This is a genomic window from Corynebacterium sp. NML130628 (assembly GCF_001875665.1).
GTDB lineage: Bacteria > Actinomycetota > Actinomycetes > Mycobacteriales > Mycobacteriaceae > Corynebacterium.
Map to the genome: position 1 here is coordinate 1 of NZ_MLAL01000011.1, position 83,374 is coordinate 83,374.

General features: G+C 59.6%; 70 protein-coding genes and 2 pseudogenes. 39 read left to right on the plus strand and 33 right to left on the minus strand.

Annotated features, from left to right (window positions below; genetic code table 11):
* The 3 genes from BJP07_RS01585 to trxA all read right to left on the minus strand — a co-directional run.
* Nucleotides 1-676, minus strand: a 676-nt coding sequence (locus BJP07_RS01585) for a hypothetical protein (protein WP_143109630.1), incomplete at its 3' end; no start/stop codon positions are given.
* Between the two features lie 104 nt (nucleotides 677-780).
* Nucleotides 781-1,518: a PspA/IM30 family protein gene (locus tag BJP07_RS01590; RefSeq protein WP_071565748.1), complete on the minus strand. Its 738-nt coding sequence runs from the start codon at nucleotides 1,516-1,518 to the stop codon at nucleotides 781-783.
* Nucleotides 1,518-1,892, minus strand: coding sequence for a thioredoxin (trxA, locus tag BJP07_RS01595; protein ID WP_071565749.1), 375 nt, complete (start codon nucleotides 1,890-1,892; stop codon nucleotides 1,518-1,520). The genes BJP07_RS01590 and trxA overlap by 1 nt, the downstream gene beginning before the upstream one ends.
* A 93-nt stretch (nucleotides 1,893-1,985) precedes the next feature.
* Between trxA and BJP07_RS01600 the strand changes: the two genes are divergently transcribed.
* Nucleotides 1,986-2,186 carry a heavy-metal-associated domain-containing protein gene (locus BJP07_RS01600; protein ID WP_071565750.1) on the plus strand — a complete coding sequence of 67 codons (201 nt, stop codon included), beginning with the start codon at nucleotides 1,986-1,988 and terminating at the stop codon, nucleotides 2,184-2,186.
* The gene (locus BJP07_RS01605; RefSeq protein WP_071565751.1) at nucleotides 2,186-4,387 is read left to right on the plus strand and encodes a cation-translocating P-type ATPase; all 2,202 of its coding nucleotides are present in this window, start codon (nucleotides 2,186-2,188) and stop codon (nucleotides 4,385-4,387) included. Before BJP07_RS01600 ends, BJP07_RS01605 begins: the two co-directional genes overlap by 1 nt.
* Here the strand turns inward: BJP07_RS01605 and BJP07_RS01610 are convergent.
* From BJP07_RS01610 to BJP07_RS01650, 9 genes are all read right to left on the minus strand, one after another.
* Nucleotides 4,377-4,571: a hypothetical protein gene (locus tag BJP07_RS01610; protein WP_071565752.1), complete on the minus strand. Its 195-nt coding sequence runs from the start codon at nucleotides 4,569-4,571 to the stop codon at nucleotides 4,377-4,379. The two genes, BJP07_RS01605 and BJP07_RS01610, sit on opposite strands and share 11 nt — an antisense overlap.
* 129 nt (nucleotides 4,572-4,700) lie before the next feature.
* Nucleotides 4,701-6,173 carry a replicative DNA helicase gene (dnaB, locus tag BJP07_RS01615; protein WP_071565753.1) on the minus strand — a complete coding sequence of 491 codons (1,473 nt, stop codon included), beginning with the start codon at nucleotides 6,171-6,173 and terminating at the stop codon, nucleotides 4,701-4,703.
* A gap of 435 nt (nucleotides 6,174-6,608) precedes the next feature.
* Entirely contained in the window at nucleotides 6,609-7,061 is a 453-nt protein-coding gene (gene rplI, locus BJP07_RS01620; RefSeq protein ID WP_071565754.1) for a 50S ribosomal protein L9, read from the minus strand.
* Nucleotides 7,062-7,108: 47 nt separating this feature from the next.
* Nucleotides 7,109-7,681 (minus strand): single-stranded DNA-binding protein, encoded by a 573-nt coding sequence (locus BJP07_RS01625; protein ID WP_071565755.1) that lies wholly within the window; start codon nucleotides 7,679-7,681, stop codon nucleotides 7,109-7,111.
* Nucleotides 7,682-7,722: 41 nt separating this feature from the next.
* The gene (gene rpsF, locus BJP07_RS01630; protein ID WP_071565756.1) at nucleotides 7,723-8,019 is read right to left on the minus strand and encodes a 30S ribosomal protein S6; all 297 of its coding nucleotides are present in this window, start codon (nucleotides 8,017-8,019) and stop codon (nucleotides 7,723-7,725) included.
* Between the two features lie 137 nt (nucleotides 8,020-8,156).
* Nucleotides 8,157-8,345 carry a hypothetical protein gene (locus BJP07_RS01635; protein WP_071565757.1) on the minus strand — a complete coding sequence of 63 codons (189 nt, stop codon included), beginning with the start codon at nucleotides 8,343-8,345 and terminating at the stop codon, nucleotides 8,157-8,159.
* Nucleotides 8,273-9,787: a glycosyltransferase family 87 protein gene (locus BJP07_RS01640; protein ID WP_071565758.1), complete on the minus strand. Its 1,515-nt coding sequence runs from the start codon at nucleotides 9,785-9,787 to the stop codon at nucleotides 8,273-8,275. The genes BJP07_RS01635 and BJP07_RS01640 overlap by 73 nt, the downstream gene beginning before the upstream one ends.
* Before the next feature lie 10 nt (nucleotides 9,788-9,797).
* Nucleotides 9,798-11,930: a transglycosylase domain-containing protein gene (locus BJP07_RS01645; RefSeq protein ID WP_083584016.1), complete on the minus strand. Its 2,133-nt coding sequence runs from the start codon at nucleotides 11,928-11,930 to the stop codon at nucleotides 9,798-9,800.
* Between the two features lie 135 nt (nucleotides 11,931-12,065).
* Nucleotides 12,066-12,428 (minus strand): DUF5318 family protein, encoded by a 363-nt coding sequence (locus tag BJP07_RS01650; protein ID WP_071565808.1) that lies wholly within the window; start codon nucleotides 12,426-12,428, stop codon nucleotides 12,066-12,068.
* A 111-nt stretch (nucleotides 12,429-12,539) separates the two neighbouring features.
* Here BJP07_RS01650 and BJP07_RS01655 point away from each other — a divergent pair, with 111 nt between their 5' ends.
* From BJP07_RS01655 to BJP07_RS01665, 3 genes are read left to right on the plus strand one after another with little or no spacing between them, the layout of a single operon-like run.
* A complete protein-coding gene (locus BJP07_RS01655) occupies nucleotides 12,540-12,992 on the plus strand; it encodes a MarR family winged helix-turn-helix transcriptional regulator (RefSeq protein WP_071565760.1) in 453 nt (150 codons plus the stop codon).
* An 11-nt stretch (nucleotides 12,993-13,003) separates the two neighbouring features.
* A complete protein-coding gene (locus tag BJP07_RS01660; protein WP_071565761.1) occupies nucleotides 13,004-13,963 on the plus strand; it encodes a universal stress protein in 960 nt (319 codons plus the stop codon).
* 2 nt (nucleotides 13,964-13,965) lie between these two features.
* Nucleotides 13,966-14,448, plus strand: coding sequence for a hypothetical protein (locus BJP07_RS01665; protein ID WP_071565762.1), 483 nt, complete (start codon nucleotides 13,966-13,968; stop codon nucleotides 14,446-14,448).
* On the opposite strand, the gene BJP07_RS01670 is transcribed toward BJP07_RS01665, so the two are convergent.
* Together BJP07_RS01670 and BJP07_RS01675 are read right to left on the minus strand one after the other, a co-directional pair.
* Entirely contained in the window at nucleotides 14,411-15,328 is a 918-nt protein-coding gene (locus BJP07_RS01670) for a rhodanese-related sulfurtransferase (protein WP_071565763.1), read from the minus strand. The genes BJP07_RS01665 and BJP07_RS01670 overlap by 38 nt on opposite strands.
* Before the next feature lie 10 nt (nucleotides 15,329-15,338).
* A complete protein-coding gene (locus BJP07_RS01675) occupies nucleotides 15,339-16,832 on the minus strand; it encodes a DUF1846 domain-containing protein (RefSeq protein WP_071565809.1) in 1,494 nt (497 codons plus the stop codon).
* 377 nt (nucleotides 16,833-17,209) lie between these two features.
* Between BJP07_RS01675 and BJP07_RS01680 the strand changes: the two genes are divergently transcribed.
* From BJP07_RS01680 to BJP07_RS01700, 5 genes are all read left to right on the plus strand, one after another.
* Complete coding sequence (locus BJP07_RS01680; RefSeq protein ID WP_071565764.1) at nucleotides 17,210-18,004, plus strand: Fpg/Nei family DNA glycosylase; 795 nt, start codon at nucleotides 17,210-17,212, stop codon at nucleotides 18,002-18,004.
* A gap of 16 nt (nucleotides 18,005-18,020) precedes the next feature.
* Nucleotides 18,021-19,448 carry a bifunctional ADP-dependent NAD(P)H-hydrate dehydratase/NAD(P)H-hydrate epimerase gene (locus BJP07_RS01685; RefSeq protein ID WP_071565765.1) on the plus strand — a complete coding sequence of 476 codons (1,428 nt, stop codon included), beginning with the start codon at nucleotides 18,021-18,023 and terminating at the stop codon, nucleotides 19,446-19,448.
* A gap of 285 nt (nucleotides 19,449-19,733) precedes the next feature.
* Nucleotides 19,734-20,741 (plus strand): hypothetical protein, encoded by a 1,008-nt coding sequence (locus tag BJP07_RS01690; RefSeq protein ID WP_143109631.1) that lies wholly within the window; start codon nucleotides 19,734-19,736, stop codon nucleotides 20,739-20,741.
* A gap of 10 nt (nucleotides 20,742-20,751) precedes the next feature.
* Complete coding sequence (locus BJP07_RS01695) at nucleotides 20,752-21,762, plus strand: hypothetical protein (RefSeq protein ID WP_071565767.1); 1,011 nt, start codon at nucleotides 20,752-20,754, stop codon at nucleotides 21,760-21,762.
* Between the two features lie 66 nt (nucleotides 21,763-21,828).
* Complete coding sequence (locus BJP07_RS01700) at nucleotides 21,829-22,941, plus strand: MFS transporter (RefSeq protein WP_083584019.1); 1,113 nt, start codon at nucleotides 21,829-21,831, stop codon at nucleotides 22,939-22,941.
* Here BJP07_RS01700 and BJP07_RS01705 read toward each other — a convergent pair.
* Both BJP07_RS01705 and BJP07_RS01710 read right to left on the minus strand, forming a co-directional pair.
* Nucleotides 22,933-23,232: a hypothetical protein gene (locus BJP07_RS01705; protein WP_071565769.1), complete on the minus strand. Its 300-nt coding sequence runs from the start codon at nucleotides 23,230-23,232 to the stop codon at nucleotides 22,933-22,935. The genes BJP07_RS01700 and BJP07_RS01705 overlap by 9 nt on opposite strands.
* A gap of 261 nt (nucleotides 23,233-23,493) precedes the next feature.
* Nucleotides 23,494-24,687, minus strand: a complete 1,194-nt coding sequence (locus BJP07_RS01710) for a multidrug effflux MFS transporter (protein ID WP_071565810.1) — start codon at nucleotides 24,685-24,687, stop codon at nucleotides 23,494-23,496.
* Between the two features lie 17 nt (nucleotides 24,688-24,704).
* Here BJP07_RS01710 and BJP07_RS01715 point away from each other — a divergent pair, with 17 nt between their 5' ends.
* The 6 genes from BJP07_RS01715 to BJP07_RS01740 all read left to right on the plus strand — a co-directional run bounded on the left by BJP07_RS01715 (nucleotide 24,705) and on the right by BJP07_RS01740 (nucleotide 30,421).
* A complete protein-coding gene (locus BJP07_RS01715; RefSeq protein ID WP_071565770.1) occupies nucleotides 24,705-25,106 on the plus strand; it encodes a hypothetical protein in 402 nt (133 codons plus the stop codon).
* 36 nt (nucleotides 25,107-25,142) lie between these two features.
* On the plus strand, nucleotides 25,143-26,030 hold the full coding sequence (locus BJP07_RS01720; RefSeq protein ID WP_071565771.1) for a hypothetical protein: 888 nt from the start codon (nucleotides 25,143-25,145) through the stop codon (nucleotides 26,028-26,030).
* Nucleotides 26,027-26,956, plus strand: coding sequence for a hypothetical protein (locus tag BJP07_RS01725; protein WP_071565772.1), 930 nt, complete (start codon nucleotides 26,027-26,029; stop codon nucleotides 26,954-26,956). The genes BJP07_RS01720 and BJP07_RS01725 overlap by 4 nt, the downstream gene beginning before the upstream one ends.
* A gap of 27 nt (nucleotides 26,957-26,983) precedes the next feature.
* Nucleotides 26,984-28,180, plus strand: a complete 1,197-nt coding sequence (locus BJP07_RS01730; RefSeq protein WP_143109632.1) for a hypothetical protein — start codon at nucleotides 26,984-26,986, stop codon at nucleotides 28,178-28,180.
* Between the two features lie 410 nt (nucleotides 28,181-28,590).
* Nucleotides 28,591-29,565 (plus strand): type IV toxin-antitoxin system AbiEi family antitoxin domain-containing protein, encoded by a 975-nt coding sequence (locus BJP07_RS01735; RefSeq protein WP_071565774.1) that lies wholly within the window; start codon nucleotides 28,591-28,593, stop codon nucleotides 29,563-29,565.
* 43 nt (nucleotides 29,566-29,608) lie between these two features.
* Nucleotides 29,609-30,421 carry a nucleotidyl transferase AbiEii/AbiGii toxin family protein gene (locus tag BJP07_RS01740; protein WP_071565775.1) on the plus strand — a complete coding sequence of 271 codons (813 nt, stop codon included), beginning with the start codon at nucleotides 29,609-29,611 and terminating at the stop codon, nucleotides 30,419-30,421.
* Nucleotides 30,422-30,657: 236 nt separating this feature from the next.
* Here BJP07_RS01740 and BJP07_RS01745 read toward each other — a convergent pair whose 3' ends face one another.
* The 5 genes from BJP07_RS01745 to BJP07_RS11405 form a co-directional block, all read right to left on the minus strand.
* Nucleotides 30,658-30,978 (minus strand): DUF202 domain-containing protein, encoded by a 321-nt coding sequence (locus BJP07_RS01745; RefSeq protein WP_071565776.1) that lies wholly within the window; start codon nucleotides 30,976-30,978, stop codon nucleotides 30,658-30,660.
* A complete protein-coding gene (locus tag BJP07_RS11555; RefSeq protein ID WP_369822306.1) occupies nucleotides 30,975-31,697 on the minus strand; it encodes a VanZ family protein in 723 nt (240 codons plus the stop codon). Before BJP07_RS11555 ends, BJP07_RS01745 begins: the two co-directional genes overlap by 4 nt.
* 22 nt (nucleotides 31,698-31,719) lie before the next feature.
* Nucleotides 31,720-32,841 (minus strand): hypothetical protein, encoded by a 1,122-nt coding sequence (locus tag BJP07_RS01760; RefSeq protein WP_071565777.1) that lies wholly within the window; start codon nucleotides 32,839-32,841, stop codon nucleotides 31,720-31,722.
* A 53-nt stretch (nucleotides 32,842-32,894) separates the two neighbouring features.
* Nucleotides 32,895-35,720 (minus strand): leucine--tRNA ligase, encoded by a 2,826-nt coding sequence (gene leuS / locus BJP07_RS01765; RefSeq protein ID WP_071565778.1) that lies wholly within the window; start codon nucleotides 35,718-35,720, stop codon nucleotides 32,895-32,897.
* A gap of 477 nt (nucleotides 35,721-36,197) precedes the next feature.
* On the minus strand, nucleotides 36,198-36,524 hold the full coding sequence (locus BJP07_RS11405; protein ID WP_255365894.1) for a hypothetical protein: 327 nt from the start codon (nucleotides 36,522-36,524) through the stop codon (nucleotides 36,198-36,200).
* 1,293 nt (nucleotides 36,525-37,817) lie between these two features.
* Here BJP07_RS11405 and BJP07_RS01775 point away from each other — a divergent pair.
* Nucleotides 37,818-38,072 carry a hypothetical protein gene (locus tag BJP07_RS01775; protein WP_071565779.1) on the plus strand — a complete coding sequence of 85 codons (255 nt, stop codon included), beginning with the start codon at nucleotides 37,818-37,820 and terminating at the stop codon, nucleotides 38,070-38,072.
* 51 nt (nucleotides 38,073-38,123) lie between these two features.
* Here the strand turns inward: BJP07_RS01775 and BJP07_RS01780 are convergent, their stop codons facing one another.
* The gene (locus tag BJP07_RS01780) at nucleotides 38,124-38,645 is read right to left on the minus strand and encodes a flavodoxin domain-containing protein (protein WP_071565780.1); all 522 of its coding nucleotides are present in this window, start codon (nucleotides 38,643-38,645) and stop codon (nucleotides 38,124-38,126) included.
* 39 nt (nucleotides 38,646-38,684) lie between these two features.
* On the opposite strand from BJP07_RS01780, the gene BJP07_RS01785 reads away from it, so the two are divergent.
* Nucleotides 38,685-39,104: a YbaN family protein gene (locus BJP07_RS01785; RefSeq protein ID WP_071565781.1), complete on the plus strand. Its 420-nt coding sequence runs from the start codon at nucleotides 38,685-38,687 to the stop codon at nucleotides 39,102-39,104.
* Here the strand turns inward: BJP07_RS01785 and BJP07_RS01790 are convergent.
* Both BJP07_RS01790 and BJP07_RS01795 read right to left on the minus strand, forming a co-directional pair.
* Complete coding sequence (locus tag BJP07_RS01790) at nucleotides 39,085-40,818, minus strand: hypothetical protein (RefSeq protein ID WP_071565782.1); 1,734 nt, start codon at nucleotides 40,816-40,818, stop codon at nucleotides 39,085-39,087. The genes BJP07_RS01785 and BJP07_RS01790 overlap by 20 nt on opposite strands.
* The gene (locus tag BJP07_RS01795) at nucleotides 40,819-41,442 is read right to left on the minus strand and encodes a DUF3558 family protein (RefSeq protein WP_071565783.1); all 624 of its coding nucleotides are present in this window, start codon (nucleotides 41,440-41,442) and stop codon (nucleotides 40,819-40,821) included.
* A 144-nt stretch (nucleotides 41,443-41,586) separates the two neighbouring features.
* On the opposite strand from BJP07_RS01795, the gene panB reads away from it, so the two are divergent.
* From panB to BJP07_RS01825, 6 genes are all read left to right on the plus strand, one after another.
* Complete coding sequence (gene panB, locus BJP07_RS01800) at nucleotides 41,587-42,390, plus strand: 3-methyl-2-oxobutanoate hydroxymethyltransferase (protein WP_071565784.1); 804 nt, start codon at nucleotides 41,587-41,589, stop codon at nucleotides 42,388-42,390.
* Nucleotides 42,391-42,392: 2 nt separating this feature from the next.
* The gene (gene panC / locus BJP07_RS01805; RefSeq protein WP_071565785.1) at nucleotides 42,393-43,217 is read left to right on the plus strand and encodes a pantoate--beta-alanine ligase; all 825 of its coding nucleotides are present in this window, start codon (nucleotides 42,393-42,395) and stop codon (nucleotides 43,215-43,217) included.
* A 225-nt stretch (nucleotides 43,218-43,442) separates the two neighbouring features.
* Complete coding sequence (locus BJP07_RS01810) at nucleotides 43,443-44,168, plus strand: class I SAM-dependent methyltransferase (RefSeq protein WP_071565786.1); 726 nt, start codon at nucleotides 43,443-43,445, stop codon at nucleotides 44,166-44,168.
* A 59-nt stretch (nucleotides 44,169-44,227) separates the two neighbouring features.
* Complete coding sequence (locus BJP07_RS01815) at nucleotides 44,228-45,382, plus strand: ABC transporter substrate-binding protein (protein WP_071565787.1); 1,155 nt, start codon at nucleotides 44,228-44,230, stop codon at nucleotides 45,380-45,382.
* Entirely contained in the window at nucleotides 45,363-46,454 is a 1,092-nt protein-coding gene (locus BJP07_RS01820; protein ID WP_071565788.1) for an iron ABC transporter permease, read from the plus strand. Before BJP07_RS01815 ends, BJP07_RS01820 begins: the two co-directional genes overlap by 20 nt.
* Before the next feature lie 17 nt (nucleotides 46,455-46,471).
* A complete protein-coding gene (locus tag BJP07_RS01825) occupies nucleotides 46,472-47,224 on the plus strand; it encodes an ABC transporter ATP-binding protein (protein WP_071565813.1) in 753 nt (250 codons plus the stop codon).
* 179 nt (nucleotides 47,225-47,403) lie between these two features.
* On the opposite strand, the gene BJP07_RS01830 is transcribed toward BJP07_RS01825, so the two are convergent.
* Nucleotides 47,404-48,360 (minus strand): diaminopimelate dehydrogenase, encoded by a 957-nt coding sequence (locus BJP07_RS01830; RefSeq protein WP_083584028.1) that lies wholly within the window; start codon nucleotides 48,358-48,360, stop codon nucleotides 47,404-47,406.
* Nucleotides 48,361-48,897: 537 nt separating this feature from the next.
* Between BJP07_RS01830 and BJP07_RS01835 the strand changes: the two genes are divergently transcribed.
* Nucleotides 48,898-50,631, plus strand: a complete 1,734-nt coding sequence (locus tag BJP07_RS01835; RefSeq protein WP_071565790.1) for an ATP-binding protein — start codon at nucleotides 48,898-48,900, stop codon at nucleotides 50,629-50,631.
* Between the two features lie 350 nt (nucleotides 50,632-50,981).
* Here BJP07_RS01835 and BJP07_RS01840 read toward each other — a convergent pair whose 3' ends face one another.
* The 4 genes from BJP07_RS01840 to BJP07_RS01855 form a co-directional block, all read right to left on the minus strand.
* The gene (locus BJP07_RS01840; RefSeq protein ID WP_071565791.1) at nucleotides 50,982-51,563 is read right to left on the minus strand and encodes a PIN domain-containing protein; all 582 of its coding nucleotides are present in this window, start codon (nucleotides 51,561-51,563) and stop codon (nucleotides 50,982-50,984) included.
* Complete coding sequence (locus tag BJP07_RS01845; RefSeq protein ID WP_071565792.1) at nucleotides 51,560-51,970, minus strand: helix-turn-helix domain-containing protein; 411 nt, start codon at nucleotides 51,968-51,970, stop codon at nucleotides 51,560-51,562. Before BJP07_RS01845 ends, BJP07_RS01840 begins: the two co-directional genes overlap by 4 nt.
* A 70-nt stretch (nucleotides 51,971-52,040) precedes the next feature.
* Nucleotides 52,041-53,402, minus strand: coding sequence for an amino acid permease (locus tag BJP07_RS01850; RefSeq protein ID WP_071565793.1), 1,362 nt, complete (start codon nucleotides 53,400-53,402; stop codon nucleotides 52,041-52,043).
* A gap of 321 nt (nucleotides 53,403-53,723) precedes the next feature.
* Nucleotides 53,724-53,948: a helix-turn-helix domain-containing protein gene (locus BJP07_RS01855; RefSeq protein WP_071565794.1), complete on the minus strand. Its 225-nt coding sequence runs from the start codon at nucleotides 53,946-53,948 to the stop codon at nucleotides 53,724-53,726.
* A 352-nt stretch (nucleotides 53,949-54,300) separates the two neighbouring features.
* Between BJP07_RS01855 and BJP07_RS01860 the strand changes: the two genes are divergently transcribed.
* From BJP07_RS01860 to BJP07_RS01875, 4 genes and pseudogenes are all read left to right on the plus strand, one after another.
* On the plus strand, nucleotides 54,301-54,501 hold the full coding sequence (locus tag BJP07_RS01860; protein ID WP_071565795.1) for a hypothetical protein: 201 nt from the start codon (nucleotides 54,301-54,303) through the stop codon (nucleotides 54,499-54,501).
* Entirely contained in the window at nucleotides 54,488-55,246 is a 759-nt protein-coding gene (locus tag BJP07_RS01865) for a hypothetical protein (protein ID WP_143109633.1), read from the plus strand. Before BJP07_RS01860 ends, BJP07_RS01865 begins: the two co-directional genes overlap by 14 nt.
* Nucleotides 55,247-55,375: 129 nt before the next feature.
* Nucleotides 55,376-55,537, plus strand: a pseudogene (locus BJP07_RS11410) (NADPH-dependent oxidoreductase); the annotation flags it as partial.
* A gap of 40 nt (nucleotides 55,538-55,577) precedes the next feature.
* A complete protein-coding gene (locus BJP07_RS01875; protein ID WP_071565797.1) occupies nucleotides 55,578-56,003 on the plus strand; it encodes a DUF488 domain-containing protein in 426 nt (141 codons plus the stop codon).
* A 15-nt stretch (nucleotides 56,004-56,018) separates the two neighbouring features.
* Here the strand turns inward: BJP07_RS01875 and BJP07_RS01880 are convergent, their stop codons facing one another.
* Both BJP07_RS01880 and BJP07_RS01885 read right to left on the minus strand, forming a co-directional pair.
* Nucleotides 56,019-56,438, minus strand: a complete 420-nt coding sequence (locus tag BJP07_RS01880; RefSeq protein ID WP_071565798.1) for a cupin domain-containing protein — start codon at nucleotides 56,436-56,438, stop codon at nucleotides 56,019-56,021.
* Nucleotides 56,439-56,857: 419 nt separating this feature from the next.
* Complete coding sequence (locus BJP07_RS01885; protein WP_071565799.1) at nucleotides 56,858-57,370, minus strand: GNAT family N-acetyltransferase; 513 nt, start codon at nucleotides 57,368-57,370, stop codon at nucleotides 56,858-56,860.
* A gap of 208 nt (nucleotides 57,371-57,578) precedes the next feature.
* Here BJP07_RS01885 and BJP07_RS01890 point away from each other — a divergent pair, with 208 nt between their 5' ends.
* The 9 genes from BJP07_RS01890 to BJP07_RS01935 all read left to right on the plus strand — a co-directional run bounded on the left by BJP07_RS01890 (nucleotide 57,579) and on the right by BJP07_RS01935 (nucleotide 79,308).
* Nucleotides 57,579-58,397 (plus strand): hypothetical protein, encoded by an 819-nt coding sequence (locus BJP07_RS01890; protein ID WP_255365896.1) that lies wholly within the window; start codon nucleotides 57,579-57,581, stop codon nucleotides 58,395-58,397.
* Nucleotides 58,398-58,850: 453 nt separating this feature from the next.
* Nucleotides 58,851-61,256, plus strand: a complete 2,406-nt coding sequence (locus BJP07_RS01895) for a DUF262 domain-containing protein (protein ID WP_071565800.1) — start codon at nucleotides 58,851-58,853, stop codon at nucleotides 61,254-61,256.
* Between the two features lie 204 nt (nucleotides 61,257-61,460).
* On the plus strand, nucleotides 61,461-64,406 hold the full coding sequence (locus tag BJP07_RS01900; protein ID WP_071565801.1) for an SNF2-related protein: 2,946 nt from the start codon (nucleotides 61,461-61,463) through the stop codon (nucleotides 64,404-64,406).
* A 22-nt stretch (nucleotides 64,407-64,428) separates the two neighbouring features.
* On the plus strand, nucleotides 64,429-66,399 hold the full coding sequence (locus BJP07_RS01905) for a site-specific DNA-methyltransferase (protein ID WP_255365897.1): 1,971 nt from the start codon (nucleotides 64,429-64,431) through the stop codon (nucleotides 66,397-66,399).
* 9 nt (nucleotides 66,400-66,408) lie between these two features.
* Nucleotides 66,409-69,342, plus strand: coding sequence for a DEAD/DEAH box helicase family protein (locus BJP07_RS01910; protein WP_071565803.1), 2,934 nt, complete (start codon nucleotides 66,409-66,411; stop codon nucleotides 69,340-69,342).
* A gap of 218 nt (nucleotides 69,343-69,560) precedes the next feature.
* Complete coding sequence (locus tag BJP07_RS11560) at nucleotides 69,561-69,767, plus strand: hypothetical protein (protein WP_369822307.1); 207 nt, start codon at nucleotides 69,561-69,563, stop codon at nucleotides 69,765-69,767.
* Between the two features lie 239 nt (nucleotides 69,768-70,006).
* A complete protein-coding gene (locus BJP07_RS01925) occupies nucleotides 70,007-73,456 on the plus strand; it encodes a hypothetical protein (RefSeq protein WP_143109635.1) in 3,450 nt (1,149 codons plus the stop codon).
* Nucleotides 73,453-78,216: a DEAD/DEAH box helicase gene (locus BJP07_RS01930; protein ID WP_083584029.1), complete on the plus strand. Its 4,764-nt coding sequence runs from the start codon at nucleotides 73,453-73,455 to the stop codon at nucleotides 78,214-78,216. The genes BJP07_RS01925 and BJP07_RS01930 overlap by 4 nt, the downstream gene beginning before the upstream one ends.
* A gap of 186 nt (nucleotides 78,217-78,402) precedes the next feature.
* On the plus strand, nucleotides 78,403-79,308 hold the full coding sequence (locus tag BJP07_RS01935) for an Abi family protein (RefSeq protein WP_071565806.1): 906 nt from the start codon (nucleotides 78,403-78,405) through the stop codon (nucleotides 79,306-79,308).
* Nucleotides 79,309-79,507: 199 nt separating this feature from the next.
* Here BJP07_RS01935 and BJP07_RS01940 read toward each other — a convergent pair whose 3' ends face one another.
* Nucleotides 79,508-79,912 carry a hypothetical protein gene (locus BJP07_RS01940; protein ID WP_255365898.1) on the minus strand — a complete coding sequence of 135 codons (405 nt, stop codon included), beginning with the start codon at nucleotides 79,910-79,912 and terminating at the stop codon, nucleotides 79,508-79,510.
* A 333-nt stretch (nucleotides 79,913-80,245) separates the two neighbouring features.
* Between BJP07_RS01940 and BJP07_RS10970 the strand changes: the two are divergent.
* Nucleotides 80,246-81,535 (plus strand): annotated as a pseudogene (locus tag BJP07_RS10970) (ISL3 family transposase).
* Between the two features lie 265 nt (nucleotides 81,536-81,800).
* On the opposite strand, the gene BJP07_RS01950 reads toward BJP07_RS10970, so the two are convergent.
* Nucleotides 81,801-82,925: a YPDG domain-containing protein gene (locus BJP07_RS01950; RefSeq protein ID WP_071565807.1), complete on the minus strand. Its 1,125-nt coding sequence runs from the start codon at nucleotides 82,923-82,925 to the stop codon at nucleotides 81,801-81,803.
* Nucleotides 82,926-83,374: the final 449 nt, after the last annotated feature.

Genomic DNA, 83,374 nt, shown 5'->3' on the forward strand with positions numbered 1-83,374 from the left:
CAACTACGACCGCGGCTTTCGCCGCTGTGGTAAGCACACCGTCACGGACGCTGACTTTTCCCTGGGCTTGACCGCCCATGAGTACTTCGATGATCGCGTCTTTGACTTTCTGCCGGTCGCGTTCGTCGGCGAGCATCTTTTTTAACACTTCCGGATCATCCGGCAAAGCGTCTACATCCGGTACCGGGCCAGGGCCTGGCAACCACTCATCGACGGGGCGTGGTGGTGTCGTGGTGTTGCGGTTGATGTTAGTTCGTTGATGTTGGCGAGCTCGTTTGGATTTGCGGTGATAACTCATGCGTTTCATTGTGGCTTGAAATGCCTCATCAAACGTCATAGACGCCGCGTCGTGTCGTTCTTCTTCGTCAGGCCAATAGTCAAGCGTCCACCTGCTTATCGAGCTAAATGAAACGTGAAACTCCGCCGCGATGCGGCGCAGTGACTTCGTTGAGGTCAGTTTGCGCGCGACGGCTTTGGCAATCGAGTCAGCATCCGGGGGACTGTCAGATCGGATGTAGCCGTTGCGTCTGTCAGTAATCCAGTTTTTTACCGAGGCCGGTGCGGGGCGCCGACCGGTAACGTGTGCTACCCAGTCACAGACCTCAGGTGTGGTCATGCCTTCGAAGTATTTGTCGACTGCGGCCTCGCGGACGGTGTCGGGGAACTTTGCGGGCATCGGAATACCTTCCAGCCCTCAGCACTCCAACGAAATGTCCGCGCTCCCTTTTCGTGGATTACTACAATCCTGTTACTCACATTTGCAGCGATCGCGGCTCAAAACTAGTCCTCGCTGGACTCGATTTCCTTCGGGGCCTCAGAGGAGGACGAAGCAGACTTGCCGCCGGCAAGTTCGGCGCGGATCTGGTCGAGGCGGGCGCTGGCGGCGACGTCGCTGCCTGCCGACTCGATTTCGGTCATCCGGTCGGTCATCGAGGACTTGGCCAGCTCCTGCTCGCCGAGCGCCTGGGCGTGGCGACGTTCGATCTTGTCGCGAACGCCGTCGAGGGTCGGGACGTTGTCGTTGCCACCGAACTGGTTCATGGAGTCCATGGTTTTGGTGGTCTGCTCTTGCATTTTCGCCTGGTCAAGCTGGGATTCCAGCTGGGAGACCTGGGCGAGCTGCTCTTGCAGGCGTGCTTCGGATTCCTTCTGCTTCGCCTGGGCTTCCTGCGCGGCTTGCTCGGCGGAGGCGTACGCCTGCTTGGTTTGCTCGAGTTCCTGCTCGACGGACACCAACTGGGTGGCGATGACCTCAGCGGCGGCGTCGTCGTTCGTTTGGAGGGCGGTCTTGGCCTTCGCCTCGAGGTCCTGCTGGGACTTCAGCAGGCGATCCAGCTTCATGCTGAGCTGGTTGCGGTTACCAATGATGGCGGCTGCGTGCTCAGTGATTTCCTGGTGCTGCTTCTTGGCGGCGGCGACGGCCTGCTGGATTTGCACCTTCGGGTCGGCGTTTTCGTCGATCTTGGTGTCGAAGGACTGCATCAGGTACTTCCAGCCCTTCACGAATGGGTTTGCCATTACTGTTCCTCCTCAGCGTTTTGGGACTCGACCTGGCGGCGGACCTCATCCATATCGAGTGCTTTGACCTGCTCGACGAGGTCGTTGAATGCGGACTCCGGCAGGGCACCGGCTTCGCGGTAGACCATGATCCCGTCGCGGAACACCATGAGCGTCGGGATTGCCTGGATATCCAGGGCGACCGCTACCTGCTGGTATTCCTCGGTGTTGAGCTTCGCGAAGGTCACATCCGGGTGCTTCTCGGAGACCTTTTTGTAAACAGGCGCGAACTGGCGGCAGGGGCCGCACCAGGACGCCCAGCAGTCGACGATGACAATGCCCTCTCCGAGAACGGTTTCCTGGAATGTTTCCTCAGTGAGGTCGGTTGTGGCCATTAGGTAGCTCCTTTTCGTTTTTTGTTACATTGGCAGCTATTAGTGCAACACTAACAAGTGCGGGGCGATTCCCGCAGGAAGGAAGGAAGTATTATGGCAACGCAAACATTCCAGGTTGAGGGCATGAGCTGCGGGCATTGCGAGCTCAGCATCCAGGAAGAGGTCGGGGAAATCCCGGGCGTGACCTCGGTGAACGCTGACCACACAACCGGCAAGGTTGTGGTTGAGGGTGCAGAGGTGAGCAGGGAGGACGTCGATAAGGCGGTTGAGGAAGCAGGGTTCAAGCTGCTCTAATGTCGAATGCACAGATAGAACTCGGCGTTTCGGGCATGACGTGTACGTCGTGCTCGTCGCGGGTGCAGCGGAAGCTGAACAAGATGGAGGGGGTCGAGGCATCGGTGAACTTTTCGACGGAGACCGCCTCCGTCGAGTACGATCCGGCGCTCGCTGACCCTGATTCGTTGATCACGACGATCCGGAACGCAGGATTTGATGCGTTCACGTTCACCGACGCCGACGAACCGCTTGCCGACGCCCCCTCCGAACCCGAGCGCGACCCCCTCCTGTGGACCATCGTGTGGTCCGCGGTGGTGTCGCTGCCGGTGATGTTGGTGTCGATGATTCCGGCGCTGCAGTTCACGTACTGGCAGTGGGCGGCGTTTGCTGCCACGACCCTGGTGTATTTCTCGGCAGGGTCGCTGTTCCACCGCAATGCCCTGTTGAACTTGCGTCACGGCAGCATGACCATGGACACCCTGATTTCCATGGGCACCACGGCCGCCTACGGGTGGTCGATCTATGCGCTGTTCTTCGGCAACGCGGGCGAGCCGGGCATGAAAATGCACATGAGCCTGGTGCCGAACGCGGCAGCGATGGACGAGGTCTATCTGGAGACGGTGTGCGTCGTTATCACGTTTTTGCTGCTTGGCCGCTGGTTCGAGCACCGCGCGAAGGGGCGTAGCTCCGAGGCGTTGCGCAACCTGCTGCAGATGGGTGCGAAGGACGCGACGGTGCTGCGCGACGGCGTGGAGACGCGCGTGCCGATCGCCGACGTAAAGGTCGGCGACACGTTCGTGGTGCGACCAGGCGAGAAGGTCGCGACGGACGGCACGGTGGTCGAGGGACAGTCGGCGATCGACGCCTCGATGCTCACCGGCGAATCTGTTCCCGTCGACGTCAAGGAAGGCGACGACGTCACCGGCGCAACCCTGAACACGCACGGCCGACTGCTTGTGCAGGCAACGCGCGTTGGTTCGGACACGACGCTCGCGCAGATGGGCCAACTGGTCAAGGACGCGCAGGCAGGCAAGGCGCCGGTAGAGCGGCTGGTGGACAAGATCGCGCAGATCTTCGTCCCGACCGTGATCGCTATCTCGGCGGTTTCCCTGGTGGCGCACCTGCTGTTGGGCTATAGCGTGGCCGCTGCGTTCACAGCGGCGGTGGCGGTGCTGATCATCGCGTGCCCGTGCGCGCTTGGCCTAGCCACCCCGACCGCCATCCTGGTGGGCACCGGACGCGGCGCCGAGCTCGGGTTGTTGATCCGCGGCCCGGAGATCCTGGAATCCACCCGCCAGGTGGACACCATCGTGATGGACAAGACCGGCACCGTCACCACCGGCCAAATGACCGTGGTTGACGCGAATAGCAGCAGCGACGCCGTCGCACTCGCCGCCGCGGTGGAGGCGCACTCGGAGCACCCGATCGCCCGCGCCATCACCGCGTACGCCCAGGACGCTCCCTCTGCGGACGTTCCCGAGGCCGTCACCGATTTCCGGAACGAGCCCGGCATCGGTGCCAGCGCGACCGTTGACGGCAAACACGTCCGGGTTGGCCGCCCAACGGTTGACCTCGGCGGATACCGGGACGCCTTCGAGTCAATGGAGGCGACCGGCGCGACCGTGGTCGCCGTCGAGGTCGACGGCGCGACCGAGGGAGTGATTGCGGTGCGCGATGCGGTGAAGGAAGACTCCCGGGTGGGCGTCGAAAAGCTGAGGGAGCTGGGGCTCGAGCCGCACCTGCTCACTGGCGACAACCGCGCAACCGCGCTCGCCGTGGCGCAGGAAGTGGGTATCGACGCCACCAACGTCACCGCCGGCGTACTCCCCGCCGACAAAGTCGAGCTGGTGCGCAACCTGCAGGATGCGGGCAAGCGCGTGGCGATGATCGGTGACGGTGTGAACGACGCCGCGGCGCTCGCCCAGGCCGACCTCGGCATGGCGATGGGCGCGGGTACCGACGTAGCCATCGAGGCCTCCGACATCACCCTGATGAATGACTCGCTGGTGAGCGCCGCCGACGGCATCCGCCTCTCGCGCGCGACGCTGCGCACCATCAAAGGCAACCTATTCTGGGCCTTTGCGTACAACGTGGTGCTCATCCCCGTGGCAGCCATCGGGCTGCTCAACCCCCTGCTCGCAGGCATAGCGATGGCCTGCTCATCCGTGTTCGTCGTAACGAACTCGCTGCGGCTGCGCCGCTTCCGCGCTACGCGCTAAACAGGCCGCGGAGGCGGTGTAGCACACCGCTCGGCCGGGAGGTGGCGGCCAGCTCGTCGATGCTGCGGGGCAGGTTGAGCAGCATCGTCGAGTTCTGGTTCTTCGCGACGGTAATACGTTCCTCTAACTGGGCCACTGTATGGGCACACGCGGACGGTGCGTCGTGCATCATGCGGACAGACATTGTGATTTTTCCTTCGTTCGTACCTATGTTAGGTCACAATGCTATCCAGAAACTCGCAGCGTGTCATACATGGCGAGCCAACCCTAAGCAAGGACAGCCTTTGCTGCGCACCCCCGGACGGGTGCAGGGTTAGCCGTGCGCCATGTTGACGAAACGCGAGTAGTGCAGCTGGTGGGCCACCGGAATCGTGTCGATTGGTCCGCCGCGGTGCTTCGCCACGATGATGTCCGCCTCGCCGGCGCGCTCGTCGTCACGGTCTTGAGAGTCCGGCCGGTACAGCAGGAACACCATGTCGGCGTCCTGCTCGAGGGAGCCCGACTCACGAAGGTCGGCGAGCTGAGGCTTCTTATCGGTACGGGCCTCGGGCCCACGGTTCAGCTGCGAGATCGCAATCACGGGGACCTCGAGCTCCTTCGCCAAGAGCTTCAGGTTTCGGGAGAACTCGGAGACCTCCTGCTGACGCGACTCCACCCGCTTGCCGGAGCTCATCAGCTGCAGGTAGTCCAACACGATAAGGTCGAGGCCCTGCTGCTGCTTCAACCGGCGCGCCTTGGAACGGATCTCCATCATGGTGAGGTTGGGGGAGTCGTCGATAAACAGTGGGGCGTCCTGGATCTCCTCGAGGCGACGAGTGAGCTTCTCCCAGTCCTGCTCCCCCATCTGCCCCGAGCGCATCGAGGACAGCTTGATCTCCGTTTCGGCCGAAAGCATGCGCATGATGATCTCGGACGCGCTCATTTCCAGCGAGAAGATCACCGATGTCTTGCCCTGCTGGATCGAGCATGAGCGCATGAAGTCGAGCGCCAGCGTCGACTTACCCACGCCCGGACGGGCCGCGATAATGACCATCTGGCCCGCGTGTAGGCCGTTGGTGAGCTTATCCAGGTCGATGAAGCCGGTCGGCACTCCCTGCTCCAAGCCACCGCCCTGCGCGATGGCGGCAAGCTCGTCGACGGTGTCCTGCAACAGATCGCCGAGGACCTTGTAGTCCTCGCCGGCGTTCTTGCGGGAAATCGCAAACAGCTCCTGCTGCGCGCGATCCACGACCGCGTCGATCTCCATGCCGTCCTCGCCCTCGTAGCCGAGTTGCACCACGTGCGTACCTGCGTTGACCAGCTGGCGGAGAATCGACTTCTCCTCGACGATTTCCGCGTAGTAGCGCGCGTTTGCGGCCGTCGGCACCTCGGAGATGAGCGTGTGCAGATATGGCGCGCCACCGACTCGTTCGAGCTCGTTATTGCGGTCGAGCTGCCCGGCGACAACCACCGCGTCAATATCGGAGCCGTGCGAGTACAGGTCCGCGATGGTCTTGTACACCAGCTGGTTCGCCGGAAAGTAGAAGTCCTCCGGGCGCAGCGCGTCGGAAACATCCGTGATGACGTCCTGGTTGAGCAGCATCGCGCCCAGCACTGAGCGCTCCGCGCGCTCGTCGTGCGGGGGCTGGCGGTACTCCTTTAGGTCCTGGCGACCCCGGTTAAAGTTCGATGACCCGCCGCCCCACTGGCTCGGCTCCGGCGGCGCTGAGGCCTCCGGCGGCTCTGGTGGTGGAACGTAGTCGTCGTCAAAATCGTCGAAGCTCGCAGCACTCGAGTTCTCAGCCATGCAGCACCCTTTACCCTTTCGTGTCGCACAACAGCGTACCGGATAGCCCGGTTATTCACGTACCACCAGGTGAGTTATCCACAGGGGGTGTGGATACTTTTGTGTTGTGCCTGGAATCTCTCCACAGGCGTTGTGCACAACGTGTGGAGAACGTGTGGACAAGAGCGAAAACGGCAACATTCACGCCATATATGCGCAGGTCAAGTGCCATTTATTCAAAGGTGGGACCCACGCCACCCCCACCGTATCACCCACAACCAGCCGGTTTGACTCGATGCCTTTCAGTGCGCTAGGCATCTCACCATACGCACAAAAGCTCCCTACCTGTGGAAAGTTATCCACAGGTCAAGGAGGCAAACGAAAACGGGCCCCGCTCCTCACAAGCGGGACCCGTTCTCAAGCTGTTGTCGTTGGACTACCTCACGGTAATCGTCGTTATTTGCTAACGACCTCGAAGTTCACTTTGCCTTCCACGCTGTCGTGGAGGTTCACCTTGACCTGGTATCCACCGGTCTTGGTAACAAGGCCCTTCGGTACATTGATGCGGCGCTTGTCCAGGGATGGACCGCCGGCTGCCTTGACAGCTGCCGCGATGTCGCCAGGCTTGACGGAGCCGAACAGCTTGCCCTTCTCGGAGGTACGCACTGGTACCTGCACGCCGGTCAGCTGGTCAAGCTGGTCACGCAGCTCCTTGGCGTGATCCAAGTCGCGGACCTCGCGCTCTTTCTGTACACGCTGAATATCACGGATCTGCTTCTCTGCGCCGCGGGTAGCTGGGATAGCCAGGCCACGTGGGAGCAGGAAGTTACGGCCATAGCCGCCCTTGACCTCGACGATCTCGCCTGCCTCGCCAAGGTTATCAACGGCAGCGGTGAGGATCAGTTTCATGAATCCTAACCTTCCTTGAGTTGAAAATGCTTATGTGTGGGAAATGCTTAGAACGGGGGCTCATCGTCCATCCCGCCGAAACCTCCGGCGGGTGGAGCTGAATTCCACGGATCGTTTTGCGGCTGCGACTGCTGTACCTGCTGCTGTTGCTGTGCAGGCTGCTGCGGCGCCTGACCAAAGCCGCCCATATTCTGAGGTTGCTGTTGCTGTTGCTGTTGTTGCTGCGGGCGACCGTACCCGGAGTTGCCTTCACGCGGTGTGCGCTGCACGTTCGCGGTGGCGTACTTCAGGGACGGGCCTACCTCATCAACTTCGACCTCGAACACGGTGCGGTTTTCGCCCTCACGGGTTTGGTAGGAACGCTGCTTCAAGCGGCCGTTGACGATGACGCGCATGCCCTTCGTGAGGGACTCTGCAACGTTTTCCGCCATCTGCCGCCAGCAGTTACAGGTCAAAAACAGGGCCTCGCCGTCTTCCCACTGATTCGTGTCGCGGTTGAACTGGCGTGGCGTGGACGCGATGCGGAAGTTCGCTACCGCTGCACCACTTGGAATAAACCGCAACTCCGGGTCCGCAACCAGGTTGCCGACGACGGTGATTGGTGTATCGCCTTGTGCCATTGTTTTGACTCCTTCGTTTCCGTGGTTCCGAAAGCCGTTCTTTACTTGTCGGTACGCAGAACCTTGGTGCGCAGCACCGATTCGTTCAGGCTCAGCACACGGTCGAGTTCTTGGACGGTCTCAGCTGCACATTCAAGATTGATGACAGCGTAGATGCCCTCTTCCTTCTTGTTGATTGGGTACGCAAGACGCTGCTTGCCCCACACATCAACGTTTTCTACCTTGCCGTTTTCCTTACGGACAACCTCGAGGAACTTGTCCAGGGACGGGGCAACGGTGCGTTCATCCTGCTGTGGATCGAGGATGATCATTACTTCGTAGTGACGCACGGACCTCATCACCTCCTATGGTCTAGATTTGAATATTTTCGGCCGCCGCACTGTGCGGTGGCAGGAGGGTCGTTGCGTCAAGCAACCTCACCAGCGTACCCCACCCGTTACGCTGGGCAAAATACTTCTCGACGCCCGCTCCGCCCCTACTGCGGGTTCGGTACGGCAACGAAGACCGCGAGGATCACCGGGATGACGGTGATGAACACGAACGCGGTAATGCCGTAGCCGACGGCGCGAGCGATTTCTTGACGGTTCGTCGCTACGAAAGCTGCGGCGATGAAACCGAATCCGACTGCGATTGAGGCGATTCCGGTAACTGTTGCGGATCCCATGCTGGCTCCTTCCAATCTTCAGGGGTGCTCAGAAGCGGGTCGTGGCCGTTGTGCGCGGCGGCAACCTTGTCCTCGCGCTTGCCGAACATCTGCTGAATAACCAGCACCATGATCACGATGATGAACGCATCACGGGCGATAATGACGGTGTCGAGCAGCGCGCCCGGCACTCCCTTTTGGTCCTCGCCCATCATGTGCCACATCAGCACTGGCCAGACCATCATGTCCACCGTCATCCAGGAAAGCAGGAGGCGCCAATACGGCAGCGCCAGGACTGCGGGCACGATGAACCAGATTGAGTACTGCGGGCTCCACACCTTGTTGAAGAGGAGGAAGAACCCGACGATAAGTACGAAGAGTTCGGCCACGCGCGGGGTACGCGGCGCTTTGAGCCCGAGGATGAGCACGGTGGCACACCCAGCGAGGAAGAGCACCAGCGTGACTGCGTTCAGGATGACGGGGGCCCCTTCACCGCTATCGAAGCCACCCCAGCCGAATACTCGGTTGATCACGGCGTAGATGGTGGTCCACTCCCAGCCGCGGTCCGTGTTGAGGCGGTTGAACTCGTTCCAGGCTTCCGGGTTGTGCAGGTACACCGGCAGGTTGACCGTGACCCAGGTCAGCGCCGTGGTGGCCACCATCTTCAGGAAGGGCACGAAGTCGCGCTTCCTGATTGCCAGCACCAGGTAGGCGCCGAGGATAAACAGCGGCCACAGCTTGAAGGCGGTGCCGGCGCCGATCAGGACGCCTGCCAACCAGTACTTCTTGTTGCGCACAGCGAGCATGGCTGCCACGACGAAGAAGATGGATGGGATGTCCCAGTTGGTGAACAGGTGCATGATCAGCAGCGGGGAACCGACGACGAGCAGAGTGTCCCAGATGCGGTTGCCTGCAAGCTCCGCCACCATGCGCGCCGTGACCACCCAAATAGCGGCCAGGATGAGCACGGTGACGTAGAAGTACCAGCCGGACTCCGGCAGGATGCGGGAGACCGCAAAGTAGGTGTTTCGGGAGATGAACGCGCAGAACTGCTGGAACAGACCGGCGAGCACCGGGTACTCCATGTAGCGCGTCAGGTCCCCCTCTACCCAGGAGAAGTCGTAGACGAAGCCCGGCTGGTCCAGGCCGCGGCCACCGTACAGCGGCAGGATGTCGTTGTAGCAAAAAGAGGTGTACTGGCGGTTGCCGTCCCAGTTGACCTGCATGATGCCGTTGTCATCCAATTTGCCCATTGCGCAGTTCGACTTCGAGAGCGCGCCGAGGCCAATGAAGACGTAGGCGAGCGCGAAGATGGTGCGCAGCGGCGTCCAGAACTTGGAACGACCAATTTGGGCGAAGCGCCCCATCGGTCCGCCGAGGAACTCAACCCATCCGCGGGCGGCGGGTTCGGTGAGGGCTGGCTGCACGCGATCCTTCGGGTCAGGCCAAGTGGTTGCTGTCATCGTTGCTCCGTTATCCAAAGATATCGTTTATAACCTGGTCGATTGCGTCCTGTACCGGGTCCGGGGCGGGAGCCGGTGCTGGCGCCGGCGCGGGGGCTGGCGCTGGTGCCGGAGCCGGCGCTGGTGCGGGTGCGGCCGGCTGGCCGGGGCCCGCCTCGCCTGCTGGGGCGTCTGCGGTGCCGCTCGGTGTCCGCGCAGAATCCGGCGCAGTACCGGTCGTCGAATTGCCGGAGAAGCCACCGTAGTAGCCGCCCAGGTTCACGCCGCCCGAGTACGGGTTCACACCCCAGTAGACAGGTGCAGCTTCAGGGAAGTACTCGAAGTCCTGGCCCTGCAGGAGGGAGTCCAGCACGTTCTTCCAGATCCGGCCCGGGGTGTCGGCGCCGAACATGTTGCCGCCGTAGGAGTTGAAGATCGCGGAGGTGTTGTCGGCGGTACCGACCCACACGGCCACCGCAAGCTGCGGCGTCGAACCGACGGTCCACGCGTCCTTGTTCAGGCCGGTGTTGCCAAGCTGGGCGGTACCGGTCTTCGCCGCGGACGGACGCCCGCCAGCCAACACAGCGTTGGAGTACGGGACGACGGACTGCATCGCCTTGATCACGTTGTCAGCCACCTGCTGAGAAACGCGACGCTCCGTGTAGCCGGAGTCAAACTCGTAGAGGACCTCGCCGTAGGCGTCGGTGACGCGCTGCACGAAGTGCGTCGGGTGCGCCAAGCCACGGTTGGTCAGCGTGGACACGGCGGTGGCCATGTCGAGGACGCGGGACTGGTATTGGCCCAGCACTATGCCCTCGTAGGGCTGGCCGCCGTTTTCACGCAGCGTCACCGGGATTCCCGGGATGGAGCGGGCCACGCCGAGGGCGTGCGCCATATCAGCGGTGTCCTGCGTGGTGTTGTCCAGGTCGTCCTGGATGCGCATGAACGCGGTATTCGAGGAGGTGCGGGTGGCGTCCAGCATGGAGATCATGCCTGAGCCGCCGCCGTCCCAGTTGGTCACCACGTGGCCGCCCGGCAGCGTCACGGGCGTGGCCGAGTACATCGCGTTGAGCGGGATGCCCTGCTGCAGGGCCGCGGCCAGCGCGAAGATCTTGAATGTGGAGCCGGTCTGCAGGCCGGCGTTGGCGTAGTCCCAGCCGGAGGGGTCGTCGCCACCGTAGTAGGCACGCACCGCGCCCGTCTTCGGGTCGATGGCCACGACGCCGGTGCGGGCGTCATCCTGCAGGTAGGAGAGCTGCTCGCGCGAGATCCGCTCGACCTCGGACTGCGAGTTCGAGTCAATCGTGGTGGTGATCTTCAGGCCACGGTTGGTCAGGTCCGACTCGGAGATGCCGATGGTGGCGAGCTCCGTCATCACCTGGTTCTTGATCAGGCCGTTCGGGCCGCTGGCCTCGGTGTAGGCCGAGTAGGTCGCCGGGTCGCGGGTCTCCGGGTACTGCAGCCCGGCGCGCTTCTCGGGGTCGAGCTTGTTCGTCTCCACAAGCCCGTCCATCACGTAGTTCCAGCGGGCCTTCGCCCCGTCCGGGTTGGTCCACGGGTCGAGCTGGCTCGGCAGCTGGATGGAGGAGGCGAGCACGCCGCCCTCTTCCAGCGTCAGCTCGCTGGCTGGCTTATCGAAGAAGGCATGCGCCGCCGCCTCGATGCCGTAGGCGTTGCGCCCGAAGTAGACGGTGTTGAGGTAGGCGTTGAGGATCTCTTCCTTGGTCCAGGAGTGGGTCATCTTGATGGAGTACACCAGCTCCTTGGCCTTGCGCTCGTAGGAGTGCTCGTTGCCCACCAGGGCGTTCTTCACGTACTGCTGGGTGATCGTGGAGCCGCCACCAGCGGAGGTGTTGCCGGTGACCTGGCCGATCACGGCGCGGCCGAAGCCGGTGAAGGAGAAGCCGGAGTTGTCCCAGAAGTCGCGGTCCTCAGCGGCGAGGACTGCGTTCTGTACGTCAACGGGCACCTGCTCCAGCGGGATCTGGACGCGGTTGCCCTCCGGCGGCACGATGCGAGCCAGGTCGGTTTTGCCGTCGTTAAAGTAGAGGTTTGAGATCTGCGCCGTTTCGATCTCATGCGGCTCCGGAATGTTCGCCCGCTGGTAGTTCCAAATGAACCACACAGCCGGGATGCTGGCCAGTAGCACCAAGAGCAGGAGCATGGCTAGGACCCATTGGCTCGCCCGCGACCGGGACTTGGATGGGGTCTTGGTTTCTTCTTCTACGTTAGTCACACATTGTCCCTGTACGATCACCTACAGAATTGCTACAGCACACACTACCCGTATCCGGCGTTTTTACCGCACTGGAGTGGCGGTCCATTCCTGTAGTAAGTGGTTCCAGTGGCAGTGGGGGCACACTTCCACCTTGTGCACGGTGATGGGGCCGACCTCGCCCACGAGGGTGTCAATCTCGGCTTCGCTGCGCGCGGTGCCGGTGCGTCGCCCGAGTTTTTCGCTGTACACCCAGCGCACTTCGCGCATGTCACGGTCGCAAATTGGGCAGGTTCTTTTCGACGCCTCTCCGTGATGTTCTGCGGCGGCGCGGAGGAGGAAGTCGGCGTCGCAAAGCTCTTCTTTGGGAACGAGCCCTGCGTGATAGGCGCGAAGGGTCGCCCGGCGTTGCCACTCGTGCGAAACTTCGTGCTGATAGGTGAACATCGCCGCCATACTAGCGCAACAACAAAGTTTCCTACACCTATGTATAGAATGATGCATTACACGTGTAGGCGTGGTTTTCTTGTTGGTTTCTTTTGCACAAGGCAGGTCCTTATGGCTGATCGTCCCGACCCGTTGGAGTTGGCACAGCGTGTTCGCCCCGCGATGACGCGTTTGTATGTCGCGTATTTCCGTAATACGGAACGCTCCGACCTGACTGGGCCACAACTTTCGATCTTGCGTCGCCTTGAGGTGGAGGGGCCGAGCCGCATCAGCCATATTGCCTCGTCAGAGGGTGTGCGGATGCCGACGGCCTCGAACACCATCAACCAGCTGGAGAAGCGCGGCCTGGTGCACCGCACGCGTTCCGCGGAGGACCGGCGCGGCGTGCTCGTCGCCCTCACCGACCAGGGGAAACACGAGTTGCAGCGGGTAGGGCAGGAGCGCACGCAGTACCTCGCGGATATGCTCGCCACGCTTGACGACGCCTCCCTGCAACAACTGGACGCCGCCACCGACGCAATTATTAATTTGGCGGAAGTCTACGCGAACCCGGAAAGCGAATAGGCTAGGTCGGTATGGCGCCACGTTCTTTCTCTTCCGAACTCGCCCAGTCCTTCGCGGCTGAGCGTCCGCTTCGTGTGCTTGTGGGCTGGGACGCATCCAATTCGGAGGCGATCGAGTTCGCGGCCTGGTTGGGGCGTAGCCTGCCCGTGACGGTGCGGGTGGCGGCCGCGGTGACGGGTTCGTGGACGAAGTCGCTGTCGTCGAAAAAGTATGACAAGTGGCTGCAGAAACAGAGCGAGACGATCACCGAGAAGGCCACTAAGGCGCTGAAACACGGGCTACCGCGCACCCAGTGGGCTGACCCGGTGGCGCAGGTGCTGGAGCGGGGCAGCCTAGCCGAGTGCCTCTACGAGATGGCGGACGGTTTCGAGGCCGATATTTTGTTGCTCGGCTCGAAGTCGAAAACAGCGAAAGGCCGCTTCCTGCCGACCTCCGACGCGGACGAGATGATGCACTCCTCCCCGCTACCGCTGGGGTTGGCGCCGAAGGGCGTGCAGCTTTCGAAGAAGGGCATCACCCGCGTCACCTATTCGCTGATCGATTCGGGCGCGGTGCGCCCAAGCTTCTCCGGCCTTGCCTACGCCGCCACGCTCGCCTGCCTTCTCGACGTCCCCTTGCGCATCATCGCCTTTTCCCCCAGCGAGGGCGGCGGCTTCGACGACCAGGAAGACCAGATGGAGTGGAACGAGGCTGCGCTCGGCCTGCTGGACCGCGCGCGCGACTCGGCGTTCTCGGTCGCTGAGAACCTTGGTCCGGAATACACCGAGCGTCTCGACGTCTCCTCCTTCGTCGCCACCGGCAAGGGTTGGAAGAAGGCAATCGATTCGGTGAAGTGGAAGAAGGGCGACATCCTGTGCCTGGGCTCGAAGCCTTCAGGCCCGCTGAAGCGCGTGTTCGTGGGCACCCGCGAGGGTGAGTTCATTCGCTTCGCCCCGGTGCCCGTCATCGTGTACCCGCGAGGGGAGCACTAGTCATGGGCGAAGTGTTTGACCACCCCGAAAACGACCTGCACTCCGGCGCGGACCGTTTTTCCCGCGTCCGCCCGGAGCCTGCCAGCTTCGACGAGCTGGCCTTAGAGCCGGATCCCTTGGAGGTAGCGAAGCGCAACAAGGCGTCGACGAAGCAGGCGATCATACTCGCGGTAGTGACCGTGCTGGGCACCCTCCTGTTCGCGTGGGCGCTTGCCGCCGTCGCCCGTGTGCAGGGCGGCCCGCTGTGCGAGGCCGGGGACGCGACGTGGCTGTGTACCCAGACGTGGCGGACCTGGTGGGCCGTCGTCACTTCGATTCCGCCAGTGGCCGGTTTGCTCACCTGCGCGGTGTTGATGGTGCGCAAACTCAACCGCTACGAACGCTGGATCCCCTGGATGGGCGTGTTCTGGCTGCCCATCGTGCCGTTCACCATGTGGTGGCTGACGGTCACGATTGGGATGCTGGCGCTTGATGCGACGCACTAGCGCTCTCAGCGCAGTCGGCGCAGTACGGGTTCTCCTCCCGGCAGGACGGGCAGCTTAGGTACTGGTGGCGGCACTCTGGCTCGTTCGCACAGTTATAGAACATGTTCGACGGTGCCCCGCAGTGCACGCAGTGGCCCAACTGCACGTAATCCGGGTCATTCTCGGGGCCGAACTCGGTATGCATCCGCTTATCGAACACGTACAGCGAGCCCTCCCACAGGCCCGAGTTGCCGTACTTCTCGCCGTAGCGGACGATGCCGCCGTCGATCTGGTAGACCTCCTCGAAGCCGCGGTTCTTCATCAGGCTGGACAGGATCTCGCAGCGGATACCGCCGGTGCAATACGAGATGACTGGCTTGTCCTTCATCCAGTCGTACTTGCCGCTCTCCAGCTCCTTGATGAAGTCGTGGGTGGTTTCCACGTCCGGGACCACGGCGTTCTTAAACTTGCCGATCTCGGCCTCGCGGGCGTTGCGGCCGTCGAAAAACACGACGTCCGGGTTGTTCGCCACCAGCTCGTTGACTTCCTCCGGCTTCAGGTGCGTGCCGCCGCCGACGACGCCGTGCTCGTCAACCTTCAGCTCGCCCGGCGCGCCGAACGCCACAATCTCCTCGCGCGCCTTGACCGATAGCTTCGGGAAGTCCTCCGCACCGCCCTCAGACCACTTGAACTCGATGCCGCGGAAGTACTCCTTTGTCTTCTTCACGTAAGTCTTGCAGGCCTTGATGTCGCCGCCGACGGTGCCGTTAATGCCGTCCTTGGAGATCAGGATGCGGCCGGTCAGCCCCAGTCCCTCGCAGAGGTCGCGCTGCCAGAGGCGCACCGCGTCCGGGTCGGCGATGGGCTGGAACTTGTAATACAGGAGGATCTTGCTCGTCATGCCCACGAGTCTAGCGCTTGTGGTAGAGGCCCTTCTTCCAGTACTTCGGCTCCGAGGTCACCAGCACGCCGAGATTGCGGAAGATGCCCTCGTCGACGGAGCCAAGGATGGTGCTGGTGTGCGCGTCGCAGCCACGCAGGCTCTTCAACTGCTCCAGCGCCGCCGCCGCATCACTACTTGTCGACGCCGACACCGACAACGCAATGAGCACCTCATCAGTATGCAGCCGCGGGTTCACGGACCCGAGGTGGCGCGTCTTCAGCGTCTGGATCGGCTCAATGGAATCCGGGGACAGCAGGTGGACGGAATCATCAATGCCAGCGAGCACCTTCAGCGCGTTGAGCAGCACCGCAGCCGACGGCCCCAGCAGGTCCGTCGTCTTGCCGGTCACGATGGTGCCGTCCGGCAGCTCCAGCGCGGCACCCGGCGATCCGGTCGCCTGTGCGACCTCCAGCGCCGGGGCGACCACCACACGGTCCTGCGGGGTCACCTCCGCCTTGCGCATGATGTTCAGGATCCGGTCGGAGACGGTGTGGTCGGTGTCGTCGCGGCGCTCGTCCACGAGCGTCTTGTAGTAGCGGCGCACGATCTCCTGCTTCGCCGCGTGACGGCAGGCGGCGTCGTCACTGATGCAGTAGCCGGCCATGTTCACACCCATGTCCGTCGGCGACTGGTACGGCTCCTCCCCCGTCACCTCGCGCAGCAGCGCCTTCAGCAGCGGGAACACCTCAATGTCGCGGTTGTAGCTGGTGACGGTCTCCCCATAGGCGTCCAGGTGGTATTGGTCGATCACGTTGATGTCATCAAGGTCGGCCGTCGCCGCCTCGTAGGCCAGGTTCACCGGGTGCGACAGCGGCAGGTTCCAGATGGGGAACGTCTCAAACTTGGCGTAGCCAGCGTTAATACCGCGCTGGTGCTCGTGGTAAATCTGGCTCAGGCACGTGGCCAGCTTGCCGGAGCCGGGGCCCGGCGCCGTCATCACGATCAGGTCGCGGGACGTCTCCACGTACTCGTTGCGACCGAAGCCTTCCTCGGACACGATGCGCTGCGTATCGTGCGGGTACCCGGCGATCATGTAGTGGCGCGACACCGTCAGCCCCAAACGCTGCAGCCGCTCAATGAACGCCTCCACCAGCGGGTTCTCACCCTCCAGCTGGGTCACCACCACATTCTCGACGAGGAACCCGCGCTCCCGGAAGACATCCACGAGGCGCAGCACGTCCTCCTCGTAGGAAATCCCGAGGTCAGCGCGCATCTTCTGCCGCACCACGTCACCCGCGTTGAACGCAATCACGATCTCGACCTCATCCTTGATGCGGTCCAACATCGCAATCTTGTTATCCGGCGTAAACCCCGGCAGCACGCGGGAGGCATGATTGTCGTCGAAGAGCTTGCCACCCATCTCTAGGTAGAGCTTTCCCCCAATTGCTTTTCGCCGGGCCGAAATGTGCTCCGACTGCATCGCAATGTACTTATCCCGATCAAATCCAACGCTATATGGCATGGAACCTGAAGTATACCGGCCGCGCGCCTGCATCTCTATTTGTGCACGTTGGTCCCCGGTTTGTTTCGCGTCGACGCCAATAGGTCGAGGGGGTGTGGCGAGTGGGGTTTGTCGCTGGGGTGGGATGTGTCATCTTAACGGCGCTAGGGATTTTGTGAACAAAATTGCGTGCGACTTAGTTGTTGGCTTGTTCGCTGGCGCGGCGTTCCGGTCGACCTCTTAGCGTCGACCAACGCTGGTCAGCGCGAAATCGGGATTTCGGCGACGAAAAGCCCAAAAATGCGTGACCTGCATTGGTCGACCGGAGGAGGTCGACCGGAGCGAAAACTGGTGAGCCCTGTACCTTGGTCCGTGAGATTTAAGGAGTTACAGCACCAATGCCCGAAGGCCACGTCATCCACCGCCTCGCCCGCCACCTGAACGACACATTCGCGGGCCAGCCCATCGAGATTTCCTCCCCGCAAGGGCGTTTCGACGTCACCCCGCTCACCGGCGCCACCCTGAAGGAGGCCCGCGCGGTAGGCAAGCACCTGTTCTTGGAGTTCTCCACGGCGACGGTGCACGTGCACCTGGGCCTGATTGGTTCCTTCCGTTTCGAGCCCGCCGAGGACGTGTGGGGGCAGATCCGGCTGCGCCTGGCCAACGAGGACGTGGCCGCGAACCTGCGTGGTCCGCAGTACTGCCGCTACGTCTCCCCGCCGGAGGAGCAGGCGATCCTGGACCGCAGCGGCGAGGACCCCCTCGACCCGGACGCGGACCCGGAGGCGTTGTGGGGGCGGGTGCGGGCGTCGCGACGCACGATTGGGTCGCTGATGATGGACCAGAAGTATTTCGCGGGCGTGGGCAATATATATCGTGCGGAGCCGCTGTTCCGTCTGGGTATTTCCCCGTTCGTGCCGGGCCGGGCGCTGGACCACGAGGAGTTCTTGCGCCTGTGGCAGGACGTGCGCGAGCTGATGGAGTACGGCGTGGAGCACGGCCGGATCGATACGGTGCGCCCCGAGCACAGTCCCGAGGCGATGGGCAGGCCGCCCCGGAAGGACGACCACGGCGGTGAGGTCTACGTGTACCGCCGCGCCGGCGAGCCCTGCTTCGTCTGCGGCACGCCAATCGAGGTGCGCAAGTACGAGGGCCGAAATTTGTTCTGGTGTCCCTCCTGCCAGGCGGAATAGGGCGTAGAATGGCGGAATGTTTGCTGCACCGTTTGCCTATTCCGCCGCGGAGATTCGGGCCGCGGAAGCCCCCTTACTCGCTGCCGAGGCGTCACCTGATGCGTTGATGCAGCGTGCCGCGCACGCTGTGGCGCGGGTGGCGCGTGAGATGTCGGGGCCGCGGGAGCGGGTGCTGCTGCTGGTGGGCCCGGGTGGCAACGGTGGGGATGCGCTGTACGCGGGCGCGGAGCTGGCCAGGGAGGGCTGGCAGGTTGAGGCTTGGCTGCCTCTGGGCCGGGCGCAGCAGCGGGCGTTGGATGCGTTTGTGGGGGCCGGAGGGGGCGTCGTTAAGGAGCCGCAGGGCTGCGACCTACTTATCGACGGCCTCTTCGGCCTCGGCGGCGCCGGCGACCTGCCCGACGCGGTCGCCGACATCGAGGCGAACCAGGTCCTGGCCGTGGACGTGCCGAGCGGCGTGGACGCCGACACTGGCGAGGCCGGCGCCAACGCGCTGCAGGCGGACGTGACGGTGACGTTCGGTGGTTGGCGTTACGCGCATGCACTCTCGACGCGATGCGGGAGCGCGCTGTGCGCGGACATTGGCCTGCCGCTGCCGGAGAGTGCCGTGCGGGCGTACCGCGCGGTGCCCGATACGCAGCTAAGCCTCGATGGGATCAGGCCGATGGGGCCGGTGCCGGTGGACGTCAAGGAGCCCGGCGCCGCTGACGACAAGTACACCGGCGGTGTGATCGGTATCCACGCTGGCAGCGGTACGTATCCTGGTGCGGCGCTGCTGTGCACGGCTGGCGCGGTGACGGCGACGCCTGCGATGGTGCGTTTCGCTGGCGCCCAGGCGCTTGAGGTGGTGCGGGCGTGGCCGGAGGTGGTGGCCACGGGCGAGTTGGAGCAGGCGGGGCAGGTGCAGGCGTGGGTGTGCGGTCCTGGCATCGGGCTCGATGAGGAGGCGGATGCTGCCGTCGATTGGGTGTTGCGGCAGGGTGTGCCTGTGGTGCTCGATGCGGATGCGCTCACGCTTGTGGCCCGTACGCCGCGCAAGCTGCCGCAGGTTGTGGTGACGCCGCACGACGGCGAGTTTTCGCGCCTATATATAGGTGCGACCAAAGGGCGCGTCGAAGAGACTGTCGACTGCGCCCGGACGCTCGGCTGCACGGTGGTCCGTAAGGGGCGCGCCACGGTCGTCACGGATGGTCAATCAACCATCCTTATCGACGCCGGCTCCTCCTGGGCCGCCACACCCGGCTCCGGCGACGTGTTGGCTGGAGTCCTCGGCGCGCGGGTGGCACGCGACGGGATGGGTGATGTTCTGTTGCTAGCCCAGTCAGTCCAGGTCCACGCAGCTGCTGCGTGGCTCGCATCCCGGACACCGTACGGTCACGCACAGACTTCTGCTAGGGAAATTGCATCCAATGTGCGTTGCGCTACGGCGTGGTGTACCCATTTTTAGCAAAAGCAGTGTAGGGCACACTAAATTACAACACTGTAATTTAATACCGTTGAACTGCCCTTTTCTCCCCCAACCTCCCCCGGAAAGGGCTAGATGAGGTAGTGTCCCCCTGTTTGGTTTGTGGCTTCCTTAAATGCAGATGTTGAACAATCCTGCAAACACATGTCATGTACATGCGAGTATGTGAATACTAAGGTTTATTTACGGTTTTTCCTGGATAAATACAGAAAACATACGTCAACGAACGAATACGTTTCCGCGGCTCCCTCAGCTACACTCAGAAATATGTTCAACAATCGGAGACTCCAAGGAATCGCAATCGCGCTCTCGCTCGGCGCGTGCGCTATGGTCGCCCCTTCGGCCGAAGGTGCCACCGTTGGTGAGAACGTCTCCGGCGTATGCTCCATCCGCCTTAACGCCGAAGAGACAAAGCTGTATGAGCAGTCGAAAGACAAGGCAGCGAGCTTCGACGTCGACAAGGCGTGGCGCATCGCACTCGAGCAAGCTTTCCCGGCAGCCAAGGTGCACGGTGAGAAGCTGTACAACACCGTGAAATCTGATCCTGCATATGCCCAACAGTTCCAGGTGAACCGCGAGGCGAAGCTGCGCGAGCTAGCTCAGCAGATCGCCGAAGATACAGAGCTCCCGGAGTCCGCCGCACTTGACTACATCACTCGCAAGTGGAGCGATGCATTGGTGTCAGGCTTCGAGAACCCGGGTCGCCTCCCAGTAGTCCTCGAATACGACAAGTACTTTGAGAAAGGCGAGATCCCAGCCTCGAAGCATTCGTTCCTCGCGCCGAAACCGGTTTTTCCGACCATCGGCGACCGTGACGCCCTGATCCAGCAGAAGGTTGACCAGTTCAACGGCCTCAGCAGCGAGCAGGCTACCGCTTGGGTTGACCAGTTCGAAAAGCAGGAAGGCCTGCAAGACACCCGCACCATGGCGGACGTCGAGGCGGCACTGAACCAGGCGAAGGACAACTGCCGCGACGGCAAGACCGGCATCGTGCTCTTCCCAACGTTGAACACCAACCCGGACGCAGTCTCTCAGGGCGCTGAAGGCAAGGCCCGCAGCAAGGAGCAGCCAACCACTACGGCTTCCACTCCTAAGCCCAGTGTCTCCGCTGACATTCAGGTAAACCCACTGCAGGGGAAGACAACCGCCACCAAGGAGCCTTCGCAGACAATCGATACGAGCGATAACTCGGCTGCCCTCATCGGCGGCATTGTCGGCACCATCGTTGTAGCAATCCTCGCTGCTATTGGATTGTCAGCAGCCAAGATGCTGTAACCTTATCTCCATGGAGTCTCGGAGATTTTTAGCTGGCGTTGTAGCCCTCGGGCTCGGCGCCAGTTTCTTGTTTCCAGTTGCGAACGCCGCCGTCATCGGCCCCCAAGACCCCACAACCAAACAATGCGCGTTCTACCTCTCCCCCGCCGAATACGCCCGGCTCATGAACGCGGCGCGCCTCCACTTCGCGGCACCTGAAAAAGAGTACTACCTCGACTATCAAACATTCCGCCAGGCATTTCCGCAGCTTGGAAAGGTCGAAGAGGACGTCTATAAGCGAATCCGCGAAGAGGAAAGGCGCGAGTACCTCGCACCAAGTAACTTCGCGCAGCCAGACTCACTCCAGCACAAATACGCGGTTGAAGCGTTCACCGAGGCTGGGCTGCCTGTGAGCGTCGCCGAATGGTACCTCAACAAGTACAGTCCGCAACGGACAATCCCGCAGGCGTCCGCGGACGACGTGCTCACCTACCGCTACTTCGAACTCATGGGGCAATTCCAAGTGCTCGGCCCCCGCGAACGCACACTGTTCCACCCCGTGAACCAAGCCACGGAGACTGAGGGGATCGCGCGCGAACTCCAGGGTCGCTTCGCCGGGCTCAGTGACGACGATGCCGCCGCCTGGGCGCAGCAATACGCCGAAACGTTCTTCTACACCAACCTACGTCGCGTCAAAGAGTACACCAAGCTGCGGGAACGTGCGGACCAGCTTTGCGCCGACGGTGGCGACACCACCCTCGCTCTACCGATTCCGCCGAACGCGACCAATACTTCCGTGCCGCCTATTCCGACGCCGACCCCCACGCCGACACCACCAAGCACGACAACCCCAACTGCCACAGCAGCGACCGTGAAGCCTGCAGCGGACCCCACCTCCCGCACCTCTCCGGAGCCAACTCCCACCGAGACGAAAGAGCTCACCCCGCTCGCGATCGCCGGGATCGTCCTCGGGGTGCTCGGCGCGGTGCTGGCGGGTGGCACCGCCGCTTTCAAGGTACTCGGACTGGGGGCGTTCGCTTAACACGCAGCGTGTAGGTTGTCACGTGTGAGTAAACAGTCGTCGCTTCCGATGCTGCCCTTATCCGCGATGAGCTTCGCGGCGTTCGTCTACGTCACCTACGAGATGTTCGCGGTCGGTTTGATTCGGCCTATGGCGCAGGACCTCGGCGTGACAGAAGGCCAGATCGGCCTCCTGATGAGCGTGTACGCCGGCCTGGTCGCCGTAGTAACGATCCCGCTGATGCACTTCACCCGCAACTGGGACCGCAGGCCCGTCTTCCTGGCCACCCTCGCGTTCCTGGCTGGGGGCGTGATCCTGCAGGGGATCGCGAACAGTTACGCGGTGCTCGTCGCGGCCCGCGTCACCGCGGCGTTTACACACGGGCTGTTCTGGTCTCTCATCAACCCGATGGCGGCACGCCTTGCCCCGCGCGGAATGACAGGCAAGGCGGTGGCGACGGTGTCGTTTGGCTCGACGATGTCGGCGGTGATCGGTACGCCGTTGACGACCATGCTCGGCGGGTGGATCGGGTGGCGCGGCGCCACCTGGGTGTTGGGCGTCGCGGTGATTGTTTCGGTGGTGGCGTTGGTGGCGTCGCTACCCTCGATGCCGGCGAAGCACCCCGAGCCGACAGCGGGCGCCCAGCGGACAAAGTCGGCGATACCCTCGCTGATCCTCTTTTTGACGTTCAACGTCACGGCCGTGTTCACCACCTTCACCTACCTGGCGCTGCTGATGACCACGACCGCCGGGCCGAAGCTGGTCCCCTTCGGACTGTCCCTCTTCGGTATCTGCGGCGTGGTCGGTGTGCTCACGGCGGGCAACACGGTGGACCGGCGCATGATCCGGGTCAACGGGTTCGTCGCCATGCTGTTGGTGGGCTCGGCGGTGCTGGGGCTGCTCGCGCTGGAGACGAAGTCGGTGCTGCTCATCATCGCGATGATCATCGTGTTCGGCCTGGCAAACGGGGCGCTGCCGCCGTCGGCGACCACCATCTTCCTGCACGCCGGGAAACGCAACGAAGACCTGGCAAGCTCCATTTACGTGGTCACGTACCAGGTCGGGATCGCGGCGGGGTCGGCGCTCGGCGCCGCGGTGGTGGACGCCGGCTTCCTGCCCGGCACGCTCTGCATGACGGCGGGGCTGGCGGCCTGCGCGTTCATCACTTTAGTCGTGGCGTCGCGGCCCCGGCTACGCTAGCGCGCGGTCCCGCGACACGTGGCCGGCGCGGACGCGGACGACCTCGTCACTGTCGGAAATCAGGCTGGCGTTATGCGTGACGAACCCGCAGGCAATATTGTGCTCCTCCACCAGGGTGCGCAGCAGATTCCTGTTCGCAGGATTGGCGACCTGGGGAAACGCCGAGGGTGCTGCTGGGGAATTCGTGAATGTGGTGTCACTCCAGTCGGCCGGAGTGACAAAGGAGGCACCCCACTTTTCGTGACCTGGGCTTTTGCCGGGGTCGGTCGGCAGGGTTGCGTCTCTTGTCACTCGTTGCCCTGTGTATGCACCAAAATCCTTGGGTTCGAAAAGATGCCTGGTTATTTCCCCAGGTCGCGGCCCCTTCGGGAGGGAATTTGGTGTCACCCTCGCCGACCCGAGTGACAAAAGACGCAACCCACTTTTCACGACCTGGGCTTTTACCGCGTTCAGCCGACAGGATTGCGTCCATTGTCACTCGCTGCCCAATCTCCGCACCAAATTCCAGCATTTTGAAAAGCGACCCCAGGATACCTGCAGGTCAACAAAGTGCTAGATGTTTTTGGGTCTGGAATGTGGTGCGGCGCTCCCCAGAAGCACTCCCAGGAGGGCCAGGCCGGCGCAGCTGAGGATGCCGGTGGCCATCGAGGCGGTCGGGTTGGACCCGAGCGCCACCAGTGGGGGCACCACCCCGCCGATGATGAACTGGAAGAAGCCCATCGCGCCGGTGCCGGCGCCGATCCCGATGTCGCGGATCTCCTCGACGGCGAGCGCGGAGGCGTTCGCCATGATGAACCCAGCCATGGCGGAGAGGATGGCGATGAAGGGGACCATCGTGAGGCTGGGGCCGAGCTGGCTGTAAGTGAGCAGCACTAGCCCGGCGAGGATGTCGATGGAGAGGGCGACCACGAGCAGGGTGCGGGGTTGGTGAGTCTTCACCAGGCGCATGTTGATGGAGTTCGACAGTGGGATGAACAGGGCGATGCCGCCGAAGATGAGGGAGAAGGTGGTAGGTGTTACGCCGAGTTGGACCTGCAGGACCAGCGGGGATGCCGAGATGTAGGAGAACAGGGTGCCGAAGCCGAGCCCGGCAGCAAGCATGTAGCCGAGGAAGGCCGGGCGTCTCCGGCACCGTCCCATGCGGGGGAAGATGGTGCGCAGGGTGCCGCGGGTGCGCTTGGCGGGCGGGAGGGTTTCGGGGACGAAGCGCCAGGCGATGAGGATTTGGGCGAGGTTGACGGCGGCGATGGTCCAGAAGACGCCTCGCCAGGTGAAGGTGGGGATGATCAGGCCGCCGAGCACGGGGGCGATCGCGGGCATGAAGCCGGAGATCGCCATGAGGCCTGACAGGCCGCGGGCGGCCTCGCGACCGTGGGCGATGTCCGGAATGACGGCTCGCGTAACGACGACGGCACAGCCCCCTGCCAGGCCTTGAAGGAATCGGGCGGCGATCAGGAAGGAGATCGTGGGGGCGATGGCGCACGCCACCGACGCCGCGAGAGCCACCGCGGAGGAAACCAGGATGGCGGGCTTGCGGCCGGTGCCGTCAGAGATGGCACCGAAGACCAGGTTGCCGAGTGCCATCCCGAGCATGAACCCTGAGATGGTCAGTTGGGCGGAGGAGGGGGACGTCGATAATTGGGTGGCGAGCTCGGGCATGCCTGGTAAGTACATGTCGATGCCGAGCGGGCCTGCCGCGGTGAGCAGGGCGAGCGCGAACAGGAGGCCACCGGAAAGTTTCTGCACGCCGGTAGGATAGCCGCATGCGTGCAACTGTAGAAATCTCTTCAATCGACGATGTGCCGGAGGCGCTGCGGGCGCTGACAGACCGCGAGCCGTCAGAGTGGGTGGCGCTGCGCGCGGTGGACACCACGCCGGGTGGGAAGCTGCGCGTCTACGCGGGGCGCCTGGCTGGCCGGCACCAGCCAGGGCCGAACGGCACGTTGGCCGCGGAGCTGCGGGTAGCACCCGGCGCGCAGGTCACCGTGTGGGTCGAGAGCGGCCACGAGCACTACGTGCTGGCCCAGTCGGAGGGGCTACGCCTGGACGGCACCGCCTTGGAGCGCGGCCAGGTCGGGCGGATTGCGGCGGGGCACCTGGCGGTAACGCTGCGTAATACGGGGGAGGAAACCGGCCGAGCGCTGCTGTTTGGCCGCGTTTCATAATTGGCGAAACGGGCCCGGCAGGCTTAGCGTAGGTGCATGCAGTTGCCTAAGTATGGCCCCGCGTGGGCTGGGTCCCTGATGGGGACGTCGATCGCCTCTACACTGTCCGGGTTGCACGGGTTCCGCATCGGGCAGATTGGGTTTGCCCTGGTTGCGGCGGTGTTGCTGGCGGTGTTCACGGTGGGCATCCGTAACGAGCTGCCGCGGCACCAGAACATGTCGGCGTGGGGCATGTACACGATGGGGCTGCTGGCGTGCGGCTCGGCGTGGACGGCGCTGACCGGCAATGACATCTTCCAGCTGATCAGTTGGTGGATCGGCGCGCCGCTGTCGATCCTGGTGTGCGTGTGGCAGCTGTGGGGGTTCTGGAAGGTTTCTGAGCACTACACCACCCCGGCGTTCCCGTGGGGTCTGGCGCCGGTCACGCCGATGGTCGCGGCGACGTCGGGTGGGCAGCTCGCCGCCGAGCACGGCATGTTCTACCACCACGCGGGCATTGTGTGCTTCTTCTTCACGTTCGTCCCGGCGATCCCGCTGTTCGCCTACTGCTACTGGTCGCTGTGGCGGCGTCGCGAACGCCCGCGCGGCGCGGCGGCAGGCACGGCCTGGATTCCGCTCGGGGTTGTCGGCCAGTCGACGGCCGCCTCCACCTTCCTTTTCGACGCCCACCTCTACGGCATCATCATGTTCACCATCGGTGTGCCATGTGTGCTCTTCGGCATGTACTGCTTCTACCAGGCGGTGTTCACCTGGGCGCCCTACGGGCCGGGCTGGTGGGGCTCCACATTCCCGGTGGGCACCCTGTGCCTGGGCTCCTGGACCGAGGGCTGGCACACCCTGTCCTTCGGCCTGCTCCTTTTGCTGCTGTTCCACTGGTGCGCGTGCGCACTCCGATTCGGCGCCTGGCAGCGTGAGCGCGTGTGAAAACCAGGACCAGCTATAGCGTGCCGCCCGCGGGCCCGGCGTGGGGCGGCAGCCTCATGGGGACCTCGCTGGTAGCAACGCTGCTGGTCATCAGCGGGTTCGACCCCCTGGCGTGGGTCGTGGCCTGCATCGGGGTCGCCATCCTGGTGATGCTCGTCGTCGGGTTCATCATCTACCGCACGCCACGCTTCCGGCAGGACACGATGGCGCCGTGGGCCATGACCTTCATCGGGATCATGTCACTCGGCACCGCCTGGACCAACCTCACCGACAACCTGACATACATCCTGGTCGGCTTCTGGATCGGGGCGCCCGCCTGCCTCGCCGTGTACGCGAACCAGCTCCGCGGCTTCCAAGGACCACCGAACTTCGCGTGGGGGCTCGCCCTTGTCGGCCCCATCATGGCATCCAACACAGCCGCCACCACCCACGTCAAAGGCGGCGGCGACATCTACTGGATACTCGGCGTGTGCTGCATGGTGGCGTCGATAGGCGCGGCGTACCCGCTGTTTGCCAGGGTGTATGTGGCGGCGTGGCGTCGAAAAGTAGATCTGAGTGGGCCGAACGCCGCGACGGCCTGGATCCCCCTCGGCGTCGTCGGGCAAACCGTCTCCGCCGTCGACCTTCTCTTCGGCAAGGACGCCGAACTTATCGTCGGCACCGTCCTGCTCATCGCCGCAATCCCCATGATCGCGTTTGCCATGTGGCACTTCTACCCCGCCGTCGCGCGCTGGGCCCGCTACTCCCCTTCCTGGTGGGCATCCACCTTCCCCACCGGCACCATCAGCGTCGGCAGCCACCACCTCGCCGAAGTCTGGAACCTCGAATGGCTCACCATCATCGCCACCGCGCTGCCCGCCCTCCTCGTCCTCCACTGGCTCCTCTGCGTCACCCGATGCACATTCTGGGTAGTTTACGAGCGCTAAAAGATACAAAACTATAGAGTGAACGACATGAACATCTCACTATTAATCACCGTAGAAAACTCCCGACCCGAGATTTCACGATGCATTAATGTTGACCACTCGATGTACCTGGGGGAACTCGCACTCATTATCGACGCCACCCTCGGCTTCTCGAGCGCCGCAACACACATGTTTTCGGGAACCATCAACGGCGAACAACGCGTCTACACTGCACAACCAGCCGCCGGCGAATACGACGAAAACGACCTCACCGTCCAAGACATGCCCGAAACAATGAGCTACATCTACGACGCCGGCGCCAACTGGAACATCAACGTCCAAGTACTCGGGCCATCCACCATCGCTGGGCCAACCCCCGTCCTCATCTCTGCGCTCGGCCCCGACGTCATCGAACACCTCAAAGGCCCCGCCATGATGACCGAGCTCTACACCGAAGCCGTTCGCCTCGCAGCCGGCCAACCCGCCGACATGCACGTCACCCCAACCCTGTTCTCCGCCATGCCCGTCATGTCCCCCGGCCACATGGTCGACAGGCTCACCAAAGCGGACCCCGTCAGCATCTCGAACCGCATCTACTACAGCGTCGAAACCATGGTCAGCCGCCAAATGATGGACCCCAACGCCGCAACCGAAGAAGACGAAGAAGTCCGCGAAGCGCTCCGCGAATACCTCGCCAACCGCGAAGACCTCAAAGACATCATGGCCATCGACCCCAACCCCGAAAGCAACCCCGCCGTCATGGCCGCCATCGGCGAATTCCTCGAAGACTACTACGGGCCCAACCCAACCTTCGACTCCCCCGTCTACACCGGCATCACCGAAAACCTCTACAACCTCATGGACGGCCTCCTGCCCGACGACCCCATCTGGCGGAGGCACCTCCACAACTTCTTCGTCGAATCCGGATTCATGCGCGCCGAACAAACCGGGCGCTACACCGTCACCGACGAAGGCATCGAACTCCTCAGCGGCGGCGACAACCCATTCGACTTCGCCGAAAACATCGCACGCGGCTTCTACGCGACCTTCGGCCGCGAAAACTGGAACCAGCTCATGTTCAACCTCATCTCTGACTCCCCCCACACCGCCGACTCAACCATCTACAAAGAAGGCACCACGCTGCTCGCGTCCTTCGGGTTCGGCGAGAAAATCGACGGCGAGTTCAGCCTCAACGGCGACGGCTACGACATGCTGAAGTGCATCGCAATCGACTTTTCCTCCTAGCGCTCGGGCGGTGCGGGGTACGCGCACCAGATTCCTTGTTTTCGGGCGCGGGTCGGCGCGTTTCCCCAGGTCGTGAATTCCCCGGGCAGGAAAAAGGTGCGCAGGACTGGAGTCGAGTGACAAAAGACGCACCCGTCGTTCGTATTTGATATAGATGTTCATAGTGCCTGGTCAGGAATGGGCTAGGTTTTCCTAGTTGCGTGATTTGTCACTGCGCCGAATCTGGCGGCACCAAATTCCTTATTTTCGGGCAGACCCCGATGCGTTTCCCCAGGTCGCAGATTCCCCGGTTAGGAAAAAGGTGCGCATCTCGCTCGGAAAAGAGAGTGAGTGAACCTAGTTTGATATTTTTGCAGTACACAAAACCCTTAAGAGGCTTCGAAATTATCATTTATGGTAAATATTGAAGCATGAGCAACGCTGAATCGCTTGAAATCATCGGGGACATCGCATCCCAGCAGTGGGGTTTATGCACGGCCAAACAAGCGAGCAACGAAGGTGTCACGCCACTGACACTCTCCCGCCTAGGACAGAAAGGTAGCCTGGTCCGCATTCGGCACGGAGTGTACGCAACTATCGGCACCACAATAAGTCCAGCACTAGAGGTCAAAGCACAATGGCTTGCGTTGCAGCCCGAACAGATGGCGGCAGATCGGATTCATGATCCCGCTCTGGCATCTGAAGCAGTCATCTCTCACACGACCGCGGCGGAGCTTTGGGGAATTGGCGACCTCTGGCCGGATGGGGTTCACTTCACCATCAGCAAACGGCGTCAAAGCAGACAACCAGAAGTGCAGTTTCATCGTGATCAGCTCAAAGATCACGAATGGACTCTTCACCCCGAACACAGCCTCCCCGTCACCACAGCGGCCCGCACCATTGTCGACTTAGCCCGAGATGGTCACGAACCAGACCATTTACTTGATCTGATCGCTGATGCAGGAGCGAGAAAATTAGTGCAAGAACAGGAGCTTTTGGCAGCCTTCTCGGGCCGCGAAGCGTTGCTCGGTGCTACAAAGGGAAACCAACAGGACCTACAAGAACTCTGGAAGGACTGCTTCCCAAAGGACGATCCGCAGGAGTACGTCGAGGAGGCCGTCGAAAAGTCGCTGCACCCCATCTTTCAACAGATGGACGAACTCACTCGAAGGGTTTCCGTGCATTCCGAAGTACTCAACAAGGCTTTCGAATCGATGCTCGGCAACTCCCCCGTTGAAGACATGCTGAAGAAGATGCAAACCGATTACGTAACCGCAGTCAATCACGTCATTCAAAGACCCCTAGGAGACCCTCATGCCACAACGCCCACCGCAAAAGACGAGACACGGTCAGATCGCCTCAGCGTTACGAGAAACAGCGAAGCATCTCGGGACGAACACCAATGATGTATACAACCAGTTCTTCCGCGAGGTATTCCTACATGAACTAATGCGACTACATGACGGGTGGGTGCTCAAGGGAGGCACGAATATTTACTGCCGGATACCAGGCGCGCGGCAAACTAAAGACCTCGATCTATATCGGCAGTACGACCCTACTTCAGCGCTTGAAGCAACCGACGTCCTCATCTCTACCATGGACAACCACCGGGTCGGCCCCTATCTGTTTCGGGTGGCGAAGAGTAGGAAAACAGAACGCGCCGGCACGATCGATAGCAAGCGGCTCCAGGTTGCAGTCATGCACGGTCTCGGTGGTACGAATCGATTCCTCGCTTTTTCCATCGACGTCAGTGGCGACCTCGAAGTGACAAGCAATGTGGAGTCACTCACCGTTACCTCCAGCTACAATGTCAACACTCCGTACCTTCCCGGGCACTTCAAGGTCGCTTCCTACCCCATTGCGAACCAAGTCGCTGACAAAGTTTGCGCTATGTTCGAGCGTCATGGCGACACGCCACCAGGTAAAGCTTCGACACGCTACCACGATCTCTACGACGTAGCTCTAATAGCTTCTGAGCTTCCCTCATCAACAGTGCTGAACGCTGGTGAGCTCCAAAGAGCCTTAGATTCACAACGCCACATTCGCGGCATATATCTTCCAAAGCACCTCTGCATTCCCGACGCAACATGGGAAACTCAGTACCCAATCGCTGCAAAGAAGTTTGGCAACGACATACGACAAGAGTTCTTCGAGCTTGATGAAGCGTTGCGCGTCGCCGGGCTACTCCTCGACCCGATACTCGACGAAAGCTTAGATCGGCCAGAGCTCAACTGGGACAGCACGTCGCTGAGATGGGCCTAGAATCCGCCTGTGGACCTGCAATCCGGCAGGACCGGGTGAAAAAATGCACACCCGCCTTTGGGCTAGATGTTCATATGCACCGGTAGAAAAAGGGCTAGGTTTTCCTAGCTGCGTGCTTTGTCACTGCGCCGAGCCAGACAGCACCAAATTCCTTGTTTTCGCGCGCGGGTCGGCGCGTTTCCCCAGGTCGCGCGCTGCTCGGGTAGGAAAAAGGTGCGCACCCCTAATGCGCACGCCTAATTCACGAGGACCAGCCACAGGCCCAGCCCACCCAAGCCCACCAGGGCAGAGGCCATAGCGAAGACGGAGACTGTGTTTGGCTGGGAGCGTTCCTGGGCGAGGTTGTGGGCTTCGGTGCGGTAGAGGCGTCGATATCTGGCGATGAGCACTGTCGCCAGCGTGAGCAGCAGACCGACGGCGCCGAAGACGGGCACCGGGTAGGCGTGTGACCAGCGCAGGAGCACCATCGAGCAGACGAGCATGGCCAGGGCGGTGCGGGTCCAGCTCAGGGCGGTGCGCTCGGGCTGGAGGCCCGGGTCGGGGACTGGGATGGTCACGAAAGCAGCCCCACCAGCACAACAAGGGAGGCCACGAGGATTCCGACGCCGAGGAGTGGCGCGATCGCGGGGGCGGGCAGGGGGCGGCCGTGGCGCAGTGCTCGCTCGACGCGGACCCAGCGGATGGCGGCGCCGGCAGCGATCGCCATGCCGATCACGATGACGGTGGCTGCGGCGAAGGTTTGGGTGCCGGGTGGGATGCCGGTGACGTCAAAGGCGCCGAGGGCGATGCCGCCGGCGAGGAACGCGAGGGCCGTACGGGTCCAGGCGAGGAAGGTTCGTTCGTTGGCGAGGGTGAAGCGGGCGTCGGGCTCGTTGCCGTCGGGGAAGATGGCGCGGGTGAAGCTGGGCATGTGGGCAAGTGTAGCGCCCAGGGCACCGCCGGCGGTGTTGATGAGGAAGTCGTCGATATCTGAGTAGCCTGCGGCGAGCGCGTACTGGGCTGCTTCAATGCTTAGTGACGCCACCATCGACACCAGGGTGGCCTTCCACACCGTGCCGAGCCGGAGGCGGGCCAAGTAACCGACGGGAAGGAACAGGACGATGTTGCCGATCAGGTTGAGCCACGGCCCCCACCAGACGCGGTAGTAGATGAAGGAGCCGAAGGGGATGAGGCGCAGGTGGCGGACCTCATGAGAGGTTGCTTCCCACACACCGGGCAGACCGACGTACGCCTTGCCGACGGTAAAAAAGAGCACGGCCGCGGCGGTCAGTGCCACGGCCGTGTAGTAGGTGCTGCGTTTAGGCAACGGCTACCTCATGAGGGACGGGGCCGCCGGAGACCTGGCGGTAGGCGTACACCATCGCCAGGAGGGCTGGGGCGGTCAGCAGCGTGCCCAGCACCAGCGAGACAAAAGCGGCCACGCCGGTGGCGGCGCCGCCACCGGAGATGGTGCTCATCAGGATGCCGCAGACGATCATCAGGCCGAGCAGGGAACCGTAGTTGCGCTTCGCTGAGGCGAATCCGGCCTTGAAGGCATCGCCGAAGGTGCCATTGTTGTCAGCCGCGTAGAACGACTGGAAGATGAAGAACGGCGAAATAAACAGCATGATCAGCACCGCGATGCCCATCCCGACGAAGAGGGTGGCAAACGCGGATGGGTCGATGGCGCTCAGGTCACCGCCCGAGGCATTTAGGAGTGCCTCGGGGTCTGCGCCGGCAAAGCCAGCGACAAGACCGATGGCCATGAGCACGAAGAGGATCAGGGACGTGATGATGCCGACGACCACCGTCATCCCAAGCGTCTTGCCGTACGCGGCCGACTTGATGTCCTTCAGGACGAACTGTTTCGAGCCGACCAGGGTCTGCTGCAGCGCGGCCGCGATGAACAGTGGAGCAGCAAAGAACAGGACGAGTGCGCCCAGGGCGCTTACGCCGTCGCTCTGGAAGACGCCGCCGATGGTGTTCAGCAACGCGTACACGAACGCGAGCACCAGCCAGGTGCCCGGGTTGGCGTAGGCGGTTTTGAAACCGTACTTCAGCGCAGCACCGACGGACAGCTTCCCGGTACCCAGCTGGTGCGCGACACCGTTCAGGGCCGGGTTACTGATCGGGTGCGGGGTGACGCCGTCGCCGTACTGGGCGGGCGTGATGCCAACGAAGCCGTCGTCGTTCGCGAGCATCGCTGCTGCGGGGCTCGTCGGGACGGCGAGCTGGGCGCCATGGTAGCGCAACGCACTCTGCCCGGACGCCTGCGCGGCCGAGTTGACGTCAAACGCACCGAAATCGGCCTGCCCCTCAGAAAGCTGCTCCCCGTAGGACTGGCCCGAGGGCTGGCCGTAAGGCGACGCGCCGTACTCCGGGTAGGACGGGATCCCACCTGGGTTTTGCGGATCGTTTTCTGGTGTATTTGGTTCAGTCATGCTGCCAACCCTACACGGCAACGCTCCGCGACTTCTACACGTTTCCTGAACGTTTACTTAACGACCAGGTTCACCATCCGGCCCGGCACCACAATCACCTTGACCACGTTCTTGCCTTCGGTCAGCTCCTTGACGCGCGCATCCGCCAGCGCAACCGCCTCGGTGTCTTCCTTGGAGGCGTCCGTCGGGACGTTGATCCGGGCCTTCACCTTGCCGTTGATCTGGACGGGTAGTTCGATGGTGGCGTCGACAAGGAATGATTCCTCGAAGGTCGGGAACGGCTCGAACGTGATGGTGTCGGCGTGGCCGAGTTTTGCCCACAGCTCTTCGGCGATGTGCGGGGCGAGCGGCGCAACCATCTGCACCAGCGGAGTGACCGCCGCGCGCGGTGCGCCCGACGGGTACGTCTTGGTCAGGTAGTTCGTGAACTCAATCAGCTTCGCGACGACCGTGTTGTCCCGCAGGTGCTCGTAATCATCGCGGACACCGGCGATGGTGCGGTGCAGCTGCTTGTTGTCATCCTCGGTGAGCACCACGTCGGTGACGGTGACCTCGCCGGACTCCTCGTCCACAACCAGGCGCCACAGGCGCTGCAGGAAACGGTGCGCGCCGACGACGTCCTTCGTCGCCCACGGGCGCGACGTGTCCAGCGGGCCCATCGACATCTCGTAGACGCGCAGGGTATCCGCACCGTAATCGCGGCAGATGTCATCCGGCGCGACGGCGTTCTTCAGGGACTTACCCATCTTGCCGTACTCGCGGTTGACCTCCTCGCCGTCGCGGTAGAACTTGCCGTCCTTCTCCTCCACCTCGGCGGCCGGGACGTACACGCCACGCGAATCCGTGTAAGCGTACGCCTGGATGTAGCCCTGGTTAAACAGGCGACGGTACGGCTCCTTCGAGGACACAAAGCCCAGGTCATAGAGCACCTTGTGCCAGAAACGGGCGTAGAGCAGGTGCAGCACCGCGTGCTCCACACCGCCGACGTAGAGGTCCACGCCGCCCGGATCGTTCTCGCTGCGGGGGCCGGTCCAGTAGCGCTCGTTCTCGATGTCGCAGAACGCGTCCTCGTTCGTCGGGTCGATGTAGCGCAGCTGGTACCACGACGAACCCGCCCACTGCGGCATCACGTTCGTATCGCGCCAGTACTTCTTCGTGCCCTCCCCAAGGTCGAGTTCCACCTCGACCCAGTCGGTGGCCTTCGCCAGCGGCGGCGCCGGCTCAGAATCCGCGTCCTCCGGGTCGAAGGACACCGGATTGTAGTCCTCCACCTGCGGCAACTCCACCGGCAGCATGTCCTCCGGCAGGCCATGCGCCTGGCCATTTTCGTCGTACACGATTGGGAACGGCTCGCCCCAGTAGCGCTGGCGGGCAAAGAGCCAGTCGCGAAGCTTGTACTGGATCTTCTCCTCACCAGCACCGTTGGCGGCCAGCCACTCGATCGCCTTCGCGATACCCTCGTCCTTGCCCAGGCCGTTGAGGTCCAGGCCTTGCTCGTTCGCAGAATTAATGTGCGGCGCGTCGCCGGTGAACGCTTCCTCGGAGACGTCGCCGTCGAGCACCGGCACGATCGGCAGACCAAAAACGGTCGCGAACTCGTAGTCGCGCTCATCGTGCGCAGGCACCGCCATAATCGCGCCCGTGCCGTAGCCCGTCAGCACATAATCAGCAATAAAGATCGGGACCTGCTCGCCGCTCACCGGGTTCGTCGCAAACGAACCCAAGAACACGCCAGTCTTCTCCTTATTCTCCTGGCGCTCCAAGTCACTCTTGGCAGCAATCGCCGCCCTATACTTCTCGACGGCCACCTTCGGCGACTCCGCCCCATTCATCCAACGCTCATCCGTGTCGGCCGGGAAGGCATCGGCGATGAGGGCGTCAACAAGCGGGTGCTCAGGCGCAAGCACCATGTAGGTCGCGCCGAACAGCGTATCCGGGCGCGTCGTGAACACCTCGAGCGGGCCCGCCTCCGACGCGAACGCCACCTGCGCACCACGCGAACGACCAATCCAATTACGCTGCATCGCCTTGACCTTCTCCGGCCAATCCAACAAGTCAAGGTCATCGAGCAGACGATCCGAATAGTCAGTAATACGCATCATCCACTGACGCAGCCGCTTCCGGAACACCGGGAAATTCCCACGCTCCGAACGGCCCTCCGCCGTCACCTCCTCATTCGCCAGCACCGTACCCAGGCCAGGGCACCAGTTCACCATCGAATCGGACAGGTAGACCAAGCGGAACTCATCAATCGCCTTGTGCTTCTCCGCATGCGTCAAATCACGGAAATTACGCCCATCCATCGTCAGACGCGCGCCAGTGAGCAAGTCACGCACCAACTCCTCAATCGGACGTGCTTTCTGCAGCTCCTCATCAAACCAGGCGTTATAAATCTGCAGGAAAATCCACTGCGTCCAACGGTAAAACTCCGGGTCCGTCGTCGCCACCGAACGACGCGGATCATGCCCTAGACCCAACTGGCCCAGCTGACGCTTCATATTCTGGATATTCGACTCAGTCGTGGTACGCGGATGCGTACCCGTCTGAATCGCGTACTGCTCCGCCGGAAGACCAAACGCGTCATAGCCCAACGTATGCAGCACATTCTTGCCCAGCATGCGGTTGTAGCGGGCAAACACGTCCGTCGCGATGTAGCCAAGCGGGTGGCCCACATGCAGCCCCGCCCCCGACGGGTACGGGAACATGTCCTGCACATTCAGTTTGTCCTCGGGCAACTTGTCGCCCGTAGCGAGGTCGCCGACCGGGTTCGGCGCGTTAAACGTGCCGTTGTCCTTCCAGAACGTCTGCCACTTCTGCTCAATCTGATTAGCCAGGCCAGCACCGTAACGGTGCGCTGGGGATTCGCTCGCGTTAGTCATGGATACACAGTGTAGTGGGTGCTGCGCGGCCGTGGGGTGTGGCGGGTTGGGTTTGTCGGTGGGGTGGTATGTGTCATCTGAACGGCGCTAGAGATTTTGTGAACAGAATTGCGTGCGGCTCGGCTGTCGGCCTGCCCACCGACGGGGCGTTCCGGTCGACCTGCTCCGGTCGACCTCTTAGCGTCGACCAATGCAGGTCAGCGCGAAATCGGGATTTTGGCGTCGAAAAGCCGAAAAATGCCGTGACCTGCGTTGGTCGACCGGAAGAGGTCGACGGGAAGCTCAACCTGTTTCGGGCCCTGCGCTTTAGAAAGGGCAGATGGGGAGAAACCCCCTCCTGTCGCTGCCTTGGCTTAGAGACAGCTTGCATTGAACTCTTCCAGGGGTATTATGAAACAGGAGAAAGTGAGGACAAGGTCCCTCGCTATGAGTAGAGAAAGCTCTACAGGACAAATTGCGCCTGTAGGGCTTTCTTTTTTACTCAGGACGCAACCTGTAAATTTTCCTGACGGTACTCGTGCCCGTAAGCCACTGTTCAAGAACTGGATCTATGCTTCCAACCAGTGAAAACGCATCGTTGAGAACGTCGAAAACATCAACGTTAAGCAAGCTATCCATGTGCGACACCCGATTACGCAGCAGTTGCAAGTGCACCACTCTCCAATACGTTGTATGACCATCGGGATCTTCCACATACGGAAACGCAGCCTCTAGCGCTTCGGCCCACATCCGGGCGCGGTTCTTATTTTCCCTCTTCTCGGGCTCAGCATCTGGGGCATGGTTAGGGAGAATATCTTTCCACATCCCGAACATGGTGTTCGCCAAAACGTCGTCATGCGTAATCTCGGCTCCATAGCGAGGATGAGTCAAAGAACGTTGGGCTGCATACTTCCGTGCACGCCTCAACGCCTCTCGTCGCTTACCTTGCGTAAGGCTTCGGAGCGGAGAAGCAGGCTCTGCGAGAAGCCAACTAGCATTTCCAGTTTCCCTCCGGTTCCAATCCTGCAATCGGTCATTCATCGCATTACGAACAAGAACCTCTGTGAGACCCAACGTTTGTTGAACTGATGTCCCCAATTCGACGCTCCACCGATACAGCGCAAGAGCTCTCTTCTTATTCCCTCCCGCAGCAGCAAGATATGGGGCCATCCGAGCGTCCCCCAGCGCACCCACAATCGTGTCCCTCGTGGCTGATTTCATACCAGAGATACTGCCACAAACGGACACTGACAAAACCGCTTCCATCCCACTCACGAAGCTCGTGGCGATTGTTTACGTGACTGAATTACCGACCTTGACCTTGTGCAAAGCAACTTCGAAGTTGCTCCCGAATGTAGCTGGTCTGGTGTAGACCCCAACGTGAGCGCACCGTGACCTGCGTTGGTCGATCGGAAGAGGTCGACGGGAGCGCTTCTCTTGGGCTGGCAAACGAGAATTGTCAAGGGATAGGGGGTGTGGCGGGTTGGGTTTGTCGGTGGGGCTTGCCGATGGGGTGGGATGTGTCATCGGAACGGCGCTAGAGATTTTGTGAACAGATTTGCGTGCGGCTCGGCTGTCGGCCTGTTCGCTGGCGGGGCGTTCCGGTCGACCTGCTCCCGTCGACCTGCTCCGGTCGACGTCTTAGCGTTGACCAATACAGGTCAGCGCAAGATGGGGGAATTGGCGTCGAAAAGCCGAAAAATGCCGTGACCTGCGCTGGTCGACCGGAAGAGGTCGACGGGAAGCGATCCTCTTGAGGAGCTGACAAACGAGAATTGACAAATGATGAGGGGGGGGGGGCTTAAATCAACGTAATCCTTATTTCTTCCTGTCAACTGAAGGAGATCTCACTGTGAAGAAGTTCGCAACCGCAGCCGTAGCTGCAACCATGGCACTCGGCCTGGCAGTCCCGTCGGCTGGTGCCGCGGAAGGCAAGAGCAGCGATGGTGCTTTTGGATCACTACTGTCGTAACTGGCAACACGTGCAAAATCACAAATTCTCGCGAGACCATCGAAAATGTATCACGAGACAAAGCAAAGCAGGAGCTAATCGCATTCGACGAGAGGAAGGTTAACGATAATCATGCCGCATTCCTCCGTGGGACTGCCGATTCAACGTTGAACGACTTCTACTGGGGCGAGGCCTACAACGCCTTCAAGGCCTGCGCGGACGGCCAGAACTACTCCACCAACGCCATCAACTCTCTGTCCTCCGTGGTCGAACCGCACGAGGGTCGCGCGGCAGCGTACTGGCTGTCGGTCATTGTGCCTGCACTCCTTGGCATCGCGGCGCTCGGTGCGGCGTTCTCGCCTGAGTTCCGCCACATGCTGCCAGCGCCAGTGCTGAACTTCCTGAACACGTACTTCAAGTAATCAGCGCTGCGCATTCTGCAGTCTTGTAGCCCGGCAGGTTTTCCTGCTGGGCTACATGCGTTCGCGCACCCAGTCCTCGACGGGGGCGAGGCGGGTGAGGTCGACGCGGTCGACGTCCTTGTTGTAGGTGTCGATCATCATGCGGTCGTTCGCTGACTTGCGCGGTTTGAGTCGCAGGGCACCGACGACGCCCGCCATCGTCGCGGCGTGGGCAGCCGACAGCTCGGAGTAGTTCATGCGCCCGGGCAGATAGAAGCGCGTCACACTGTCCGCGCGGCTGCCCAAAAGTTTGGCAGAAAAGTCCTTATCGACGGCCACTTCGTCCAGGCTCATGCCGACGGTGACGAGGGAGACGGAGTGGGCGTCGAAAAGTGGGGCTGGGACCTTGCGGATGAAGCTGGCGCCGGGGTTGTTCGGGCCGTGGATTGGGGCGAGGACCACGATGGGGCCTTCGGGGGTGAAGTCGGCATCGGGGATTGGCTTGGCGCTGGTGCCGAGGCGTTTCGCCAGCTCATCGGCATATTCCTTGGTGGAGCCGTAGAACGAGGCGTACAGGATAGTGCAGGCAGTCATACAACTATTGTTGCATGTTCGGGCTAGAATGTGGCGACGATGCGGTACGTGTACATGATTGTGGGGCTGGTGGCGCTGAGCCTGGGCGCGGTCGGCGTGTGGGTGCCGATCCTGCCCACGACGCCGTTTCTGCTGCTTGCGCTGGTGTGCTTTACGAGGAGCTCGCCAAGGTTGGAGCGCTACCTCCTGCGCCACGACACGTTCGGGCCGTTCATTATTGACTACTACTCAGGCCAGCTGACGCGGGCGCAGAAGCTGCGGATTCTGGGGCTGCTGTGGTTGGGGATGGGCGCCTCCATATGGGTGGTGATTGCGGTAGTTGGGCTGTGGCCGGTGGCGGTACTGCTCGCCGCGATCAGCACCGCGGTGAGCGCGCACATCTGGCGGCTGCGGCCACGCCCCGAGCGTGCCACCGAACTACGCCAGCGCGCTGGACTGCCTACCGACCACGCACGTTGAAGCCGATGACGCCGGGGTTGACTAAGGGGGCGTCGCCAAGCAGGGCGTGGATGTTGCCCTCCCTTTCGACGGCGCTGGTGACCGCCTTCGGACGCTGCTTCTTGTCATCCTTGCCGCGCCCCTGCGACATTGGCGCCCCCATGAAGCCGCCGCGTTGCCCCTGTTGACCTGCAGTGTTGCCGGTGGCAGAGCCTGCGGCGCTCGCTGCACTGGTCTGGCCGCCGAAGCTACCTGTGGACCCGGCGCCTGGCCGTCCGGCGAAGCCTCCCGCGCCACCACCGGCGAGCCCAGCGTTGGAGCCGAAGCCTGCGGCTGAGGGTGAGCCTGATCCTGCGCCTGCTGAGGAGCCAAAGCCTGGCGCCTGCTGGTGCAGCGACCCGGCGCGATGGCGGCCACCACCGCCTGCGCCACCCATCGGCATGCCGCCGAATGCGCCTTGGCCTGCGCCTACACCGGGGCCTGCTGTGGAGGCGGCGTTTGTCGCCGCGCCACCGAGCCCACCTGCACCGGAAGCGAGACCGCCATGGAGACCAGCACCCGGCGCGACATTCGCTGCCGGGGCGTGCAGCGCGCCCGGTGGAGGAAGCGTCGGGGCTTGCGCCGAAGCGACCTGAGTCGGGGTAGCGCCGGACGCGATGGCGTTGAGCATGTCCGGGTTCGGCTTCCCGAACTGCTGCAGCACATCCTGCGGGCCACGCGCGTTCGCGAGATCCGTGTAGCCATTGTTGGCAAAGATACTGGCGAGCCCCGTCGGCATTGGCGCGTCCGCAAACGCGGGAGCGGTCGGCGCAGGTGGGCCACCAATGGAGAAGTCGGAACCGGTGACGTCGGCGAGGTCCGGCAGCAGCTTGGCGAACGTGGGGTCCGTCGCAGGAAGGTACGAATTGGCGTACGACGGATACGAACTGACGAAGGCCTCCTTCACAGCTTTCACCGCGGCCGGGGACACGGCCTCAGCCGCCAGCGCAGCAGCCTGAGCTGCCGCCGCCATCAGTTGCGACGACGACGCCAGCGCCGCCAACCCCGTATTATTCCCGGCAAGCGCCGCCGAGTTGGCCGCGTACTCGGAACCCGCCGCCTGAATCAGCTGGAGACGCGCAATCGTCCGGGCGACGAATTCGGTCTCAGACGAAGATTCCAGGGACGCAATGGCTGGGCCGATGGTCTCCACCATCTCGTAGATACGCTGCGCGTTCGACGTCCAATTCGACGCCAACCCGGACGGCACGGCGGTGTTCGTGCTCAGGATGTTGCTCACCAGCGACTCAAAACTGCTATCCGTCGACGCATACACCGAACTGTTATTGAACGGCTGCGTCTTGTAACTTTTCGCGACAGCCGCCGCCGACGACATCCCAAGATTGGAACCCAACCCACTCAGCCCAGGCGTTGCGCTGAGCCCGACCGCGTTCACAATCCCCGCGATCGAATCATCCGCCATCACCGTATTGTCCAGACAGACCTTCAGCACCTTTGCCGACGACTTCACATTCCCCGTGAACGCGTCCGTCGCAAGCGGAGCATGCTCCGAGTAGATCGCCCCGTGCTTCTCCCCTGCCTCGCGGAGGCCGGAGACGGCGGAGAAGGTGGAAAGACTCTTTACACCAAAAGCACCTGATACAAAATCAGATTGTTCCCCTAAATCAAGAAGGTCGGCGATCGCCTTGTTTACGTCTTCTACCTCAATGTTTATACGGACCATAGTTTCCCCCATTTATTCGTTATTAATTAAGAACAGCGATTCAAGCTTTTCAACGGCCGCAGGGCAGAGAATCTCAAACCCATCGCCATCGTTTGGTGTTTGGACGAATACGCCTATTCCCCCATAAATCGTGTCGATCTGGGCAACGCAAGGATTGCTCGCGGTGACTTGATCGCCATTTCTGTAGACATACAAGCTAGGCAAGACATCAGACCCATATTCACTAGAGCTTGGCTGCATTTCTTCAACCATGTTTCGATTGGCATCGACACTAGCTAGACCTGTTATCCAATTAGAGTCCAAATCTTTAAACATACAAACCGAAGTCCCATGCGGCGAGTCGATCTCCCCGTCCGTACTCCGTTTGATTTCGCCAGTGAAGCCCGCGCGGCGGAATTCGTCCTCGGTGATGTCGTTGCAGGGGTCGAAGTAGTCCTCGGGTGCGAGCGTGAATGGGTCGAAGTCGCCGATGGGGACGGTGCCGGACTCGAAGACAAAGGCTCTTTGACCAGCAGAAACCGAGGAGTCCGAGGGAGGGGCGTTGGTTGTGGCGGAGGGGGCGTCGATAAGGGTAGTGCTGGAACAGCCAGCGAGTAGTGTGGCGGCGAGCAGTGGTGCCAAGGTATAGGTGCGCAAAGTGTCCCCCCGTTTTTTAAAAGTGTTTCTACACAACCTAGTGCATTTCGCGCGATTGTAAAGGGTTTTGTGTACACCATGGTGGACACCCGGTTTTCAATAACCGCCAACAAACCGCCACACAGCGTCCTAATATAGGGCGTTATGAAACGCCTTCGTACTCGTTACTTCGCCCAGGCCAAGGCTGAGGGCCGCAAGTTTACGGCTCTGACCAGCTACGACACCATGACCGCCCAGATCTTCGACGAGGCCGGCATCGACTTTCTGCTCGTCGGGGATTCGGCGGCCAACGTGGTGCTCGGCCACACCACTACCCTGCCGATCACGCTCGACGAGATGATTACGTTCGCCTCCGCCGTCGTCCGCTCGACGCAGCGCACGTTCGTGGTGGTTGACTTGCCGTTCGGCACGTATGAGGAGTCGCCGGCGCAGGCGCTCGCCACGGCGGTGCGCGTCATGAAGGAGACTGGGGCGCAGGCAGTGAAGCTGGAGGGCGGCACCGAGGTCGCACCGACCATCAGAACGCTTGTCGACGCCGGCATTCCCGTCTGCGCGCACGTCGGGTTCACGCCACAATCCGAGCACGCACTCGGCGGCTACGTCGTCCAGGGGCGCGGCGACGCAGCCCAGCAGTTGCTTGAGGACGCCACCGCCGTCGCAAACGCGGGCGCCTTCGCGGTCGTGCTGGAGATGGTGCCCTCCGAAATCGCGACGCGGGTGACCCAGGAGGTTCCCATCCCCACCATCGGCATCGGTGCAGGCAACGGTACCGACGGGCAAATCCTGGTGTGGCAAGACGCGTTCGGGTTCCGCGCCGGCGGAAAAACGCCACGGTTTGTGCGTCAGTACGCGGACCTGGGAGCGCAGTTGTTGGACGGGGCGCGAAGGTACCGGGAGGACGTCGAAAAGGGAGACTTCCCCGCAGCAGCAGAATCGTTTGAGGACTAGCCATGAAAATCATTACCACTGTTGAAGAACTCCGCGCGGCACGAGCCGCAGCGACCGGGACCATCGGACTGGTGCCGACGATGGGCGCACTGCACTCCGGGCACGGCACGCTCATCGAGCGTGCTCGGCGTGAGGTCGACACGCTTATCACCAGCGTGTTCCTCAACCCATTGCAGTTCGACAACCTCGGCGACTGCGACGACTACCGCAACTACCACCGCGACATTGAGGCCGACTCAACGTTTTGCGAGGAGCGCGGCGTCGACATCGTATTCGCGCCCAGCGTCGAAGAAATGTACCCCGGCGGCGTACCGCAGATCTGGGTCCGCACCGGCGAAATGGGCACAGTCCTGGAAGGCGCGTCCCGGCCGGGACACTTCGACGGCGTAGCGACCGTCGTCAACAAACTGTTTAACCTGGCCCAACCGGACTTCGCCTACTTCGGCCAGAAGGACGCCCAGCAGGTGGCGGTGCTCCGCCGAATGGTTCGCGACCTGAACCACGACGTGGAGATCCGCACCCTGCCCATCGCGCGCGCCAAGGACGGGCTGGCGCAGTCTTCCCGCAACGTGCGCCTCTCCGGGGCGGGGCGCTCGCAGGCGCTGGCGCTGTCGCGTTCGCTGCGGACGCTGCAGGATCAGGTCGACGCGGGCGCGTTGGACGTGGACGCGGTGCGTGCGGAGCTCGCGGCTTCGGAGGGCGTGACGCTGGACTACCTGGTGGTCGTTGATCCGGATTCGCTGCAGCCGACGCCCGGGCCCGGCCTGGCACTGGTTGCGGCGACGGTGGACGGAGTGCGGCTGATTGACAACGCGCTGTTGGGGTAGGCTGCAGCTGCTTTGGTTCCGTGTTTTCGGGGGTGGAAGGTGTATTGAAAAGCGTGCTCGGGATTTTGTGAACAGAATTGGACCTGCACCACAAGCCGAATACAGCTGCCTAATCGTCCAAGGTTTCTCCGAAACACCGAAACCTTGGACGATTAGGCACCTCTATTCAAACAATCGCAGGTCGGAAGCCTAAGTCGAGTTTGCGTTTCCGCTACGGTAGTTAATATGTCAATCGAATATTGGAATGATCAGGCCCCGACTTGGGCACGCAACCTAGAAGAAGGACCCGACCTGCTCCTCGAAGTGCTGGAGGAATTTGAAGTACTCACCCCGGATTCCACGGTGCTGGACATTGGCTGCGGGCCGGGGTGGCACCTCGACAAGATGGCGCCGCACATCGCTGAAGGCTACGGGTTCGATATTTCGCCGGCGATGATTGCAGCCACGCCGACGTCGAAAAACCTCACCTTTTACACACACGACTGGTCAGCTGGAATCCCCGAAGCGCTCACGGGCCGTACGTTTTCCGCGGTGATTGCGAATAGGAGCCCGGGCGTTAACACCATTGATGACGTTGCTGCGCTGATGCGGTTGTCGTCGCGGTGGTGTGTCGTCAATAAGCCGACGTACCGCAGTACGAGTCTGCTTGAGCAGGCATTGCGCGATGCGGGCGTCGCAGCGAAACCCTTCGGTGGATCGCTGCACGTCGACTGGTTAATATCCCAAGGTTACCTGCCGCAACTGCGCTACCAGACGCGTGTGAGATCCCGGAAATACGAACCCCGCGATGTCGCCCACGAGGCCGAGCGCGCGAGGGCGCAGTATGGGGATAAGGTCGCAGAGAGGATGCTCGCTGCGTTGCCGGGCGAGGGCGTCGATAAGCGTATTGACGTCACTCTCACGATGGCGTACGCGCTCGCAATTTGGCGCGTGGACGAACGCCAACCATAAAATACTGTATCATTCAATTGAATATATTTTTGAGTAGAGGTCAACCCAAGGAGAGTACGTTGTACAAGAAGATACTGCTGTCGGTTGGCACTGCGGTGGCGCTGACGCTCACAGGCTGCTCGAGCCCCGCGGAAGATACAGCCGCACCGACGACAACCGCCAGCGACGCCACCATCACCGTGACGGACAACATGGGCCGCGAAGTTACCATCCCTGAACAGGTCAATAGCGTCGTCGCGGTCGGGTCTATGGGGCCGCGCATCGCCGCCTACATGGACCTGGTGGACATGCTCGTCGGCTCGGAACAGACCGACCAATCCGGCCCACGCGCGACATACGACTACAGCAACGTGTACGCGGACAAGCTGGGACAGCTGCCCGTCATCGGCAAGGGCGGTGGCTCCGGCGAAAACAACGCCTTCCCGGAAGAGATTCTCACCGCGAACCCCGACGTCATCCTCGCCGGCTTCAACGCAGAAGCCGCTGACGAACTGCAAAAACAAACCGGCATTCCCGTCGTCAGCATCCGCTACCTCTCTAAGGGATTTATTGACGACGACTTCGCCACCACCCTCGAAATGGTCGGCAAAGTGACCGGCAAGGAAGACCGCGCCAAGGAAATCAACGACTACATCGCCACCGCGAAGAAAGACCTCAAGGACCGCGTCGCGGGCGTCGCAGAAGAAGACAAACAGAAGGTATACACAGGTGCCGTCACCTTCAACGGCGCACACGGGTTCGCCTACACCTACGTGGACTTCCCAGCATTCGACGCGATCGCCGCCCACAACGTCGCTGACGTGCTGAAAGAAACGCAGACGTTCGAAAACGGCCGTAACGGCACCGAAGTCGACTGGGAAGCCATCCCCGAGTGGGACCCCGACGTCATCTTCCTCGACCCAGGCAACCTTGACCTGGTCCGCGACGAATACAAACTGCGCCCCGACTACTTCAACGGGCTACGCGCCGTCCAAAACGGCCAGGTGTACACAATGCCGGCAACCAACGCAGCCGGGCCGAACATCACCTACCTGCTGATCAACGCCTACCACGCCGGAAAGGTGCTCTACCCCGAGCAATTCGCAGACATCGACCTTGAAAAGAAGGCCGAAGAAATCATGCAGGTCATGCTGGGCAAGAGCTTCTTGGACGAAATGAAAGCCGGTGGTCTGTACTACGGAAAGATCGACCTCAGTGACCAAACCAACGGCTAAACCACAAGGCACCGCCAGCACCGCCGACTACCACCGGCACACACTGCGCAAATACGCAGTCCTGCTGGCGGCGTTCCTGTTGCTCTGCCTCTGCTTCCTTGGCTCGCTCAAGGCCGGGTCAGCAGAGATGGGGATGGGCGACGTCCTGCGGGCACTCCTGCATCCAAGCGAGGAGCGCGACTCACTCATCGTATGGAACATCCGCTTGCCCCGAGCATGCATCGCAGTCACCGTAGGAATGTGCCTAGCCATGTGTGGTGCGATCATGCAAAACGTGCTGCGCAACCCCCTCGCCTCATCTTCAACACTCGGGGTGTCCCAAGGCGCGGCGTTTGGTGCGGCAGTTGCCATCGTCTACTTCGGTGCTGGCGCCCAGGTCAACAACGTCAGCGGCGACGCCGCCGTCAGCATTAGCAACCCCGCCCTCGTGACAGCATTCGCGTTCCTCGGAGGCATGGGCACCACCCTTGTAATCATGTTCATTTCGCGAGCACTCAATGCTGGCCCCGCGGTACTCGTCCTCGCAGGCGTGGCGCTGAGTGCAATGTTCAGCGCGGGTACATCGCTCGTCCAATACTTCGCTGACGACATCAAAGTCGCCTCAGTCGTCTACTGGACCTTCGGCTCCCTCGGCCGCGCAAGCTGGACACAAATCTTCTTCACCGCAGGCATCGCCGCCGCAGCATTCGCCTACTTCATGTACAACCGCTGGAACTACAACGCCTTCGAGGCCGGTACCGACGCCGCCAAAAGCCTCGGCGTACCCGTCGCAGTGCTCGTACCCATCAGCCTGCTTGTCTGCGCCCTGATCTCCGCCGTCTCCGTCGCCTTCGTGGGCGTCATCAGCTTCATCGGGCTCGTCGCCTCACACATCATGCGACGCCTCCTCGGCAACGACATGCGCTTCCTCCTCCCAGGCACCGCCCTCTGCGGCGCCACCCTTCTCCTACTTGCTGACATCGCTGCCCGCACCATCATCAGCCCAGTCGTGCTCCCCATCGGCGCAGTAACCTCCATCGTCGGCGCGCCCATCTTCCTCTTCCTCCTACTCAAACGGAGAGTCCACGCATGAAGCCACACAGCGCACCCATGATTACATGCAACAACCTCCACTTCTCGTACGGCACCAACCACGTCCTACGCGGAGTCAGCTTCGACGTCGCGCGCGGCGAATGCATGGCCGTCCTCGGACGCAACGGAGAAGGCAAGTCCACCCTCGTCAAAAACCTCATCAAACTCCTCACTCCACACACCGGAGAAATCACCCTCAACGGAACCCCCACCACCGCGCTCAACAGGCAAGACATGGCAAAACTTGCTGCCTACGTAGCTCAACACTCCGAAGCCACCCAAATGACCGCCTTCGACTACGTCCTCCTCGGCAGAAAACCACACATCCAATGGGCAGTCGGCGAATCAGACCTCCAAATGTGCGCCGACATGCTGGAACTCGTCGGAATGGCAGACAAACAACTCCATGACATCAGCACCCTCTCCGGAGGTGAGCGTCAAAAAGTTATACTCGCACGCGCGCTCGTTCAAGAACCATCAATCCTCATTCTCGACGAACCAACCAGCAACCTTGACCCCCGCAACCAATACGAAATGCTCGGACTCGTCCGCCAACTCGCAGTTGAGCGCGACATCGCCGTCATCGCCGTACTCCACGACCTCAACGTAGCACTACGCCACTGCGACCAATTTCTCTTTCTTCACGACGGCACCAGCTACGCCAACATCAGCCGCGACGAAGTCACCGCCGACATCATCTCGCACGTCTACGAAGTCACCGCCGACATCATCGAACACAACGGCCACAAACTCGTCGCAATCGACGTCTAACCAGCATGCTACCACGGCACCGACGAGCGCACCGAGACTTCCCAGTGCTTCGGGAAGGCGTAACGGTGGCGGGGGTGATGGAAAGCGGAGTCAGAAAAATGTGAACAGATTTGCATGTGCAAATCTGTTCACAAATTCTCTAAGCGGGTTTTGCGACACCTTCTACCCCAGCGTCGGGGTTAGACGTAGCGGGCGATCAGGTCGTCGAGGGCGATCGGGGACAGCAAGTACGGCGGAACCTCCAGCACCGTGTAGGCGCCAGACTCGCCTTCTTCCGCGAGGCGGGCAGCCGCGCGCGCGTACGCGACGGCGACGGCGCCGGTGAAGTCGGGGTTGCTGGAAAGTTCCAGGGTGTACTCGACAAGCTGGTGGTTCTCGCCCATGCCACCGGTGGTGATCACGTGGCCGCCGTGCGGCATGCCGGAATGTTCGCGGGCGAAGGTGGCGTCGTCAATAAAGTGGACCTCCACCTCGTAGCCGACGAAATAGTCAGGCATCGTGCGGATCGTGTGCTCGATGGCGGCGGTGTCGGCACCATCCTCGGGCACGATGTAGACGACGCGCTTGTGGGCGGACTTGCCGTCGAGACCCTCGGACTCGCCGCGACGCGCGCGATCCAACGCATCCGGCGCAGGGATCGTGTACTGCACACCCTTCGCGACGCCCTCAATCCTGCGCACCGCATCCGAATGCCCCTGCGACAGACCCGGGCCCCAGAACGTGTGCTGCTCCGCGTTCGGCAAGATTGCCTCAGCCATCGCGCGGTTCAAGGAGAACATGCCAGGGTCCCAACCAGTGGAAACGATGGACACCGTGTTGTGCTCGCGGGCGACCTCATCCATTGCCTTGCGGTGGCGTGGGATGTCGCGGTGGTTGTCGTACGTGTCCACGGTAGGCACATACTTCGCGAACTCCGGCGCCTGCTCCGGAATATCCGTCGCAGAACCCAGGCACAGAATCGCGACGTCGATTTCGTCCTTGTACTGCGCAAACTCCGCAACCGGCAACAAGCGAGTGTCCGTGTCCAACTTGCAACGACGCGAAAAGATCGCCGACAGCTCCATATCCGGCTGCAGCTTCACCAGCTGCTCCACGCTCTTGCCCAAGTTTCCATAGCCGACAATGCCAACACGCATACTGCGCCTCCCTTTCCTCATGGCCCTTTGGGCTCGTGGCTTTTGGGCTGTTTTGCCCTTAAATTACGGGGCTACTTTACTCGCATATCGGGTGTGAGGGAATGCGCTGGGCAGGTTGGTGGCTGGTTTGTGGGGTGTTGGTGGCTTGCTGGTGGCTTGGTCACAGGGAGCGAGTGACAAAGGACGCAATTTCGGTTTTGGCAGCGGGCATTTTCCCAGGTCGCTAATTTTCGGGTGCGTCCTTTGTCACTGGTTCCGCTGGCGAAAGGGTTTCTGGCAGTTCGCTGTGCACCAAAACCCGGGTTTTTTGGCGGGGCTGAAGACCAAAAGGCCAGGTCGCTGATTGTGCCTGGTGGAATTTGGTGCGCACCCCGGCGGTGAAAGATATGAAAAGAGATAGAAAGATATAGAAACAATTCGCTGAACTGCGCGAATGCTCGGAAATGTCGCTTCTTAGCGCCTGATATCTTTCGGATATCTTTCAAAACCCAAAACTAGGCTCAGAAAGAATTACCTGGGGAATGTACAATCTTTCGCATGGTCACGGAATCGGCTTGGGACGCTCTCCCCTCGTATGTTCGTTTAGCGCTTGAGGCGATTCATGATGGGGCGACGGCGGACTCGCAAGAGTCGCTGATTTTGGAATTCAAGGAGGATCCCACTGTTCGTGAGGGGAAGAGTGCGAGGGCGAAGCTCGTCGAAAAGCTGCTGAATGAGGCGATTTGCATGGCCAACAGTGAGGCGGCGACGGGGCATATCATTGTCGGCGTTGCGGATCGGACTGCTGGCGCGGACGCGTTCACTGGCACGGAGTTGAGTGAGGAGGACATTGCCCGCAGGATCTTCAACGGCACTAAGCCGAACATGAATGTGCAGGTCACAGCGGTGCATGCGTGGGGCGTGCGGCTCGTGGTGATTCATGTGCCGGAAGCGCGTGCGCTGTACACGCGGGGCGACGGGGCGGCGAAAAGGCGGACGGCGGACTCGCAATTCTCCTGCCAACCGATGACGGAGGAGCTACGCCGGGCGATTGATTCGGCACGGCGAGACACTGACTATTCGAACGACCCGGCCGACATTACCGTCGATGACCTGCAGCTTCCCGTAATTGAGGAGGCGCGGCGGATGCTGCGGGAGCATCGGCGGTCGCGGGGCTCGGATGCGGCGGTCCCGCAGACCACCACTGGTCTACTTCGGGAACTCGGACTCATGCGCGACGACGGCCAACTCAAGCGTGCCGCCGAAATCCTCCTTGCCCAACCAAACCCGACAGACGTGGTGGTCCGTCACCTGTGGCGCAGCATCCCAGGGCAAGAACCGCAGGCCACGCTGATTTCAGACCCTCTGCTGCTGGCGTTGCCACGCCTGCGACGCCTGATTGCGGAAAATGGTGACCGCGAGATTGAACGGGTGCAATTCGATGACGGTGAGGAAATCGCCATCAGTCGGTTCCCATCACAAGCAGTCGACGAGGCAGTCTCGAACGCGTTCATTCATCGCGACTGGCGCCTGCCCGGCCCGGTAGTAGTCGAGCAAACGAACCGCACGCTCAAGATCACTTCTCCGGGACCTCTCCCACCAGGAGTAACGGTTGATACATTATTATCGACGCCATCAGTCCCACGGAACAATCGACTCATGGCGGCGATGCGCACCCTCGGCCTCGCAGAGGAAAGCTCCCGCGGCTTCGACCGCATGTGGGCCACCATGATTCGCACCGGACGCAATGCCCCGGAAGTAACAGCCACCGAGGCAAACGTGCAGGTAGTGCTGGCAGCGCAGCGGCCAGATACCAACTTCATCAAAGGTTTGCGGAAGCTCTCGGAGCGTTTCGGTGAAGAGGTTGTCGATAGCGTTGCGGCGCTGATCGTGCTCTGGCACCTGAACTCCGCGCCGCTGGTCACGGCGACAACGGCTACGCAGAAAACTCAGCTCAGCTCCCTCGAGGTACACGAGCTTATGGACGACCTCGTCGCCCGCAACCTTCTCGATCCCGTCACCGACGCCGACGAGTGGACCCTCAGCAGCGAAGCACGGAAACTCCTCAACCTGGGACAACCCGGCGACCTCGCCACCGTGAGCGTCCAAGAATGGATCGAAGCCAAACTTCACGACGGCGCCGCACTCCAATCCGCCGATATTGCCGACCAGACCGGCGTCAGTGTCGCCGAAGCAGGCCGGATTCTTCGACACTTGCGCAGTCTGGGGCGCGCGAAGATCGACCCGGATGGCCCTCCGCGGGGTCGTGGCACCCGTTGGATCCAGGCGTAGAAAGAGATAGACAGATATCGAAACAATTCGCTGACCTGTGCGAATGCCCGGAAATGGCGTTTCTCAGCGCGTGATATCTTTCCGATATCTTTTGCGTGCGGAAATCTGCGCTAAAAAGAATTAACTGGGCTTTTGTGTACTGAGGCGGAGGAGCGAGTGACAAAGGACGCAACCGACTTTTCGCGACCTGGGCTTATGCCGTAGTCCGTCGGTGGGATTGCGTCCTTTGTCACTCGGCTGGACTGGGATGACACCAGATTCACTGTTTTCGGGAAGGCACCAAGGCGTTTCCCCAGGTCACGCACGCCGCGCGAGGGAATGTGGTGCACAGGCACCCACCATGCCCGCTATCACAAAACGGATTCAACAACCGTTGCGAAATTCGGGCAGCCCGAGCGCTCTAGCATTACGGCAGTTATCGGCCGGTCCGCCGCTTTGACGCCCTTCACCTTCTCCCAATAAGCCTCGTTTTCCTGCGCTACCCTCTTACAAAGCCCTGGGAACGCCTCAAAAATGTGGCAAAAGAAATCATCCGGAGTCAGCACGTCAAACAGAAACTGCTGTGAGTCGACATAGTCAACGAGTCCCCTGTCGCTGGTGACGATGTACTGGACGTTGCCAGCCACGGCAGCGCTGAGAACGTGATGATCATGAGTGTCCGCGTACCCATAATTACCAACAGCAAAACCGGAGATTTCCCATTCCGCCAACGCGCCTCGAATTCGCTTGAACCGTTTTGAAATAGCACCCTCGGGAGCGTGTGGGTTATTTCTGCGCAAATGATACTGAGCTTCGGCGATAATATCCTCGGTCCACGCTGGAAAGAATGGTGGCTCCACATCTTTATCAGAGCCCAGGAAGAGAAGGAAGCACCAGTCGGTGAGAGTGCGCGAGTACCAGACGTTAGCGTCAAAAAGGACTGGAATACTCACAGGCCTTCGATTTCATTATCGAGCTCTCGAATCGCATCGAACTCGTGGCGTGCGCGCGCACGGCACCGCTGCAAGTATGCGACGACGTCTTCCCTACGAAGCCGCGTGTGCGACCCGACTTTGAAGTAATCGATTTCGCCTTCTCGAATCCGTTTCATCAGAGTCGGCCGAGAGATCCCGAGATACTCAGCGGCCTCAGTGGTGGTAAGCACCTCGGAAGGTCGGGAGACTGAGACGTTCTCTCCGCGCGCAACCCTGGCCAAGATGGACTCGATAAATGAGGCTAATGCAGGTGGAAACGTACCGCGCACGGCATCATGAAAGGTCTCGGGGTTAGCCACGACTTGGCTGGCCTGCTGCTCGACAGCTTGGGTGACCTCAATTGCGGGATTAGTTTTCGTTGTCACAGTGTTTCACCTCCAGGGAATTTACACTTATAACTGTAACCTCCGTGCCATAAACGTGCAACCCTCCGGATTACACCACCATCTGCCACACCGTGACGCAAATGATCACGATGCCCAGGCCGAACACGAACAGGGCCTCAGGCTGCTTCGCGTAGTGGCGGAAGGCGGTCGCGTGGCGGAAGAGGAGCATCGGCACGATGTAGACCAGCAGCGTGATGAAGATTCCGCCGACGACCGAGATCAGGTCCAGGATTGACGGGTTGAAAATGGCGACAGCGACCGTCGATAAGAAGACGAAGAGATAGATGCCCGCGCGGACCGCACGCGGATTCCACCGCTCCGTAGCCTCCGGCGCGACCGCGCGCAACAAATACTGCGTACCTTCCTCCGTGCCAAGCATGTGCCCGAAATACGACGACGCAATCGCACACAAGGCGACAACCGGGGTCACCACCGCCATGAACGGGGCATTCGTCGTATTAGCGAAGTAGGAAAGGACCGGGATGTTCTCCTCGCGCACAGCAGCCATGCCATCCGCCCCCAAGGCGAGGGTGCAGGACCAGACGAAGAACATCGTGAAGCTGACCAGGAGGGTACACGTGATCAACTCAATCTTCGACACCTCCTTCTCCGTACCGGCGACATCACCGTCATGCGACTTCTGCACATCCAACGCAGCCTGCGACACCGCCGCCATATGCGAGAAAGAAAACACCAGCACAGGCAGCACAAACAGCATCGCCTTCCACAGCGGCACATCCGACTTATACGCCATGAAACTGTCAAGATCCCAATACGGAATCAAATACAGCGACACCGCCGCAAGCGCCACAATCAGGGGATAGACCAGCAGGTTCGCGAACCACAACGTCGCTTTCTTGCCGAGGGCGTAGGCGCCCGTCATCACGCCGACGCAGATCGTGGCCAACAGCCAGCGGTCCACGTGGGGGCCACCCATCTGATTCACGATGAAACTATCCATCGTGTTCGTCACCGAAACACCGTAAATCAACACGATGGGGTAAATCGCCAGCCAATACATCAACGCCGTAGCCAGGCCACGCTTCCGACCAGCCAGAGAAGTAATGACCTGCAGCACATCCAGGCCCTTCACCGGCGACGCCGACACAATCCTCGAATACATCCGGTGCGAGAAGAACACCATTGGGCCAACCAGGATCGTTGCGAGTAGCAGGGGCCAGAAGCCGAAGGAGCCGGCGTCGATAGGGAGGAAGAGGATACCAGCGCCCACAGCGGTGCCGAACAACGTAATCGCCCACGACCAGGTACTTCCGTCCGGCGCCGGAGCGCGACGCGTGCGCCGGATCTCACGCTTATCCGCCGGAGTAAGGTTTTCGAGCTCAAACTCGTCAGCCGAGACCACCTGGTGCTCATTGCTGAAAGGTACAGGGTCGGTAGAGCGCTCGCTCATGGAATCCTCTCTCACTCGACAACAATGTGACCCCACACACCTTAGCGGATAAATGCAATTGAGCTAACTTATCGACGTCCAGCTGCGCCCCGGGTGAGGTTCGACAGGCTCGAGGTGGAAGGCGTCGAAAAATGCTCTTAGGGATTTTGTGAACAGAATTGCACCTGGGCTACCAGTGAGCACGACGAGCCCGGAGCACCCGCCTCAGGTCCCTGGTCCGGCGTGGATCAACATCACAGTCCCGAATGAGGCGCATAGCTCAACCCAGACGTCGAACCGCGAACGGGGTGCGCGCTGGATCTTGGATCATCGGTTTTTGGATCATCGGAGCGCCTCCGGAACGTGCTGCACCGCCACCACATCCAAACCAAGCACAGCCAACACAGCCTCAACCTTATCCAGCCGAACCGAACGTTTCCCCTGTTCAAACTCACGAATGAATCGTTCCGACACCATTGACAGGTCGGCCACGTCTGCCTGTGTCAGGCGCATGGCGCGGCGCTGTTCGCGAGCCTGCTCGCCGAGACTTCGGGGGACTTGGGGCATAGGACGCCTTTCAATGTTGTGGTACTTGAGGGCTTTCTAGCCCTTGGGGGATTCGGCATGCTCGTGCCGGTTTAGAGCATATTTCGCGGACTAAGTGCGCACAAGAGGCGGTTTCGGCATGAACGTGCCGGTTTTGGACTGGGCTGCGCGCTGGTTGCGTGGGTTATTTTGCTCCCGTCGACCTGCTACGGTCGACCAACGCAGGGCACAGAACGATAAAGACTTCATCATTTACCAAACATTTGTTCTATATTATCCGAGGGTGACAGGCAACGTTTTGTCTTCTGCGAAGTTAAGATAAGGGCATAGAGTTCGTCTTTATTGTCACCCGCCCTATCCGAAAGGAGCGATCATGACCGCCCCGCTCGTTGAGAATCTTTCGAAAGAAGCTGCACGCCATGAACTTTCCGAGCTCAAAAACTCGATCGAGTCCACTTTTGGGGATTCGATCGAAGGGTTTGAGGAGCGTGCGCACAACTACAATTTAACGCCCCGTGAATTCGCCGTGTGGGAACGCGTTTCGGAACTACGCTGGCTCCTTGGCGATGAATAAAAGCGCTGAGAAACTCCAGGTTCTGGTCGCTGAGTTCAATCAAGACCTCGTCGCCACTGCGGAAGCGTTCACCGGACAAGATTTTGAATTTAGTAGCACAATAGTTGACAACGGCAGCATTTCGATACGCCTGAAGCAGATAGAGGGCCGTGCAGGCATCATTCCCCTATCTTGGAACGGGCACGTAATACTCGGGTTGCGTCCGACGTTTAAATGCACCTGGGATTCAACTCATAGTTTCTTGGCCGTAGAGAACTCCAGCTTCGCTGTTCACGCTGAAGCAAAATCAATCAACGAACCACTTTTCAGAGTTGAGTACAACCGCAACAAAAGCAACAGACCGAGTTCACACTTTCATGTCCACGCGCATAGAGACGAAGTAACTCACCTTCTAGGTTTAACGAAGAAGTTGGATTCGACCAATGACCAAAAGGTAAAGAAATTTACTTCGGAATTCCCTCGACTCTCAAAAATCCATTTCCCTACTGGTGGGCACCGTTTCCGCCCGTCATTAGAAGATGTCTTAGAGAGCCTCCGTCAGGAGTTCAACCTCGATACCGAGCTAGACAGGTGGAAAGCGCACCTAAATAAGTCACGATTAAAATGGCGAAAGATCCAGACAGCAGCCGTTATTTTTTGCAACCACAAGACGGCATACGAGATACTCGTGAATGAGTTCCAAATGCCCGTGCCCGAAAATTGGGAATGCCCGTCAGATAACGACGCCAAAATCGTTCGAGATTAACCAGGAGTGAAACCGGAACGGGCCTAGTGAGCGGGAGCGGGCGTCGATAAGCGATGGGCCCTGGGGTAGCGTGGGCTGCATGACTGATGCACTCGCGCCCATGCTTGAAGACCTCTCGATAGGCGCGCCGCCGGAGCTGCGGGCGCGGCGACGACGAAGGTGTTCGTCGAGGGCTTTACCGACGCGTGCCTCATGGCCCAGAACGTGGTAAATGCCGCCGAACGGACCGGGCTCGGTGCGAACTACCTGGGCAACATTCACAACGATACGGCCGCGGTCATTGAGACGCTGTAGGCTGCTCGCTGGCAAGGCTTCGTCATCTAGGAGGATCATGCGAATCTACACACTTGGGTTCTCACACAAAAGCGCAGAGGAGTTCTTTGACATCCTGCGCGAATCCGGCGTGCGGCGGGTGGTGGATGTTCGCCGCTCCAACACGAACCAGCTCGCCGGGTTCACCAAGAAGGACGACCTACGCTACTTCCTGCGGGTCATCCTGGATATGCCGTACACACACGAACTGTCGCTCGCGCCGTCGGCGGATCTTATGCACGCGTACCGACATGACGAGATTGACTTCGACGAGTTTTCGAAGCGGTTGCGAGAGGAGTACCGCGATATGCCGACGCTGGATCGCTCGCTTTTTGACGACGCCGTGCTCCTCTGCTCCGAGGCAGACCCCTCTACCTGCCACCGGTTAGTCGCCGCCGAGTACCTCGCCGAAATCTGGGACGACGTGGAGATCGTGCACCTGTAGCGGTGTTGTTTGGACTTAGCTGTGTTGCTCGCCCGTGAGCATGGTAAGCAGCAAAATATTGCCCTGCGACAGGGCGTCATCTGGGCAGTAAACCGCGTGCGGCACGTACGCGCGCAGGTGGACGAGTTCGCCTGGTTTCAGCGGGAAGCGCTCGCCGCCGCACTCGAACTCCAGTGAGCCGTTGAGGCACTGCACGGTGATCGGGTGAGCCGCCTTGTGATCCGGCAGCGTCTGGCCGGGGCAGAAGTTGAAGACGATGAGGTTCGCGCCGTCGCCCTGCAGTAGGCGCTTGACGCCCGGACGCGCGTTGTCCGGGCGCGGGGCGACGGCGTGGATCGTCCGGATGAGGGTGGCGTGGTCGGCCGAGTCGGCCGAATCGGCAGCACCAAACACCTCGGGGCGGTTGACGGGGAGATTGTCTTTGGGCTGAGACATCGTTGATCCAATCTTGGGAGTTTGCGGCAATAGTGCGAGTGGCGTTTACGCACCACTTTATCGGCTTCGAGCACGGGGTGCGAGGTGATTCCGGGTGCGTGCGGCGTGGTGGCCTAGATGACGCTAGCGCCATTTTCTGTGCTTCGCATAACTATCATGGCGGCCGAACCAGATCGCCATGTGCACTTATCGACGCAGGCCAACCCCGCAACCGTATCAGCGAGCATGCGCACGGGATCCTCGGCCTGGATAACGTCTCGCCAAAGACATCGCGGCGCTGCACTCCGCACGCTAAGTGCGCCGCCTCCGCCGCGAAAAGGTCGACGATCTGATCGGCGTCACCTTGCCGGTATGCGTCCAACGCAACAAAGTGGTCATCAACATGAGACAGCAAACCCGCACGCGTCTCCACCGTGGGCTTAACCGAGTGGGGCGGGGCGTCGATAGATGAATTCGTGGTCGCGGTGGTTGCCGACCTTGAAGAAGTACTCGCCGGCCTTGGAGAAACCGTAGCGGTGGTAGAAACGCTGCGCCCCGGAGTTTTGCGACCACACCCCAAGCCACGTGGTACGCGGACCAATCCAGTCGAGGGCGAGCTCAATGAGGGTGGAGCCGAGGCCAGACTTTTGGTGGCTGGCAAGCAGGTAGAGGCGTTTGAGCTCGCGGTCCTCGGGAAGAACGTCGGTGTGAGGAAGGCTGCAGGGGCCGGCCAGCGCGTAGCCAACCAGGGCGCCGTCGTCCTCGACGAGCCAGACGGCGTGGTCCGGGTCGGCGAGGAGGGTTTTGTGTTTCTGCAGTTCGTAGGCTTCGGTGAGAAAGGTTGCGAGGTCGGCGGGGTCGTAGAGATGGCCGAAGGTCTGCGTGAACGTGGCGGTGGACAGTTCGACGAGGGCTTCGGCGTCGGCGGGCGTGGCGCGACGAATCGTAGGCATGAGGACAGGATAGGGGACGCGCCGGCGAGGCCGGTTGGGGTAGGGGTAGTCGTCGCGAGCGGAGTCGGGAATTTGTGAACAGAATTGCAGATGGGAGTAATCCGTTGGAGCTAGGGTGCGGGCGTCGATAAATGAGAACAGCTCGACCCCCCGGATGAACGTTCAGATGAGCAATCGAGCGTATTCGCCGGTCTGTGTTGTAAGTTAAATGAAAACTATTAAAGAAACGGGACGTGTTGGGGCACTGGCACGCCCTCTCAATCGGGGTTATGGGGGACTGATGCACTTTTCTACAAGCGAGGTGTCTGCCAAAGAAGCGACACTGATCTTAGAGGCGCTCCCGGAGCCAAGAAAGAAAACTTATCTGCATTTAGCGGCACAGTACGCTGACGCTGAGACAGAGGTTCTCATCTTGGCTGCTCGCCTTTACATTTGGAATGGAGATGTGGCTGCTGCTGTAGACCGCTCTGCTTGTGAAGTCGAAATCCAACTACGCAATTTCATGGACCGCGGATTCTCCCAATGGAATACGAGCCCACCACGTTGCGGATCGCCAGAATGGCTCTTATACCCGATGGGCAGACTGGCCGACATAACCACAAACAAGGACGGGATTGCGCTTGCGAGCATGTCCGAAATTCAACCGGGCATCGAAACGCCCACGCATGATGATTACGTAGCGGGGCTGACATTCGGTCAGTGGGTGCATCTTCTCCCCAAGCCACATGCGGGCGAGCGTAATGCACGCGTTGTTCTCTGGAATGACGCGCTTAAACCGAACCTCTCACCCTATGGTCAAAACTCCACCAATCGCAGGCGTTTCCAAGGCCAGGCGCTTGCGGTCAAAGAATTACGAAACCGAGCTACTCATCGACGACCTCTAGTCAAAGACCAAAACAGAATTCAGAATGTGCACCGAGACTGCATCGAATTGCTCCGCGCAATCAATCCTGAATTAGGGGATTGGTTTAAGAACCAGAAATGGATACCAAACGTATTGGCAACGTCGCCGATACCCAGAAAATAAAAGATGGCCCCCGATTTCTCGGGGGCCAGAGCCTATTTGCCTTACGGCTTGATGACTCAAAGATACATGGATTTCAACATTGAGTCAACACGACCCACCGTAGGTGATGATGGCGCCGAATCTCCCCAACTACACTGAGATCGACCGGATTCTGCGGCGCATGCCAACGACAGCGTTCGCCCCGCCCCAAACCGTGCTCCCCACCGAAGTGATGAGGGACTCAGGCGACTTCACCGGGCGGTGGATCGTTGCCTCACTATGTTGCATGCCGTTGTTATCGACGGCACGCTCGCCCAATGGGTGCGGAGGCTGGAGGCGTTCTGAGGTGGGGTGGGATGTTCGTCGAGCGCGAAGCCGGGAATTTGTGAACAGAATTGCAGATGGGAGTAACGGCACCGCATCGCCCCAACTACACTGAGTCCAACCGCACCTACAACGAACAAAGGGGCTTCCATGCAAGGCGCACGACCGATCATCCAAGTGTTTGACGGCCAGCATCGTGAGTTGGTTATTCCCGTATATCAGCGCAATTACGACTGGCAGACGAAGCATTGCGCGCAGCTCTTCGATGACTTGGAGGAGATTATTCGTGAGGGTCGGGAGGCTCACTTCTTTGGCGCGATTGTGGGCGGAGGAACGTCGTTTGAGTGGTTAGTTATCGACGGCCAGCAGCGCCTCACCACCGTCAGTATCTTGATGCTCGCGTTGGCGAAGGCGATCGAGAACGGGGACATCCGGGCTGATGACGAATCCTTGGGCGTGAAGATTGTCGATTCCTTCCTCATGATCGGTGATCAACGGCAGGAGGTTCGGTTCAAGCTCAAGCCGGTCAAGGATGACAAGAAGGCGTACGACGCGCTGTTTGGGGAGCCGTCGGGGTACGTGGCTGCTTCAAATATCACGTCGAACTTCAAATACTTCCAGGACCGGCTGCGGGCGACGAAATATACGGCGGATGAGATTTGGGGGGCCGTCGAAAAGCTGCAGGTGATGCTGCTCGAGCTGGACAAAGATGATGACCCACAGCGAATCTTTGAGTCGCTGAACTCGACGGGCTTGGACCTGACTGAGGCCGATAAGGTGCGCAACTTCATTCTGATGGGGCACGCGCCGAAGGTGCAGGAGAAGCTCTACGAGGACTTGTGGAACCCCATTGAGATGAATGCGAAGTTCCGAACTTCGGCGTTTATTCGCTGGTATCTCACGACGAAGAATTCTCGTACGCCTCGCGAGAAGGATGTGTACGAGGAATTCAAACGCTTCGCAAAGCGCCAAGGCACCGAAACAAAGGAGGTGTTGGAGGAGCTTCACGAGTTTTCGCGATACTACAGGGAGATTCAGGAATCGAGTACCGGGTTTGCGCAGGCAGATCGGATTCTGCGACGCATGCAGCCCATTCTCGGCGGTGTGACCTTGCCGTTCCTGATGCCCGTGCTACGCGACGTCCACGCCGGTCGCATCACTGAGGATGATTTCTGCGACGTGCTTCGCATCACTGAGTCGTTTATTGCGCGCCGCTTCATCATCGAGATGGCGACGAACTCGTTGAATAAGATTTTTGCGACGGCCTACTCCGAGATCACGAAACTGCGTAAAGAGGATGACCGGTTCGCTGACGTATACGCGTATGTGCTGGGGCGACGCACAGGCAACGGCCGTATCCCTACCGATAGTGAGGTACAAGCCGCGCTGGAAACGCGCAATATGTACAGCATCAAGGCCCAGTGGCGGAACTACATTTACGACGTCCTCGAGAACGGCAACTCGCGTGATACCCGCGACATCGCCCAAAACCTCGAAAACGGCGACATTTCCATCGAGCACATCATGCCGCAAACGCTGAGCGAAGAATGGAAAACAACGCTCGGGCCTGACGCTGAACGCATCCATAGCGAGTGGTTACACCGCATCGGCAACCTGACCGTGACCGGCTACAACTCCAGCTACTCCAACAAGCCATTTGCCGTAAAGAAAGCCACCGACAAAGGCTTCGATTCCTCCCCGTACCGCCTCAACCGCAGACTCAAAGAGGCCACGACCTGGGGCGAAGCCGAGATGCAGCAACGCACGGAAGACACCGTCACCGCGGCCCTGGACTACTGGCGCATGCCAACGACAACGTTCACCCCGCCCCAAACCGTGCTCCCCACCGAAGTGATGGGGGACTCCGGCGAGTTCACCGGGCGTTGGATCGTCGGGTTCCAATACCAAGACCTCTCCAAAACAGTAGGGAGCTGGGTAGACATGGTTGTTGCCCTGCTGCAGCACCTCCTTCGCGACCACCGCTCCGAACTACTCGCCCTCTCCAACGACGCCGCGCTACTGCACACCGAGTTCGACCCCGCGCACCTACCACGCGGCCGCCGAGTTGTCGACGACGCGCTCGCCGTCGACGTCGGCAACAGCACCTCGGCAAAAATGGGGCTGCTGCGCTTCATCTTCGACCGGCTCGACCTGGACACCAACGACCTCGAGTTCCGGTTCCGAGCCACCGAGCAAGATGCAGCAGACGAGGCGGAGGAACCTGCATCAAAATACGCCGGGCTGCTGAAATTCGTCGCGGAGATGGACGAAGCCGCCGAGTTGCAGGCACCGCTGGAGGACACTGAGGCGCTTCGGGCACAGTTCACGGAGGAGTTTGCGAAGTACGCGCCGGAGGCGCTGGACTCGAGGGTTTCGACTTTGACGCTGCAGCAAATCGCCGAGCAGGTGCCGACGGAAACAGCCACGGAGCTGCAGGCGCTTTCGGTTCTTCAGAAGATCATCCAGGCAGCTCGGTTAGTTGGGCCTACCACGATCCACGACGCGATTATCGACGGCACCCTCGCCCAATGGGTGCGGAGGCTGGAGGCGTTCTGAAGTGGCTGTCACAGGGATGCGTCGGCGAGGTCTGTTGGGGTAGGGATAGCCGCCACGAGCAGAGTCGGGAATTTGTGAACAGAATTGCAGATGGGAGTAATAGGAGTAGGGAGGTTGGGATCTCCGCATTCCCCAATCACGCCCCGCCCGCTACAGTACAATGACGCAGATACATTCAAGCGGTTTTACTACATCAGGAAATTTATGATTCAGAGCCCTGACCAGTCTGTACCGGAGAGCCCACGCCAGGAGAACCCCGGAATCTCCTTCGGGATGCACCTTTCCAGACATCAAGCGAAGTATTTCGCGCATGAGCTTGAGCGAAGTTATGCCAATGACCATGTCGGCAAGCTTGCAGGACTGCTTTTCGACGCCCAGGTGGAACCCAAGCCTCACCAGATTGAGGCAGCACTATTCGCGCTGAAGGGCAACGCGACAAGGGGCGTCGTGTTGGCCGATGAGGTCGGCCTCGGTAAGACGATCGAGGCGGGCATTGTTATTACGCAGTATTGGGCGGAGCGTAAACGTCGTATCCTGATCGTTGCTCCTGCCAGCCTCCGGCAGCAGTGGAAGCAGGAGCTGTACGAAAAGTTCTTGATCCCGTCCGAACTACTCGACTCCAAGTCCAAGGCAACACTCCTGTCCAACAAGGCCGGCGGTCAGGTATTGATTGCTTCCTACGAGTTTGTCCAGCAGAACAAGGCGGATCTGATGCGTCCGTGGGACTTAGTCGTTGCCGACGAGGCTCACCGACTGCGCAACTTTTACAAGGGCAAGAAGCACGCCAAAGTGGCGCATTCGGTCGGTGAGGTTTTTGATGGCGCGAGCAAGGTAGTGCTGCTCACGGCTACTCCACTGCAGAATCGTCTTGAAGAGATCTACGGGCTTGTCTCTATTTTTGACCCGGAGTACTTCCGGTCGATCGATGTTTTCCGCGAACGCTATGTAAAAACGGGGAGCGCCGAATTCAGCCCAGATGACTTGGCGGAGCGCGTCGGTCAGTTGACAAAGCGCACCCTGCGTCGAGATGCGGAGAAGTACATCCGATTCACCAAGCGAGACCCATTGACGGTGAAGTTCCAGCCTTCGCAGGCGGAGCTGGATCTTTATGACCTGGTGAATGCCTACCTCCAGCGTGACACCTTGTATGCGTTCAATGACTCGCAGCGAGCGCTTTCTTCGCAGGTGATGCGCAAGCGGCTGGGTTCCTCGACGTATGCCGTGGGAATTACGCTTCGTAGAACAGCGAATCGCCTGGCCGAGGAACTAGCCGCAGGCCAGCCACACGACGATCGTATGCCACTGTTCGATTTTGATAGCGACATGCTTGATGAAGAGCAGGCAGCATATGAGGCGGTTGGGGAGCTCGTGGAGAAGCACGAGGACTGGTCGGACCCGAAAGTCCGCAAGAAAGTGCAGAGCGAGATTGATGAGCTCAGAGAGTACGCAACGCTCGCGGAATCGATTCACCAGAATCAGAAGTCGCTGAAATTGGGGGAGGCCATTGAGCGTGGCTTCGCGCGGCTGCGTGAGGTCGGTGCCCCTGAGAAGGCCATCATCTTCACCGAGTACAGCGACACCCAGAACTTCATCGCGGAAACGCTGCGGCAAGCAGGATACGGGGAAGGGCTGGTACTGTTCAACGGCCAAAACGATTCGCCTGAGGCGACTGCGATTTATCAAGAGTGGCTCACAAAGAATGATGGTAGCGACGTCATTACCGGCAACCCGGCGGCGGATCGTCGAAAAGCTCTTGTTGATTACTTCCGTGACTCCGGCTCGATCATGATCGCGACCGAAGCGGCATCCGAAGGCATCAACCTGCAGTTTTGCTCAATGCTGATCAACTACGACCTGCCGTGGAACCCACAGCGGGTGGAACAGCGTATCGGCCGCATTCACCGCTATGGCCAGAAGCACGACGTTGTCATCGTCAATTTCTTCAATGAGGGCAACGCGGCTGAGGCGCGCATCTTGGAGCTGCTCGAGAACAAATTCCACCTCTTCGATAGCGTCTTTGGCGCCAGTGACGAGGTGCTGGGTCGCATTGAGAGTGGCTTCGATTTCGCCCAGGAGATTGCGAAGATCTACGACAGCTACCGCACTGCTGACGAGATCAATCAGGCGTTCCAAGAGCTTGAGAAGAAGTACGCCGCCACTGTAAGCAAGGACATGGCTGAGGCGAAGGCGAAGGTCTTCGACAACCTTGATCCGTCAGTGCGTGATCGCTTGAAGTCCTACGACGAACAGTTTGGTGAGGTACTGAACAAGTTCGAGCGGCTGCTCCTCCTCCTGACCATTCACGGTTTACAAGGCAAGGCCACGTTTGAAGGCGACGGACGCAACTTCGTCCTGAACACACCACCGGCTGCCGGTATTGCGGCTGGCCGCTACCACTTCAAGTCCTCGCCAAGCGGCAATTCCAAGCAGTACCGCTATCACAGTGATCTTGCGAAGTACGTCATCGATGGCGCCCTGGAAGCGGACACGCCGTGCCAGACGCTCGTGTTCGACATCAGTCAGTCGGACCGCGTCAGCTCCCGCATGAAGGAACTGGCCGGACAGTCTGGATCCCTGGTTGTTCGGGGTTTGACATTCAGGATGAAGGCCAACGACAGCGATATTTCCGAGAGCTACTTACTCGCTGCAGGCATCACCGATTCAGGCGAAGTACTGAACCAAGAAGATGCAGCAGAGATGATGGATCTGCGCGTTGTCGACACGTTGGATATAGCTGGGCCGCTCAACGCGGACCTTTTTGCGGCAGCGATCGAACAGCAGCGGGATTCTCTGGAGAAGGAAGTCCAGCACCGCAACTCGAGCTACTACAACCAGCAAGAAGAACTGCTTGAAAGTCAGATCCTTGACCGCGACACGGAGCGCAGGAAATCTGTCCGCGAGCTTGAGAAGAAGAGAAAAGACCTGCGCAGGAAAGCTACTCAAGCCGACGATCCGATGGAGCAGCTGAGGTTCAAGAAGAAGGCTCGAAATCTTGACGACGAGATCGATTCGATCGAGGACAAATATCGAAAAGAGAAGCGAAACCTGCGCGACAATGTCGACGAGTTGCTTATTCTGATTAGACAGTCGCTTCAAGGCAAGAGGTTTGAGAAAGAGCTGTTCACTATCCGGTGGCAGATCAAGGCGTAAACGAAGGTAGTCAAAAGGAAGAATGATGAGCGAAGAGCGAGACATGATCAACGAAGTTCCTGGCAGCAGCCCTAATTTCCGTACCGAGTTAGCCGAGCAGCTCGCCGAGTTGGTGCCGGAAGCGGTTGCCGACGGCAAAATTGACGTCGAAAAACTCAAAGAATTACTAGGGGGGGGGGACGTAGCAGACACCAGCGAACGCTTCGGCCTGTTCTGGCCAGGTAAGAAACGCGCGATGCGCGCAGCGCAGACCCCGACGACTGCGACGCTTCGCCCGGATAAGGAAAACTCCAAAGACTGGGACACCACAAAGAACGTCTTTATCGAGGGCGACAACCTCGAAGTGCTGAAGATCCTGCAGAAGCACTACCACGGCAAGATCAAGATGATTTACATCGATCCGCCGTACAACACCGGCAAAGACTTCGTGTACCCCGACAACTACAAAGAGGGCCTACAGACCTACCTCGAATGGTCTAAGCAGGTCAACGAAGACGGCAAGAAGCTGTCGACTAACGCTGATGCTGACGGGCGCTATCATTCGAATTGGCTGAATATGCTATACCCGCGACTGAAACTCGCTAGAAATCTTCTCGCTGAAGATGGTGTCGTTTTTATTTCAATCGATGATAACGAACTGAATACTTTAGTTTCAATCGGCCGTGAAATTTTTGGAGAACAGAACTACGTTGGCACCCTTTCTTGGTCAAAGAAGCGTAAAGGCAGCTTTCTATCAAAGAAGATCGTGTCAATGCACGAGTATGTCGTGTGCTTTTCGCGCCGACCTGACGTCCAGCTAGTAGGTGGAAAGGCCGATGCCAAGGAATCACAACCATTGGTTAAACGGACAAATACCGTCTCGAAACTTACTTTTCCCGCTAGTGTTGTCCGGACCAAACTTCCAGATGGTCTGCTTGGACCTGGCATTTACGGCGAGGGCAGCAGTGCTGTGGAGCTACTAGGAGAAGTTGCAATCAAGAACGGGGTCATGATCAATGAGTTCAGCCTCCAAGGACCGTTTGTTTGGTCTCAAGAAACGCTAAATGCCCAAATTCGACAAGGTGCGCGAATCATAATTAACACCGAAAAATTGCAACCCCGAGCTTTTAAAGCAGAGTCGGACGATAACCTGAAAGGGCTTTCGTCAATAATAAACGGACTCGAGCTTGGCGCTACCAATGAAGACGCTTATGAGTACTCCAAATCTCTATTTGCAGTAGAAAAAGTCCTTGATTATCCCAAACCCGTGAATCTACTCATCCATCTAATCCGTGCTGCAACTTTTAAAGATAAAGATGCGATCATCATGGACTTTTTCGCGGGATCAGGTACAACTGCTGATGCTTTAATGCGACTCAACGCGATAGATGGAGGAAACCGCAAATTTATCTTGGTGCAGCTGCCGGAACCCACGCCAGAAAAATCTGAAGCAAGTAGATCAGGTTTCAAAACGATTCCAGAGATCTCACGTCAGCGTTTGGTACTAGCTAGCGAGCAGATTGAAAATGAGCTTGGCGAGCAAATAGCCAAGCGCGACGAACCGCTAGACACTGGTCTCCGCTCATACAAGCTCGCAGACACCAACTTCACCAAGTGGCGCAGCGACTCTGACACCGACGCGACTGCGCTCGAACAACACCTGCTGGATCTCCGTGAAAGCGCCGACGACAACGCCACCCCTGATGATCTACTCACCGAGATTCTGATTAAGCAGGGTCACTCGTTAGTCGAGCAGATTCTTGACCGCGATATCGACGGTCTACCGTATAAAGCGGTGGTCCGAGTCGATGATGAAGACGGCGAAGAAGACACGCTAGTGCTCGCGTACCTCGACGAACACACCAAGCCAACCTTGGTGCAGCTTCGCGCAGCTCTGGAGGTCAAGCCTGCTCAGTTCATCATGCTCGAGGATGCGTTCCAAGGCGACGACCCGCTGAAAACCAACCTGGCGCAAATCTGCAAGACCAACGGTATCGAGCTCTGGACGGCGTAAAGGATCAACATGAAATTCAAGTTTGATGCCAAGCAGGAGTACCAGGTTCAAGCGATTGATTCGGTTACTGAGCTGTTCGAAGGCCAGCCGAACGACGCCGGAGACTTTCTCACAACGTTCCACACCGAACGAGTTCTGCCAGAGACCAGCAACCAAGCGCTTGACATAGATCTCAGTGAAGAGGCTGGGGCCGTCGGCAACAATTTCTTGCTGGATGAAGCAACTGTGCTCGAGAACCTCAAGGTCGTGCAAAATGAGCACGGGCTTGAACCAACAAAAGAGCTTATTGACGGCCTCCAGTTCGACATTGAGATGGAGACCGGCACCGGCAAAACCTATGTGTACCTCCGCACGATTTTTGAGCTGGCGGAGAAGTACAACTTCACCAAATTTGTCATTCTTGTGCCCAGCGTTGCGATCCGCGAAGGCGTGAAAACAAGCATCGAGCTGATGCACGATCACTTCCGTCAGCTGTACCCTGCGTTGCCGTTTGACTACATGGTCTATAGCGGTAAAAACGCTGAGGAAGTGCAATCCTTTGCGACGTCGACAAGCATTCAGATCATGATCATGACGATCGGCTCCGTGCGTGGCCGTGGAAACAACTTGATCATGAACCAAACCCGGGACAAGCTCAACGGGTTGCGCCCGATCGATTTCCTGCGCGCGACACGACCGATTCTGATCATGGATGAGCCGCAGAACATGGAGTCTGAGCTGTCCAAGACGGCTCTGGCAGGCATGGACCCGGCGTTCGTCCTCCGCTACAGTGCGACACACCGCGAAACGCGAAACCTTACTTACCGTTTGGACCCGGTAGACGCTCATGAGCTGGGCCTGGTCAAACAGATTGTTGTGGCGGAGGCGACGGAGCATGGGGGTGACGCCAAGCCATACATCAAACTTCTTTCCGTCGACAGCAATCCGTGGCAGGCGAGTCTCGAGTTGGTGTGCCGTAAGAAGGACGGATCGTTAGCCCGCCAGGTGAAGAAGGTGAAGCAGAACCAGGACCTCGAGAAGATCACGGGTAATCCCGCATACAACAATAACTGGCGGATCAATGAAATCAACCTTGACGGTCCAGGGTTTATCGAGCTGACCAACCACGGCATTCTCCAAGTCGGCGAAACGATCGGTGGCAACGACGAGACCGTGTACCGCGAAATGATCCGCGAAACCATCCGCGAGCACTTCCGCAAAGAATCGCTGATGCGACCGCTCGGCATCAAGGTACTGAGCCTCTTCTTCGTGGATAAAGTAGCCAGCTATCTGGGAGACGGCGCCGACAACACCACCGCCGACGGCAAGTTCGCCCAGTGGTTCGACGAGCTCTTCATTGAGGAACGAAACCGATTCCCACAGTACAAAGACCTACTTCCACAAGATCCGATTGAGCTGCGGCGCGCGTACTTCTCGCAGATCAAAAAGGGTGTCTACGGAGACACGTCAGGTGTCACAGCCAAGGATGACGACTCCTACGACCTCATCATGAAAGACAAGGCCCGTCTGCTGAGCGAAGACGAACCGGTTCGGTTCATCTTCTCCCACTCTGCGCTGCGCGAAGGCTGGGACAACCCGAACGTTTTCCAAATCTGTACTCTGCGCGAAATGGGTTCCGAGACCGAGCGCCGCCAAACCATCGGTCGCGGTCTGCGACTCCCTGTGAACCAGAACGGCGAGCGTGTAGCGGACCGCTCCGTTGCCCAACTCACCGTCGTCGCTAATGAGTCCTACCAAGAGTTCGCCACCAACCTCCAAAAGGAATACAAGAAGGCCGGTGTGGCGATTGGGTACATCCGCAAAGGCGACTTTGCCAAGCTGCCGAAACCCGACACGGAAGAGCAAGAAAACTTAGGGTTCGCCACATCCGCCGAGATCTGGGATCACCTGAAACAACGAGGCTTCCTGAACAAAGACGGCTACGTCACCGCATCCTTCACCCCGGATGCCGATGGCTTCTCCCTAGGCCTGGCGGCAGAGTACAGCCCCGTGGAAGAGGCGGTCATCGAGGTACTGCGCCGTGCGAATATTGAGCATTACGTAAAGCCGAAGCGTGCTCGAACGACGCGCAAGCTGAACAAGCAGCTGTACTTCCGATCGCGCGAATTCGAAGATTTTTGGGAGAAGATTAGTCAACGCACGACCTACAGCGTCTCAGTTGATCGCGATGTACTGATCAAGAACGCAGTGCAGAAGATCAAGAAGGCTGAAGAGATTGCGCCCCTTCGAATCGAAGTGAAGAAAGCCCGACTGACTGTCGCTCGCGGCGGCACCAAAGGCTCAGAAACAAGCAGCCGCACCGCCGAACTGCGCGGCGGGTACAAACTGCCGGATATCGTCTCTGAGCTCCAGGAAGCAACATCGCTCACGCGCAAAACGATCATCGACATCCTCATCCAGAGTGACCGCCTCGACGAGTTCATCGGCAACCCGAACGACTACATCAAGATGGTCAAAGGCATCATCGAAGCCGAACTCGCAGCAATCGTCACCGAAGGCGTCCAATACGAAAAGATCGGCGGCAGCGTATACTCGCTCACCGAACTTCAGCAAGACGGCATCGAAGAAAAGCAATACTTCCTGGACAACCTGTACAAGGTCAAGAACCGCGAGAAAACCGACTACGACTTCGTCGTCTATGACTCGGAGGCCGAGCGTCGGTTCGCCGCACTCCTCGACGACCGCGAAGACATCAAACTGTTCCTGAAGCTACCGCCGAAGTTCAAGATCGATACCCCGGTGGGGCCATACAACCCCGACTGGGCAATCGTGAAACAGGTAGACGGCGAAGACAAGTTGTACATGATCCGCGAAACAAAGAGCACGATGATCGAACATCTCCTGCGCACAACCGAGCAAGCTAAGATCGATGCCGCTCACGAACACTTCAAGACGATCGGGGTTGACTACGCGAAGGCGGCCCCGAGCAATTGGAATATCTAAATGTTGATTCAACGGCGGGGTGGAATGTAGTTCGCGCTGAGAGTCGAGATTTTGTGAACAGAATTGCGGATGGGTCGGTGGAGGCGGAGCTGGCGTCGAGACGCTGAGGCCCTAGACGTTGGCAACGTGACTATTGGCGATGCCCGTACTCGTATTCAAATCTCCAAAGAACTTGGATCAGCGACAATGCGAGCCGCTTCGCGGTCAAGGACTCACCGATTGCCAGAAACCCCTCTGTTTCCAACTGCAGGGCTGATACCCAGTCCAGAGTCACCGGGGCCAGTTCTGGGGAAAGCTCTTCGCGCGCCAATTTCAGCAGTGGTAAACACAATGACGTTGAAGCCAAGATTCGGCAGACACTCCAACAGCTGTGCGACAGCGAGTACATCGAATTTGTGAGCAGGGGAGTGTACCGGCGGGTGTAGGTAGAGAACGGGAGACCTCGATCAACGAACCCTCCAAGAATGTCCGACGCGGTAGCTAATATTTATATGTGTATGAAAACCGTATAGCCCGCAAACAGGACTTAGCCGAGCTTCTCAATGCTGTACCCACGACTGATACCGTGGTTGACCAGCTGCGGAGCGCTTCAAATGTTCTTGCCCGTGCCATCAGTGACCTCAGGGAGCCGTACCTCACCCGAGTCGAGGAGCCACAGTTTATTGTGGCCGATCTGTATATCGGCACGCGCGGGTTTGAAGTTCTCGACCAGCTTTTCAAACATTTGCTCGAAGCGACGGAAGGATCGGAAGAACAGGCCAAAGGGCTCATCGATAGGCACTCGATGGTGGTGCTTACTGCGCTGGTCCACCACGCGTTGATAAGCGGTGATGCATCATTCTGGGACAGCTTCCTGCACAAATTTCATTTGGGCGAAGATCACTGGCTTCCTCAGCTGACGCGTGATCGGTTACATTCCTGGCTCACAAGGGCACGGCTTGATCCCTTTGATGACGTTTCTTTTCGGGGACGTGATTACGTCGCAAAGATTTATTTGCATGCTGGGATCTCAGCGAAGGATGCGCAGACCGTCGTTGAGCTGATTCAAAAGCTCCATCGCGATGGGATGAGGTTCGGGGATGCCCACCAATTTGCGCAGTATGTGCACGGCGAAGCAGTCCGGCGCGACCTCCCGTTCACACTCCAGAACCTGCTGAAATACAGTGGCGAACGCGCCACGAACATTCTTGAGCGCTTCTACGAACTCGCAGAGTTCTCGCGTTCAACCCCTGCTTGGGAAGACGCGTTCGAGCCTGGCTATACCGCTTCTCTCCCTGAACCTGCGTTCACCACGGTTGTGGATCTGCTCGCCGGCCGCGAGCTGGTAACTCAAGAGGAGCCGATTGCTGCGAGGGCCGCTAAGCAGAGTGCCGCCCCAACGATTCACGTTGATCTGGAAAACGGGGTGATTGAGTTCGTTATCCCCGCTGTTCCGGCAATGGAAGATGTCGACGCCCATGAAATCAAGCACGCTTTCCTCTTTGATTCCCGACGCATCGAAATCTCCCAACCGCGCGACTACACCACGCTCGGGTTCCAGGAAGTCCGCGTCCCAATCAGCGAACAAACTCGGAACATTTATGACATCCGTGGTGGCAGCATCAAGAAGATCGCTCAGGTGTTGGATCCCGAACGGCCATTTCTGTTTCTCCGTCAAAGCGGGCAGTTGCGGAGAAATCAGAAAGAGTTGACCGGTTCTTCCGCGTATGTCCTCACGCCTGGCAGCGCGAAGCTTTCGAGCAACCACCCGGAAATCTCTTCTATACCTGTTGATGGCTGGCACGGGTGGCGCATCCGCCATCTTCGTCTGCGAAATGAACCTCTCAATATCCTTATCGGCTCGAAGCAACACACCATCCCGGTGAATCGCATTCGGACCCCGCAAACAGACTTCGCAGCCGTTGCACTCGAGCATGTTGTTGGGCTGAATCACCACCCAGTGCTGCACACCATCCCGTCAATTACCCTGCCCGACGACGGCGCAACCTGGACAATCAAATGTACCCACCGCGTCAATGGCACCCCTAGCTCTGAAGACTACGAAGTCTACGAGTACGAAGTAGAGGAGTACGGCACACCGATCCCGCTACTCGACGCCTGTGACGACCCTTGGGTCGGCGTATTCGACTACAGCGTTTTCCGGAACGGGAGTCTGAACGAGACCTACTCCATCAATATCGCCGAGGGGCTGAAAGCCTCCCTCACGTACCAATCCGCAGAGGCTCTGCCATACCGGATCCTCATACCCAAACCCGGGAAGAACTTTTCTTCAGGTGGCACGCTCAGCCCAGCGTTTGTAACGTTTGACGACGCAACCCACTCTGGCCTCCGACTTCCTTCAGCCAACAAGTGCACAGCACACAACGGCGTACCAAAGACGTTCCGAATCTCGAACGCAGCAGCCTCAGACACGTACTTCCTTGACGTTCAAGTCAACGCTCCGGCCATGGCATTCCGTATCCCCACGGTCGACAGGGCAAATGTATGGCGCTCCGAGCCGCTCACGTTCAACATCGACGACTTGGAGACCACCGGATTATTCGAGCTCCGCTTCCCGGAACCGGCCTTTGAAGTCAGCGCGCACATTATTGAAATGAAGGTAGGCACGCATCGCGTTCTCCGTAGCATCAACCTAAACTCCAGCTATAAGAAACACCGCTGGCAGACAAGCGTGACCAGCCTTACCGCCGGTTTGGAGAGTGGCCGGACCTACGTACTCGCAGTGAGCTGGTACAAGGAGACCGAATACGATGCATACGTTCGCCAGTACCCGAATCGCCGCGGCAAATTCCGGCCCGAGGAAGTGCAACGAACAAATATCTTCGCCCCCATCGCACGGCTGTCACGCGCAAAACTGCTCAGAAAAGTCAGAGTAGACGGTACCGAAGCAGTACTGACAGCGGGGCGGACAGCTGAACGCGGAATCGACCTCCGCGCCTGGCTCCTGTTCGAGCCCGAAGCCCCCGCGCAAGAGCTCAAGGTGCGGGGAAACACGGCTGAGCTACCGGAAACGCTGCTTGAGAAAGGCCCTATTATCTTCGACGCGAAAGAAAAGGCTTTCCTGTCTACATGGGCAACCCCGTTCCCATCGCGGCAGGCGTTCGTTGTGGATGACGGGACTGTGAACAGCTTTGTTGGCCCCCACAGCGCAGACATCTGGCTCTACCAGCCAGTGCCCAAAAACACCCTGCTACCGGGTGAACTTAAGAAAGTGTGGGAAACACGGAGGAAATTCCACCACGTCATCAGCGCAAAAACTGAGTCGATGATGGACTTCAATGAGGCCACACAGCTCCACCTGCGCCACGACCCACGCGCCTCGCTGGAGGTGCTCGACGCAACATCGCTGACACAGAATGAACAGGTTGCAATGCTGCTCGCCACCAGGCTGGTATATGACAGCTTCGCCTCACCAGAAACCAGCGGTCCATTCCACCCGGCTCCTTGGATTGCGGTGCTCCAGGAAATGAACGACCTATGCACCCTCCATGGGCGCACCGCCACCCCAGACACGCTTCAAGAAATACAAGCATCCCAGACTTTCTTGAAGAACACCGGCAAAGTGGCCTTCGACCTGCTCTATCGGCAAGGAAACCCATCCCAGATCTTCCAAGCCACCAATCGGGAACTGCAGCAACTCCCAATCATTCCTGGTGAGCGGCTGGCACGCCTCGATGAGCTGCTCAACGTCGTTGCGCTCGACCACGCGGTGCTGGACATTGCTGCGCGCATGATTGCTCATGCCGAACTCATCCGTGCACATGCACCACTAGACAGAATCTCGGACATTGCCACGCTCTTCAAGGAACTCCAGGGGGTGGAATACCTCATCGGTAATAAAGCCAGCCCTGATCTCTACCCCGCAATCACCACCCTGAACACGAACGGTTCACAAAGCAACGACTTGTGGTCAAAAGTCCCCTATGTGTCTTTAGTGTCCATGTTGCTGCTCCGCATGACCGCGCACGAACTGATCAAACCTATCCCATTCCTCACTGAACACCTCGACACCCTTGCCGAGCTAGCGCTCCACGCACCAAAACTCTTCATCTTCGATCTCGTCTACGCTGAGGCCGTAACGCTCTCCCTCACCAATAAGGACCTATCACTATGAGCAGCATCTTCGACCAAGTTTTCCAACCTACATCAACGCCGGTTGACGCCGAAGGGGAGCGTCGAAAAGCAATGGTGCACGAGGCGAACGCCACCTCACAGCACAACATCGACCCAGTAGAAGCCGCCTCCTCCATCAAAGATGACTACTACCGCTACCTGCGAACCCTGTTGCGCATGCGGCAACCAGACATCGCCGCGGCATTCGCTGACACCTTGCGCAACGATGCCTCCCTGGCGAAAGGCCCTATCCTCGAGCTGACACCGGCGTACGCCCCCGGCAAGACAGCCAACCAGCTCATCGACGAAGGCGTCCTCGCACCCGGATTCCGAGACCTCTCAGGCAGCTTCGACCTCGAGCGCCCCTTGTACGAACACCAGGAGCGCGCACTGCGCAAAGCGCAAGCCGGCAACAACATCATCGTCTCCACTGGTACCGGCTCCGGTAAAACCGAGAGCTTCCTGCTGCCCATCATCAGCGAGCTCCTCCGCCAGAGAGACGCTGGCAAACTCGGTCCTGGTGTGCGTGCGCTGCTGCTCTACCCCATGAACGCACTCGCGAATGACCAAGTCAAGAGGCTGCGCTCGCTTCTCGCAGATATCCCAGACATCACTTTCGGACGCTACACAGGCGACACCAAAACGACGCGCAAAGAGGCGCTCGAATACTACAAAGTCGTTGAGGGACACGACGCCGAGCCCATCCCAAACGAGCTCCTCTCGCGTGAAGAAATGCAGGAAACCCCGCCGCACATCCTGCTGACGAACTACGCCATGCTCGAATACCTCCTCCTACGGCCACGCGACACCGCCCTTTTCGACGGCGCACATGCCAACAACTGGCAGTTCATCGTGATCGACGAAGCACACGTCTACGCGGGCGCCCAAGGAAGTGAAGTGGCCATGCTGCTGCGACGCGTACGCGACCGCGTCTCACGCGACGTACCACTGCAGTGCATCGCCACCTCAGCATCGCTCGAAGGCGGAGATGAGCGCGTCACCGAGTTCGGCACCGAACTCTTCGGAGCGCCATTCAAACCCGAGAACGTCATCTACGCCACCAAAGTCAGCCACCCGACTGGGGCCACCTGGTCACTTACCCCCGAGCTTCTCAACGCCCCCTACGACACCGGCGAATGTCGCACCGCCGTGTATAACCAGGCCGAAGCGACAGGCACCAACGAATACGAAGCCCTGCAGCGAGAACAGCACGTAGTAAAACTACGAGAACTGCTGACCCAAGGCAGCCAACCCCTCGAAGACCTCGCCCGCAAACTCTGGCCAGACCTCGAACTGCGTCAGGCAATGCACCGCGTGCACAACATTGTGCTGCTGGCAGGGTCAATCACCCAATCCCAGCCGCAAGGAACCCCTGTGCTCTCAGCGCGCTACCACATGTTCATACGTGCAACCGAAGGCGCGTTCCTCTCCTATGCACCTGGGCTAGTTCCGCAGGTCCAAATCCAACGACACCTGCAAACAGAGGACGGACGGCCCGTCTACGAGATCGGCAGCTGTATCACATGCGGAGCAGTACACATCCGCGCCGAGCAAATCGACGGAACTCTCCAACCAACTGCATCCAGCTACGACTCACGCTCCCTCTATTGGGCGGTACTCAACCCAGACAGCGACATCGCTCTTTCCGACGACGACGACCAAGTACTCCAACCAACCCAAGCAACAGACACACACGCGGAAGTAAGCAAGTTGCACAAACTGTGCATGGCGTGCGGAACCATCAACCACAGCGACGCTACAGCCTGCAGAAACACTACATGCCACAGTAGTGACCTCGCACCGATCCGTCTGCTCCCCAACGATCGCTCCCTTACCTGTATCGTCTGCGGAGGCTCCCGCGAGGGGCAGATCCGGCGCCTGCTCACCGACAACAACGCAGCACCCGCAGTGCTCACCACATCGCTGTTCCAACTCTTACCGGAATCACGAGATGCTGAAACCCGTGCGCTGATCGGCGGAGGACGCAAACTGCTCACGTTCTCCGACTCCCGACAAGCTGCGGCATTCGCCGCACCGTACCTGGAGAACACCTACCAGCGTCTGCTCGAACGTCGCATCTTTGTAGAGGCCCTTCGCGCTACAGCCGGTGCGCCGGCCTCGCTCGACCAGATCACAGCCAAGGCGTGGCAAATCGCACGTGAGCACTCTATTTTCGAACAAGGGCTAAACACCACTGGGCAGCAACAAACCATCCACACGGCACTGTTCGCCGACCTGACCTCCGTCGCACGACGTCTCTCGCTCGAAGGCCTCGCGCTTGCAACAGTCCAGGTTAAGGACGAAACGCTCCAGACTATGCCACTGCTTGACCAGCTGACCACGCTGCTCAGCGAACACCTTCCAACTCATGAGGCACACGCCAGCGCAACCGCACTACTCAACGTCCTTGTCACCGAAATGCGACACCGCGGCGCCCTCATCGCTTCCGACAAAGTCGACCTTGACGACGACCGGCTCTCGCCAACCCACGGCCAGTACTCATTCCGCCTCGAAGGTGGGGGCGACCCAACCAACCGTGTCTACTCCTGGCTGCCTGCAACCGGACGGACAAACCGCCGTGAGCAGTACATTCGGAAGTTCCTTGCCAAAATCGGCGAGTCAGATGGCACCGGAGAGCGCGCCGAAACCCTGTTGCGCCTCGCATTCAAGGGACTACAGGCAGCCAGCATCATTGACCGCCCGAGTGTCAAAGCAGCCGGGTACGCCATTGTTCCCCAACAGCTAGAGATTCTGCACGGCCAGGACTCAGACTGGTACGAATGCGATACCTGCCGTACCGTCACCCCGTTTAACGTACTCAATCTGTGCACCAACGGTTCCTGCGACGGAACACTGCGTCCCCTCAACACCAGCAGCGACGTATTCCTGAGCCACCACTACCGCGACCTTGCAGAAAACATGGAGATCATCCCCCTTCGGGCAAAAGAACACACCGCGCAGTGGACCTCTGAAGTGGCCGCTGCAATCCAACAAGACTTCATCAAAGGCGCCCTCAACGTGTTGAGCTGTTCCACCACCTTCGAGCTCGGCGTCGACGTCGGTGATCTGCAGGCTGTGATCCTCCGAAACGTTCCACCCCGGACCGCGAACTACGTGCAACGCGCCGGACGCGCGGGGCGTCGGGCCGGCTCCGCCGCGTTCGTGCTCACATACGCCCGGCGCGCCTCGCACGACTTCTCCATCTTCACCGATCCACTCACCATGATCGACGGAGAAATGCCTGCACCGTTCATCACCACCGAAAATGTTCGCATCGATGAACGCCACATGTACTCGGTTGCTTTCGCGGCGTTCCTCAGGGACCAGGCTGAACGCGGGCGCGAATGGCACACCATCGGCGACTTCTTCCTCGGCACCGACCTCGTGCCCGAAGGACTCACGCACCTCGAGGACTACCTCGCCGACCTCCCCAGCGACATCACCGCTGCAAATCGAAGAATTTTCCCGGCCGCCGTGCACGATGCCCTCCGCATTGAATCCAAGGGCTGGATCCAGCCCTACCTCGACCTGTGGAAGAAAGAGTACGACGGCTTCAAACACGACCACAGCACCCTAGTGCAAGCCCGCGATGCGATGAGCGCTGAGCACAACTTCAAAGGCGCCCAAGCCGTCGACTACAGTATCAACACACTGGTCAGGCAGAACTTGCTCACATACCTGCCGCGCGTCAATCTCCTGCCAAAATACGGGTTCCCGGTAGACACCGTTGAGCTCCAAACCACGTTCAGCAACAGTGGTCAACAGCTCAATTTGTCCCGCGACCTGCAACTCGCTATCAGCGACTACGCCCCCGGCTCAAGCGTGATCGCCGGCGGTTACGAATGGACCTCCGGAGGACTGCGAACCATCCCGGAACGAGCCGTGCCCAACTATCACTGGGCACAGTGCCCACACTGTGAACACATCGAAACCTCAACCACCCCACTCGCAGATGACACCGTATGCTCCCGTTGCGACGCCCCACTGCCAATCCGAAGCGACCGCCAAATGATGCACCCGATCTTCGGGTTCATCGCGCAACGGGCAACCCGCCGGGCCAGAATGGTCCCGCCATCTAGCCGGTGGAACCGCGTCGAATTCGTCCGAGACTTCGGAGACGTAAACGCCACCAAGACCTACTCCTCCGAAGCGCATGGTGCCCATGCGGAAACCGCATCATGGAAGCGCACCGAAATGGGCATCATGGAGCAAGGACCCCAAAAGCGTGGCTTCAAGATCTGCGAACGCTGCGGCTACGCCACCAACGAAGCCAAGTACCCCAAGCAACACACCAACCCGCGCAACGGGCGCCACTGCACCGGACGGCTAGAAGTGAAAACGCTCGGACACTTCTTCCAAACGGATATCGCGACAATATCCATCCCCTCATGCCGCGACCACGACTTCGAACCATGGCGAAGTGCGCTCTACGCCCTCATCGAAGCATCCTCCGAGCTCCTCGAGATCAACAGAGACGACCTCAACGGCACCATCGCGATATGGCAAGACCGACCAACCATGGTCCTCTACGACACCGTCCCCGGCGGCGCCGGAATCAGCCAAAAGATCTTCGAACACATGCCAGAAGTTGCCACAGCAGCGCTGAAAAGAGTGCAGCAATGCAGCTGTGGCATCGACACGTCCTGTTACCAGTGCCTCCGTTCCTACTCCAACCAGAGATACCACGAAGAGCTACGCCGCGAAGACGCAATCCGCCTCCTCAGTGAACTGGTCCGTGCAACTGGGGGAGAGACCGAGTAATAGTGACCAGCAGGTGCGCCAGGGGACGAGGCGAGGTGGGCGGAGCTGGCGTTACTGAGTAGACATTGTCAACTGAGTTGACAATGTCTACTCAGTAACGTTTATAATGCCTACAACAGAAACCCCCTCCGAGCTTCTCATTAGAACAGCGTCATATGAGAGGGGGGCTTTTGATATTCTAGCTCGATGAACCGACGTAAAATATTTTTCCCTGTCGAGCAGCAAGCATCCTTATTAGCAAAGCGGGGTCTACTTCTTCCTCAGAGAAGTGAGGCCCAGACGTTCCTGACGCGACATAACTACTACCGCTTCTCGGGCTACATGCGCTATTTTCAAACCGACTTAGCCAGTGGCAACACCGCGTTTAAGCCAGGAACACATTGGGATGAAATAGCCGACATCTATTACTTAGACTCAACGCTTCGCACTTACCTCCTACGAGGAATCCAAGCTGCGGAAGTTGCTATTAGGAGCGCATTTTCCCTCAGCGAATGCTCACTGCATTCGCCCTATGAACAGTACCTTCAGACCAACGCCTACAAACCTCCGAAAAGCAACAGAGTTCAACCTGCCGATGTTCTTATTTCCAGTGAACTGGACCGCTCAAGGGAACCTTTTATACAGAAATACCGGGACGATACTTCGCGGACAGATAATGATTGGAAAAAGGATGTTCCAGTTTGGGCAGCCGTAGAGGCCCTTTCTCTTGGAACGCTCTCCAAAGCTATCCAGTTCCGAAATGACGGCAACGCGGTTTACAGCGAAACCTGCAAGATTTTGGAAGTACGTAAACCATTCCTCGCCACGCAAATGCGGTCATTCACGTTTACCAGGAATAAGTGTGCACACTCATCCCGTCTCTGGAACAGCTATGTGCTCGATCAACCCTCCATACCTCGCGGCGCGAAGCAGAGAGCAAACGAACGCCTCGGTGGTACCTACGACGCCAATTCAGTTATGGCAGTGATCATCGCGCTCGACTTCTTCCTGGAGCGGACAAAGCTACAATCCGGGTTCCTAGATGGATACTTGAAACTCGTCGAAGACTCCCCGGCCTTCCACCACGGCATCACGCACCCCCGCCATTCTTAGAGTGCTGCGTCCTTCCACCAACGCGATGCGTTCGTGTTGAGGCCGCCGCCAGAGGCTAGTTGGGCGAAGCCGGCGTCAACAAGTCGAAAAGCAGTCGTTCGTTGATCTGCAGAACCTTGGCAAACGATGCGGCACCGCGCACAACCCCAAGAAGGGTAACACCTAATCCCTTGGATGCCGTCCTTCGAGGTTCGGACTGTTAGTCGAAGTAGTGCTCGACGTCGATGGAGCCGCCGGCGGCTTCGAATTCGTCCTTCACTGCCTTGCGCAGGTCAGCGTCGGTCAGGAAGTCCAGCGCGACTTGAGCCAGCCCGTAGGCGCCGTCGACTGCACCGCGGTCGCCCTTTTCGGTGCCGACGGATGCCTCGAACTCGCGGGTGTGCAGCGCCTGATCCTCGTTCGCGACCTTGATCAGCGGGTGGATACCCGGGACTCGGTAGGACTCGTTGCCGAAGTCCGTTGATGCAGCAAGGATCTCGGACACGACGCCGCGCGGAAGCGGCTCGCGGCCACGGCGACGCTGCGCCTCGACCCAGCGGGAAACCAGTTGATCGTTCGCACGAATACCGAGGGTTGCGGGGCTGTAGTTGTTGCGACCGGCCATTTGGTAGCAGTGCCGTGACTATCTGGTAGCGCTGTGCATCCTTGCACGTTCATACTTCCGGTAGCCATACCACACGGGTGTGGCATCAACTGGAAGGAGTCCGCTCATGACAGATTACCGCGCGATAATGACGTTGCTAGCATAATCTTGCTCTTCACCGCCGTGGGGAGGAGTTTGAACAGCAGCGAAAAGCCCCAAAGTCAAGAATCTCGACTGCTCCCCATATCGGCAAATCGCCGCCGTATTGGATGAAGTGACGCTGTATGAAGTCCTCGTGCTTCGCCTGGCTTATGAGCAACTCATACACCACCTACGCGGACTTGCCCCGATACCATCTGCCGCACCGCAGAACGGGGAGCTACTATCACCGGTGCCGCAGAAAACGGTGATGTCACTGTTATTAAAACCGAGCCCGTCGAGCCCATCAATGACTGCCCCACGTGCGGGCAGCCTGGAGTATTCCGCGACCACGTCATCCGCAGCCTGGTCAATCTGCCCATCGTCGGCTACCCAACACGCCTTCATGTGCGCCTTCCACGCTACCGGTGCACCAACAAGCGCTGCTTGCAGAAGATCTTCCGCGTTGGCCTTGCCTGCGCGCCCAACAAATCAAAGACACGGACACAGTGACCCGCTGGATCCTGCAACGACTCTGCCCAGATCGGATGAGCGTTGCCGCTGCAACCAAGCCATGAGGCCTGAGGCGGGATACCACCAACGCCTTGGCCTTAGCCGCTGTTCGCGACTTGATCTACAACGACGAGCACTACCTCGAGGGAGTCAAGGTCATCAGTGTTGATGAGCAACGCTGGTCGCACAACCGACGCAAATGGCGCGACGGATGCGTCACCGTCATCGTCGATGTGACCGACCACCACGACAAGGATGGAAACGTCATCCGCCCCGCCCGGCTTCTTGACGTTGTGCCCGGCAGAAGCGCTGACGCGTTACGAACATGGCTGAGTAATCAAAGCGAGCAGTTTTGCGATCAGGTCAAAATCATCACTATGGGCGGCTTCCAAGGCTATGCCACCGCCGCTGGCGAAGTCATTTTGAAAGCCACCCAAGTCATGGACCCGTTGCACGTTGTACGCCTGGCCGGTCACAAGCTCACCAAGTGTCGTACCAGGCTCCAGTTGGAAACAACAGACCGGCGTGGCCGGAGCAACAACCCGCTCTACCGCAATCGGAAAACGCTGTTGACCACCGTGCATCTACTCACCGACAAGCAGCGCGGGAGGCGTGAGGAACTGTTTGACTTCGACGACGACTACTCGCCGCTGAAAGAGACCTGGAACTACTACCAACAAGTCATTAGCTGCTACAACAACCCCGACAAGCAAGCAGCCAAGAAAGCCATGAGCCTGCTCATTGACACGCTTGTTGGCATGAAAGACGTCGGGATCGCTGAGATCGCGCAGCCGGGCAGGACCATGAACAAGCGCCGCAAGGACATCCTTCGCCTACTTCGACCACAAAGTATCCAACGGGCCCGTCGAAGCCATCAACGGCCGCCTAGAATTCCTACGCGGCATCGCCCTCGGCTTCCGCAACCTTAACCACTACATCTTGCGATGCCTCATCCACGTTGCCAACATCCGACGCAAAACCAGTGCACTCTAAAACCGGAAGATCCAGTAAAGCCCCGCGTGACGCGGGCGAACATTCCAGGTAGGGCGTGTGCTTATGGCAGCATTGCGGCGATGTTAGCTGGCAACGCCGGCTTCACCGGCCGCTCTGAAGGCCGCGCCGCAGTCGCGACGGCCGTCGTGTGGAAGGCCGATCCAGATAATTAACTCTGGGGTCGGTAGCTGCGCGATAATAGCTCTGAATTGCAAAAGCGGGGCTCGTTAGAGTCCCGCTTTTGCAATGAATCAAGTCTTAGAATTTAGAACGGAAACTTGATTCCCATGTTGGAAGCTGCGAATGAGCCAAGACCAAGGATTCCGAGAATCGTGCCGATAACACCCATGACTATGCCGATGATGGAGCCCGTCGAGCTCGCGTCATCAGAACCATTGTTGTTTGGCGTTTGAGCCTTCGTGGCAGTCGGTTGTGTGGTTACGGTTACTGGGGCTGCGGTTAACGTAGTGGTTTCGGGTGATGCGGTTACCGTGGTTGGGGCAGGCTGCTTGGTGACGGTGCTGGGTTCCTCTGTGATTGTTGAGGGCTCGGCTGCCTTCGTGACAGTGGGAGTCGTTGTGACCGTTACGGTTGCCAGAGTGCTGGTGACCGTGCTGGTGGGCACCTCGGGATTCGGCTGGATGGACTGGAGCGAACTTGAAACTTTTACCTTTACGTCGTCGCCGGTCTTATCTGGATATGTGTATCGAACGAGGAGTTCAATGCTATCGGCTTCCTTAGTCGGCGCAGTGACGGAAATGGCGCCGGTGTTTTCATTGAAGGAAATCTTCCAGCCATTGGCCTCAAGCGCGGTTTTCATGTCGCTTGTCAGCATCAGACGCCTGGTCGTGCCTTCAGGGAAGTCATATCCAGGAAGTCCACTGCCAGCGCTGAGCGTAGCGCTTTGACCAGCCTCGAGCGTGAGATCTTCGTACTTAGGCTGGAAAGTATAGGTGTCAGGGACGCTGCAGAGCATCTTGAAGTTGACGTACTCAAAGGAACCATCGGGGTAATCGACGAGTACCGAGGGATAAATATAGCGATTTCCGGGGATCGTCCAACCTGCGTAATTTCCTTCTCCGCCATCGACTGTTTGGGTGAGTACAGAAAGCCCATATGACTGGTCGTAGACGTGCGCGTAGCAGCCCTCTTCCTTTACATATTCGCTGGGACCATCAGAAGTCTGAATTGTGAAGTGGGTACCTTCTGGGTAGTCCAAGACATCGAAATCAATGGTGTCAGGTTGGGAATCCCGAACTACACCGTCACCATCGATACGCGGTTGGTATTGATCTGCCATCGTCTCGGCTGCGGTTGCGGAAACCGACTGGAATCCGATTGCGGCAGCAACGAGAGGAACGATGGCGAGACAACGAGAGAACTTCTTCATGCGGTCTCCTTGAGAGACTAGAGAGTGAGTAGATTCTTTTGAATATTAATGCAGATGGAGTCGATCAGCCAGGTCCGTTGAAGGGGTGGAGCGAGAAGTCAGTTCAAGCATGCGAGGCACTAGCCCCTCTAACTTCTCGGGTTTAATTTTGATCATTTATATGCTAACCTCGGAACTGCAAATGGGAATCACGTAACTGTTCATGTTAGGTAAGTTCACCGGACATACTTTTACCTGTACTCCCATTCTACTTTTAGAGGCGCTCCCCATCATGGGTTGAGCGCCTCTTCTCCTTAGGCTTGGGGCTTAAGGGACATTTTGTGGGCTTAAGGGACATTTTGTGTGTAAATACGGCGTGTCGCGATAAGGGACATTTTGTGTGTAACTAGCTACGTCCAGCCCACCCTTTTCTCACGCCTAAGCTGGAGTTCCACTGACTATCAATGCCG

Bases quoted from the DNA above. Each gene is read 5' to 3' on its own strand.
- BJP07_RS01590 (WP_071565748.1), bottom strand. From the start codon at position 1,518: ATGGCAAACCCATTCGTGAAGGGCTGGAAGTACCTGATGCAGTCCTTC.
- trxA (WP_071565749.1), bottom strand. From the start codon at position 1,892: ATGGCCACAACCGACCTCACTGAGGAAACATTCCAGGAAACCGTTCTC.
- BJP07_RS01600 (WP_071565750.1), top strand. From the start codon at position 1,986: ATGGCAACGCAAACATTCCAGGTTGAGGGCATGAGCTGCGGGCATTGC.
- BJP07_RS01605 (WP_071565751.1), top strand. From the start codon at position 2,186: ATGTCGAATGCACAGATAGAACTCGGCGTTTCGGGCATGACGTGTACG.
- BJP07_RS01610 (WP_071565752.1), bottom strand. From the start codon at position 4,571: ATGTCTGTCCGCATGATGCACGACGCACCGTCCGCGTGTGCCCATACA.
- dnaB (WP_071565753.1), bottom strand. From the start codon at position 6,173: ATGGCTGAGAACTCGAGTGCTGCGAGCTTCGACGATTTTGACGACGAC.
- rplI (WP_071565754.1), bottom strand. From the start codon at position 7,061: ATGAAACTGATCCTCACCGCTGCCGTTGATAACCTTGGCGAGGCAGGC.
- BJP07_RS01625 (WP_071565755.1), bottom strand. From the start codon at position 7,681: ATGGCACAAGGCGATACACCAATCACCGTCGTCGGCAACCTGGTTGCG.
- rpsF (WP_071565756.1), bottom strand. From the start codon at position 8,019: ATGAGGTCCGTGCGTCACTACGAAGTAATGATCATCCTCGATCCACAG.
- BJP07_RS01635 (WP_071565757.1), bottom strand. From the start codon at position 8,345: ATGGGATCCGCAACAGTTACCGGAATCGCCTCAATCGCAGTCGGATTC.
- BJP07_RS01640 (WP_071565758.1), bottom strand. From the start codon at position 9,787: ATGACAGCAACCACTTGGCCTGACCCGAAGGATCGCGTGCAGCCAGCC.
- BJP07_RS01645 (WP_083584016.1), bottom strand. From the start codon at position 11,930: ATGCTCCTGCTCTTGGTGCTACTGGCCAGCATCCCGGCTGTGTGGTTC.
- BJP07_RS01650 (WP_071565808.1), bottom strand. From the start codon at position 12,428: ATGTTCACCTATCAGCACGAAGTTTCGCACGAGTGGCAACGCCGGGCG.
- BJP07_RS01655 (WP_071565760.1), top strand. From the start codon at position 12,540: ATGGCTGATCGTCCCGACCCGTTGGAGTTGGCACAGCGTGTTCGCCCC.
- BJP07_RS01660 (WP_071565761.1), top strand. From the start codon at position 13,004: ATGGCGCCACGTTCTTTCTCTTCCGAACTCGCCCAGTCCTTCGCGGCT.
- BJP07_RS01665 (WP_071565762.1), top strand. From the start codon at position 13,966: ATGGGCGAAGTGTTTGACCACCCCGAAAACGACCTGCACTCCGGCGCG.
- BJP07_RS01670 (WP_071565763.1), bottom strand. From the start codon at position 15,328: ATGACGAGCAAGATCCTCCTGTATTACAAGTTCCAGCCCATCGCCGAC.
- BJP07_RS01675 (WP_071565809.1), bottom strand. From the start codon at position 16,832: ATGCCATATAGCGTTGGATTTGATCGGGATAAGTACATTGCGATGCAG.
- BJP07_RS01680 (WP_071565764.1), top strand. From the start codon at position 17,210: ATGCCCGAAGGCCACGTCATCCACCGCCTCGCCCGCCACCTGAACGAC.
- BJP07_RS01685 (WP_071565765.1), top strand. From the start codon at position 18,021: ATGTTTGCTGCACCGTTTGCCTATTCCGCCGCGGAGATTCGGGCCGCG.
- BJP07_RS01690 (WP_143109631.1), top strand. From the start codon at position 19,734: ATGTTCAACAATCGGAGACTCCAAGGAATCGCAATCGCGCTCTCGCTC.
- BJP07_RS01695 (WP_071565767.1), top strand. From the start codon at position 20,752: ATGGAGTCTCGGAGATTTTTAGCTGGCGTTGTAGCCCTCGGGCTCGGC.
- BJP07_RS01700 (WP_083584019.1), top strand. From the start codon at position 21,829: ATGAGCTTCGCGGCGTTCGTCTACGTCACCTACGAGATGTTCGCGGTC.
- BJP07_RS01715 (WP_071565770.1), top strand. From the start codon at position 24,705: ATGCGTGCAACTGTAGAAATCTCTTCAATCGACGATGTGCCGGAGGCG.
- BJP07_RS01720 (WP_071565771.1), top strand. From the start codon at position 25,143: ATGCAGTTGCCTAAGTATGGCCCCGCGTGGGCTGGGTCCCTGATGGGG.
- BJP07_RS01730 (WP_143109632.1), top strand. From the start codon at position 26,984: ATGAACATCTCACTATTAATCACCGTAGAAAACTCCCGACCCGAGATT.
- BJP07_RS01735 (WP_071565774.1), top strand. From the start codon at position 28,591: ATGAGCAACGCTGAATCGCTTGAAATCATCGGGGACATCGCATCCCAG.
- BJP07_RS01740 (WP_071565775.1), top strand. From the start codon at position 29,609: ATGCGACTACATGACGGGTGGGTGCTCAAGGGAGGCACGAATATTTAC.
- BJP07_RS01760 (WP_071565777.1), bottom strand. From the start codon at position 32,841: ATGACTGAACCAAATACACCAGAAAACGATCCGCAAAACCCAGGTGGG.
- leuS (WP_071565778.1), bottom strand. From the start codon at position 35,720: ATGACTAACGCGAGCGAATCCCCAGCGCACCGTTACGGTGCTGGCCTG.
- BJP07_RS11405 (WP_255365894.1), bottom strand. From the start codon at position 36,524: ATGTGGAAAGATATTCTCCCTAACCATGCCCCAGATGCTGAGCCCGAG.
- BJP07_RS01780 (WP_071565780.1), bottom strand. From the start codon at position 38,645: ATGACTGCCTGCACTATCCTGTACGCCTCGTTCTACGGCTCCACCAAG.
- BJP07_RS01785 (WP_071565781.1), top strand. From the start codon at position 38,685: ATGCGGTACGTGTACATGATTGTGGGGCTGGTGGCGCTGAGCCTGGGC.
- BJP07_RS01790 (WP_071565782.1), bottom strand. From the start codon at position 40,818: ATGGGGGAAACTATGGTCCGTATAAACATTGAGGTAGAAGACGTAAAC.
- panB (WP_071565784.1), top strand. From the start codon at position 41,587: ATGAAACGCCTTCGTACTCGTTACTTCGCCCAGGCCAAGGCTGAGGGC.
- panC (WP_071565785.1), top strand. From the start codon at position 42,393: ATGAAAATCATTACCACTGTTGAAGAACTCCGCGCGGCACGAGCCGCA.
- BJP07_RS01810 (WP_071565786.1), top strand. From the start codon at position 43,443: ATGTCAATCGAATATTGGAATGATCAGGCCCCGACTTGGGCACGCAAC.
- BJP07_RS01825 (WP_071565813.1), top strand. From the start codon at position 46,472: ATGATTACATGCAACAACCTCCACTTCTCGTACGGCACCAACCACGTC.
- BJP07_RS01830 (WP_083584028.1), bottom strand. From the start codon at position 48,360: ATGCGTGTTGGCATTGTCGGCTATGGAAACTTGGGCAAGAGCGTGGAG.
- BJP07_RS01835 (WP_071565790.1), top strand. From the start codon at position 48,898: ATGGTCACGGAATCGGCTTGGGACGCTCTCCCCTCGTATGTTCGTTTA.
- BJP07_RS01850 (WP_071565793.1), bottom strand. From the start codon at position 53,402: ATGAGCGAGCGCTCTACCGACCCTGTACCTTTCAGCAATGAGCACCAG.
- BJP07_RS01855 (WP_071565794.1), bottom strand. From the start codon at position 53,948: ATGCCCCAAGTCCCCCGAAGTCTCGGCGAGCAGGCTCGCGAACAGCGC.
- BJP07_RS01860 (WP_071565795.1), top strand. From the start codon at position 54,301: ATGACCGCCCCGCTCGTTGAGAATCTTTCGAAAGAAGCTGCACGCCAT.
- BJP07_RS01875 (WP_071565797.1), top strand. From the start codon at position 55,578: ATGCGAATCTACACACTTGGGTTCTCACACAAAAGCGCAGAGGAGTTC.
- BJP07_RS01880 (WP_071565798.1), bottom strand. From the start codon at position 56,438: ATGTCTCAGCCCAAAGACAATCTCCCCGTCAACCGCCCCGAGGTGTTT.
- BJP07_RS01885 (WP_071565799.1), bottom strand. From the start codon at position 57,370: ATGCCTACGATTCGTCGCGCCACGCCCGCCGACGCCGAAGCCCTCGTC.
- BJP07_RS01890 (WP_255365896.1), top strand. From the start codon at position 57,579: ATGAAAACTATTAAAGAAACGGGACGTGTTGGGGCACTGGCACGCCCT.
- BJP07_RS01895 (WP_071565800.1), top strand. From the start codon at position 58,851: ATGCAAGGCGCACGACCGATCATCCAAGTGTTTGACGGCCAGCATCGT.
- BJP07_RS01900 (WP_071565801.1), top strand. From the start codon at position 61,461: ATGATTCAGAGCCCTGACCAGTCTGTACCGGAGAGCCCACGCCAGGAG.
- BJP07_RS01905 (WP_255365897.1), top strand. From the start codon at position 64,429: ATGATGAGCGAAGAGCGAGACATGATCAACGAAGTTCCTGGCAGCAGC.
- BJP07_RS01910 (WP_071565803.1), top strand. From the start codon at position 66,409: ATGAAATTCAAGTTTGATGCCAAGCAGGAGTACCAGGTTCAAGCGATT.
- BJP07_RS01930 (WP_083584029.1), top strand. From the start codon at position 73,453: ATGAGCAGCATCTTCGACCAAGTTTTCCAACCTACATCAACGCCGGTT.
- BJP07_RS01935 (WP_071565806.1), top strand. From the start codon at position 78,403: ATGAACCGACGTAAAATATTTTTCCCTGTCGAGCAGCAAGCATCCTTA.
- BJP07_RS01940 (WP_255365898.1), bottom strand. From the start codon at position 79,912: ATGGCCGGTCGCAACAACTACAGCCCCGCAACCCTCGGTATTCGTGCG.
- BJP07_RS01950 (WP_071565807.1), bottom strand. From the start codon at position 82,925: ATGAAGAAGTTCTCTCGTTGTCTCGCCATCGTTCCTCTCGTTGCTGCC.